A 115,343-nucleotide genomic window follows, 5' to 3' on the forward strand; every position below is an offset into this window, starting at 1 on the left:
GCTATATCCATAACCTTTACTACATGTTCTACAGGTACAGATTGTTCTGCTCTTAAAACAATAGTTGGATTAGTTTCGTTAGCTAATGCATTTTTTATTTCGCTTTCTAAAACGCTTTCTCCTACACGTTTTTGATCGATATAATATGTTAAATCTTTTTTTATACTAACAGCTATGGTTTGTTTATTTTCTGTTTTACCACTTGCTTTTGGAAGCAAAACATCTATCGCACTTGTAGTAACCAAAGTTGAAGCCAACATAAAAAAGATAAGTAGTAAGAATACAATATCTGTCATAGAAGACATATTGAATTCTGGAGTTACTTTATTTCTTCCTCTAATATTCATATTAAATAGGCTCGTTTAAGTGATCTAAAAACTCTAATGAATTAGATTCCATTTGATACACAACTTTATCTGTCTTAACAACCAAATGGTTGTAAGTAATATAGGCTACAATACCAACAATTAATCCAGCAACAGTAGTAGTCATTGCTGTATAAAGTCCGTCTGCTAATAATTTAATATCTATTTGTCCTCCAGAATTGGCAATTTCGAAAATAGAAAGAATCATCCCGATTACAGTTCCCAAGAAACCAATCATAGGTGCTGCTCCAGAAATGGTCGCTAAAACACTAACATTCTTTTCTAAACCATAAACCTCTAGTCTCGCGGCATTCTCAATAGCCGTATTTATATCTTCTAAAGGTTTTCCTATTCTAGAAATTCCTTTTCCAATTAATCTAGAAACAGGTGTATCTTGTTGTGAGCATAATAATTGAGCAGAATCTATCTTACCTTCACTAACGTGATCTTTAATTTGATTCATGAAATTAGCATCGATATGAGAGGCTGCTTTAATTGCAAATAAGCGCTCAAAATAAATATAAAGGGCAGCAACTAAAAGAATAAATAAAATACCAATAATAATCTGACCAGCAAGTCCTCCGCTGCTAATTAACTCAATTATTGAAAGTGTTTTTTTAACAGGTTCTTCGTCTGTTAAGACTTCTACTCCCGCTGTAGGGTCTTGAAAAAGGGCGTATAACATAAGTGTTTAAATAGTTTACTAAATAATTATTAACGTGTATTCTCTATTTTAAGTATATCTAAAGTAGGTTCTTATTTGTATAAAAATAGTTAAACCTAATACCATTTCTATTTAAAATTTATCCAGATATATTTAATCATTCAATCTGATAACAAATATAAAAAACTAAACACCTGAAAAAACTAATTATATCATTATTTTGAATACGAATAAATTACGCCTGTAGAATGGTTTTTACTTGCTCCAGTAACGCTTTTTAAACAATTAACTTCTCCTCTTAATTTTAATATTCCTAGTAATCCAAATATTAATGCTTCTTTATACTCTACAACAGCATCGTTAGGGATTATAATATCGCAAATAGATAATGTTTTTAAACGCTCTATTAAAAATGAATTATAAGCACCGCCTCCTGTTATTAATAAAGATGCTGGTTTAGAAACTGGTAAAATTTTCGCTATCTGTATAGCAATATGCTCTACAAAGGTTCTTAACACATCGTGAACCTCTAATTTTTGGGCATTTATTAAAGGAAAAATATGTTGTACAACCCATTCTAATCCTAAAGATTTAGGATAATCTGCTTTATAAAAAGGTAATGCATTTAATTGATGAAGTAATTCTGGATTAATTCTCCCTGTTGCAGCCAACTGTCCGCCATCATCATAATTAAAACCTAAAGATTGAACATAATGATTTAGTACAATATTAACCGGACAAACATCGAAAGCAATACGCTCTCCTTTAATTTCTGTAGATACATTTGCAAATCCGCCCAAGTTTAAACAATAATCATAATCAGAAAACAACAAAGCATCTCCAATAGGAACCAAAGGTGCTCCCTGCCCTCCTAATGCAACATCTTGCATTCTAAAATCGCAAACCACATCTTTTTGTAAAATTTCGGCAAGTTTAGGCAAATTTCCTATTTGGTATGTAAAGCCTTGTTCTGGATCGTGTAATGCAGTATGACCATGTGAACAAATAGCATCCAAATCTGTAATATTATGCTTTGCAATAAATTCCTGAATTAAGTTTGCTAAATAAACCGTGTAATCATTATCTATTGCTTTTAATTCTTTTTTAGAATATGTTACTAAATGCCTTAAACAATCTAACCATTTAGAGGTGTATGGAATTGTTTCTGCCTCTTCAATAGAAAAACTCCAAACATTTGAATATTTAAAATGTGCATAAATAATATCTATCCCATCTAAAGATGTTCCTGACATAACACCAATAACCTTAAGCTCGTCTTTTATCATATTTTAAAATTTAAATAGCTTTAATTGAGTAATTATTAAAAATAATACATATTTTAGAAATCATATTAACAAATAAACAACTAATTGTAAATTATCATGAATTTCAACCTAACTGAAGAACACATTATGATTCGCGATGCTGCTCGTAATTTTGCCCAAACAGAATTATTACCAGGAGTAATTGAACGCGATAATAAACAAGAATTCCCTAACGCACAAATAAAAAAAATGGGCGAACTCGGTTTTTTAGGAATGATGGTAGATCCTAAATACGGAGGAAGTGGCCTAGATACTATTTCTTATTTGTTAGCAATGGAAGAAATATCTAAAATAGATGCTTCTGCTTCTGTTGTAATGTCTGTAAATAATTCTCTGGTATGCTGGGGACTGGAACATTATGCAAGCGAAGACCTAAAACAAAAATATTTAACAAAATTAGCTAGAGGGACTGCTTTAGGCGCCTTCTGTTTAAGTGAACCTGAAGCAGGAAGCGATGCAACATCTCAAAAAACAACAGCCATAGAGCATGATGAGTATTACCTATTAAATGGTACAAAAAATTGGATTACAAATGGTGGTACTGCCGATTTTTATATTGTTATTGCTCAAACACATTTAGACAAGAAACATAAAGGTATAAATGGTTTTATAATTGAAAAAGGATGGGAAGGTTTTGATGTTGGTCCTAAAGAAGACAAACTTGGTATTCGAGGAAGCGATACACACTCTTTATTATTTAACGACGTAAAAATCCCTAAAGAGAATAGAATTGGCGAAGATGGTTTCGGATTTAAATTCGCAATGAAAACACTTGCAGGTGGCCGTATTGGTATTGCTTGCCAAGCATTAGGGATTGCTTCTGGTGCTTACGAATTAGCTTTAAAATATTCTAAACAACGTAAAACATTTGGCACAGAAATCTGTAACCATCAAGCAATTGCATTTAAACTGGCAGATATGGCTACACAAATTGAAGCTGCACGTTATTTATGCTTAAAAGCGGCTTGGGACAAAGACAATAAAAAAGATTATACCATTTCTGGAGCCATGGCTAAATTATATGCTTCGCAAGTAGCAATGGATACCACTGTAGAAGCTGTACAAATTCATGGCGGAAACGGTTTTGTTAAAGACTACCATGTAGAGCGTTTAATGCGTGATGCGAAAATTACTCAGATTTATGAAGGAACTTCAGAAATTCAGAAAATAGTGATTTCTAGAAGTATTATAGATGCTGAATAATTAATTATAATCTAACCTTTTAAAAACTCTAATCTAAAGGTTAGAGTTTTTTTATGCTTTATTAGTTATGTAACTAAAATAAATTCGACTTACTCAAAAAAACAAATATGCAATCTATAAAATTATCTATACTTACACTTACAGCTATTTTAGCTTTTAGCTGTAAAAACGAAGCCCAAACTAATCCAGAACAGGATGCTATTAAAAATGCACAACCTGTAGAAGTTAAAATGACTAAACATGAAGCACGTGCCTATTTTGCTAGCGGATGTTTTTGGTGTGTAGAGTCTATTTACGAAAGTGTTAAGGGTGTAAAAGAAGTTGTTTCTGGATATTCTGGCGGACATACAAAAAACCCAACTTACAAGGCAAGTAATACTGGTAGAACAGGGCATGCAGAGTCTGTTGAAGTTATTTACGATCCTACAAAAATAACCTTTGACAGCTTAGTCGATGTGTATTTTGGTTAAGATCCAACTCAGGTTAATGGGCAAGGGCCAGATCATGGGTCTCAATACCGTTCTATTATATTTTATCAGAATGAAGCACAAAAGCAAATTATTCTTAAAAAGAAATCGGAACTAGAAAAGGTATTAAATAAAAAAAGTTGATGCCGAAATATATCCATTTCAAAAATTTTGGAAAGCAGAAGCTTATCATCAAGATTACAAAAAGCATCATCCAGACAATGGATATATACAAAATGTATCTATTCCAAGACTTAATGCTTTTAAAGCTAAATTCCCTCAATTATTAAAATAAAATAGCTAAACACTAATATATTAACCTTTTATATACTATAACGACGTCTAAATCGGGAAAACAAACGTATATAAAGTATAACCATTCCGCGTAACGCGTCTATATATATGATAAGCGCTTCAATAGTAATTGACTATTGAAGCGCTTTTTTTTATAGACTTAAACTCATGCCAACTTTTAAGAACTTGAGGTTTTAATGCTTATTTTTGTAGTGTTTAAAAACTATATTTTAATATGAATTTCAATTTAAAAAATAAATATGCTTTGGTTTGCGGAAGCACATCTGGTATAGGAAAAGCAACAGCTAAACTTTTAGCTGAAGAAGGAGCAAATGTTACACTAGTAGCACGAAACGAAAACAAACTAAAACAAGTTTGTTCTGAATTACCAAACCCAGAATTACACAACTATATTGTTGCAGATTTTTCTGACCCAACGGCTTTAAAAGAAAAATTAGAAACTTTTTGTACTAAACAACACGGATTCCATATTTTGGTAAATAATACAGGAGGACCAACTGCAGGACCTGTCTTTACTGCTACATTAGATGCGTTTGAAATTGCTTTTACACAACACTTAAAATGTAATCATGTACTTGCACAAACTGTAGTCCCTTTTATGAAGAAAGCTGGATATGGTAGAATTATAAATATAATTTCTACTTCTGTAAAACAACCTATAGACGAGCTTGGTGTTAGTAATACCATTCGTGGTGCTGTAGCTAGTTGGAGTAAAACACTATCTAACGAATTAGGATGTTTTGGAATTACGGTTAACAATGTACTTCCAGGATCTACAGCAACAAATCGCTTATTCGACCTTCTTAAAAATACATCAAAAATAACAGGAGAACCCGTAGACGAAATTATAAAATCTTCTGCAAAATCTATTCCTGTTCATCGTTTTGCTAAACCAGAAGAAATTGCAAATGCCATTGTCTTTCTTGCCAGCGAGCAAGCTAGTTATATTAATGGTATTAATCTTCCGGTTGATGGTGGACGTATTAAAAGTTTATAATATGAAATATTTTTTAAGTGGTTTTATCTTTTTAATGACACTTCAGATTCACGCTCAATATCAAATTAAGAATGTTACAAATGCAGGAATTGATGAACTCCGTACAATAGAACAAGTTGTAAACTGGATTAATTACGGACAACCTGATGCTGTAATTGCAAATATTTTTAATGATGAAATGATTGATAAAATATACTTAAATATTGAATCTACATCGCTTTCTATGAAGTACCCTAGAAGTGAAGTTTCTAAACAAAGTACATCTAAAATAGAAGACGAATCTACTATAGTTTGGTATGAACGTACTATTTATAAAGAACGTAAAAAGGGTTTAAAACCTGCATATCAAATTTATGTAACTATAGATATGAAAAAATCGCCTTACGAGATTTTAGATTTATTTTTAAGACGCGGAAAAAAGATCGAGATTCGTGATTATACAACAAAGGGGTTATAGTTTTTAAAGATTCCGTTTATTATTAACATCCTAGGTGTTTTGCGTTAGGGATTGCAGCGGCATCCTTTTTTAATATTTTGGAATTAAAAAAGATATAGCGTAAAGCCCGACTGGTGTTTATGTTTTTTAATAAACACCAGTAACGCTCAAATACAAAATAGAAGTAACGCTTATAATTTTAAAACATGCATTTTATACCTCAAGAACTGGACGATTATGTGGTTAAACATACAGAAGACGAGCCTGAATTATTAAAGCAATTAACGCGAGAAACCTACCAGAAAATATTGCAGCCACGTATGCTTAGTGGGCATTACCAAGGACGTATTTTAAGTATGATTTCTAAATTAATACATCCTAAAAATATTCTAGAAATAGGTACATACACAGGCTATTCTGCTTTGTGTTTGGCTGAAGGTTTACAAAAAGGTGGTAGTTTACATACTATAGATGTGAATGAGGAGCTTTACGATTTTCAGAAAAAATATTTTGATGCTTCTGAATTTGGACCTCAAATACACCAGTATTTAGGAAGTGCTATAGATATTATTCCTGAATTTAAAGAAACGTTTGATTTGGTTTTTATTGATGCAGACAAGGAAAATTACCCTAATTACTTTAATTTAATTGTGGACAGATTAAAATCTGGTGGTGTAATTTTGTCTGATAATGTACTTTGGAGTGGAAAAGTAATAGAGCCTTTAAATCATAAAGATAAATCTACAAAAGCTGTTTTAGAGTATAATACACTTTTAAAAGAGGATCCTAGAATTGAAACAGTATTACTGTCTGTTCGCGATGGATTAACAATTAGCAGAAAAAAGTAATTACATATTACGACGAACAGACCCTGTAAAGTCTTCTAAATCGTCTTTTACTTTCTTTAATTGGTCTTGAACATCTTTAGTCACAGAAGTGTCTAAACCGCTTTTATTGGCCGTTTTTGTTATTTCTTGCTTAATGTCGCTAGTGGCATTTTTAATTTCTTTCATGCCTTTTCCTAAACCACGTGCAATTTCAGGCACCTTATCGGCACCGAAGACCATGACAACAATAAATAATACGAACATTATTTCTGCGCCACTGATAAATAAAAATATAGGTTGTTGTATCACGATGTAAATATACTAAGTGTTTGAATACAAAAATAAAAAAAGCCAACTTAAAAAAGTTGGCTTTAACATAATGTTTTTATTTAATTTTTTGTTTTTGCTTTAAAAGCGTCAAATTCACTTGGTTTAGTTTCTTTTGGCCAAGAGTTATTTGAAGTATCTACATCGGCAGTTTCAAGATTTGGATCTGCCTTAATACTTACGATTTCTTTATCTGAACCTATTGATTTACTAACTTCTTTATCGTTAAGTCTCCATATTTGTGCTGGATAGGTTTCTGTTTTAGATGTTCCATCTGCGTATGTATACTCTACAATAATTGGCATTACTAATCCGCCTGGTTTTTCGAAAGTTACGTTATAGAAATATTTGGGCTCTTTTAAACTTTTACGTTCTTCTGGCGTAAAATTATCCATAATAAATTCTTTTAATGTCGTAGAGTTATCTACAGCACTTCCGTCTTTAAGAGTCGCTTTGTACTCTGGACTATCTTCTTCAACCATAAATACTAAAGGTGGTAAATCGCTAACTTCCATACCGTAGCGTTTAGCTTGTGCTTTAGTTTCTTCATTAACTTCTGAAGATACATAGTATTTCTTAACACCTTTTATTCCTATGTCTACATAATCTGTAGTGTAGAACCAGCCTCTCCAGAACCAATCTAAATCGATAGCTGAAGCATCTTCCATTGTTCTAAAGAAATCTTCTGGTGTTGGGTGTTTAAACATCCAACGGTGAGCATATTCACTATACGCATAGTCAAATAACTCATGTCCCATTACTGTTTCTCTTAATATATTTAAGGCTGTTGCTGGTTTAGCATAAGCATTGTTACCAAATTGGTAAGTATTTAAACCTTTTGTCATGATTGGAGCAATAAAATCTTGATCGCCTCCCATGTAAGGTACTATTTTAGCAGCAGGACCTCTTCTTGAAGGGTAAGCTGTTTGTCCTGGAGATAATGCACTTGGATATGCTTTACCAAAATCTTGCTCTGCAATATATTGTGTAAACGTATTTAAACCTTCGTCCATCCATGTCCATTGGCGCTCGTCACTATTTACAATCATAGGAAAGAAGTTGTGTCCTACTTCGTGAATAATCACACTTATCATTCCAAATTTAATTCTATCTGTGTATTTACCTTCTTTATCTGGACGCCCGTAATTCCAACAAATCATTGGGTATTCCATACCTTGATTTTTAGCGTGTACAGATATTGCTTTATTGTAAGGATAATCGAAAGTCATTTTAGAATACGATTTTAACGTACTTGCAACAGCTTTAGTAGACCATTCTTCCCATAATGGGTTTCCTTCTTTAGGATACATAGATACTGCCATGATGTTTTTACCACCAATTTTAACAGCCATCATGTCCCAAATAAATTTTCTTGAAGTAGCAAAACCAAAGTCACGTACATTTTCTGCATATAACTTCCATGTTTTTGTTTTATTACTAAACTGCTTTTCTGCAGCTTCTGCTTCCTCTTGAGTTACAATTACAACAGGCTCTTTATAAGATTTCTGAGCTTTATTGTAACGTTTCATCATGGTTTTAGAAAAGACTTCTTTTCTATTCATTAATTTTCCTGTTCCATCTAAAATATGATCTGCAGGAACAGTAATGTTAACTTCAAAATTTCCGAAAGGTAAAGCGAATTCATCACGCCCCCAGAATTGAGAGTTTTGCCATCCTTCTACATCACTATATACAGCCATTCTTGGATAGAATTGCGCGATAACATAAGCTCTGTTTCCATCTTCAGGGAAATACTCGTATCCTGAACGGCCACGACCATCTACATGGTTATTAATATTATACCACCATTTTATTGTAAAAGAATATTTTTCGCCAGACTTTAATGGTTCAGGTAATTCTACACGCATCATCGTTCTATTAATCATGTGTTGTAAATCTTTACCTGATGTATCTTTAACGCCTTGAATGTTAAAACCTCCATCAAAAGGCTCTTTCATATAATTAGATACAAATCCTGCAGGTTGTTGTGCCGCAGCGACTCCTCCGCCTTCAATAAGTGGTGTTTTAGAATCTTTTGCACGCATATTTTGATCTAACTGCACCCATAAATATTTTAAAACGTCTGGAGAGTTATTTGTGTACGTAATAGTTTCGAAACCTGAAATTTTAGCATTTTTATCGTCTAACTTAATATCCATATTATAATCAGCTTGTTGCTGATAATAAGCTGGACCTGGTGCACCAGATGCAGAACGGAACATATTAGGAGTTGAAAACTCGTCGTATAATTGCTTAAATTTGTTAGTGTTTGTGTGCCCTTGCTCACGTTCGGGCTGACTTTGCTCTTGCGCCATGACGCTTGCCGAAATAAAAACGGCAGAAAGAATTAGGTACTTTAGTCTTTTCATATTTTTTTTGTTTGGAAATAATTGGATTGGAAAAATAGTACTTTTATGTGTGATACAGAAGTTTAATCTAATTTTAACAATCCTTTATCATTCTCTTTTATTAGAATAAAACTTTTTTTCTTACCATTTATATCTAGGCGAACAACATTTTGCTGCTCTTCGAAAATATCGTACAACACTTTGTTTTTTACTTCTATTTCTGAAATATGATCTATTTTAGGAATTTCGATATAGCATATTGCAATATCGTTATCATACTCCTTCCCTATAAATTGTAAAACAGCAGGTTTGCCATTAATTTTTATTTGAATTTTCTCTGTAAGATATTTTTCTAAATAATAATCTACCTTATCCGATTCGTTTTTTCCTGCTAAAGTGATAGATTCATCAAAACGTTCGCGGACCAATTTTTCTAAATCATCTATAAAAATTCTAGTAATAATTTGTACCGATTGTTTCTCTTTAACGTAATGCACTTCAGTAATACTTACATAGTATTTATGTGCGGTTGTAAATGCCAATAAGGGCACTAAAAATAATAAAAGATAATAGTTAAAGGCTTTCATTTGTGTTTTTTTGATTATAAATGTAACTAATTTACCAAGGTTCTTAACGTTCTATTGATTTATTCTGATTTAATATTCTTAATGTATACAGCGTACTTTTCATTTAAGTATTGTAAAATTTCTATATCCTTACGTGTCTTACACCTGGTTATAAAATCTGGAGACTCTGAACAGAAATACCAGAAATCCATCTGTTTAAATTCACTTAAAGGATGCTCACTAAAGAAATCGTCTGATAATCGTTGCCTTATTTGAGTTATAAGTTTATCGTTTTTTTCTAAAGCTACGTGTGCTTTAAGCATTTTTGTTCGCCCGGATATTCCGTTAGCTACAGTATGTAAAATCCCTGATTTTGCCTGGCTTAACTGCCGTTCGGCTTTTGTGGCTCTTTTTCCCATATAACCAGGAATACCTACATCGTAAAAATTAATTTCAGGCTCTCCTGTAGCGTTTCCTATATCAAGCATTAAATTACCAGTTAAGATTTTCCCAACAATAACTTCGTTTAATTGATTAACTTCTTCATTAAGGTTCACATGCATACTTTTACTTGTAAGAATAGGAACATCTATTATAATTTCTTGTGTGGTGTATTGAATAGCAGAAAATACAATTGTATCGTGAAGTTTGGCTGCTATAAAAAAAGCGCCATTAGCATTTGTTGTTGTAAAACGCTTAGAGGTTTTGTTTATAACATGAATATTTTCAATATCATCTTCTCCTGTTACTGTTCCAGAAATTGTTTCTAAACTTTGAGCATTAACTAAAGACATACTTCCTAAAAAACAACATAACAAGAATGGTACTTTCATTATTTAATTGGAAGTTGAATTCAGGTTATTAATGTACTGAATATATTTAGCGTTAATATACGCTAAAATTTCAACATCTCTTTTTCCTTTACATCGTGTGAGGAAATTTGAATCTTTGGAACAGAAATACCAAAAATCCATCCTATTATTTTCATCTAACGGATGCTCACTAAAAAAAACAAGAGAAAGACGTTGTCTTATTTTTGTTATAAGATCGCTACTACGTTCCATGGCAACATGCTCTTTTAACATTTTAGTCCTGCCTGTTAATCCATTTATTATGGGATTTATAGGAATAGCCCCTCCAATTACACCTAATAACATTTTGGGTTTAAACTCCCCCGCTTCTTGTAACAATCTTTCTTGTTGCGTTTTACGTTTTCCCATGTAACCAGGAATACCTACATCGTAAAAATTAATGTCTGGTTTTTCTGTCGCGTTTCCTATATCAAGCATTAAATTACCAGTTAAGATCTTCCCAACAATAACTTCCCTTAATTGATTAACTTCTTCATTAAGGTTCACATGCATACTTTTACTTGTAAGGATAGAAGCATCTATTATAATTTCTTGTGTCGTGTATTGAATGGCAGAAAACACAATTGTATCGTGAAGTTTAGCAGCTATAAAAAAAGCACCTTTAGCATTTGTAGTTGTAAAACGTTTAGATGTTTTATTGATAACATGTATATTTTCAATATCATCATCTCCTGTTACAGTTCCAGAAATAGTTTCTAAACTTTGAGCATTAACAAAAGAAACACTTCCTAAAAAACAACATAACAAGAATGGTACTTTCATTATTTAATTTGAAGTTGAATTTATATTCCTTAGGTATTCAATATATTTATTATTTAAAAAGACGATAGTTTCATCATCCATTTTGCCCTTACAGTGCGTTTGAAAGCTAGGATCGTCTGCACAGAAATACCAAAAATCCATTCTATAATCTTCATCTAAAGGATGTTCACTAAAAAACACAACAGATATTTGGTCTCTTATTTCTGAAACAAGATTATCATTATGCTGCATTCTAACATACTTTTTTAGCATTTTTGTTTTTCCAGTAAGTCCATTTATTACCGAATTAACAGGAAAAGAAGCTCCTGCTCCTCCTAGAGCTATTGAAGGCTTAAATTGTTTGGATTGATAATAACGTTCTTCTTCTTTTGTTCTCATTTTACCTGTAAGCCCAGCAATACCAACAGTATAAAAATTATATCCATCTGCATCTGTCGCGTTTTCCATATCTAACATTAAATTTCCTGTTAAAATATTACCTACAATAACTTCGTCTAAAGCATTAATCAATTCTTCTAGATCTACTCTTATTGCTTTATTAGAAATAGCATATTTATCTATTATTACTTCTAAATGATTATATTGTATTGAAGAAAATTGTAATGTATCATTAAGTTTAACAGGAATTGTAAACCCTCCATTCTTGTCTGTTATGGTGTATGTTTTAGATGTTTTATTAATAACATGTATATTTTCGACATCATCTGCTCCTCTAACTTCTCCAACTATGGAAACCATTTGAGAATAAGAATTTGTACTAAAAAACAACCAATAAAACCGACAATCCGACAATAAAAAATGTATAATTCTTCATTTTATTGAGCTAAGAATGCCTTACTTGCTTTAGAAAGATATTCTATTAGCTTCATTTCTTGTCCGGATTGCAACAGAACTGGATCGATGTTTAAATCGACATAGTTTATAAAATCTTCAACCTTAGAAGCTGGAATTTCAAAATTTTCAACAATAAAATTATGAGAATATATACCACGAAGCCCTAAGTTTTCTTCGGTCTTTTTAATCACTTTATCTGTTTTAGTTTCTTTCTTCTTAAATAATGGTTTTAAAAAGGTATCTGCAATAGCAACTATATTCATACCATTATAATACTCTCCTTGCTTTAAAAGACTCATATCTGCTGCAGAATGATAATCATCAGGAAACACATACGCCGTAATATCTCCAATACCAAAATTAATACCTTCTAAGTCTGCACTAAATGTTTTTATTTTTTTAAGATCTTCATATAAAACTCCCGTTAAACCAAACGGAAATATAACCACCTCGTTTAGTCGGTTAACGTGTTCTACAAGGAAAACAGTTAATTGTTTAGACTTTAGAACCTGATCGTCTATCTTAAGATGTATATCGTCAAACTGTAATGAAGAGATTTCTATAGCATCTAATGCACCAGCTTCAATTATAAAGTCACCATCTTTATTTGTAACGGTTCCTTTATTGGTAGATGAGTTGTATACGGTAACACCCTCAACATCATCTGAATCAGTTACAACTATACGTCCAGAAATTTTTACACGATCAATATTCTGAGCTGTTAAAGCTCCTACTGAAAGCAACGTAAATAAAATAAGCAACTGTTTTTTCATTAGGTATATTTTCAATAAAGTTAATAACATAACACCCTATTAATTTATTCATGCCATTTAAATTTTTGTTAAAACTACGTATTACCTAAATTTACACTAAATTAACGACCATGAAAAATATGATTATTGCCAGTACATCTACAGTTTTTGGTAGTTCGTACTTAGACTATCTTTTAGAAGAATTACAGTCTCATTTTAGTACTGTAAAAACTATATTATTTGTTCCTTATGCTAGACCAGGAGGAATAACTCACGATGATTACACTGAAAAAGCTAAAGAAGCTTTCGCAAAAATTAATATTAATATTGTTGGCTTACATACTTTTAAAACTCCTAGTGAAGCAATTACAAAAGCAGAAGCTATTTTTGTTGGAGGAGGAAATACTTTTGTATTAGTAAGTCAATTATATAAAGTTGGAGCTATGCAAGCTATAACACATGCTGTTAATAATGGGACGCCTTATTTAGGAACAAGTGCCGGTAGTAATATTTGTGGTTTAACAATGAATACAACAAACGATATGCCTATAGTATATCCGCCAAGTTTCAAAACCTTGGGGTTAGTTCCGTTTAATATTAATCCGCATTACTTAGATCCTGATAATGGTAGCAAACATATGGGAGAAACTAGGGAAACAAGAATTAAAGAATTCATGTGTTATAATACACAACCCGTTGTAGGATTAAGAGAAGGTAGCTGGTTAGACGTAAAAGGAGATCATATTATTTTAAAAGGGACATTATCTGCCAGAATATTTAAGCATAGTCTTGCGCCTTATGAATTAGAGCCTGGAAATGATTTAAATAAATTAAATTAGAAATATATACTTATATCAAATATGTATTACAGAGGGGACTTTTATAGTCCCTTTTTTTATGAATGAATTTTAGAGTATAAATTGAAAGATACACAATCAAAACACAAGTTTATTGTTAACCTATTTATATACTTTTATTTGATTGTAAACAATAAAGAGAACTTTATAAAAGTAAATCATTCATTTTAGGGTATAAAAAAAAGGCTTCATCTAAAGATGAAGCCTTTTGAGCGAGAGACCGGGTTCGAACCGGCGACATTCAGCTTGGAAGGCTGACGCTCTACCAACTGAGCTACTCTCGCATTACCGGGTGCAAATATACATAAATCATATATTAGTATCCAAGAAAAATTTACATTTTTTTCAAAAAGTGATACCCCAATATATTGAAGCCTTCATTGTAATAAAATTTGTGCGAAGGATGGTTCTGTACATAAGTATTTAACTCTGCTGCTTCACATCCTTTTCCCTTAGTATACTCGTAAATCCAACTAAAAAACTGTTTACCAACACCTTTACTTCTATAATTATCATCAATATAAACGTGATCAATCTCTACGCTACGCCCACTATAATGACGTGTTGAAAACCATAAACCACAAATTCCTATCAAAACATTGTCACTAAAAACACCTATACATTCATAATTTTGCTCAAACATTTCTGAAAAACGTTCAATTAAAAGTGCATCCGAATGTTTATTATTTGTGAATTTTTGCATTAATGGAATTATTTCTGATAATTCATGCTTCTGAAGTTGTCTATATATTAGCTCCATATATCTGTAATTAATTTGTGTTTTTTAAACTGTAAACTTAATCAAGTTTAAATTATCAATCTAATAAGTAAAACATAAAAATTTAAGTGCCTAATTTTTATTAATTAAATAAAGTTAATTTTAGAATCGGAATTGATTAATAAAGTAATTAGTTATTTTTATAATAGAATATACAGGTAATACATTATAAAAACAAAGTCATAAAATAACAATGATAAATTACAAGCAGCTAAAAACAATTACAAATCCATTTTTTGAAAAAGCTTGGCAATTGTATAATAATGCATTTCCTGAAAACGAAAGACGAAACCTTAACGGGCAAATTCATATTCTTAAACTTAAAGCATACCATTGTGAAAGTATTTATATAGAAAATAAACATATAGGTATTCTATTCTGGTGGAATTTTGAAACATTAAGATATATAGAACATATTGCAATAGTTCCTGAATTACAAAATAAAGGGTTAGGAAATATTATAATAAATCATTTTCTAAACCAAGACCAATCTAAACCAACACTCCTGGAAGTAGAACCTTCAATTACGAATATTCAAAAAAGACGTATCTCATTTTTATAATACAAATAGGTTTTAAAATGAATGCCTATAAATATGTACAACCAGCATTACAAGAATCTACAAAATCAATTTCATTAAATTTACTTTCATACCCAGAATTACTTAGTAAAGCTGATTATAATAGTTTTATAACCACCTATCATAATCTAATATATAGCCATAAAAACACACATTAAATCAATCTCATATAAATGATGTATAATGTTATTAAAAGTAAACAGAAAGGAATCTCATCCATTAATATTGTTCAGCATCATTACATTATTTAAAGGGTGTAGAATAAAAAAATACAGAATAGGATTAGTATATTAAAACAAGTTTATAATAACCAATCATAATTTAATATATAGCAATATAGATAGCGGTTAAAGCTGTCTTAAATAAATGATGTCTATTCTTATTAAAATTAAATGAAACATGATTAAAAGCTCTAAAATTAATTAAGCAGAAAAGGTTTACAATAAGGTGATACTATAACTAATAATGATAGTAAAAAATCTGTGTAACAACTCAACACACTAGAGAATGATGTCATTTGAAGTATTAGTAATTAATTCTAATAAGATAGAGTAATTACTCTATGTATGACCTTCATGTTTGACTAAGCATAAAGAACATTCAGAAAGATTAATTGATCTTTAGATAATAAATGAAGAATCAAAGAGGTTCTAGAGGGAGTGCTATAAAAAAGATAATAAGGAGTAATCAGAAGTATTAAAGGTAATAATCCAGGAGTTAAATTATTTGGGGTATAAACAAAAAAAATCCTGAACAAATTCATGTTCAGGATTTAATTAAAAAAGGCAACGTCCTACTCTCCCACAATGCAGTACCATCGGCGCTAATGGGCTTAACTTCTCTGTTCGGAATGGTAAGAGGTGAGCCCCATCGCAATAATCACCTTAAATTGTTGATCGTTAGTTGTATCATATACAATCTAATCAACCGCGCTCTTGCGCAAATATCTTAACATATTGAAAAAGGACGATAATCGTCTTTATTTTAAAAATACTACTTATAATAATTCTGTTATACTCTGTAAAAAAACAATGCGCCCCTCAGTATCTTTTCAAATACCTGTCCTCTATATTACTATAAAGTCAGAGGGGGCTTTTATACAATAAGCCTATGGGTTATTAGTACTACTCGGCTATGACATTACTGTCTTTACACCTATAGCCTATCAACGTGGTCATCTCCCACGACCCTTTAAAGAAATCTCATCTTGTGGTGGGTTTCGCGCTTATATGCTTTCAGCGCTTATCCCTTCCAAACGTAGCTACTCTGCAATGCTCCTGGCGGAACAACAGATACACCAGAGGTTTGTCCATTCCGGTCCTCTCGTACTAGGAACAGATCCACTCAAATTTCTAACGCCCACAGTAGATAGAGACCGAACTGTCTCACGACGTTCTGAACCCAGCTCGCGTGCCACTTTAATGGGCGAACAGCCCAACCCTTGGGACCTTCTCCAGCCCCAGGATGTGACGAGCCGACATCGAGGTGCCAAACCCCCCCGTCGATATGAGCTCTTGGGGGAGATCAGCCTGTTATCCCCGGCGTACCTTTTATCCTTTGAGCGATGGCCCTTCCATACGGAACCACCGGATCACTATGCTCTACTTTCGTACCTGATCGACTTGTAGGTCTCTCAGTCAAGCTCCCTTATGCCATTGCACTCTACGCACGATTACCAACCGTGCTGAGGGAACCTTTAGAAGCCTCCGTTACTCTTTTGGAGGCGACCACCCCAGTCAAACTACCCACCAAGCACTGTCCCTTCGTTGAAGGTTAGGCTCTAGATAAGCAAAGGGTGGTATTTCAACAATGACTCCACAACACCTAGCGATGCCGCTTCAAAGTCTCCCACCTATCCTACACATTACTTATCCAAAACCAATACTAAGCTATAGTAAAGGTGCACGGGGTCTTTTCGTCCCACTGCGGGTAATCGGCATCTTCACCGATACTACAATTTCACCGAGCTCATGGTTGAGACAGTGTCCAGATCGTTGCACCATTCGTGCAGGTCGGAACTTACCCGACAAGGAATTTCGCTACCTTAGGACCGTTATAGTTACGGCCGCCGTTTACTGGGGCTTCATTTTAGACCGTCGAGGTAAACCTCTAAGCCCACCATTTAACCTTCCAGCACCGGGCAGGTGTCAGGCCATATACGTCATCTTTCAATTTAGCATAGCCCTGTGTTTTTGATAAACAGTCGCCTGGACCTTTTCACTGCGGCCCCACCGAAGTGGGGCGACCCTTCTCCCGAAGTTACGGGTCTATTTTGCCTAGTTCCTTAACCATGAATCTCTCGAGCTCCTTAGAATTCTCATCCCAACTACATGTGTCGGTTTAGGGTACGGGCTGCTTCTTTCGCTTTTCTTGGAAGTCGCTTTTCTGGATTATCACCTTGACCGTAGTCTCAGTGTACTATCGGAGTGTTACCACATCCTTCAACGAACTATTCCGTCAGTTCGCACCAAATTTACGCCTCCGTCACTTTTAGTAAGAGCAGGTACAGGAATATTAACCTGTTGTCCATCCACTACCCCTTTCGGGTTCGCGTTAGGTCCCGACTAACCCTCAGCTGATTAGCATAGCTGAGGAAACCTTAGTCTTTCGGAGTGCGGGTTTCTCGCCCGCATTATCGTTACTTATGCCTACATTTTCTTTTCTATCCGTTCCAGCATACCTCACAGTACACCTTCTACACAAATAGAATGCTCCCCTACCAGTTATAATAAATTATAAATCCATAGCTTCGGTAATATGTTTATGCCCGATTATTATCCATGCCGAATCGCTCGACTAGTGAGCTGTTACGCACTCTTTAAATGAATGGCTGCTTCCAAGCCAACATCCTAGCTGTCAAAGCAATTCAACCGCGTTTTTTCAACTTAACATATATTTGGGGACCTTAGCTGATGGTCTGGGTTCTTTCCCTCTCGGACATGGACCTTAGCACCCATGCCCTCACTGCTGATCAACATTTTATAGCATTCGGAGTTTGTCAGGAATTGGTAGGCGGTGAAGCCCCCGCATCCAATCAGTAGCTCTACCTCTATAAAACTATAAATCAACGCTGCACCTAAATGCATTTCGGGGAGTACGAGCTATTTCCGAGTTTGATTGGCCTTTCACCCCTACCCACAGGTCATCCGAAGACTTTTCAACGTCAACCGGTTCGGTCCTCCACTGTATGTTACTACAGCTTCAACCTGCCCATGGGTAGATCACACGGTTTCGCGTCTACCACTACTAACTAAAGCGCCCTATTCAGACTCGCTTTCGCTACGGATCCGTGACTTAATCACTTAACCTTGCTAGCAACGGTAACTCGTAGGCTCATTATGCAAAAGGCACGCCGTCACAACACGAAGTTGCTCCGACCGCTTGTAAGCGTATGGTTTCAGGATCTATTTCACTCCCTTATTCAGGGTTCTTTTCACCTTTCCCTCACGGTACTAGTTCACTATCGGTCTCTCAGGAGTATTTAGTCTTAACGGATGGTCCCGCCAAATTCACACAGGGTTTCACGTGCCCCGCACTACTCAGGATACCACTATCTTGCCAATCTTTACCTATACGGGACTATCACCCTCTTTGGTCTGTCTTTCCAAACAGTTCTAATTCATCATGGTTCAAATGTCGTGGTCCTACAACCCCAATAATGCCGTAACATCATTGGTTTGGACTAATCCGCGTTCGCTCGCCGCTACTTACGGAATCACTTTTGTTTTCTTCTCCTCCGGGTACTTAGATGTTTCAGTTCTCCGGGTTTGCTTCCCTAAGGATACTATATCTTCAATATAGTGGGTTGCCCCATTCGGATATCTGCGGATCAAATTGTATGTGCCAATCCCCGCAGCTTTTCGCAGCTTATCACGTCCTTCATCGCCTCTGAGAGCCTAGGCATTCCCCATACGCCCTTATTTAGCTTATTGTACTTTTTGCTTTTTTAATGAGTTTGTTATTAGTTAAAAGCTCGTAAACTTTAACTAACAACGAATTATTATTATTTTAAATAATTCCTGTTTAATACGTGCATACTAAACATTCGTTATTTAAATGTATTTTTATGTATCTTTTTCAATATGTCAATGAACTTTTTTCTATATTTAGAATATAGAATCGTGGAGAATATCGGAGTCGAACCGATGACCTCCTGCGTGCAAGGCAGGCGCTCTAGCCAGCTGAGCTAATCCCCCATTACTAGTGTCTAGTAATTAGTTTTTAGTTATTAGCAATTACTAACTCCTAATCTGTAATTATCTAGCTTCTAGAATTTCCTCTTTATTATATTTAGTAGTCTCAGGCAGACTCGAACTGCCGACCTCTACATTATCAGTGTAGCGCTCTAACCAGCTGAGCTATGAGACTCTAACTATAATAAATTATATTTTAAATTAACAGCTAAGAATAAACAATCTCTTTTCCTTTTTTTTCAAATCCAATAGTCGTCTTTCTCTAGAAAGGAGGTGTTCCAGCCGCACCTTCCGGTACGGCTACCTTGTTACGACTTAGCCCTAGTTACCGACTTTACCCTAGGCCGCTCCTTGCGGTGACGGACTTCAGGCACTTCCAGCTTCCATGGCTTGACGGGCGGTGTGTACAAGGCCCGGGAACGTATTCACCGCATCATGGCTGATATGCGATTACTAGCGATTCCAGCTTCACGGAGTCGAGTTGCAGACTCCGATCCGAACTGTGATAGGGTTTATAGATTCGCTCCTGGTCGCCCAGTGGCTGCTCTCTGTCCCTACCATTGTAGCACGTGTGTAGCCCAGGACGTAAGGGCCGTGATGATTTGACGTCATCCCCACCTTCCTCACAGTTTGCACTGGCAGTCTTGTTAGAGTTCCCGACATGACTCGCTGGCAACTAACAACAGGGGTTGCGCTCGTTATAGGACTTAACCTGACACCTCACGGCACGAGCTGACGACAACCATGCAGCACCTTGTAAATTGTCCGAAGAAAAAACTATCTCTAGTCCTGTCAATCTACATTTAAGCCCTGGTAAGGTTCCTCGCGTATCATCGAATTAAACCACATGCTCCACCGCTTGTGCGGGCCCCCGTCAATTCCTTTGAGTTTCATTCTTGCGAACGTACTCCCCAGGTGGGTTACTTATCACTTTCGCTTAGCCACTCAGACCGAAGTCCGAACAGCTAGTAACCATCGTTTACGGCGTGGACTACCAGGGTATCTAATCCTGTTCGCTACCCACGCTTTCGTCCATCAGTGTCAGTTGATTATTAGTAATCTGCCTTCGCAATTGGTATTCTATGTAATATCTATGCATTTCACCGCTACACTACATATTCTAACTACTTCATAATAACTCAAGATAACCAGTATCAAAGGCAATTTTACAGTTGAGCTGCAAGATTTCACCCCTGACTTAATTATCCACCTACGGACCCTTTAAACCCAATGATTCCGGATAACGCTTGGATCCTCCGTATTACCGCGGCTGCTGGCACGGAGTTAGCCGATCCTTATTCTTACAGTACCGTCAAGCTGCTACACGTAGCAGTGTTTCTTCCTGTATAAAAGCAGTTTACAACCCATAGGGCAGTCTTCCTGCACGCGGCATGGCTGGATCAGGCTCTCGCCCATTGTCCAATATTCCTCACTGCTGCCTCCCGTAGGAGTCTGGTCCGTGTCTCAGTACCAGTGTGGGGGATCCCCCTCTCAGGGCCCCTATCTATCGCTGTCTTGGTAAGCCGTTACCTCACCAACTAACTAATAGAACGCATGCTCATCTTTTACCGATAAATCTTTAATATTTAAATGATGCCATTCAAATATACTATAAGGCATTAATCCAAATTTCTCTGGGCTATTCCTCTGTAAAAGGTAGATTGCATACGCGTTACGCACCCGTGCGCCGGTCGTCATCTGTGCAAGCACAATGTTACCCCTCGACTTGCATGTGTTAGGCCTGCCGCTAGCGTTCATCCTGAGCCAGGATCAAACTCTTCATCGTTAAATTTTTAAGTGTTTCCACTATTACTTTTAACAACTAATGGAATTAATTTGGTACTCAAAATGGTCTATTCTTTTTTTTGTTGACATTAACCGTTTCCAGTTAATATCTACGCTGTCAATTCAATATGTTAATGAACTTATTTCTCTGTGTTTCTTAACTCGTTGCCTCGTTAAGCGGGTGCAAATATAAAACCCTTTTTTATTCCTCACAATGTTTTTTTGAAGTTTTTTTTAGTCCAGTTTCGCAACCTTTCCAACTCCAAACAAACACTAATTAAAGAACTTTTTTTTTTCTAAAAACGTTACCGTTTTTTAGCGGCTGCAAACATACAACCTTTTAGTTTAATAACAAGCTTTTATTTTTCTTTTTTAAATTAATTAAATCCGATAAAGTATTGCCTTGTTTATGAACGTTTTGCTTCACTAAACAACCATAGTTGCCTCGCTAAGCGGGTGCAAATATACACTCTTTTATTCTAACTGAGCAAAGTTTTTCTGTAATTATTTTCAAAAAAAAACTTAAACAATAACCTATCAAGTAGTTGAGTGTAATCTTTTTTATAAGTCTTCACAGTTTACAAGTATACTGGTTTATTTACTTCAGCAATAAAGAATATGAATCTTTAAATTAAGACCTAAACACAGTCTTACTACATAAAGAAATTCCATACAATACCAAAGCGTAGTGATAAGTCACGGTATGGATAGTTAGGTGCAGAATAGTAATCGTAGCCTGTAAATGACGAATTAAAGTGTTCTACTTTAAAATAGATACGTGTTTGTTGAATTTTAGCATTCAGAAAGAAGTCTAATCTCGGAAAGCTTCCGTATTCACGATCTGTTTGCACATAGAACTCTGCTAATAGCGGATCGTAGGCATTCATATAATAATCTGTAAAGTAATTAAATGTAATACCTGTTTCTAACAGTAATGCTTTCTTAAAAAATTCGTTTCTATAATATAAGGTATTACGGGTTACAAACTCAGGCACATTAAATACTTGATTCTCATCCTGTACGTTTTGATACATTATACTATTGTCTAGAGCAAAGTGCCCAAACTTAATTTCTTTATCTAAGCGTACTCTTAAATATGTAATGGTCTCGCTATTTTGAAACGGTTTTATTCCGCCAGCATCTTCATCTTTTTTAAAGTATGCATAATCGCTAATAGAGGAATAATCTACAGTTATGTTTGCAAGCTTTTTAGATTCTAACTTAAAACTTAATTGTTGTGTCTTTTCTGTACTAAAGTTAGTTTGCCAGTTATAGTTTAGATAATTACTTTGATAGAGCAAGAAGTTGTAATTAGGTTGCGATGCATTGTGATTGATCTCTGCGCTCATTAAGATATCGTCTGTAAACTTATAAGACGCTTTACCTGTAATGTAATTACCACTAAAGTCTCCAGTAACATTTAAACCTGCGTCTCCATAAATATCGAAGCCTCCAAATTTATTATGATACTTCCCTCCTACAGCAACAATATTACCTTTTAATCTATTCGTAATTTGTTCGCCATCTATAATAACGATTTGATCGTAACCGTAATTGTAATTATCGTGACTTACATTAAATTGTAAATCTCCTAAAAGCGAGTTACTATAGTTAAGCTGAAATTGATTGTAAAAATTTTCGATAGTACTTCTATCTTCAATATCGCTAGACACAAAGGCTTCTCCAAAATAATCATTTTGATCGTCTTGATTGAATTGATAGTACTGATCGTCGAAAGTCATAATATGATTCACATTCAAACTATGCTTTGCCAAAGAATCTTTAGGTTTAACAATGTAGTAACGATGATCTAGATGAAAACGCTTCCCTTTTAATGTATTATCTGCATCTTCAAAATTCACATCGAAAACACCACGATCTGAAAAATCGGGATCTCCAGATTCAAAATATTCAGTATTATCATCAGACAAACCTCCATTTTCTTCATTATTAACATCTTGTCCTACAAAATGCACTTTAGCGATATAACGTTCGTCTTTTGTTTTGTAATTGGCAGAAAACTCAAAGTTTCCAATACTTGAAAGAATATGTTGATAGTTTCCTAAAGATCTTAATCCTTTATAGGAAATAGCGAAATTAAACTGATCTGATGTATTCACAGTAAAAAAACCTCGAGCAACTTGCCCTTGTTCGAATCCTGTTTTATAGAATAACTCGGTTAAAGGTGTTGGCACATGATAGTAACTTACATCTTCTATTTGTTTAAAAGCAAAAAACTTTGATCGCGCTCCTAAATTAGGCATTAAACGTTGCGTTTTAAAATCGTAGCTTAATGTATTATAGGTTTGCCCCATATTAGAAAAGGCAATTAAACCAAACTCATCTTTTCTCATCGCATTAAATTTATATTCCTTTTGAATAGATATTGTAGTATCTACATAAGTGGTATCATTTAAATGAGAGACTATAAGATATTGTTCTATCTTAGCTACTTCTTTATCATCTGGATTAGATTTAGTAGTATCTGATGATTTTTGGGTAAATCCTTTTTCAGTTGTAGCACTATCACTTTCAATTTTCTTATCTAGTTTTGGCACAACTTGCGAAAATGCTAGATGAGTAAAACTCATTAAAAAGAACAACAGAATGATTTGCTTCATAATTATTTTTTAGATCTTGCAAATGTAAATACAAAATATGATATCCATACATAACAAAACTATAATTTAAATGCTTGCCCTTAACTATTCAGAATACGAATTTGAATGCGGTACAGATGAAGCTGGCCGTGGTTGTTTAGCAGGCCCCGTAACTGCTGCTGCTGTAATTTTACCAAAAACATTTAAAAACGCCATATTAAACGACTCGAAACAGTTATCTGAAAAAAAACGAGATCTTTTAAAACCCATAGTAGAACTGGAAGCTGTTTCTTATGGAGTGGCACATGTTTTTCCTAAAAAAATAGACGAGATAAATATTTTAAACGCGTCTATACAAGCTATGCAATTGGCCATTGCCAAATTAGATCCGGAACCAGAATTTATTAGTGTAGACGGAAACCGATTTAAACCATATTTAAAGGTGCCTTATGAAACCATTATAAAAGGTGACGGAAAATATTTAAATATTGCTGCAGCATCTATTCTTGCTAAAACATATAGAGATGCTTATATGAATTTTATACACGAAGAATACCCAATGTACAACTGGAAACAGAACAAAGGGTACCCAACTAAAGAACATCGAGCAGCTATAAAAAAATATGGTCCAACAAAATACCACCGCTTAACCTTTAGATTACTACCCGATCAATTAAAATTAGATATATAACTTCCTATATTTGTAAAAAAAATTCCTTTTATGAGAGCGCTTTTCTTAGCTATAGTTTTTAGTGTATTCTTAATAAGTTGTAATACTTCGACTAGAACAAACCAAAGTTTAATTGAATTTGTTCCTGAGCACACTTCAACTTTAATTAAAACGAATAATATTGAAGACTTAAAAAGCAGTTTAAAAAACAACGATTTGGTTCAGGAGTTTAAAACAGCTAAATTTTATAAAGCTTTAGATGCTGTTTTTAAAAACACATCGGCATTCAAGCCCAAGCACGAAACTTTATTTTGCTTTTCTAAAGATGAAACAGACAGCACACAAGTTACTTTAATTACAAAATACACTCCAGATTTTTTTCAGTTTGATTCGCTTTCAACACCAAAACAAGAAGAAATTAAATTTAAAAATACAATTATTACAAAAACAGAACTTAAAACAGAAACGTTTTATAGTGCAATAATTGATAGTGTATTTATAGGATCGACTTCCCAATCTATTGTAGAGCACAGTTTAAAAGCAAAACCGATAAGTGCAGAACTACAAAAAATATACAATACAACTGCTACAGAAAAAACATTTGCTGTTATATTAGATACTGAAGATATTAATGCATCTACCCTGTTTTTTAGTTCAGATTCAATTCCGCTTCAAAAATTCACAAAATATCTTGCCCTGGATACAGACATTACTCAAAACCAGATTACTTTAAACGGTATTACTAAAGCAGAAGATTCTACAAATCATATAATCAACATCTTTAAAAATACAATTCCGCAGGAAAATAAAACGGCACAAATAACACCAGAAGACAGTGACGGATTTATGAGTTTTACCTATCAAGAGTTTAGCAGCCTACAAGCTAATTTAGTTGTTTTAAATGGCCAAGAACCACCAGAAACCACACTATTTGATAATACAGACGAAATTGGTGTAGTATATAATAAGGAGCATCGCGCTATAGCGTTACACAGTCTAGACGACATTGCCACAAATGAAGCTTTATTAGATTCTCAAGAAATTTTAGACACCTTTAGACAGATAGATATTAAACATTTTGCACACCCAGAATGGTTTGCTATTAATTTTCAGCCATTAATTAAAATTAAAACAGCTTCTTATTACGCCAATATAGATTCTTTCTTTGTTTTTTCTGACGATTTGGAATTACTACAAAATATAATTGCAGCGCACCAAAATAAATCAACTTTAAGTAATCGCGATTTTTACAAGAACATGACCGATAATTTAAGCGATGCATCTTCGCTAATGTTAGTAGGAAACGCTACACTACTTAATGGTGTGTTACAAGCCAACTTTAAAACTACAGCAAAAACAAATACAAGTGCTTTTAAAATTTCGGCCATACAATATATATACGATAATAATTTTGCACACGTTAATGCGGTAATTCAAAAGAACAAAACAAGAGTTACAGAGAATGCGGTTAGCGAAGATTTAAATATAAAATTAGATGCTAAACTTTTAAACACCCCACAGTTTGTAACCAATCATAGTTCTGGTGAAAAGGAAATTGTTGTTCAGGATGTAGATAACAACCTATATTTAATTTCGAACAAAGGGAAAGTGCTTTGGAAAAAAGAATTAGACGGTGCTATTCTAGGCGAAATTTCTCAGATAGATATGTACAGAAATGGTCGTTTGCAATTGGCATTTACTACAGCTCATCATTTATACGTATTAGATCGTAATGGAAAATCGGCTAAATCTTATCCTAAAAAATTTAGAGATAAAGTCACTCAGCCTTTAGCTGTTTTCGATTACGACAATAACAAAAAATACCGTTTAGTTGTTGTTCAAAACAAAGGTGTACTCATGTACAATGCTCAAGGAAATAAAATACAAGGTTTTACTTATAAAGAAGCGAATCAATCTATAATTCATACACCACAACATTTTAGAATAAACCGTAAAGATTATTTGGTCTTTAAAACAAGCGATCAAATTTATATTTTAAATAGAACAGGCCAAATACGTGTAACACCTAAATCTTCTTATTCTTACTCTAAAGAAGGGGTTTACATATATAATAATAATTTTGTAACCACAACAGATGAAGGCGATTTAATACTTATAGATACCAGAGGAAGAGTTTCTAGTGAGAATTTAAATCTAGGAGAGGATCATCATTTATACGCCACAAGCCGTACTTTGGTAACACAATCTAAAAACAAATTAACCATTAAAAAGAAAGTTTTAGAGCTAGACTATGGCACATATACTCCTGTAAAAATGTTTTATATAAACGATAAAATATACATAACGACTACAGATATACAAGCCCAAAAAGTTTATGTGTTTGATAGTCAAGGTAAAACTATTTCTAATTTTCCTGTGTACGGAACAAGCACTATAGATTTAGGTAACTCAGACAAAGACAACCTTATAGAGGCTGTAACTAAAGGAGGTAATAATTCTATAATTATTTATCAGATAAATTAAAAAGAGACCCCATTAAGACCTTCTTTTTATTATTAAAGCTGAAGCTAATTTAGTAATTTTGCAGGCCTTATTTTTAAGATAAAAAGACCATGATAAAACGTAACATCGCCACGATTTCTAAATTTATAATTCATAAAGTTGGAAACAAATTTAACGATACTAAAAATGCCTTTTCAGAAAGCGAAGTACAGTTTGACGAAGCGAGCTACGACCTAATGCTACCTTTTTTATTAAGACCTTTTGGTAGCGTTGTACAAAGTCATCGTTTTAATCACCACGCTAATATTAAACTAAATGAAATAAATACATATACTGAAGAAATTTTTGCAGACGAAACTAAGTTTATAGACGTTTCTAAAAACATTGTAAAACATTTATACGAGCAATCTAATTCTGTACAAATTAAAACAGGAGATGTTATTGTTGCAATTTTTGAAGGTATAGAATTTAATGAAATTGTAACCAATGCCATCGGGATCTTTAAAATTGAAAGTAAATCTAATTTCTTTCAAACCTATTTAGAAGGCAACAGTTACGATGTCGCCGTACAACAAGGTATAAACACAAAAAAAGTAGATAAAGGATGCCTAATTTTAAACCAAACTGATGCAGAAGGGCCTATTGTTTTAACGGTAGACAATAATAATTACGATGCACAATATTGGATTAATCATTTTTTAAATATTAAATATGCAAACGATTTTAATTCTCACACCCAGAATTATATCGAATTATGTAAAGAATTTTCTACTGAAATTTTAAAAACCAGTTTTGGAAACCAAGAGCAAAACATATTTTTAGCCAAAACTGTGGATTACTTTAAAGAACACGAATTTGTAAATATCGAAAATTTTAAAGAAGAAGTCTTTGAAGACGACAAACACAAAACACTTTTCGACGATTATAAAAAATCTTTTGAAGGCGAACAAGATCTTTTAATACTAAATCAATTTGATGTTGCAGAACCTGTTGTAAAAAAACAGAAACAAAAAATTAAAACAGAAATTAAACTCGATACACAAATTCAGATTAAACTAGATATTGATGCTCCAGATGCAGCTAGCGAATATTTAGAACGTGGTTTCGACGAAGAAAAAAAAATGTACTATTATAAAGTATTCTTTAATACCGAAGGATAACACATTTAAAAGATAAAACAAGAGTGTAGGTTAAACTATAATTAAAGTAGTAAACTTGCACATTGTTTTTTTAAATGATTGAATTACAAAAAAAACAAAGTATAGAGTAATTAATAAAATTGATTTTATCTATATTTAATACTAATTATAGTCTTAGAATAAGAAGACTAAAAGCCAAAAGAAATGACACAAGAAGAATTTTTAGAAAAAAGTGTATTTACAGGATTACAAAAAAATGAAGTAAACGATGATTGTTATTTCTCTGAAGAAGATTTTTCTGAAGTTTTAAAACAATGTGAGCATTTTGGAATTGCCATTTACGATATAAGAACCACTTTAGAAGGTGAAGTTCATAAAACAATAAACCACGATTCGTTCAGGAAAAAAGCAACAGATCCAAACTGGTATAAAAGAGAATTTAGTCACTTAAAGCACGAACAAGCAGGTTTGCAATATGCTGCAACGTATAAAGTCTCTAAAAAATTATTGGCTAGATAAAAGCAAAAAACTCATTCTAATTTTAAAATTAGAATGAGTTTTTTTTCAACTCTTAAAAAAGAGATTAATATGTTTTTTATTAATCTATTCTAAAACAAATTCCGCCTCGAAGCATTCACAAAAATGTTTCTGAAGTTTCACTCTTACTTCTGCTTCATCTACTTCTTTTACTCCCAATTCTACATTAAGAGAAGCAACAGCTTTACCACGAATTCCACAAGGAATTATATTATCAAAATATCCTAAATTGGCATTCACGTTTAAAGCAAAACCATGCATAGTGACCCAACGACTAGCGCGTACACCCATAGCACAAATTTTTCTTGCAAACGGTGTTCCAACATCTAACCAAACTCCGGTTTCTCCTGGACTACGTTCTGCTTTTAAACCGTATTCTTTTAAAGTAAGAATAATAACTTCTTCTAAAAAACGAAGATACTTATGTATATCTGTAAAGAAATTATCTAAATCTAAAATAGGATATCCTACGATTTGTCCTGGCCCATGATAAGTAATATCTCCTCCACGATTAATTTTGTAAAACGTTGCACCTTTTTCTTTTAACTGCGCTTCGCTTAACAACATATTAGACATATGCCCACTTTTTCCTAATGTATACACATGAGGATGCTCTACAAACAGAAAGTAATTAGGCGTTGGAATAGTTGTATTCTCTCTTCTGTTTTGAATTTTTAGATCTACTATTTCTTTAAATAATTTCTCTTGGTAATCCCAAGTGTCCTTATAATCGCGTAAACCTAAATCTTGTAATTGGACTGTTTTATTCAATGGGTAAATATTTAATTTTTTAAAACGACGTTAAAATTCATTAATTCCGAATTTTTAATCATTTCTATATAGTTCTGCGTAAGCGTCACGGTTTTCTTATCCTCACTAATTAAAGCATCCTTATTGGAAACCGATTTTATTTTTTTTGGGAAATGATAAACAAAGGTATAAGTCATGGCTTTCATGGTTTCTTCACCTTCTCCCATCATAGTCATCTCTTTATCTAATTTAGCTATAGCTTCTTCCGATGGTTCATAACCAGCTCTAAGCGTTCTATGAAACTGCTTGCCATCAAAAGAAAAATCGATATGTTTAAGCATATCGTTAACCGAATTAGCCACAGCGCTACCATCCATTTTAGAAAACTGAGGACTCCCTTTAGTATGGAACGATTTTGCTTTATCTATATTTTCTAAGATTTCTGGAAACTCATTTATAGATTTAAAAACAGAACCAAAACCAAGATTAAAAACATCTGTTTCGTAATTAGATTGCACACGCATCATCATAGATTCTAAAGACTTTAAGTCGTCTTGTTCCTCCTGCGACAACTTCGAAATACTATCGGACTTCTCCTTTAAAAGGTCTTTAAAATATATAATACTATCTACCTTTTCTTCCTTCTTGTAAGCTTCTTCATTGTCTCCTATTTTTTTGATTGTAATCATAGCTTCACTCATATCGTAATTCATGAGGAACTCTCCAGAACCATCCGGATGAAACGTAATTTCTTCGGTATAATTACAACTAGTAAACATAAAAGCTGAAAGGCAAATAAGTACTAAAAGAAAACGAGGCATTTATAATGTATTATAAAAAATTATTATCCGTGCAAAGATACAACTTTATCTGTTCGGGAGATTTGAGAACGCATAAAGAAGTCTCATAAATAAAATGCAATTATAAAAAGACTACGAGCTTAAATTTATATTAAGACAGACAAATTATAAAAAATGTTTTTAATCTTCTAATATGACTTCAACATTCAAACTTTCAGGATCTGTTAGGTAGTCCTTAAAGCTAAGTTCTGCAGAAAAACTCTTGCGATCGTCACTAAACATTGCATTCTCTAAAGATACTGATTTAATTTTCTTTGGAAAATGATAATTCAAAGTATATGTAGATGCTGCCAATATCATTTCTGCATCTGCTAAACTATCTTTTGTAGCTTCTAAAAGTTCAGGATCTGTAACTTTTACAATACGCTTAAATACATTTCCTTTATAAGTATAATGCACCTCACTAGATTCTGTGGGTCCCATTTGTGCTAAGGGACTGGTTTGTTGTGCTTCCGGTGTTTCCTTTAATTTATTTGCTTTATTAAGCACTTTAAACATATCTTCAAGTTCATTAACATCTTTAAAATCGGTATTAACATCAATTACCATTTTTTTTGTATTTGGATCCATTAACATGTGCATCTTGAAATTTTCTAAAGATTTAAGTTGCTCTTGCTCTTCTTTTGGTAACTTTGAAATACTATCTTTTTTAGCTTCTAAAAAATCTTTAAACACAATTGTAGAATCTAAAACCTTACCTTCAGTTTCGCCTACACTATCTCCTCCCATTTGCATAAATTGAGATCCATCAAAAGAAAAAGACATGCTTCCGCTTCTGTCGTCTTTAATATCAATAGTTTCAGTAAACTTACAACTACTCAATAAAAGTAGCATGACACAGGCGCTTAATACATAGATTTTTTTCATAAGTTGGATTCGTTTATTAATAGCCGCAAATATACTTACTTATATGTAAAAAGCAGATTCATTTTAATCTTAAGGCTTTACTAGAACGTAAAATCACGGAAATCAGTTAGGCACATAAAATTCAACTTAAATTAACGTTTAGGGTTGTTTAAAATCACTAAAGCAGCAATTACACCTGGTACCCAACCACAAAGCCAAAGTAAAAATACAATAAGAACAGAACCGCAGCCTTTACCAATAACGGCTAATGGCGGACAAATAATTGAAAGGATTACTCTCCAGATACTCATTATGATTGATTTAATTATAATTATTAATGTATAACTAAGACGTCATAATATAGCAATTGTTACACCTTTAAAAATCTATTTCGTTTTTCGATAATATATATTGATATAATACCCAATAGTAATTATCTTTGTCAGTTAATATATTAAATAGAACAATATAGTATGTCGCAATTATCAGAGCAAGAAATCGTAAGAAGAGAAAAGCTTAGCAAACTTCGTGAGTTAGGAATTAATCCTTATCCAGCAAATCTTTATCCGTTAACTCACACGAGTAAGCAGGTTAAAGCAGATTTTGAAGAAGGTAAGAAAGTGATAGTTGCCGGACGATTAATGTCTAGAAGAATACAAGGAAATGCAAGTTTTGCTGAAGTACAAGACAGTGAAGGTCGTATACAAGTATATTTTAATCGTGATGAAATTTGTTCTGGAGAAGATAAAACCAAGTACAATACAATCTATAAGAAATTATTAGATATAGGAGATTTTGTAGGTATTGAAGGTGAATTATTCACTACTAAAGTAGGCGAAAAAACTATAATGGTAAGAGACTTTACCATTTTAAGTAAATCGTTACGCCCACTACCTCAACCTCGTGTAGATACTGATGGGAAAGTGCACGATGCTTTTACAGATCCTGAACAACGTTACAGACAACGTTATGCAGATTTAGTTGTAAACCCACATGTAAAAGAAGTCTTTGTAAAACGCACAAAATTATTTAATGCCATGCGTGGTTTCTTTAACGATGCAGGTTATTTTGAAGTAGAAACACCAGTATTACAACCTATTCCTGGAGGTGCTGCTGCACGTCCTTTTATTACACACCACAATAGTTTAGACATTCCGTTATACATGAGAATTGCTAACGAGCTATACCTAAAACGTTTAATTGTTGGTGGTTTTGATGGGGTTTACGAGTTTTCTAAAAACTTCCGTAACGAAGGAATGGACAGAACGCACAATCCAGAATTTACCGCTATGGAAATCTATGTATCTTACAAAGATTACAATTGGATGATGAATTTCTGTGAAAAATTATTAGAACATTGTGCAATCGCTGTAAACGGAACTACAAAAGCTAAATTTGGAGAACACGAGATAGACTTTAAAGCGCCTTACGCTCGTGTAACAATGGCAGATTCTATAAAACACTTTACAGGATTTGATATTACAGGAAAAACAGAAACTGAAATTCGTGAAGCTGCCAAAGGTTTAGGCATTCAGGTAGACGATTCTATGGGTAAAGGAAAATTAATTGATGAGATTTTTGGTGAAAAATGTGAAGGAAACTACATCCAACCAACTTACATTACAGACTACCCTAAAGAAATGAGTCCGCTTTGTAAAGAACACAGAGATAATCCAGAATTAACAGAACGTTTTGAGTTAATGGTTTGCGGAAAAGAAATTGCTAACGCATATTCTGAGTTAAACGACCCAATAGACCAACGCGAACGTTTCGAGGATCAGTTAAAATTAGCACAAAAAGGAGATGACGAAGCAACCGAATTTATAGATCACGACTTTTTACGTGCTCTAGAATATGGTATGCCTCCAACATCTGGAATGGGAATTGGAATGGACCGTTTAATTATGTTCTTAACCAACAATCAATCTATTCAAGAAGTTTTATTTTTCCCACAAATGAGACCTGAGAAAAAACAAATAGACATGTCTGAAGATGAAAAAACTGTTTTCAATATTCTGAAATCAAATTCACCTGTAGATTTAAACACATTAAAAACAGAATCTCAGTTAAGTAATAAAAAATGGGATAAAACAATAAAAGGATTAACAAAATTAGGCCTTGCTAAAGTAGACAAAACAGACGATGGTTTGCTTGTCACGTTAAATGAATAAAAAGCATGATTAAACTCCTTTTTAAATACAAAACAAAAGCATACCTACTTCTTTGGTATGCTTTTTTATTACTCATACATTTTGTAGTAAAAGATAGATATCAGGTTTTTGTATTTATTTTTAATGCCGTTTCATTACTTTTTATAATTGTATATGGTATTATAGTTGCCTTGTGTTTATATAAACATAAAGCACTGCTTATATCTATGTTAGTTATTAATTGTGTATTGGGTGTGTATTGGTACAATAATTACCATTATAATACTGAAGATATTACAATTACTAATGCTTCTAAAGACACACATTCCATTTTATTTTGGAATATTTCCCGACCAACAAATTTGCCTTTAGAAGATATATTAAAAAAAATGAAGGCTTATCATCCTGAAATTTTGGTTTTTGTTGAAGCTAAAAATATTTCAGACAAAGATATTTCAACTTTTAAGACACACTATCCTTTATATAATATACAGCAATTAGAAGGAGAAATGATGATTGCGGTAAAGGGAGAAATCGATGATATAAAATTCAATAAAATTACAAGAGGCTCTAAAAACAATTTAGTAGCAGTAACCATTGAAGGAAAACATTATAAAATTCTTATAAACGATTTATTTGCAAATCCAGCATTATCTAAAAAATCTGAATTTAAAAGTATAGAATCTTCTGTAAAATCTGAAAAAATAGACTTTATAGTAGGTGATTTTAATACGCCTTACGAGAGCTACTTTTTTAACGCTTTAAAAACAGATTTTGAGAGTTTTCATAAATACAATAATGGTTTTACGGCAACGTGGCCTAGCGTTTTTCCTGTATTAGAAATCGATCATATTTGGGTTTCAAAAACATGGAAACCCTTAATTTTACACAAAGAATTTAATAACAGTTCCGACCACGGTGTATTGATTGGAACCTTCCAAATTAAACATTAATTTCACTTACTAGACATTTTCATGAAGCGTTAATACGCTGTTAAAAACAATTTGGAGATTAAACCCTTTTTAAATCTTCTAGTCTTAAAGGTATAATTCAAAATACTATATATCATGAAAAAAATAATGATTTTAGCTTTAGCATTCATATCATTAAACGCTATTGCACAGGAAAAAAGAGGAGATAATAAAAAACAAGACAGAAAAGAAATGCGCATGCAAGGTTCTGATTTTACACCAGAACAACAAGCGACATTACAAACTAAAAAAATGACATTAAGTTTAGATCTTTCTCAGTCTCAACAAAAAGAAGTATATACTTTAAACCTTACTCAAGCTCAAGAAAGAAAAGCTAATCGTGAAGCGTTTAAAAAAGCGAAAAAAGCTGGACAAAAACCTACAAGTCAAGAACGATACGACAATATGGTTGCCAGATTAGACAATCAAATCTACATAAAAACTAAAATGAAAAGTATTTTAAAAAGCGAACAATATACAATCTGGGAAGAAAGTATGGCAAATCGCTCTAAAGGTAGAAAAGGTAAAAAAGGAGAAAACCGTTCTGACAATGAAAGACGCGGATAATACACCTCTTATTCTTAATAACAAAAACGGCAAATCTTAACAGATTTGCCGTTTTTTACTTTTATACCTTTGTATTAATAATCCAATTGAATTATTAAAAGTATACAGTTATAATTATTTTTCTAAGGTTGTTGCTACTTTATGAACTGCATTTATGGTTGCATCTAAATCTGCATAAGACAAAGCATCTGTAATAAACCACGTTTCAAAAGCACTTGGTGCAATATAAATACCTTGTTCTAACATCCCATTAAAAAATGTTTTAAAATTCTTGTTGTTTCCTAAAGCAGATGTTTCAAAATCTACAACGGGAGTTGCAGAGAAATGTACAGAAATCATAGAGCCTACACGGTTAATAGTGTGTGCAATTTTATGATCGCTTAAAACCTTAGTAATTCCTTTGTGTAAATATTCAGTCTTTTCTGCTAAACGGTTATAAATTTCAGTATCCTTTTCTAAAGCTTTTAACATGGCCAAACCTGCAGCCATGGCTAACGGGTTTCCGCTTAAAGTTCCTGCTTGATATACTGGACCTAAAGGTGCTAGATAATTCATAATTTCTTCATTCGCCGCAAAAGCACCAACTGGCAATCCGCCACCTATTACTTTTCCAAAACAAACAATATCTGCTTTTATACCAAATAATTCTTGAGCTCCACCTCTGGCCAATCTAAAGCCAGACATAACCTCATCAAACACCAAAAGAATATTATTAGCATCACATACTGTTCTTAATTCCTCAAGAAAATGAGCTTGTGGTGGCACACATCCCATATTACCTGCAACTGGCTCTAAAATAATACATGCAATATCATCTTGATTAGCTTCAATAATAGATTTTACATGATTAATATCGTTATACCTTGCTAATAATGTGTCTTGAGCTGTACCTGCAGTAACACCAGGACTATTCGGGCTACCAAAAGTCATGGCACCACTACCCGCTTGTATTAAAAACGAATCGCTATGTCCATGATAACAACCTGCAAATTTTATTATTTTTTCTTTTCCTGTATATCCTCTCGCTAAACGCACAGCACTCATACAAGCTTCTGTACCCGAGTTTACAAATCGTATTTTATCAATATTAGGCACCATAGATACTGCCAAAGCAGCAATCTCAGTTTCTATTTCTGTAGGCGCACCAAACGACGTTCCTAATTTTGCTTTTTCAATAATAGCATCTACAACAGGCTGATAAGCATGTCCCAAAATCATAGGACCCCAAGAATTTATATAATCTATAAATGTATTGTTATCCTCATCTGTTAAATACGCACCTTTAGCCTCTTTTATAAAAATAGGTGTTCCTCCTACGGCTTTAAATGCACGAACGGGAGAATTCACTCCACCAGGAATCACCTGTTCTGCATCAGCAAATAATGCACTACTTCTTGTATATTTCATTATATTAATTTTGTATTTAGGACTTCACTAATAATTCTTGTCCAATAGAAAGGTTAGTATCCCTTAATCCGTTTATTTTTTGAAGTTCATGTATAGAAATATTATAACGTTTAGAGATAGAATATAAGGTATCTCCCTTTACAACATAATGTACATGTTTTCTTGATTTTGATTTAGCTCGTTTAGATGTATGTCCTGTAACTTCACTATCGTAATTATACAGCTCGTAACGTTCTATAAGTGCTATTAATTTGTCAGGGTATTTTCTATCTGTTGCATAACCTGCCGCACGCAGTCCTTTTGCCCACCCTTTATAATCGTCTATATCCAATTCGAATAAACCTGAATAACGTTTTCTTTCGCTTAAAAATAAAGAATGATCGCGGTACGAATACTTGGCATCTTTATACTTCCGGAAACATTCCTGATCTTCATCATCGTCGTGATGTATACTTGCACCTGTCCAATCATGACATTTTATACCAAAATGGTTATTCGCTTCTACAGCCAATCTTCCTTTTCCAGAACCAGATTCTAAAATCCCCTGAGCTAAAGTAATACTTGCCGGAATATGATAAAACTTCATTTCTTCTACAGCAACAGGACCAAATACCTGAATATAATCTGAAGTATTGGTTATGACTTTAGTAACAACTTCACCTTGAGTTTCCTCAGGAGTATTTACTGTTTTACTTTCGTTTTTCTGATGACGAAATTTTCTACTCTGTAAATATTCTGCATGTGCTTTAGATGATGTTGATGTTTTTCGTTTTCGGGAACCACAACTAACCAACACACTCATTACTAATAAAAGGACAACTATTTGCTTCATGTATGTTTCTATAAAATTTGTGGCATTTTCTTTTTCTTCAATTGTGTATTCATGCCTGAAATACCTTGTAAACCTCCTGTATGAATTACTAAAATTTTAGAGTTCGCAGGAAAACACCCATTCTTAATTAAATCTAAAACTCCAAACACTACTTTCCCTGTATACACTGGGTCTAAAGGAATATGATATTGCTGTTTAAAATTGTTTATAAATTCTATTAGATTAGCATTAATTTTCGCGTAACCACCAAAATGATAATCTGTTATTAACTTCCAATTGGTTTTGGTTACAAATTTACTAATATTGTTTTGTAAAAAATCACCTTTTAACGCAGGAAATCCTAAAATGGTTTGGTGTGATTTACTACTATTAATAAGTCCAGAAATTGTACCTCCTGTTCCCACTGCACAACATATATAATCGAATTCTGAATCTTGAGGAGTTAAAATATCTTCACATCCCTTTACAGCCAACGTATTGGTTCCGCCTTCTGGAATTAAATAAAAGTCTCCAAAGGCATCGTGTAAATCTCTAATAAAATCGTTGGTATCCTTAAGTCTAAAGTCACTTCTAGTAATATATTTAAAAGTCATACCACAAGAAGCTGCAAATTTTAGTGTCGGGTTTAAATCGGTTTGTAAAGCCAACTCTTCTCCTCTAATAACACCAATGGTTTTAAATCCAGAAACTTGTCCTGCATAAGCCACAGCTGCAATATGATTAGAAAATGCACCTCCAAAAGTTAACAAAGTGGTATGCTCCTCCTCTTTTGCTTTTAAAATATTGTAATGCAATTTCCTATATTTGTTACCACTAACAAACGGATGAATTTGATCTTCCCGCTTAATAGAAAGACTAATATTATAATCGGGGTCTAAAATGACGACCTCATTTTTAATATTTGGGGTTGTAGACGAGAAAAGCATAGGACGTCAATTAAGTTAAAACATTGACTCACAAAAATAAGGGAAATTAAAGGTTGAGCACCTATATTATTAATAAAAAAGAATTAATCAAAAATAAATAACGCCTTATTATTTCTCGAAAAATTAAACAAAACCGACCTATGTATCTAATTTTAAGGGTTTTATTTTAAATAAAACAAGATTAAACCAGTAAAAATGTTAATTTTGCACTTTGAAAATAAAAATACATATTTATGATTAGTAATTCTACTCATCGTACTCCTTATGGAATACATTTTTTTGATACAACCTTTTTTAAATATACGCTTTGTTTATTGTTATTCGGACTTTTAAGTCTGAATGGCTTTGGACACACAGTAGTCAACCCAAGCACTACTGGTTCAAGAATTTACGAAATACCATGTGGCGTTACTAAAATTGATATTGAAGTTTGGGGATCTGGTGGTACTGGTAGAGGTGACAAAGCTAATAACAATACTAATACTGCAGATGGTGGTATAGATGCCCAAAATGACGCCAAAAGAGTATCAATTGGAGAAGAAGTGAGTTGTAAAACTTGGGTTGGAGATAATGGTATTGGTTGGTTTGTTCCAGGTAATTGGGAGCCTAAAGGTATACCTACAGCAGACGATTGTATTATTATAAATACTATAGACGGGAACAAGAATCCAAAAGTAAAAGGAATCGATAGTGATAATAATGAAAACGGTATAGCCTACGCTAAATCTATTACCATTTTAGGTGATGCGTCTCAATTAACATTATCTAATCAGGCAGAATTACAGGTAACCGATTTTATTGTTTCCAATTCTCCAATTTATATTACAGATGGTAGCTCATTAATTATGGAAGATGGATATTTAGAATCTAGTGCCAATGGTACTATTGAAGATAATAGCCTCTTTACAGTTAAAAATTTCTCAGTAACATCTACCGATGCTTCATGGGATATTAACGATACTTCTGTGCTAGTAATTGATGAAACGTTAACCCTAGACGGAGATGTAACACTTAATAATGATGCGAGTTTAGTACAAACCAACGACGATACTAATTCATCTACTGGTACATTTACGGTAAATAGAACCTCTACAACATCACGTAATACTGACTATACCTATTGGTCTTCTCCTGTTCAAAGCTTTAATATAGATAACATATCAACAACTTCATATCGTTATGAATGGTTGCCTACCATAAATGATGAATACGGAAACTGGTCTAAAGTATCAAATACAAATATGACTGTTGGAAAAGGGTACATTATAAGAGGTAACAACTATACCGCCTCTTTCCAAGACGACAAACCTAATAATGGAACAATAAACACAACCATCACTAGAGGTACTTATAACGGAAGTGATTATACCGATATTTCAAGCACTGCTGTGACTAAAATAGACGATAACTGGAACTTAATAGGAAATCCATACCCATCAGCTATTAATGCAGATGAATTCTTGACTAAAAACAGTGACGATTTAGATGCTGGTGGTTCTGTAAGTGGAGGAACTATTGAAGGCGGAGTACGCATTTGGTCTCATGGAACCGAAATTAGTGCTGCAAATGACACGCCCTTTTATGCCAATGAAATAGAGAGTTATAATATAGATGATTATATTACCTATACATTAGCGGGTTCTGCCCCTTCTGGTTTCGATGGGTATATTGCATCTGGACAAGGGTTCTTTGTGTTAATGGAACATGCTGCCTCCACGCCAAACACAGCAACATTTACTAACGCAATGAGAACGTATTCTTCAGAATATACAAACTCAGACTTTTATAGAACTACTAGTGAAAAAAATCGAATTTGGTTAAATTTAATCGATAGTGACGACACAGCTCAAAGTATGCTTTTAGGTTACTTTGATGGTGCCGTAAATGCCAAAGATCCGTTATACGATGCACTAATTATGAATACTAGCTCCACATCTATTTATTCTCTTATAGATAACGAAGCCTTTGTTATTCAAGGTAAAGCCAATCCGTTTTTAGAAACAGACCAAGTATCTTTAGGAATAATTAGCACAAAAAAAGATGTATTTACCATTGGAATTAACAAATTAGATGGCGTGTTTGAAAATGATCAAGATATTTATCTAGAAGATCTTTATGAAGATAAAATACATAATTTAAAAGACTCTGCATACTCTTTTTCATCAGAAGCAGGAACATTTAACGATCGTTTTATATTACGTTATCAAAGCAGCACCTTAGGTGTTGAAGACGCTATTGTAGATGCAAGTTTTAAAATTATTGCGACTAAAAACTTCATTAAAGCAAGCAGCACAACAAGTACTATAAACAAAATTGTTGTTTACGACATTATAGGACGTGTGTTATACCAAGCTAATAAACTGAATGATTCTGAAGTAAAATTAGATCAGTTAGCTCCAACATATAGTCCATTAATTGTAAGAGCAACTTTAACAAACGGAACAACAAAAACTCAAAAATTGATATATTAATGTAAAGATTACAAATACTTCAAAAAAGAAAACCAAGACCTTAACTCTAAATAGTTAAGGTCTTTTTCATTTGTATATGCTTCACGCTCAAAAGAAATAGATCTATAAGCCAGATGCCAATCTCTATGTTTTATAAAACGGATTAAAAATTCTACAACATACCAAATATAAAAAGGCAATACCAAAAGCTCTAATTGTTGCTTTAAATGAATACGCTCGTGATTCACTAAAACACGATCAGATTTAAGATTAGAATCCCTTAAAATTACAAACGGGTATAAGGTAATCCCTTGAAAGCCTTTTGGCGTGATGTATTTTGAAATTAAAATCATAAGGTATCACTTTCAAAAATCAATCCAAATTACATTACATTTGAAGATTATGAAAAAAACAATTCCCGTAGAAGAAGGCGATTACTATCTTACTCCTGAAGGCTACCGCTGTTTTACAGAACAATATCACCTTAAAAGAGGCTATTGTTGTAAAAGTGGTTGCAGACATTGCCCGTATGGATATGACAAAAAAACAGATCGTTTTAAATCTTAAATATTAAGTACAACTTATAAAGTATAACTAACACAGATTATTATCGGATAAAATGGTATGATTCTTGATATTAAGAAAATAGTTGCGAATATTTTACAAAAGGCAACACTACAGGTGTAAATAATTTAATAGTTAATTCTATTTGATATTAAAAAAATAGTAATTATTATTAATGAATATCTTTTTACACTTAAAACAATCATTTAATCAATATAGATCTTAAATCAAAACATATGAAAAGACTACTAAAATTTGTACCCATATTTGTATTGCTTATTGTTGCAAGCTCATGTAATTCTATAAAAGTAGCCTCAGACTACGATAAAACAACAACTTTCGACCAATACAAAACATATGCCTTTTACAAAACAGGCATTGATAAAGCCGAGATTAATGATATAGACAAACGTCGTATTTTACACGCTATCGAGGCCGAACTAACAGCGAAAGGCTTTGTGAAATCTGAAAATCCAGATTTATTAATAAGTATTTTCACAAAAGCAAGAGAGCAAGTAAATGTATACAACAACAATACCATGGGATTTGGTCGTTATGGCTATGGTTGGGGATGGAGTCCGTACTATAATAATTTCAACAGCATGTCTGTATCTCGATCTACAGAAGGTGCGTTATATATAGATCTTATAGATGCTAAGAAAAAAGAACTTGTTTGGCAGGGATTAGGATCTGGAGTATTAAATGACAATATAAACAAGAAAGAAGAACGCATTCAAGAATTTGTTTCTAAAATTTTATCAAACTATCCGCCAGAAGTAAAAAAATAATATTTTCCTTGAAAAAGAAAAACAGTGCTAAGAACCTAGAAATAGGTTCTTTTTTATTTCTATATATCTAGTAAGACACTAAAAAATAAGTTTCATTATTTAAATTAAGTTGTTTTATACTTTTGCAATACGTCCTTAGTAAAACGACTTAGCACTAGAGTTCCGCTAATTTTAGCACGCTCGGCAAGTAAACTATCCCAGTGACTCGTATTATCCCACATAACAGTTTTCATTGCTTTTACAGCTTCCGGATTATACGTTTTAAGTTTCTGTGCTAATGCTTCAGCTGCATCTTGCATGTCTGCTTTAGTCTCAAACACCTCAGCATATAATCCTTTTTGTTTTGCCCATTCTGCATTGTAAAATTGTTCTGCATTTATTGCCATTTCAGACATTGCAGCAACTCCTATTTTTCGACTTACAGCTGGTTCTATAACAAAAGGGCCAATACCAATACTTAATTCACTTAATTTTATTGAAGCATACTGTGTCGCCAAACAATAATCTGCTGCTGCTGAAATACCCAAACCGCCACCAACAGCTTTACCTTGCACCTTACACACTATAAATTTAGGGCATTTACGCATGGCATTAATAACCTTAGCAAAACCAGAGAAAAACATTTCCCCTTGGGTTTCTGTTTCAATAGCAATTAATTCATTAAAACTAGCACCGGCACAAAATGTTCTATCTCCTCCGCTTTGTAAAACCACAACCCGAACAGCTGTATTATTTGCTGCTAAAACAATCTCTGTTTCTAATTTAGAAAGTAATAAACTAGGTAACGCATTATGAGATGGATTAGAAAAAGTAATTGTGCTTACGCCGTCTAAAACGACTTGTTTTACAAAAGGTTTGTCCATATTTTTATCGTATAAATATTGAAAATCGAAGATACTGATTTTTTAGGTTGACTATAAAAATCCATTATGTTTCTTTATAAAACTCGTGCCTCTAGAAAAAAAGAAGGATGAGGTTGTTCAATTCTTTACTCAAGAAACTAACTATTAAATGTTTTTAAACTCAGCTATAAAACATTCTAAAAAGCATTGAATTCACAACGCGTTAACACTATAAATAAACTATAATTTTAAATCGTCTAAATTCTTCTCGGCTGTAATTGGCGTATCATTATATTGCAATGTCCACCCTAAAGAATTGGTTAAAACATAAAATTTAGCCAACTCACTTATCAATCTGTTTTTAGAATTTTTCTTAAATTCTGAAGCCTCTACTTTTTTTAACAAAGATGCTTTTACTTTATTTTTAATCTTATTATAATCTTTAGCTTCAAACTGATTTAAAAAATCGGCTTGAATATCATAATACTCAAATTCTGGACTAATCTTTACTTCTTCTTTAGGTATATATGTAATATTTAAAACCTTGTTTACCTCATCTATATCATAAACAATCTTACTTAAATCGTAAGCAATAGTAACATCTGCATTCACTACAACCAAAGCTTTCTTTTCTGCAGTTACCAAATATGGAAATACGTCTCTAGAATCTTTGTATGAAAACACTTCACTAAAATGACCTTCGGTAACCACTAACTTACCTACATTTTTAATCTGTTCCTGTATTAACATAGAGTTTTCTACAAGCTTAGCTTCATCTGCTTTCTTTGAATTGTAATACCTAAGCGAAAAAAATAACACTATAGCAATACCAACTCCAAAAATTATATTTCGCATTAATCTGATTTTTTAATTAAAGGTATAAAATATGATCTTGAACATTACATTTTTAGACATAAAAAAAGCATCAACTCTTTACGCATATTTGCACTACGCATTATAAAGGCTGATGCTCTTAACAGATTGATTAATAGCACTTCTAAATTATAATTTATTTAAAAATTAAACATTTTTTTTAGACAAACAACTCAAATAACAGCCACAAAACACTGATAATAAGTATTTAACATTATTTTACTTACTAACAAAAGCTAACATCTTCTATCTTATCTTGAATTGCTATAATTCTCTTATCTAAATTAGAAAGAAATTTCTGATGCGCTTCGGAAGCTTCATTAAAAGGTTTATGTTGTAATCCGCTTTGAATAATCTGCACCTCTTTCATTATTGATGTGGTTGAAGAAGCAAACCAAGATGCTGTAAATTTTTCCCAAATATAATCAATAGCCATTTGATTGGGATGTACTAAATCTGAAGTATAAAAACGATAATCACGAAGTTCGTCCATCATAATTTCGTACGATGGAAAGTACTGTAATCTATTAATTTTAGATTCATCTATAAGCTGATGAATGGCTGTAATTAAATGAGATTTACTTCTTGTGTTTTCTACAAATCCATCCTTGGTATGACGAATTGGAGATACCGTAAAAATTAGAGTTGCATTAGGATTAACAGAAGTAATTAGGCTTTGTATACGTAGTAAAGATTGCAAAACCTCAGTTGTGCTTAATAATTCTTTTTTGAATGTTTTTTGAGGTACTTTATGGCAATTTGCTACAATCTTACTAGAATCCTGATGTCTATACACCCAGGCAGTTCCTAGCGTAATAACAATATGTGTTGCTGTTTCTAAAAATTGTTTGGTGTGTTTTAAAGCAGAATTTAATTCATCTAACACCTCACCTTTATCTAATCTGCTTAATTTAGAATGTGCATCGTAACAATGCCAAACATCATATTGCTTAAATACGTCTTTTTCAGTATAAATTTTTCCGTTTAAAGCATAATCTATTAACTGTTCTATGGCCTTAGGCTGAAACAAAACACCAAACGGATTTTGAAGATTTTTAAATTTAAAATAATCGAACTTTTTACCCATGTTTTCTACAAAACAAGATCCCAATAGTAACATTTTAGACTGATAATCTATTTGATTCTCAGTTTGGTGTACTATTGGGATCTCGGTATAAAGTTTCATGTGTTATGGGTTTACAACATATTTTTTAGCAGCCTCTAAAGCTTCTGCAATACCTTCTGGTTTTTTACCTCCAGCTGTAGCAAAAAATGGCTGACCACCACCGCCTCCTTGAATATATTTTCCTAATTCACGAACCACTTGTCCGGCATTTAGTTTATTGCTCTCTACTAATCCTTTAGAAATGTAGCACGATAACAACGCTTTTCCGTTTTGTTCTGTTCCGAATACTAAAAATGCGTTCTCTAAAGTACCTCCCAACTCAAAGGATAAATCTTTTATTCCTGCAGCATCTAAATCGACTTGCTTAGCTAAGAATTGAATGCCGTTTACCGTTTCAACCTCTTGCTTCAATTCGCCTTTTACATTCTGAGCTTTCTCTTTTAAAAGCACTTCTACTTGTTTTTTAAGACTTGAATTTTCTTCTTGTAAATGAACTAAAGCTTTAATAGGCTCTTGAGCGTTATTAAGCAGTTCTTTCATTTCAAAATAAATAGTACTATTATCTGTATAAAAATCTTTAACTGCATCTCCAGTAATCGCTTCAATTCTACGAATTCCTGATGCAACTGCACTTTCAGATGTAATTTTAAAATGCCAAAGATCGGCTGTATTTTGTACGTGAGTTCCTCCACAAAGTTCTATAGATTTACCAAAGCGAATGGCTCTAACTGTATCTCCGTATTTTTCGCCAAACAATGCCATAGCACCTTCCTCTATCGCTTTTTTCATTGGTATATTACGTTGTTCTTGTAATGGTAATTTACCTTCTATACGTGCATTTACAAAATCCTCTACATCTTGTAATTGCTCGTTAGTCACTTTTGAAAAATGTGAAAAATCGAAACGTAAATTTTTAGAATGCACCGCAGATCCTTTTTGCTCTACATGTGTTCCTAAAATTTCGCGTAATGCTTGATGTAATAAGTGCGTTGCTGTGTGATTGCTAGATGTTCTATTACGTTGCTTAGCATCTACTCCAGCTTTAAATATTGTATTTAAATCTTCTGGAAGTTCTTTTACTAGATGATAAACTACATTATTTTCCTTCTTAGTATCTAGAATATATGTAATGTTTCCATTAGGAGATTCTATATAACCTTTATCTCCTACTTGCCCTCCTCCTTCTGGATAAAATGGCGTAAGATTAAATACTAATTGGTACATAGCGCCATCTTTTTTAGAAACCACCTTTCTATATCGCGTTATTCTTACTTGAGCTTCTAAAAGATCGTAGCCTACAAATTCTTGAACAGCGTCTTCAATTAAAATAGTCCAATCGTCTGTAGACATTTCACTAGCAGAACGAGATCTCCTTTTTTGTTTTTCCATAGCAGTATGAAAACCTGCTTCGTCTAATTTTAATCCTTTTTCGCGAAGAATTAAAGAGGTTAAATCGATAGGAAAACCATAAGTATCGTATAATTCGAATGCTTTTTCTCCAGAAATAACAGATTCTGATGCATTCTCTATAATACCATTTAACAACACTAAACCTTGGTCTAAAGTTCTTAAAAAAGATACTTCTTCTTCTTTTATAACATTTTGAATAAGTTGTTTCTGAGCTTTTAATTCTGGAAACGCATCTCCCATTTTACTACTAAGCACATTTACCAAACGGTAAATAAATGGTTCCTTTTGATCTAAGAATGTAAAACTATAACGTACGGCACGACGTAAAATACGACGAATAACATAACCTGCTCCCGTGTTACTTGGCAATTGACCATCTGCTATAGAAAATGCTACGGCACGAACGTGATCAGAAATTACACGAATTGCAACATCTATTTGTTCATCTTTACCATAAGTGGTTTTAGAAATCGTTTCAATTTCACGAATAATTGGAGTAAACACATCGGTATCATAATTAGACTGCACACCTTGCATTACCATACACAAACGTTCAAAGCCCATACCTGTATCGATATGTTTATTAGGAAGAGCTTCTAAACTTCCATTCGCTTTACGGTTGTATTGCATGAATACCAAGTTCCAAATTTCTACAACCTGAGGATGATCTGCGTTCACTAAAGATTTACCATCTATTTTAGCTTTTTCTTCTGCAGAACGAATATCTACATGAATTTCACTACAAGGTCCACATGGTCCTTGGTCTCCCATTTCCCAGAAGTTATCTTTTTTATTTCCTTTAAGTATTCTGTCTTCAGGCACAATGGCTTTCCAGAAATCGTAAGCTTCTTGATCTATTGATGTACCATCGGCTTCATCACCTTCAAAAATAGTTACGTATAAAATATCTTTATCTATACCATACACTTCGGTTAGTAACTCCCAACACCAAGCAATGGCTTCTTTTTTAAAATAATCTCCAAAACTCCAGTTTCCTAGCATTTCAAATAAAGTATGGTGATATGTATCGTACCCTACTTCTTCTAAATCGTTATGCTTACCGGAAACACGTAAACATTTTTGAGAATCTGTTAAACGACTATTTGGTGGTTTGGCTTGACCTAAAAAGTATTCTTTAAAAGGCGCCATTCCAGAATTAACAAACATTAACGTAGGATCGTTCTTTAAAACCATTGGTGCAGAAGGCACTATGGTATGACCTTTACTTTTGAAAAATTCTAAATATTTAGAGCGAATGTCTTGAGATTTCATATAATATGTAACAAACTGTTATTAAATTGACTACTTTTAAAAAGTGGTTTTAGGGTTTTAAAGTGCAAATATATTGTTAAATTAAGTTTTGTCTAAAGCTAGACGCAAAATATTGTCATTTGTTTGTTAAATTTGCAACGAAAATATTTTTTGTAGGTTTACCACACAACATGTAATTTAACAGCATGTGTTACACAATATAATTGCAAAAATAGTATAAATTAGATAATGAGTAAGGTAAAATATTATTATGATTCTGAGACGCTTTCTTATCGTAAAATCGAGCGTAAAAAACGTAATACGTTTAAGTTTGTCTTAGCGTTTTTAATGGCTGCCGCTTTATTTGGTTTTTTAACAGTTTCTATAAGCAGCCAGTTTGTAGAATCTCCTAAAGAGAAAGCTTTAAAACGCGAATTAGTAAATATGCAGTTGCACTACGATATGCTTAACAAGAAGATGGATGAAGCTTCTGAAGTATTAGCAAGTGTAGAAGATAGAGATAACAATATATATAGAATATATTTTGAAGCAAACCCTATTCCCGAAGAACAACGTAAAGCTGGTTTTGGAGGTATAAACCGTTACAAAGGCTTGGAAGGTTACGATAACTCTAAACTTATAATTGAAAGCAGTAAAAAGCTAGATATTCTTCAAAAACAAATAGTAGTACAATCTAAATCTTTAGATGAAGTTGCAAAATTAGCAGAAGACAAAGAAAAATTATTAGCAGCTATTCCTGCCATTCAGCCGGTAAACAATGTAGATTTAACACGTATTGCTTCAGGATATGGTTACAGAACAGATCCCTTTACAAAAGCACGTAAATTTCATTACGGTATGGACTTTACAGCACCAAGAGGGACACCTGTTTACGCAACTGGAGATGGTGTTGTAGTACGTGCAGACAATCATTCCACAGGTTATGGAAACCACATTAGAATAGATCATGGTTACGGATATGTAAGTTTATATGCTCACCTTTATAAGTATAATGTTAAGAAAAACCAGAAAGTAGAACGTGGAGACCTTATAGGCTTTGTAGGAAGCACAGGTCGTTCTGAAGGTCCGCATTTACACTATGAAATTTTTAAAGATGGAGAACGTATAAACCCAACTAACTTCTATTACGGAAGTTTAACTCCAGAAGAATATAATAGTCTTTTAGAAAAAGCTTCTTTAGAAAACCAATCGCTAGATTAATGCATATAGATTTACCCGAAAAACGATACTACGGTATTGGCGAAGTAGCCAAAGCATTCGATGTTAATGCCTCTTTAATCCGATTTTGGGAAAAAGAATTTGATGTACTTAAGCCTAAAAAAAATGCTAAAGGGAATAGAAAATTCACTCCAGAAGATATAAAAAACCTGAAGCTAATTTATCATTTAGTCAAAGAACGAGGATTTACGCTAGACGGCGCAAAAGTTCACTTAAAGGAAGAAAAGAAAAAAACTTTAACTAACTTTGATATTATTGAGAAATTAGAAGACATAAAAAGTCAACTTATTCGAATTAAAAATCAACTTTAAAAAAATCAATCAATCATGAAAAAATGGTTAATTCCAGTAATAATCATTGCGGTTATTGCAATGATAGGCTATAATTGGAGCGTAGGATTCAACAATACCGCTGTAAAATTAAATGAGAACGTAGGCGAAGCTTGGGGTAATGTACAAACCTCTTACCAACGTAGAAACGACCTTATTGGTAATCTTGTAAAAACAGTACAAGGTGCGGCAGATTTTGAAAGATCTACATTAACAGATGTTATAGAAGCGCGTGCAAAAGCAACCTCTACAACAATAAACCCTGAAAACATTACACCAGAGCAATTAAAACAATTTAATGAAGCTCAAGGTGGTTTAAGTAGTGCATTATCTAGATTATTAGTTTCTGTAGAGCGTTACCCTGACTTAAAATCTAATCAAAACTTCTTGAAACTTCAAGACGAATTAACAAGTACAGAAAACACCATACAAACGGCTCGTGTGCGTTACAACGAAAACATTAAGCCTTATAACAATCATGTAAAAACATTCCCTAATTCATTATTAGCTGGACTGTTTAATTTTGATGCTAAACCATATTTCGATGCTGAAGCAGGGGCTGAAAAACCTGTAGATGTCGATTTTGATTTCAAATAAAAAACAATGGATTCTAAAGTAGAAAGATTTCTAAGTCAAGACGAAGAAACTGAGATTGTAGAAGCAATTCGCGTTGCCGAGAAAGAAACTTCTGGCGAAATCCGTATTCATATAGAAAAAACAACTTCCATAGACGTTTACGAACGCGCTATGGAAGTTTTTTATATGCTTAAAATGAATAACACTAAACTTCAAAACGGTGTCCTTATTTATGTTGCTGTAGAAGATAAAACCTTTGTTATTTACGGGGACAAAGGCATAAACGATTTAGTTGATGATGATTTCTGGAACTCTACTAAAGATGTTATTCAATCCTATTTTAAACAAGGTAAATTTAAAGAAGGCCTTGTTGAAGGTGTTTTAAGAGCAGGAAAAGAGCTTCAGGCTAATTTCCCTTGGGACGCTTCAGATATAAATGAATTACCTAACGAAATTTCAAACGGATAGATCGTGCAAAAATTAAAAAACACTTGTTTATTTTCATGTTACTGTATTATTTTTTGTTTCTCACAATTAGTTACAGCACAATTTGATATTCCTACAAAACCCGAATTCCAAACCAGTGTTTACGATTATATTAACTTATTATCCCCGACAGAGAAGAGTGCTCTAGAAAATAAACTTGTAAAATATTCCGACACCACATCTACACAAATTGTTGTGGCTATTATCGCGACAACTAAAGGCGAAAACATTGGTTTATTAGCGCCAAAATGGGCTCAGAAATGGGGCGTTGGTCAAGCAAAAGAAGATAATGGTGTATTTATATTATTAGCTAAAGACGACCGTAAAATTTGGATCTCTCCAGGTTACGGCGTAGAGAATAGACTTACAGCCGGCGTTGTAGGAGAAATTACAAGAAATGTTATTATTCCGGAATTTAAAACGGGAAATTTCTACAGCGGTCTAGACAAAGGAGCAGATGCTGTTTTTCAACTCCTTATGGGAGAATACCAAGGCACAAGACAAGCAAATAAAACAAATGATTTTCCTATTGAGAAAATTATCTTCATGATTGTAATCTTTATTTTTTTCGTAATCACCATATCTAAAAACAAACGCGGAGGCGGCGGTGGAAACGGAAATAACCGTAGACCTACAAGCATACTAGATGCTATTATTTTAAGCAACATGGGACGCGGAAGTTACGGCGGCGGTTTCGGAGGATCTTCTTCTGGAAGCGGAGGCTTTGGCGGAGGAGGCGGTTTCGGTGGTGGCTTCGGAGGCGGAGGCTTTAGCGGTGGTGGTGCTGGCGGAAGCTGGTAAACTTACATTATCAAATCTTCAATTTAATTCTCTTATTTTTTATTAATCTGATTTCTTATCAGTTCATGGTGTTATGCTTTTTAGTTTCATCCTTTTTTAACTAACTTGAAAACAAAAGCTATGCTATTCTTATTACACCCTGCAATTTATTGGTGTAAATATTGTTTTCCATAGCTAAGATATAAACGAGACATGCCTCTGTTTCTAGAAAATATACGTCCTATGAAAGCACCTTCAAAACTTATAATAAGTGTTATTATATTAATTCTAGTATCACTTTTACAACCTATATCCCAATTATTAACACGTATTACAAGCTTAGATTTTTCGTTTTTAGTAATTCAAAAACAAAACCTAATAGTCGCAGCTGCCGCGTGGGTAAGTATAGAGGTATTGCGCAAACTAAAGGTTAGATTTTTAAAACACTACGACATTTCTAAAGAGGATAATTTACACTCTAGAAAAATATACACGCAATTTAATATCCTTGAAAAAGTCATTATTTTCATCATTATTATTGGGGCAATAGGACTGATATTGTTATCGTTTGATAGTATTCGAAAATTTGGAGTTGGTCTTTTTGCTTCTGCAGGAGTGGCCGGAATTATATTAGGTCTGTCTGCACAAAAAGTTGTAGGAGCTTTACTTGCAGGAATACAGATTGCCATTACACAACCTTTTAGAATTGATGATGCTGTTGTTGTAGAAGGCGAATGGGGTTGGATTGAAGAAATTAACTTAACCTATGTTGTTGTTCGTGTTTGGGACAAAAGACGATTAGTATTACCGTCTTCATATTTCTTAGAAAAACCATTTCAAAATTGGACTAGAAATAATGCAGACATTATGGGAACCATATTTCTATACACAGATTACAACATCCCTTTTGATGATTTACGAACAGAATTAACACGTTTACTAGAAGGAAGTGAGTTGTGGGATGGAAAAGTAAATGTATTACAAGTCACAGAATCTAAAGAAACCACTGTAGAGTCTAGAATACTTGTGAGTGCAAAAAACTCTCCTATGGCTTGGGATTTACGTGTTTATATTAGAGAAAAAATGATAGCATACATTCAAAAAAATTACCCAGATAGTTTACCTAGAACACGAATTGTTATGGAACAAAAATAAATTTAGACTTCCTCTTATAAAAAGATAAAGCCCGTTCTGTATAGAACGGGCTTTCTTAATTAAATAAAATTTTTATTATTTCTTACGCATATATACGCTTACAGGTACGCCGTTAAAATCGAAACGCTCACGTAATTTATTTTCTAAAAATCGTCTATATGGATCTTTTATATACTGTGGTAAATTACAGAAAAAAGCAAATTGTGGTTGCGGTGTTGGCAACTGTGTAATAAACTTAATTTTTACAAATTTTGCTTTATACGCTGGTGGCGGATAGCTCTCTATAATTGGCAACATCACTTCGTTTAAAACACTTGTTTTAATTTTCTTAGATCTGTTTTTATAAACTTCTACAGCTGTTTCTATTGCTTTAAAAATACGTTGCTTATTTAATACAGAAATAAACACGATTGGCACATCTGTAAAAGGTTCCATCTCGCGACGAATTTGTCTTTCGAATTCTTTAGCCGAATTGGTTTCCTTTTCAACCAAATCCCATTTATTTACAAGAATAACAATACCTTTTCTGTTGCGTTCTGCTAACCAAAAAATATTCTGAACTTGTCCGTCAAAACCTCTAGTAGCATCTAACACAATAATACATACATCACTATGCTCTATGGCACGCACACTACGCATTACAGAATAAAATTCTAAATCTTCTTTTACTTTAGACTTACGACGAATTCCTGCCGTATCGACTAAATTAAATTCAAATCCGAAACGATTATATTTTGTATCGATAGAATCACGAGTCGTTCCAGCTATGTCTGTAACAATGTAACGCTCTTGACCTATTAATGCATTTATAAAAGAAGATTTCCCAGCATTAGGGCGACCAACTACCGCAAAACGAGGTAAAGCATCTTCTTCCTCCTCTTCTTCTTGTTCTGGTAAAGCTTCAACAAGAGCATCTAATAAATCTCCTGTTCCACTACCGTTAATACTTGCAATTGTAAAATATTCGCCTAAACCTAAAGAATAAAATTCTACAGCATCTTCGGCACGTTTTCCGTTATCTACTTTATTAACGACTAAAAATACAGGCTTAGAAACTTTACGTAACAACTTTGCTACGTCTTCATCCATTCCTGTGACTCCAGTCTCAACATCAACCATAAAAATAATGGCATCTGCTTCTTCAATAGCTAAAACCACTTGTTTATCGATCTCAGCTTCAAATACATCATCGCTCCCTTTTACATATCCACCTGTATCTATTAAAGAAAACTCCTTCCCGTTCCAATCGCTTTTTCCGTAATGTCTATCTCGAGTTACCCCGCTAACTGCATCTACAATGGCTTCACGTCGTTGTATTAAACGATTAAAAAATGTTGACTTTCCAACATTTGGTCTTCCTACTATGGCTACTATATTACTCATACACTTTTAATTGTCTGCAAAGGTAGTGTTTAGATATTTAAGAAAAAACTGTATTTTAACGCATTCTATTTTAAACATCATAAAAAACATGATATTAGATAATGACATTGTGCTTCGGCCTAGATTTAACTTAAACTTACATGAACGCAATGAAGTTGTTTTTGTCTGTTTTTGAAAATTTAAAAAATACTCAAACTGAATTTATTGTATCTCGTGTAGACGACCATGTTTTTATTCGAATTCCGAAACAAAAACAGCACTTTTGGTCACCTCAACTACACCTTGAGATTAACGAACTTGAAGACAAAACATCCAGTATTCATGGTCTTTTCGGGCCAAATCCAACTGTCTGGACGCTTTTTATGTTTCTACACTTTGTTGTTGCTATGCTATTTATTGGTTTTTGTATTTGGGGGTATTCTAATTGGGCGCTTAATATAACATACGGCATGCAATTGGGGGTGTGCATAACTATGATCATACTTTGGTTTGCACTATATTTTATTGGTCGTGCTGGTCGTGCAAAAGGTAAAAACGATATGATTTTATTGCATCATTTTATGAAACAAAATCTAAAATTATAAAGTTTTACTTCTGATTATATCCAAAACGACGTAATTGATTAGAGTTTGAACGCCAATTTTTATTCACTTTTACGTATAATTCTAAGTGAATTTGTTTTCCGAAGAATTTCTCTAAATCTTTTCTTGCTTCTACTCCAACACGTTTTAAGGCAGATCCTTTATGACCAATGATAATTCCTTTTTGTGTTTCGCGTTCTACCATAATTACAGAACGTACACGAATAATTTTTTCTTCTTCAAAAAACTCTTCCGTATCTACTTCTACAGCATAAGGAATTTCCTTTTTGTAGTGTAATAAAATCTTTTCACGAATGGTCTCATTAATAAAGAAACGTTCTGGCTTATCTGTTAATTGATCTTTTGGATAAAATGGTGGCGAATCTGGAAGCAACTCGATAATACGATTAAAAACTTCAGACACATTAAAGCCTTCTAAAGCAGAAATAGGAAATATTTCAGCATTTGGCACTTTACTACTCCACAATCCCACTTGTGCTTCAAGTTGCTCCTGATCTGATTTATCAATTTTATTTAATAACAATAAAACAGGAATTTTAGCACTTGTTATTTTATTAAAAAAGGCTTCGTCTTTCAACTCTGTTTCACCAATTTCAACCATGTACACTAAAACATCTGCATCTTCGAAGGCTGATTTTACAAAATCCATCATAGACGACTGCAACTCGTAAGCCGGTTTAATAATTCCTGGTGTGTCTGATAAAATCACCTGAAAATCGTCTCCGTTTACAATACCTAAAATACGATGACGCGTGGTTTGTGCTTTAGACGTAATTATGGATAATTTCTCACCCACAAACGCATTCATTAATGTTGATTTCCCAACGTTTGGATTTCCAATAATATTTACAAAACCTGCCTTATGATTCATCTTTTACTGCATTTTAGTAGTTGCAAAGTTACAACCTTGGTTTATTAAATCCGCTTTTACACGAATAATACTTCATTTTTAACTAAAAAAAGCGACTAAGAATATATTAATCGCTTTAAATATTTAGTTTTAATACGTTTATTACATTCCAACTAAGCTCAATGCTTGTTTTAAAATGTCTGGGTTACTAGAAATCCAACTCATTACTTTAGTTGTTAATCCAGGGTTACTCATAGCGTACTGTAATAATTTAGCTTTGGTACCAGAACCTGATAAATAATTTGCAACCTGAGTTTTAGTATCAGAACTTGATGTTAAATAATCTGTAACTTGTGTACTTAATGAAGAACTAGGATTTGAAACTATAGCATCTTTTACTTTAGTTTGTGTTTCAGAGCTATTTAAAAAGTAAGACTGCATTTGATCTATTGCCATACCTGAAATTAATGAACTCGTTGAAGAACTTGAACTTTCAGTACTACTTGTTGTTGATTTTGTTGAATCACAGCTATAAAACGCTGTAAAGCTTAAGGCTAATGCCAATACTACTACTGATTTTTTCATAATTATTGTTTTAAATGAATTTTACTTTTATTTATTTTTAAGCATCTTTAAATACATCTGTTCTACCTTGGTTCTTGCCCATGGTGTACGTCTTAAAAACTTTAAACTAGATTTTATAGATGGGTCTTCTGTAAAACAACGAATTTTTATGTTGTAACCCATATATTCCCATCCATAATGCGCTTCTAGATCTACTAAAATCTGTTCTAATTTTACACCGTGTAAAGAATTATTTGGCTGACTTTCCATAAAATTAATTTCGTCTATCTCTAGATCTGCGCCCAGAATTTGAAGTATTACTACTTTTTGTTGATTTTCTACCTGAATTATTATTTCCCCCTCCTCTTGGAGCTCTTCTACCACCACCTTGCTTAACAGGTTCTGTAGATGCATTAGGGTCAGGCTCGAAACCTTCAATAATTTCTACAGGAATTTTCATTCCTATTAATTTCTGAATATCTGTTAAAAACGAAGTTTCATCTGCACTTACTAAAGAAATGGCAATTCCACTTGCTCCTGCTCTACCTGTTCTACCAATACGGTGAACGTAATCTTCAGGAATATTTGGAATCTCGAAGTTAATAACATGTGGTAATAATGGAATATCTAAACCACGTGCTGCAATATCTGTTGCAACCATAACACGAATACTTCCATCTTTAAAACCAGCCAAAGCTTTTGTTCTAGCACCTTGACTTTTATTTCCATGAATAGCTGCGGCAGTTATACCTGCAGAAATCATTTTTTTAGTCAGGTTATTAGCACCGTGTTTTGTTCTTGTAAAAACTAAAACTTGTTGCCAATTGCCTTCGGAAATCATTTTAATAATCAATCCTGTTTTTTTGGCTTTAGCAACACGAAATACTTTTTGCTTAATAACCTCTACCGTTGTATTTTCTGGAGTTGCTTCTACAGAAACAGGATGTGTTAAAATACCTGTTGCTAATCTTTTAATATCCTTAGAGAACGTTGCAGAAAACATTAAATTCTGACGTTTCTTAGGGATTAACTTAATTATACGTTCTATATCTCTTACAAATCCCATGTCTAACATACGGTCTGCTTCGTCTAAAACAAAAATCTCTACATTAGATAAAGACAATACGTTTTGGTTACATAAGTCTAACAATCTCCCCGGAGTTGCAACTAAAACATCTACACCGCGTCTAAGTTGAGCGACTTGCGGACGTTGATTAACACCTCCAAAAATTACAGCAGATCTTATATCTAAAAACTCGCTATATTCTTTTACATTTTCAAAAATTTGCGCCGCTAGTTCTCGTGTTGGCGTAAGTATTAAAGCGCGTACGGGACGCTGTCTTTTTATTGTTCCTTCACTTAAAATTTGAAGTAATGGTAATGTAAAACCTGCTGTTTTACCTGTACCAGTTTGTGCCGATGCCAATACATCCTTCCCTTCTAAAATGGGTGGGATTGCTTTTTCTTGTATTGGAGATGGCTTGTCGTATCCTTTTTTATTGATTGCTTTCAATAAGGCATCAGATAGGCCTAGTGAATTAAATGACATACATTATTATTGTAGAAAATGACATACTATATTATTAATGTCATTCTTTATGAAGTTGCAAAAGTACACTTAATTTTTCATGAAAAATATCATTTTAAGAAGAGTTACCAAAATTAGAGTTACAAATCACGCTTAAAACCAAACCATAACCTGCTTGTTTTTAGCAATTTTTCTGTTTTTAATAGGCTATTTTATCTTCTTCCTATTTAACAAATAATTTATCTAACCCTTTAACACTTCTATATAGACGCCAAAAATAGTTATAAGCCATGTATAGTAATGCCTCCTTATAAACAGGAGGAATATCTATTAAAAATAGAAGCTTTACAATAATTGTAAAAGAATAAAATAACACCTAAAATAAATCGTATTTTTACACACCGTTTATCAGCTTTAGAAAAACAGTTTTTCTGAAGTAAAATTTATAATACAATGCATAATTTAATTCAGAAATATAATATTCCAGGACCTCGTTACACAAGCTACCCAACTGTTCCGTATTGGGACGAAGCTGGTATTTCTAAAGAAAACTGGATAGATACGCTTAAAAAATCTTTTAAAGAATCTAACACCACGGAAGGTATTAGTCTTTACATTCACTTGCCGTTTTGCGAAAGTTTATGCACCTTTTGTGCTTGTAATAAGCGTATAACCAAACAACATGGCGTAGAAGTACCTTATATAGATATGGTTTTAAAAGAATGGAATATGTATTGCGATATTCTAGAAGATAAACCTAACATTAAAGAAATACATTTAGGAGGCGGAACACCCACTTTTTTTTCTTCGGAAAATTTATCTAAACTCATACACGGTATTTTTAAAACAGCAACGAAAGCTGATGGTTTTGAGTATAGTTTTGAAGGGCATCCTAATTTCACCACAAAAGAACAATTACAAACCTTATTTAATTTAGGTTTTACACGTAATAGTTTTGGTATTCAGGATTACGACCCTAAAGTACAAAAAGCCATTCACCGCATACAATCTTTTGAAGCTGTAAAACGTGTAACAGACGATTCTCGTGCTATTGGTTACAACTCTGTAAGTCATGATTTAATTTTCGGGTTACCATTTCAAAACGAAGACAGTATTCGTGAAACCATAAAAAAAACTGTAGCATTAAAACCCGACCGTATCGCCTATTACAGTTACGCGCATGTGCCATGGATAAAAGGTAACGGACAACGTGGTTTTAAAGACACAGATTTACCTCATGACAATGAAAAGCGCGCTTTATACGAATTAGGAAAACAACTCTTTTTCGAGGCTGGCTATGTAGAAATTGGCATGGATCATTTTGCATTACCTACAGATAGTATGTACGTTGCTATGAAAAACAAAAGTCTGCACCGAAATTTTATGGGATACACTTCGGGAAAAACAAAACTGATGATTGGTTTAGGCGTATCGTCTATTAGTGATTCTTGGTACAGTTTTGCACAGAATGAAAAAAGTATAGACGCTTATTATGCACGTTTGGAAGCTGATGAATTACCTATTATTAAAGGTCATCTATTAACTGAGGAAGACTTAGTAGTGAGACAACACATCCTTAATATAATGTGTAACCTTGAAACATCTTGGAAAAACCCAGATATGCAATTACAAGCGTTACCTGAAATTTTATTGCATTTAAAGGAAATGGAAGCAGATGGTATTCTAGATATTTATGAAAATCATTTAGTTGTAAAGGAAGAAGGCCGTATGTTTATTAGAAACATTTGCATGGCTTTCGATTTAAAACTGCACGAAAACAAACCAGAAACTAAACTGTTTTCAATGACTATTTAAGTCCGTGTGTGTTAGAAAATATTTTAGAATTTAAATTTTATTTTGTAACTTAATGTTTTAAATTCTTTTTTATGAAAACGAAAATGACTTTTATTTCAGGAATGTTACTTATTAGTACAGGAATATTTTTAGTTTATTACCTTCAAAATGATGTTTTTGACTTTTTTAAGGGTCTTACATTTGGTGGCGGGATTTGTTTATTAGTAACGAGTCTTATACTTAAAAGAAAACAAGCTTAAATACACATAATATTTAAATCATTCACAAAAAAGGGAAGCAAATGCTTCCCTTTTTCTGTTTAAGTATAAGTCAAAAATTAACAAAAAGAGTATCATCATATTAAACAACAAGACATTATATTTTGTAATTTAACTAACCTATCATTTACGTTAAAAACACATTTATTTAGAGTATTGAAACTCTGATTTATTCAATAAAATTACACGATTTTTTTAATGACAAAATCATTAACTCAAGTTAAATTCTAAAAAATTTAAAATGAAATATTCAACATTCATAATACCAACAACTCTCATTCTTTTAACTGCGTTTGTATTCACATCTTGTGCTACAATACCGGAAAAAGCAGAAGCTGTTAGTCCGTTTAACAAAAAAAAATATTTAGGAAAATGGTACGAGATTGCGCGTTTAGATTTTAAATATGAAAAAGATCTAAACAACACCACTGCAAACTATACCATAAATCCTGACAGCTCTATAAAAGTTGTAAACAAAGGTTATAATTATGTAACAAAGGAATGGACAGAAGCAAACGGAAAAGCTAAGTTTATAGATAGCGATACGATTGCAAAATTAAAAGTATCCTTTTTCGGTCCGTTTTACTCAGGATATAATGTAATCTCACTAGCCAATGATTACAAATACGCTTTAGTGGCTGGTAAAAATTTAGATTATTTATGGATTTTGTCTCGAGAAACAACTATTCCTGAAAACGTAAAACAAGATTTTTTAAATAAAGCTAAAGCCATTGGTTATAAAACCCAAGACCTTATTTGGGTAGAGCATACCAATAATTAAATTTAATATTACCTGTATTTAACAACCTTGATCTAGTGTATTTCACCAGAAAAAGAAGCTTAAATTTTTATTTTTTTTATAAAAGAATCTACTTTTTAACTCACAAAGCGTTGGTTAAAAAGTAGATTCTTTATTTTTATACCATTCTTTTCTTTCCAAAACGGTAAACATGGGTAAAAAAACAGATCATATTGCACCACACATCGCTGAGTTTATTAAAAATCAGCATCTTTTTTTTGTTGGTACAGCTGCTAACGAAGGCCGCGTAAATCTATCTCCAAAAGGCACAGATAGCTTTAGAGTCATTAATAAGAATAAAATTATTTGGCTTAATTTAACTGGAAGTGGTAATGAAACTGCCGCACATCTTTTACAAAATAACCGGATGACAATTATGTTCTGTGCCTTTGAAGGCAAACCTCTTATTTTAAGATTATACGGAAATGCTACCATTTTTCATCCTAGAGATAAAGCTTTTAAAACATACAGTGCACACTTCCCTAAAGCTGTAGGTTCTAGACAAATTATTGAAATGGATGTAGATTTAGTACAAACTTCTTGTGGTTTTGGCGTACCCTTTATGAACTACAAAGAAGAACGTAGCACTCTAGACGAATGGGCAGAACAAAAAGGACAAGATGGTATTAAACAATACTGGAAAGATAAAAACACAAAAAGTATAGACGGCTTTGAAACCGAAATTATAAAATAAAATGAAAAACATACACATTGCAATAAGATACACAAAAACACCTACTCCAGAAGCGTATATAGATCATATCAAAACCTCTACCAATCCACTTTTAGCTGAATTCAAAGACAAACAAGGTACCATATTATCGAATACGACTTTAGACACTTTTGTGCAAGCAGAATTACAACACGACGATTACACCCTAACTAAAGACTCTAAACGTAAACTATTATCGTTGTCTAGTGGTGAACGCAGAAAATTATTATTTGATCATTTATTAAAAAGTAATCCTGAGTTTTTAGTTGTTGTAAATCCGTTTGATTCTTTAGACGTAAAAAATGTAGCAGAATTAAAGGCACGTTTAATAACGCTTTCTGAAACTATTCCTATCATTCAATTTTTTAGTAGAACAGACGAAATCATGCCTTATGTACAATACTTTCTAAAACTTGAAGACGATACAACATGTTTAACCCAACCTATCACAGAATATCTAAATCAGGACACAGACATATCTAACATCAATTTTAAACATCCGCTTCCTAAACCATATCCTGAACAAAAAAACAATATTCCTACAGAATTAATAGGCTTAAAGAAAGTTAGTGTAACCTATAACGACAAAACCATTTTAAATAACATTACTTGGTCTATTAATCAAGGTGAATTTTGGGAATTAAAAGGGCATAATGGCGCTGGTAAATCTACACTTGTAACAATGATGATTGGAGACAATCCAAAAGCTTATGGTCAAGATATTTTTTTATTTGGAAATAAAAGAGGTTCTGGAGAAACGGTTTGGGATATAAAACAACATATTGGATATTTTACACCAAGTATGATGCATTTATTTAAAGGACAGCACTCTGCCGTTAATATGGTAATTTCTGGACTTAAAGACAGTATTGGTTTATATACAAAACCTACAGATTTAGAAGTGAATTTAGCCAAACAATGGTTAGAAGTAATAGGATTAGACACCATTACAAACACAAATTATTTTTATCTATCTGAAACCAATAAACGCTTAATTTTAATTTGTAGAGCCATGATTAAGCATCCGCCATTAATTATTTTAGACGAGCCAACAGTAGGTTTAGACGATAAAGGCGCACATGTATTTATAAATTTAGTTCAAAAAATAGCTAAAGAAAGTAATACATCTATTTTATATGTATCACATAAAACAGAACCTGAATTAAAACCAACATTCATTTTTCAATTAGAACGTACAGAACATGGTTCTATCGGAAAAGTAATAACACCAAGTAGTTAGTATAACATGTAAATGATAACAGCAAACCCAAGTACAACAAGACGTATTCCAAAGCATATTTTACCGCTTATTATAATTTCTCAATTCTGTTGTACTTCGCTTTGGTTTGCAGGAAATGGCGTAATGGACGATCTAATTTTAGTCTATAAATTAGATCCTTCAGTATTAAGTTTCCTTACTTCTGCCGTACAGTTTGGCTTTATAATAGGTACTTTTATTTTTGCATTATTTACTATTGCAGATCGTAATTCACCTTCTAAAGTTTTTATGATAAGTGCTGTTTTAGCAGCTCTTTTTAACTGCGGATTAATTATTGAAGGACAATCTCTAACATGGCTATTAATTTTACGTTTTTTTACAGGTTTTTTCCTTGCAGGGATTTATCCTGTAGGCATGAAAATCGCTGCAGATTATTACGATAAAGGCCTAGGCAAAGCGCTGGGATTTCTAGTAGGTGCTTTAGTGTTAGGAACAGCCTTCCCGCATCTTTTAAGTAACATTACACAACACTTACCATGGCAAACAGTTATTTATGCCACGTCTTTTTTATCGCTCTTTGGAGGTCTTATTATTGTCGCTTTTGTACCTAATGGTCCATTTAGAAAACACAGTACAAAAATGGATCTTTCTGTACTCTCTAAACTCTTTAAGAACACAAATTTTAAATCTGCTGCATTAGGATATTTTGGGCACATGTGGGAACTTTATGCCTTTTGGGCATTTACACCAATTATGATAAAAACGTATAATAATTTACATCCTGAAGCAGAATTAAACATTGCTTTATATTCTTTTTTAATTATAGGAATGGGAAGTTTAGGTTGTATTATCAGTGGTTGGATATCTATATTTAAAGGTTTAAAACCTACCGCTTTTGTTATACTTCTGGCTTCTACTATATGTTGTCTAATATCGCCTTTTAGCTTCTTATTAAACTCCAGTCTATTTTTTATTCTGTTTTTAATGTTTTGGGGTATGGTTGTCGTTGCAGATTCACCTTTGTTTTCAACATTAGTGGCTAATAATACAGCATCTAAGACCAAAGGAAGCGCACTTATTATAGTTAATTGTATTGGATACGCTATAACCATTATTAGCATTCAAACATTAGGCTTTCTACAAACATTTATTAACCCAACATATATTTATATCGCTTTGGCTGTAGGTCCTATTCTAGGGTTATTAGCATTAAAGCAAAAAAAGTCTAAAGTAGATTTTAATTAAAAGAATAGATTACTCCTCTTTTTTATAGACATGAGGATTTTCTACAATTCCTTTTTTGAATATTTTTCTGATATTCATTCTTAAAAACGAATCTATTTTTAAAACCTGATTTCTTAGTTTCTGTTCTGGTCGCCCTCTAAATGTAGTGACGTGAAACGTATCTGTGGTTTGAAGTGGTTTATCTGAAAAATAGTAATTAGACACACATTGCCGTGAAGCATCTGCAGTAACCGGACTTACAGAATGCCACGAAGATTGATGTGTTGCCATAACAGCAAGTCTGTTAAATTTTGAATGCACAACTATTTGCTGTTCATCAAGTCCGTTTGGCCAAAGTTCTAAATGTCCTCCATTTTCATCTTTCCAATCTGGAGCTACATAATACAGTAAATTTAAAACACGCCAGCGGCTTCTATCTTTATCGTGAGAATTATCTAAATGCGGATTTAAAAACTGACCATTTTGCATGGAAGAAATACCACCTGCATATAATTTTTCGTCTGGATATAAATCCTTAATATCACAAATTTCACAAATCAATTTTACAATAGCATCTTCCTGAAACGCATAAATGGCATCCTCTAAAATGGGACTATACTTATTCATCTGGGCCGCCACATGTTTATATTCACGTAGGCTTTTTTTAAGCACCATGTCTTCTGCCGAAGGAAAATGATTATGTATTTCTTCTGCAATTTCAACAGGTAAAACATCGTCTATATAAAAATATCCTATTTCATGTTTTGTTTTAGCAAACTGAAGCTTTAAAGACTCCTTTTCTGCTATTAATCTGTCAAGAATTAGCTTAGACAAACTGCTTCTATCTATAGAATATTTACTCATTTTAATTCAATTTAATCATCTAAAAAAAATACAATTCAACTAATCTAAAGCGGATTTGCATTAAACGTATCGCCTTGAGAGATATCTCCAGACTCAAATCCTTTTTTAAACCAACGCATACGTTGTGCAGACGTACCATGTGTAAAAGAATCTGGAACTACACGTCCAGTTGCTTCTTTTTGTAAACGATCGTCTCCAATAGCATTCGCAGCATTTAAAGCCTCTTCTAAATCTCCGCTTTCCATCATCTGGGTCATGGCTTGAGAATGATATGCCCAAACTCCAGCAAAGAAATCGGCTTGAAGCTCTACACGTACAGAATATTTATTATACTCTGTTTCGCTTAACTGCGCCCTTAATTGATTCATTTTATCTGAAATTCCCATAATTTTCTGAATATGATGCCCAACTTCATGTGCAATTACATAGGCTTGAGCAAAATCTCCAGGTGCATTCATCTGGCGTTCCATATCATCAAAAAAACTAAGGTCTAAATATAATTTTTCATCACCAGGGCAATAAAAAGGTCCCGTAGCACTAGATGCAGTACCACAAGCAGAAGTTACAGATCCTGTAAAAAGTACAAGTGTTGGCTCGCGATAATTGGTTAATAATGAATTCCAAACATCTTCTGTACTGGCAAGAATTGTTTTACTAAATTCTGCAAGCTCCTGATCTTTGGCTGTCGCTTGATATGTTGAAGATTCTGTTTGAATTTGTCCGCCGCCTAAAAACTGACTCACTAAATTAAGTGGATTATATCCCGTAACTACAGATAACAAAATTACAATTCCAGCGACAATTAGTCCTTTTTTGGTGAATAACATTTTCACTAAAGGAATTAATAACATCGGACTAATGCCTCCAAAACCACTTCCCGATCCTGAGCTACTTTGCCCTCTTCTATCCTCTACGTTAGAACTTTGTCTTCTGCCTTGCCATTTCATAATTGCACCTAATATTTAATTAGTCAAATGTAACCTACTCTGTTTAAACCTACAATTTAAATTTAGAATTGGTTATCCACAAAATGTAGACTTACTTAAGTTTAGATTTTTAAAAGACACGAACCGCTCCTTAAACTTAACTTAAGGACTCTATTTAACAGTACCTATAGGCATAAGTGTTCTTCCATAAATTTCGTTTAACAAGGTTGCTACGCCTGCATAAATTGCAGAAGCACCACAAATAACACCTTCTATTCCTGTAATGGTTTTAATGGTTTCATTTCCTGTATAATCGCCTAAAGCCAACAAGAAAAACAACACGGCCAAACTTGCAAAAACAAATTGTAATGCTTTATTAATTTTTAAAGTCCCTATAAAAAGTAAAGCCGTAAAAATGCCCCACATAATTAAATATGCAACCATTCCGCCTACAGATGGCCCTTCGAACAGATTCATTTTAGGCATTAAAATTAATCCCACAAGTGTCATCCAGAAAAATCCATAAGAAATAAAAGCAGTCATTCCAAAGCTATTATTCTTTTTAGATTCTAAAATGCCTGCTACAATTTGTGCTGCTCCGCCATAAAAAAATCCCATTGCTAGAATCATAGAATTCATGTCGTAAAATCCGGCGTTGTGTAGATTTAATAATACGGTTGTCATTCCAAAAGCCAAAAGCCCCAAAGGACCTGGATTTGCTGAACTATCTTTAATTGTTACTGTACTTTCTTCCATGGGTTAGTTTGTTTTAGTATTAATTCTATTCTCAAATTTTATCAATTCACCTTTAAATAGCGCTATAATTTAATAATACCTAGATATAAATTATATATTTTAAAGATAATCTCAAAAAATATGCTTAAAAATTACGAAATTTACACATACATTGTTATGAATTATAGTTTTTTTGTAATTAAAAAAACATATCTTCTAAAAAATATTACGAATACAATACAAAACATAAATATTTTAGATTGTAATGGTCTTGATTTTTCTCTTGTAGAAACGTCTTTAAAAGAAAATTATATGAAAGAAAAACTAATATCATTATTAAATTTCACTTCTAAATATTGTGGTATAATTAATTATTAATTCAGAACTAAAAACATTCATTCTTTAAAGTCAATTAATCCCTATAACATGAAACTATTCAAATCAAAGTCAGCATTAATCATAGCCGTATTACTACTAACACAACTATCGTATTCTCAAGTTTACAAAGATCAATTTGCACACACATTTTCTATTGTAGCACGAGATGTAAAAACAGGAGAAATGGCCGTTGGTGTACAGAGTCATTGGTTTAATGTAGGCAGTATTGTGGCTTGGGGAAAATCTGGAGTTGGTGTGGTTGCCACACAATCGTTTGTTAATCCTTCTTATGGACCAGAAGGATTAGAATTAATACAAAACGGAACAACTGCTAAAGCGGCTTTAAAAACTTTAGTTGAAAAAGATGAAGGTCGAGATTTTAGACAAGTAGCGATGTTAGATGTTAATGGAAATGTAGATGCATTTACGGGAGCTAATTGTGTAGAATCTGCACATCAAATTATAGGTGATAATTTTTCTGTTCAGGCAAATATGATGTTAAACGACAATGTCGTACCTGCCATGGAAAAGGCTTTTAAGACAAATAGTAATTTACCTTTAGCAGAACGTGTTATTAAAGTTTTACAAGCTGCACAGGCTGCTGGAGGAGATATTCGTGGCAGACAATCGGCTGCACTTATTGTTGTTGGCCCTGAATTGATAGAAAACTCTTGGGAAGATAAATTAGTAGACTTAAATGTTGAAGATAGCGACGAACCTATAGAAGAATTAGACCGCTTACTAAAGCTACATAATGCTTATAATTTTATGAATGAAGGCGATTTGGCTGTAGAGCATGGCGATATGGATAAAGCAATGAAAGCTTATGGAACTGCACAAAGTATGTTTCCTAAAAATTTAGAAATGAAATACTGGACAGCAATTGCAATGGCTAATTCAGGACAGTTAGATGAAGCGTTACCTATATTTAAATCTATTTTTGAAAAAGATAACAACTGGAGAACCATGACAAAACGTTTAACAAAACCAGGGCTTTTAACCGTTTCGGAAACAGATTTAAATCGTATTTTAAATCTCTAAACTCTATTTTACTAATAAAATAAAAGCCTCCGTTATTATAATAATAACGGAGGCTTTTTATATTTAAAAGAAATCTTGCATAGAAAATTTTCTATTTTTTAAATTTAAGAACACCTTCTTTTAACCAGTTTTTATATAATGTAGCATCTGGAAGATAAGCCACAGGCTCTACTAATTTTTCTTCGTCATGATCTATAATCACATAAAAAGGTTGCGAATTAGATTTGTACTTAATGGTTTGCATCTCACTCCATTTTTGCCCAATGTATTTCAGTTTTTTTCCCGGTTTTAATTGAGAATCTACAACATCTCCTTCTGCTAACGGTCGTTTATCATCTACATATAAAGAGATTAAAACCACATCGTTTTTCAAGATGCTTAAAACACTTGGTTCTGGCCAAACGTTTTGTTCCATCTTTCTACAATTTACACAAGCCCAACCTGTAAAATCTAGCATAATAGGCTTTCCTACTTTTTTAGCATAAGCAACACCTTTATCATAATCGTTAAATGCCATAATATCGTGTGGCGCTAATAAATGTGCACCTTCAGGTAACTCGCCATGAGTATCTGTACTTGCAAAGCCTCCTACTTTAGAAAAACCAACACCATAAGGAGATTCGCTATATTCTTGTGGTGGCGGGAATGCACTAATAATGTTTAAAGGTGCGCCCCAAAGTCCAGGAATCATATAAATTGTAAAGGATAACACGATAAGACCTAAACTTAATCTTCCTACAGAAATATGAGGCAAAGGAGAATCGTGTGGTAATTGTATTTTTCCGAATAAATAAAATACTAATGTTCCAAACACAGCAATCCAAATCGCAATAAACACTTCTCGTTCTAAAATATGAAGTTGCAGTACTAAATCTGCATTCGATAAAAATTTAAAAGCTAAAGCCAGTTCTAAAAATCCTAAAACAACTTTTACTGTATTTAACCAACCTCCAGATTTTGGTAAAGAATTTAACCAACCCGGAAATGCTGCAAACAATGCAAATGGTAAAGCAATAGCTAACGAAAATCCGAACATTCCAATAATTGGAGCAATTCCTCCTTTAGAAGCAGATTCTACTAAAAGTGTGCCTACAATAGGTCCTGTACAAGAAAAAGAGACTATTGCTAAAGCTAAAGCCATAAAGAAAATCCCTACTAAACCACCACGATCGGCTTGAGAATCTACTTTATTTGCCCAAGAATTTGGCAATACAATTTCGAAAGCACCTAAAAAAGAGACTGCAAATACAACTAATAAGATAAAGAAAATAACGTTAAACCATACATTTGTAGACAATGCATTTAAAGCACTTGCACCAAAAATTCCAGTTACCGCACTTCCTAACAATACATAAATAACTATAATACTAACCCCGTAAATAATCGCATTTTTAATTCCAGCAGCTTTGTTTTTACTTTGCTTGGTAAAGAAGCTCACCGTCATAGGAATCATAGGGAACACGCATGGCGTTAACAAGGCTGCAAACCCTGATAAGAATGCGATAAAAAAGATAGACCAAAGTCCTTTATTAGTTGCCGATGATTCTTCTTTTTCAATATGTTTTTCTGAAATTTTTACTGGTGTTTCTTTTGCATTTCCTGCAACAGCTGTTGTTGTACTGGCTGATGTTACCGCATTATTTTCTTCTAAAATAAATTCTAATTCAACTTCTGTTGGCGGCATACATTGCGTATCATCACAAACCATGTATTCTACAAAGCCTTCAACCTTATTTATTGCAGAAGATACTTTTATAAGTTGCTCAAATTGTGCTTGACCTTCAAAAAACTTAATCTGCATTTCGAAAACAGGATCGAATATGGTACGTCCTTTTCCTTCTAAAGTATTACCTTCTAAAGAAAATGTTTCTTCAGAATTATCGTAAATAAAGGTTGTTGGAATTGGGCCGTTTTCGGGTACAAATTGCGCGTATAAATGCCAACTTGTATCTATGTCTGCAGTTGAAATTAACTTATATTCTGTATCTGATATTTTTTCTACGGAAGTAGACCATTTTACGGGGTCTAAAATTTGAGAAAACCCAGATAGACTTATTGTAAATAAAAGGGCAAAAAGAATATGCTTCATAGCAAATGAAAATTATATGGGATTGATTTATTATTCTTAAAATAATTAGTTTTAGTTTTTCAACATCTTACAAATATACGTTGCCTATTAAAAAATCATTCAATTCTTAGAAAACTATTAACGTAAATCTATAAAACCAGTCCGAATTAATAGAAAATTATTTAGTATAAAATTAAAATAGCTCTTAAAACACTTCTATACTGTCGTAATTAAATCAGGTTTACTTTCAATTAATCTATAAAATTTCCCTAAAATTTTATAGCTTTCAATATGCAACGGTAAACACTTCTTAAGACTACGTTTTCTGTGCTTTTCTAAAAGCCTTAATTGTTGTTCCCTTGTGTCTTTTATAAAATTTATTGATATGACTTTCGTCTATAAAACCAAATTCGTCTACCAATTCTGTAATCCTTTTATCACTATATGTTAATCTATGCTCAATAAGTTTTATTTTATAATTAGCCAGATAGTTTTTATAGTTTTCACCAGATTGATGTTTAAAATAGCTGCTAAAATAATTTGGAGAAATACCAAAAGCTTCACTAACCACCTGAGTTCTTAATAATACAGGGTTATATATATTATGTTCGACATAGGTCAGGATACTCTCAAATTTATTATCTACCTTTTCTGTAAATCCGTGTGGTTTTTTCTCAGAAATATTTCGCGCAGCAATTACGGTTAAAGCATTAATGTAATGCAAGTTTAAATCTTGATGGTATAATTTTTTTTCTTCTAAACTTATAATTAAGGAATCTGCAAGATGTTTAATAAGTACTTTATCTGAACTATTAGTAATTATAGTACCAGAAATCTGACTAGAAGAAAATAGCAACTCCTCGAGATAATCTATGGTTTTCCATCTGTAATCCCTAACATAAGATAAATGCACTTTCATTATTAAAAACTCAGTTTCTCCATTTAACTCAAAATAATTTTCCTTATCCGGAGTTAAAAGCACCAAATAATCTTCTTGAAAAGGAATAGAATTGCCACTGTAATTATGAACGCCGTTTCCTGAAATAACATAAACAAACTGAAAAAAGTTTAAATATTTTTTCACTTCCCATTTCTCTGTTTTAAGATAATAGGCTTCTACCGCTTCATATTTCGGATCTTTAATCATAATTGAAAAGTACAGTTTTATAAAAGAAATATACCTATTTAGCACTGATTTTTGTCTCTAAATTTGCCAGAAGTTAAAGCGTTGTTCTATAAGCTTAAAAAAATCTTCAGAAAAAATAGAAAGATAATAAACTGAACAGCGGAACAAAACGTAAGATTAAACAACATTAAATTAACCTGAATAATACGCACAAATCGTATATTAAACTTCGAAATAATACATTATATGAAATCATCTGAACTAAAAAGCATCATACAAGGCATTCCTAAAACAGAATTACACTTACATATTGAAGGAAGTTTTGAGCCAGAATTAATGTTCGAAATAGCAAAAAGAAACAACATTACTTTAGATTATGACTCTGTTGAATCTCTAAAGAAAGCATACAAATTTAATAACCTTCAAGAATTTTTAGATATTTATTACTTAGGTGCAAAGGTATTGCTTCATGAACAAGATTTTTTCGATTTAACGTGGGCATACTTAACAAAAGTACACAGCCAGAACGTCGTGCATGTTGAAGTATTTTTCGATCCGCAAACACATACAGACAGAGGCGTTCCTTTTGATGTTGTTATAAACGGAATTAAAAGAGCCCTTGAAAAAGGTAAAGATGAATTAAACATCTCTTACAAGCTTATCATGTCTTATTTACGCCATTTAAGCGAAGAAGATGCGTTTAAAACATTAGAGGAAGCTATTCCTTTTAAACATTGGATTGATGGTGTTGGCTTAGATTCTTCTGAAGTTGGAAACCCACCAAGTAAATTTATTAATGTCTTTGAAGCTTCTGCTAAACACGGCTTTAAATTGGTCGCACATGCTGGAGAAGAAGGTCCTGTAGAATATATCTGGGAAGCTCTAGACCATTTAAAAATAGACAGAATAGATCACGGAAACCGTTGTTTGGATGATGATAAATTGGTGCAAAAATTAATTAAAGACAAGATAGCTTTAACCTTATGCCCATTGAGTAATCTAGAACTTAAAGTGATCCAGAAATTAGAAGATCATAATATTGCAGAGATACTAGATAGAGGTATTATGGCAACAATTAATTCTGACGATCCTGCCTATTTTGGAGGATATATGAATGAGAATTATTATGAAACAGCTAAAGTCTTAAATTTAAATACAAATCAATTAAAGCAATTAGCCATTAATGGTTTTGAAGCCAGTTGGTTGAGTCCTGAAGATAAAGAAAAACATATATTAACAGTAAAAAACTATTTTAGTTCTCTAAACTAATTAATAAAATACATTATGAATTTTAGGGAGTTGTTTAAAATCATTGCTGATAATATATCCAACTCCCCTCAATTCGGCTATTAAACAAAACATCTGTTTTAAGTCACTCAATTCGGGTTTACTTTTTTCTTTTAAATTGTAATGTACAATAGCTTAGTTTACTCCTATTTTAATAGTTGAAGACATACTATTTGATCCATTTCCAACATAAATAATATAATCTCCTTTTTCTAGATTCCAATCAGCAATTGTTTCATCGTAAAAGGCCAAATCGTTTGGATGTATTATGATAGAAAAGTCTTTATTAGCTCCGCTTTCAATATTAATTTTCTGAAATCCTTTCAACTCTTTTAAAGCCCGTTTAACTTTAGATTCTGGTTTACCTACATAAACTTGCACAACTTCTTTACCATCTACATTTCCTGTATTAGAAACCTTTCCTGACACTATAATCTCATCAGTTTTAGCATACTTTTTTTTATCGGTTTTTACATTGCTAATTTTAAACGAGGTATAAGACAGTCCTTCACCAAAGGCAAATTGAGGTTCAATTTTTTTAGTATCGTGCCAGCGGTAACCCACTAATATATCTTCTTTATAGTATTGGTTTATACTATCTCCCGGATAAGAAAGTTCGCCAAAAGCATGAGCTGCATTATCTTCTAACTTTTTAGGAAAAGAAAACGGTAATTTACCCGACGGATTTACATCTCCACTAACAACATCTGCAATAGCATGTCCAGCTTCACTACCTAAATACCAAGCCTGCATAAGCCCTTTTACTTTTGGTAACCACGGCATTTCTACAGCATTACCACTAATTAAAATAACACCAAGGTTAGAATTCACTTTTAAAATGCTATTTAACAGCTCATTTTGATTGAAAGGCAATCCATAACTTTGTCTATCTGCTCCTTCACAATCTTGAAAATGATTTTTATTTAAACCACCAACAAACAAAACAACATCTGCTTTTGAAGCAGCTTCAATTGCTTCTTGTTCAAGTTTTTTTGCATCTAAATCTGAAGGAATTACACGCCCGTATGCAGAAGGACCAGATGCATAACCTAACGCATGAATTATAGTCGCGTTTTTAAAACGAGCTTTAATGCCTTGAAGCGGACTTATCTCTGATTTTGCTTTTAATTCTGAAGAGCCCCCACCAAGCGTCATACTTTTGGTAGCATTTTCACCTATAACAGCTATTGTTAATTTTTTACTTGGACTGATAGGGAAAAAATTATTGTCGTTTTTTAATAACACAATACCTTCTGTAGCGACTTCTCTTGCTACATCTAAATGTTCTATATTATTTATACGTCCAAATGATTTATTTGGATTCATACTTGTTCTAAGCATTAAACGCAAAATCCGTTTAACTTTATCATTTAAATAGTCTTCACTAACTTCTTTGTTTTTTAAAAGTTTTAAAAACGGATTAGCTAAATAATAACTATCGTAAGCATTTTTTGTACTTGTTGTTAAACCATTGGTTCCTGTTCCCATTTCAATATCTAAACCATTAAAAATGGCTTCTTTTGTATTGTGAGCACCTCCCCAATCTGTAATTACAGCGCCATCAAATTGCCAATCTTCTTTTAAAATTTTATTGAGAAGTAATTGATTATGACAACAATATTGTCCTCTAAATTGATTGTATGCTCCCATAATAGACCATACATTTCCTTTTTCAACGGCAGCTTTAAAAGCAGGTAAATAAATCTCATATAAAGCGCGATCACTCACTTCAACATTTATATGATCTCTCCATAATTCTTGATTATTTAAAGCAAAATGTTTTACACAAGCAGCGACTCCATTTTCTTGTACACCCTGAATATATGGCACTACCATTATTGAGGCTAAATACGGATCTTCTCCCATGTACTCAAAATTTCTACCGTTTAAAGGCGTCCGGTAAATATTTACTCCAGGACCTAGCAACACATCTTTTTTTCGGTAACGCGCTTCTTCTCCAACGTTAATACCATAATCTTTAGATAGCTTTGGATTAAATGTTGCCGCTAAACATGTTAATGCAGGGAATGCAGTGATAGAATCATTTGTCCAATTTGCATACTCCCAATTATCCCAATTAAGTTCACTTCTTACACCATGCGGACCATCGGACATCCATAATTCAGGAATCCCTATACGTTCTACACCAGGCGTACTAAATTTAGATTGCGCATGGCACATGGCCACTTTTTCTTCTAATGTTAATAAGGTTATAATACTATCTATTTTTATTTCTATGTTTTCATCACTTACTTTCTGAGCATTTAGCATCGTTATACTGCAAAAGATTACAAAGACACTTAAGAGAATATTTTTTTTAATACAACACATATCATTAATGATTTGATTCTTAAAAAGAAGACAAAAGGCAGTATTACCAATAGAATACCGCCCTTTCTCCAAACAAAACTAATTACTAACTTTTTTATTAATATCCAGGGTTTTGATCTTCTTGATTAATTAACGTATTTCTACTTATTTCATTAGATGGAATAGGGAAAACTTCATTTTTAGAGGTGTAACCTAAACTTGACAATTCACTTTCTGCTAATCCCCAACGTACTAAATCCCAAAAACGTTGTCCTTCAAAAGCTAATTCTAATTCTCTTTCCTTTACAATAGCATCAAAAAGAGCTGTTCCAGTAGCTGTAACATCGGGAAGGTTAGCTCTGTTTCTAACTTTATTTAATTCTATTAAAGCTTTAGAGTCTTCATTATTTTTATGATAAGATTCAGCAGCCATTAATAATACGTCTGCATATCTTAAAAGTCTCCAATTAATACCGAAATTCAACTCCGTTGTTGGTCCAGCAGTATCTTCAGGTCTTGTAGTATATTTTAATCTCAAATAACCTTCATAGTCATGAATTCCTGTATCTGGAGGATAAACATTACCACCTGCGGCTATTAAATCTGCTTCCGATATTAATGTAGCATTCTTACGAGTAACGTCGCCTGCTTCTTCAAATGCTGTACCTATTTTAGATGTAGGTAAATTGAATCCCCATCCGTTAGCTACTCCAATAGCCGCAACATCAAAAATGCCGTCTCTAGGTCCCATTAATTCTGCATGAATATTACTTTCTGGACGCCCTCCCCAAGGGAAATCGTCCCAGCTATAAGCCTCTGTACTTACATATGTTAATTCTATTAAAGACTCCATACCGTTTTCAGAACTAGAGCTCCATACGTCCGCAAAATTTGGTTCCAAATCAAAAGCTTGAGATGAAATCACTTTTTCAAATTCATTAGCCGCTAAATCATATTTTTCTTGAAATAAATAAACTTTACCTAATACAGCTTCGGCAGCTTCTTTTGAAATTCTGAAAGGTTGTGCTATGGCATATCTTTCTGGTAAGCCATTAATAGCATCAGCTAAATCGTTTTCGATCTGTGCATAAACTTCACTTTTAGTAGATCTAGCTAATGCAAATTCATCAATAGATGTTGGTGTTGAAATTCTTAAAGGTACTCCACCATATAGAGTGACTAATTCTAAATAGCTATACGCTCGTAAAAATTTAGCTTCAGCAATAAATTTATCTTTTGTAGTTAGTTCAGAAATTTCTAATTTTTCAATTAAGACATTTGCTAAACCTATTGTTTTATAATACCCTTCCCAAACACCTGTAATTACTGGATTATCGGCAACATACTCAAAATCATCAAGTTGTTGTAATGCGGGTTGATCTCCGATAGTACTTCCTGCATTTGCAATATCTCCTGGTAATATTTTTATAAAGAAGGCACTATTCCAGTCTCTATTATAATTCCATGCCATAAGGTCGTAAATACCATATATTACAGATTCTGCCTCTGCATCGGTAGATAAAAAATCGACTTCATTAACCTTCCCTATAGGTTCTACTTCAGTAAAATCACTGCTACAAGAGCTGTAATTAAAAAGGATTAGTATACCTAGTATTATTATTTTTATATACGTTTTCATTTTTTAATAATTTAAATTAAGATTATAGATTTACAGATAAACCGAAAATTATTTTCCCTGGTATTGGGTACACACCTCGATCTATACCTTGACCTGAATTATTCGTGCTTCCAGCTTCAGGATCTAAGCCTTTGTAATTTGTGATCGTAAAATAGTCTTCAACTGATAAGGATAAACGTAAGCGATCTATTTTTAATTTTTCTAATATCATAGAAGGCAGTGAATATCCTAATTGAATTTGTTTAATTCTCATGTAAGATCCATCTCCAACCATTAAATCACTTCTGTATAAAAAGTCACTACTAACATCTGCTTTAGGGTAAGAGGCATTGCTACCTACTCCAGTCCATCTATCATTATATAAAAATGAAGGTTTATTAGAATATGGTCTATCTGTTCTGTTCCATAGCATATATATTTCATTACCGTGTACACCTTGGAAATTTAAATTGAAATCCCAACTTTTATATCCCAAATTAATTTGGCCACCGTACAAAAGATCCGGGTGAGGATCACCAATATTTGTAATATCATTAGCTGTAATGTCTCCACTACCATCTACATCTACAATAATAACTTCTCCTGTTGCATCATCTATACCGTTGGTTTTATAACCTCTGTAATACCAAATAGGTTCGCCTTCTTCAAAACGTGTTGTATCAAAACCTCTAACATTCACACCGTCTATTGGAGAATCTACAGCTAAATCTGTAACTTCATTTTTAAGTGTCGATAAATTTAAGTTTACACCATAAGAAAAATCACCTACGCTATTATTGTAACCCAATTCGAATTCCCAACCTTTATTAGATACGGTACCTCCATTAAAACTACCAAAATTACGACCTACAGACAATGGTATTAAACCATTACCACTTACAATTAAGTCTTTTGTTTTTTTATCGTAATAATCGGTTGTAAACGTAAGTTTTCCATCAAAAGCTCTTAAATCTATACCTAAATCTAATTGTTCAGATGTTTCCCAAGTTAAGTCTGGGTTTGGAAGATCATCGGCCTCGTAACCAGATAAGAACCCACCATTACCATCTGGTATTTTAATACCTTCACTGGTGTAGAATTGTAAATCTTCATTTCCATATAAATTTTGATCGCTACCTACTTGCCCCCAACTTGCACGAAATTTCATATAATTTATTTTAGAATCTTCACTCCAAAAATTTTCATTAGACATGACCCAACCTGCAGATATTGAAGGAAAATAAGCGCCTTTGTTTGCATCTGAAAATGCACTCGACTCATCGTAACGTAAGGTTCCTTCTAAAAGGTATCTATCATCGTAAGAATAAGAGAATCGTCCAAATACTGATCTTTTCTTTCTTTCTACATAACTACCTCCTGTTTTATCCAAATCGTCATCTTGAGAAAAATCGTGATATGCATAATTATCACCTTCTTTAGGCATAGGCCCAGAGAATAGATCGAAATTAGGAGATTGATATTTCTCTGCAGTTGTACCTAATAATATGGTATAGTTGTGTTTTTTATAATCGTTGGTATATGTTGCAAAATTCTCCCATAACCAAGAACTCGTTTTAGTAATATTATCATCAATGGTTGCAAGTGTATTTTGTCTTTCTGCTGAAACGTAATATATAGGGTTCCAGTTATGCTCGATAGAATAGCTTACATCTATACCTAATCTTGAAGTTAATACTAAACCTTCAAAAGGCGTTACATTTGCGAAAAATGTACCTAATATTTTATCTGTTTTAATATTTCTATTCTGAATAGTTAACATCGCTACAGGGTTTGCAATTTCTCCTGTAACATACTCTGGTAAACCATAATAATCACCATTTTTATCTGATAGGATGGTATAACCGTTATCCACCAAATCGGTTACTTTAGTTGGAACGCCATTTGTATAAGTAACGGGTGTTAAAGGATCCATTAATAACGCATTGTTTAAAATACTTCTGTATTCATCATCTTCACTAATCACATCTCTACTTGTATTAGAATATGAAAGATTATTACCAACTTCTAACCAGTCGTTAATTTTATGCTTAGAGTTTAATCTGGCAGTATAACGTTTGAAATTTGCGCGATCACCTCCTACAATACCGTCTTGATTGGTATAAGAACCTGAAAGTAAATAACTAGATTTTTCTGTGCCTCCTGCAAAACTTAAGTGATGCTTTTCTACCCAAGCCGTTTCAAACACCTCATCTAACCAATTTGTATTAACTCCATTTGATTGAATGTTTTGAACACCTGCTTCATTTAAGTACGTTCTGTATTGCGATTCATCCATTAGTTTTATTTGCGTACGCTCTGACTGAAAACCAAATTGTGAATTGTAAGATAATACTGGTTTATCGTAATTATTACCAGATTTTGTGGTTATAAGAACAACTCCGTTAGCCCCTTCTGTACCATAAATTGCTGATGATGCTGCATCTTTTAAAATTTCTATAGATTGAACATCTCCACTATCAATGTTATCAATACTACTTGTTTTCATACCATCTACAATATAAATAGGATCTGAGTTTCCGTTCGAACCTGTACCTCTAATTCTTATTTTTGATGCAGATCCTGGAGACCCCGAATTACTTAAAACGGAGATACCAGATACTTTTCCTTGCATAGCTTGTTCTACACGTGTGGATCCGTTGTTTTGAATATCATCTGCTTTTATACTAGAAATAGCCCCGGTTACCAAGCTTTTCTTTTGAGTACCATATCCTACAACAATAACTTCATCTAATAGACTGGTATCTTCGGCTAAAGTAATGTTAATGATGGTCTGGTTATTTACCATCACTTCTTTTGCTGCGTAACCGACATAACTGACTTTAAGTATAGCGTCGGTAGCTAATCCTTCTAAGGTAAATTTACCATCAAAATCTGTGGTTGTACCATTGTTCGTTCCCTTTACAAGAATTGATGCACCTGGCAATGGCCCATTTACATCAGATACTGTTCCTGTAATTTTTTGCGCTTGCACATAGGTGCAGAAAGAAAAAAAGAAAAGAAAAAAAATATTTCTTAGAATTAGAATTTTCATAAATATTTAGTTTGGTTAGTGTTAATAATTTGTTTGTTTTTTTTAAAATAGGTACGCCCTTTCACAAAGCTACATTACTTGTTAAATAGTTGTTAATATTAAATTATCATTTATTAGTATATTTATGACATCTATTACTATATTCATAGTATTTAAATTAAAAATAATTCAACATGATAAAAAATGCTCATAGAGAAATTACACGATTAATACCTGAGGATAGTTTTTTGGTTGAAGAAAGAATAAAAGATGATTTTGATTTCCCTATACATTTTCATCCAGAATACGAATTAAATTTTATCTATAGAGGGAAAGGCGTTCGAAGAATTATTGGAGATAGCGTAGAAAATATTGACGATTTAGAATTAGTACTTGTAGGTCCTAATATCGTACACGGTTGGGAACTGCATGACTGTAAATGCAAAGAAATTTACGAAATCACCATGCACATTCATGACGATTTATTAAATGAAAAAACACTATCACGTAAAATCTTTAACCCCATAAAAGACATGTTTAATCGGTCTAAACATGGCATTTTATTTTCTAGAGAAACCACGGTTAATATTATGCCTAGATTAATGACGCTTCCTAAAATTATTGGTATAAAATATTACTTAGAGTTTATTTCTATATTAGATGAATTGGCTAAATCTCAAGGACAAAGATTACTTTCTAATTATTGTACAGAACATATTGATTTTCATAACAGCGATAAAATTAAAAAGGTTTACGAATACATTCAACAAAATTTTAGCAGAACCATTACGTTAGCAGAAATCTCTGAATTGGTAAGCATGAGTCCTGTTTCATTCAACAGGTTTATAAAAAAGAGAACAGGAAAAACCTTTATTTCTTATATAAATGACACGCGAATTAGTTTTGCTAGTAGATGGCTTTTAGAAACAGACCAAAGTATTGGAGAAATTAGCTATAAATGTGGCTTTAATAATATTGCTAATTTTAATAGACAGTTCAAAAAAGCAAAAAAATGTACGCCCAAAGAATTTCGAAATGAATTTATAGGAACAAAAAGACTGCTATAAAAAAAGCTTCAATACATAGTATTGAAGCTTTTAAATAACATAAACAAATAATTTTAGCCCATAACTACTGTTACAAAATGGGTTTTACCTTTTTCTAGAATTGGGACAATAGGTGTATGTATAACATTACCATTTACTAAAATTTGTTTGATGCCTTTACTTACATGATTTGGATTTTTTACTTCTATATTATAAGTAGCACCTCTAAATGCTCTTTCCATTTTAAAACCATTCCATTTTTTTGGAATACACGGGTTTATTGAAAGGCCATTATAGTCTGGTTTTACCCCCAAAATATATTGCGTAATGGCATAAAAATTCCATGATGCTGTACCCGATAACCACGAGTTTTTAGCTTCACCTGGTTTAAAAGCTTCCTTACCAGCAATCATTTGGCAATACACATAAGGTTCTACTTTATGTAATTCAGAAATATCTTCTAAATAACTAGGTGCAATTTTAGAATAATAATCATACGCTTCATCACCACGACCAATCATGGTTTCACCAATCATAATCCACGGGTTATTATGGCAAAACACCCCTCCGTTTTCTTTATATCCTTTTGGGTAAGTCGATATTTCTCCATATTCAATATAATATTTTGAAAATGCAGGACTGTTTAAAACAATTCCATAATCTGAATCTAAATGTTCTTTTACTGCATTTAAAGATTTTTCAACCATGCCATCTTCCTTGCCAATTTCGGCCATAGTACACCAACCCTGAGATTCTATAAAAATCTTACCTTCCTCACTCTCATTTGTACCTACTTTATTTCCATAGTAATCATAGGCACGTAAATACCAATCGCCATCCCAACCGTCTTTTTTTACAGCTTCAATCATATTGTCTATATGAATTTGTGCCTCATTAGCTTCTGTAGTTTTACCTATTTGATGACATAATTTTACATATTCTTTTCCATAGACTACAAAAAGTCCTGCAATCATTAAGCTTTCTGCTTTTCCATCTTTTTTGTTTCCTGTGGTTTGAAAAGATTCATTAGGATCTTTAGAAAAACAGTTTAAATTCAAACAATCATTCCAATCGGCTCTTCCTATTAACGGTAAGTTATGTGGTCCTAAATTATGAACAACATGATAAAAAGAGGCTTTTAAATGATCGAAATGTGGTTTTGCTCTTGTAACATCATTATCAAAAGGTACAAGCTCATCTAACAAAGAAAAATCACCTGTTTCTTTAATATACTCTGTTGTTGAAAGTATTAACCATAGCGGATCATCATTAAAATTACCTCCTAAAATAGCATTTCCTTTTTTCGTTAAGGGCTGATATTGGTGATAACAAGAACCATCTTCAAATTGTGTTGAAGCAATATCAACTATACGTTCACGGGCTCGTTCAGGAATTTGATGTACAAAACCAATTAAATCTTGATTGGAGTCTCTAAAGCCCATACCACGACCAATTCCAGATTCAAAAAATGAAGCCGAACGCGACATATTAAACGTCACCATACATTGGTATTGATTCCAAATATTCACCATTCTATCTAGCTTTTCTTCTCCAGATTGAATATTAATTTTCCCTAATAAATTATCCCAATACGCACTTAATTCATTAAATGCATCAGTGACTTTATCAACCGTATCAAATTTTGCAATCATATCCTTTGCAGGCTTCTTATTGATTACAGATTTGCTTTCCCACTTGTTATCTTCTTCTACTTCAACATAACCAAGCATAAATATATAATCCTTCTCTTCGTTGGGCTGAAGTTCTACTTCTATATAATGCGAGGCTACTGGAGACCAACCGTGCGCTTCCGTATTTTTCGATTGTCCTTCTGCAACCACATCTGGAGCATCAAAACCGTTGTATAGTCCTAGAAATGATTCCCTATCGGTATCAAAACCATTAATTTTTGAATTCACCGAATAAAAAGCATAGTGGTTTCGTCTTTCTTTAAATTCGGTTTTATGGTAAATTACGGCATCTTCAATTTCTACTTCTCCTGTATTAAAGTTACGCTGAAAGTTGGTCATATCATCTTCGGCATTCCATAAACACCATTCAATAAAAGAGAATAACTTTAGTGTTTTAACTTTTGAAGAGGTATTCTTGATACTTACTTTTTGAATTTCTCCCCAAAAACCAAGTGGTATAAATTGAAGGACTTCTGCTTGAACCCCATTTTTAGAACTTTTAAATTTGGTGTAGCTCATACCATGACGACACTCATAACGATCTAACTCGGTTTTTACAGGTTTCCATCCTGGGCACCACGTTGTATCTTCGTCTTTAATATAAAAATATTTACCACCATCATCAATAGGGACATTATTATATCTATAACGTGTTAATCGTCTAAATTTGGCATCTTTATAAAAAGTATAGCCACCAGCAGTATTTGATGTTAAAGAGAAGAAATCTTCATTTCCAAGGTAATTAATCCAAGGGTAAGGTGTTTTTGGATTTGTAATTACATATTCTCTGTTTTCATCATCAAAATGTCCGTATTTCATATAGTGAAAATTTTATTTATAATATTTACTCCTTTAGTCTTCTAGACTGTAATTCTAGAGTGATCTCGTCAATTTTATTTTGAGTTAATGGATAGAATAACATCAAGCCAGCAGCAGTTAAAGCGATAATTAATGGAATCCAACTCATTAACATAATGATACCTGGTATTGCGCCTTGAATAGACACAGCATCTTGCCCATTGTAATTAAAAGCACCTAAAACAAAACCTATAATGGCTCCCGCAATACCACCACCAAATTTGGTAGCAAATGATCCCGCCGAATATATAAGTCCCGTTGCGCGTCTCGTATTTTTAAACTCGGAGTAATCTGCAACATCTGCCAGCATTACAAAGAATAGTGTTGCAAAAATGGCTGATGCTAATTCTGAGAGCATCCCTAAAAAGAAAATAATTTCTATATCTCCTGGTCCGCAAAAGAACAGCAAAGCATTAAGTCCTCCAGAACATAGTAAGGCGGTTATAAACACGCTCTTTTTTCCGAATCGTTTTCCCAAAGGCGCGGTAATCATAGCACCTGCAATAGATGCAAACATGAGTCCTATTAAAAATGAAGCTGCTAGTATTTGATTATTCAAATAATGTGAAAAATAGATAATCACAATACCTTGCTTAATGGAATTATAAATATTGAACAGCAATCCAACTCCTAACAAAATTAACCATGGTTTATTTTTAAGTAAGTTTTTGAAGTCTTGTTTTAAGTTATTCTCTTGGGCCTTGGGAGGATGTACCCGTTCTTTAGTCGTGTAGAAGGTGATAAACATAAACAAGGTCAGGAATACAGACATAAAGTATATAGAATTACTATACCCCCGTTTTTGGTCTATAATTGAAAAAGATTCAGCTGTTAAATCGTTTTCTCCAGTAACAAGGAATTCATAATTCTTATTCGCTTGTACCGAGAAACTTTTTTTAACGGATACTGTAGAATCTTGAATTTTAGAAGGACCATCTGCCCAAGAAAACTTCGCAATACCATGTTCTGTTTTAATATTTACGTTCTCTACATTTCGAGGAACAGAAACCGAAACACGGTAGGCCTTATCTTCTAATTTTTCGAGTGTAATATCTGGATTTACATTCCCAAAATACATCACTAAAAACAATAACGCACCTTGTACAAACATACCTCCAGCAAAAGCACCTACCATTCTATAAGATCCTAACGAGGTGCGCTCCTTATCATCGCCAGTCATAACCGCCATAAGCGCGCCATAAGGAATATTATTGGCTGTGTAAATTAAAGTGAAAAGAATATAAGTAATATATGCATATGCTATTTTGCCAGAATCACTTAAATCGGGAGTTGTAAATAATAGCGATAAAATGACACCCAGTGGAATGGCTGTCCATAAAATCCAAGAACGAAATTTACCATATTTAGATGTTGTTCTATCCCCTATAATTCCCATTAAGACATCGCTAATCCCATCGCTAAAACGTGCTACCAGAAACAAGACACCTACTGTTACTGGACTTAAGCCAAACACATCTGTATAAAATATGAATAAAAAAGTAGCAACACCTCTCCAAGCAATATTTGCAGCCCCATCACCTAAGGCATAACCTATTTTCTCTGAAATTGATATTTTGGAATTTTTAAACAACATGTGATTTTTGTTTTTTCAAAATTAGAAAGTACTTTAAGAATTAATTGAACTTTTATTGTCATTTATACATTCAATTATTTCAACTATACACATTTAGTTGAAATAAAAACTAAAAAGATTAAAACATTTTATTAAAGTGTAGAATTATCCCATTCGTAAATTGATAATCTGCTAAATAATTCATCAATAGATTTAATCGAATTAATGAAATAAAAATAGGTGTTAGCGAACTTACAGATAGACAACAGACATTGTTTTACCACAAAAAAAATAGTCGAGCTTTCGCTCGACTATCATTTAACACTCTAAAAAAACCTTCAACCTTAGTCAGGTTTAGATTTATCTTTTCTATTCTTTTTCGAAAGGATAAATAATTTTCCAATCGTCTTTCATACTTGCAATAGTCCATCCTTTTTCTCCTGCTTCATCTAAAGCTTTATCAAATTTACCTACATGAGAAGCTCTATCGTAAGCCCATTCTCTAATAGAATCTGTATGGTGAACGTATAATTTAAATGTTTTGAATTTATTAGCATCTGTCCAGCGTAACATTTGTAAATCTCCGTCTGAGTTACCTGCTGCGAATACTGGTTTTCTACCAATATATCTATTTATTCCTACAGGTTTTCCTTCTTTATCATCATTCAAGTCAAGCTTAGCTAATCTTTTAATAAAAGGTTTACCATCATTATACTCGTATTCTGTTTGAATGCTACTACCTACAACTTGATCTTTAGGAATGTTATATACTTCTTCTGTCCAAGGACGCATAAATTCTATACCACCACCAGAAACGATAAACGTTTTAAAGTTATTAGCTCTTAAATAGTCTAACAATTCTAACATTGGTTGAAACACCAATTCTTTAAATTTCTTCTTTTTTATTGGGTGTTCTGCTGTAGCAATCCAATCAGACACTAAAGCTTCAAACTCGTCTGTAGTTGTTCCTGCATGTGTAGCCATAACAAGAGTGATTAATCCTTTTTCTCCTTGAGCCATTAAAGCTTCCATGTCGTTTTCTAAAACAGCCTTAAATGGTTGTTTATTTTTCCACTCTGGATGATCTGCTGCCATTGCTTTTACACGAGAAACTGCAAAAAAGAATTGAAAGTACACTGGTTGTTCTGACCATAATGTTCCATCATTATCGAAAGTAGCAATACGATCTAGTACAGGAATAAAGCTTGTATTTGTACTATCCGTAACATCTTCAATATAGGACATAATTGATTTTTTCACATCACCATCTGTCCATGAAAGTAAAGGATCTTCTATAACTTCAGCAACCTCCTTAGTATCGTTTATTACAGTATCAGGCCTACTTGCTTCCTGCTTACAAGACGTAACAGTTACAAGAAACACTACACAATAAAATGTAACGTGTTACTAATTTGATTTTGTTCAACATTTAAAATTGGTTTATAGTTTATTGATTAAAATTAAAGGTAAATTATAAGCATAAAAAAAGGCTTCACATTTCTGTGAAGCCTTTGTAAACTTAGTAGCGGGAACTGGACTCGAACCAGTGACCTTCGGGTTATGAGCCCGACGAGCTACCTACTGCTCTATCCCGCGATATAATTCTGAAACAAAAAACTTAGCTTTTAACTCTCAGTTCATAACTACTGACCTTGTTGTTTCGGACTGCAAATATACGACCCTTTTTCGATATAACAAGTGTTTTTAAAATAAATTTTCAAAATATTTTACAAACAACTAAAATCATGCAAGTTACAAGATGAAAAAAAATGTTTTTTTATATACTAACTTATAAAACACTAAAAAGAACCCGGTTTAAATACCACGAAAGCTTAGAACATAACATGCTGTTCTAAGCTTTCGTGATGGTAAATAAATAAATTATTTAATTAATAATCTGTTATTACTGTTCCAGATTCTATAGATAAATAGTTTTTGGGCATATGGTCCGTAAAACTTTTATACTCTTTTGTAAAGTTATTCTTATTTAACATTAATGTTGTAAGATGCTTAAGGTTGCCTAAAGACAATGGTAAGTAACCTGTAAATTTATTATTTGTAATAATTAGTTCTTCTAAGCTTGTTAAATCTCCTATTTCTGTAGGTAATTCTCCTTCAAACAAATTATCATGTAAACTTAAATGCTCTAAGTGTTTTAATTTGCAAAGCTGAACAGGAAAAAAACCTGAAAAATGATTTCTACCTAATTGTAAAATTTCCAATTTTTCTAACTTACTAAAAGATGAAGGAATTGACCCTCTAAATTTATTATAATATACACTTAAGAATTCTAACTGATCTAGGTTACCTATTTCTGAAGGTAAAAAGCCAACAAACTCATTTAAAAACAATTCTAAACTAGTAAGATCTCGTAATTCTCCAATTGATCTAGGAAGCGGACCGCCTAGTTTATTAACCGCTAAATTTAATGTTTTTAGGTATGCCAAATCACTAATACTGGCAGGTAACTCGCCAGTTAAATTATTACTATGTAAATTAAGAGAAACAACATGATCGTCGCTAATGGTTACCCCGTACCAGGTTTCTACAGGGGCATCTAAATCCCAAGGGACATTCCAATGTTCACCTTCGGTTGCATAGTAAAGATTTACGAGTGCTTTTTTCTCGATAAATGGGATTTCCGCGGAAGCAAAAATTGATGAAAATAAACAAATTAGAGTAAGTTGAATTGTTCTCATTAAAAAAAATATTTGGGAAAATATTAGATACAATGTTAAGTAAACTAACGCTTAAACTCAAATATTTTCGATGAAATACACTATTTGTTAACATTCTAAAGTATCCAGATCCATTTGCACAGTTTCCCAATCAGACATTAATTTACTAAGCTTCTTTTTCTTATTATTATAAGTATCAAAAAAGTCGGGCTTGGCTGCCAATTCATCATAATTGAGAGCCAAATCAGAATCTGATTTTTTAATATCTCTTTCTAATTCATTAATTTGAGATTCAATCTTACTTAACCTATTCTTAAGTGATTTTAATTTTTTCTGATCTTCGTAAGATGATGTATTTTTCTCTTTAGGATCTTCTTTAATAACATTTCTTTTTTCGACTTCTCTTAGATTTTCAACATTACGTTCTTCTAAGTAAAAATCGATATCTCCTAAATATTCTTTTATTTTATGATCTTTAAATTCGACCACTTTATCTGTTAAAGTTTGAAGGAAATCACGATCGTGAGAAACTAATAGCAGAGTACCTTCAAAGCGTTTTAAAGCCGCTTTTAATACGTTTTTAGATTTTATATCTAAGTGATTCGTAGGTTCATCCATCACCAATACATTAAATGGCTGAAGCATTAATTTTGCTAATGCTAAACGGTTTCTTTCCCCCCCAGATAATACACGTACATACTTTTCTGCTTCTTCTCCTCTAAACAAAAACGATCCTAAAATATCTCTTACTTTACTTCTATTTTTTTCGTTAGCAGCATCAATCATAGTATCTAGAACAGTTTTATTTCCGTCTAAATATTCTGCTTGATTCTGAGCAAAATATCCAATCTGTACATTATGTCCTAATTTTAAATCGCCTTCGTATTCTAATTCTCCAACAATAATTTTTGCTAACGTAGATTTACCTTGTCCGTTTTGCCCAACAAAGGCTGTTTTACTATTACGCTCTATATGTAAACTAACACCTTTAAGCACCTTCTTATCGCCATATTCTTTAACAATATTATTAGCTTCTACAACCACTTTTCCGGGCGTAACAGATACAGGAAAGTTTAAAGTCATCACACTATTATCGTCTTCATCTACTTCTATACGATCTAGTCTATCTAATTTTTTAATAAGCGATTGCGCCATAGTTGCTTTAGAAGCTTTGGCACGGAATTTTTCAATAAGCTTTTCGGTTTGTTCAATTTGCTTTTGTTGATTCTTCTGAGAAGCCATTTGCTGATCTCTAATTTCCTGACGTAATACCAAGAACTGAGAATACGCTTTAGGATAATCGTAAATTCGTCCTAAAGAAATTTCTATGGTTCTATTGGTTACATTATCTAAAAACATCTTATCGTGAGATACAATAGCAACTGCTCCTGGATAATTTTTTAAAAAGCCTTCTAACCAAATTATAGATTCAATATCTAAGTGGTTGGTAGGCTCATCGAGTAATAAAATATCGTTATTCTGTAATAATAATTTTGCTAATTCAATACGCATACGCCAACCTCCAGAAAAAGTATCTGTAAGTTTCTCAAAATCTTCACGCTGAAATCCTAAACCTTGTAATATACGTTCGGTATTTCCTTGATAGTTGTAACCACCAACTATTTCGTATTGATGCTGTATATCGTTTAAATCTATCATTAATTGATGATACGATTCACTTTCGTAATCTGTACGCGTTACAAATTGCTCATTTATATATTCCATTTTAGCTTCCAGATCTTTAATTTCTGTAAAAGCCTGGTAAGCTTCATCTAAAACAGTACGTCCTAAAACAAAATCTATGTCTTGTCTTAAAAACCCAATTTTTAAATCTTTATCTGCAGATATTTGTCCAGAATCTGGTTCTAAATCTTTTGAAATTATTTTCAGCATGGTCGATTTACCGGCACCATTTTTACCAATTAAACCAACGCGATCGCCTTGACTTAATTTAAAAGTTATTTCTTCAAATAAATATTCACCCTGAAATGAAATAGAAAGGTTATGTATATTAAGCATAGAATTGTTACAAATGTTACCAAACGTTAAGAGATTAAATCTTAAGTTTGTATTTTAAATTAGGTTGTAAAAATACATTAAATAAAATGTTTACAAAAGGATCGAAAGTATATAGTATGTTAACAGGAGTTTGTCCTAAATGTCACCAAGAATCTATGTACGTTACAAAAAATCCATATATTTTAAGTGACACCTTAAAAATGCATGAGAAATGTTCGCATTGTGACACCAAATACAGAATTGAACCTTCATTCTTTTATGGCGCCATGTACGTAAGCTACGCTGTTGGTATTGCCTTTGCCGTAGCCGCTTTTGTTATTAGTTATTTATTTATAGGCACAGGATTAGTCACTGCTTTTATTGCTATTGTTTGTACTTTAATTGTGTTTACTCCAGTAATAATGCGATTAGCTCGTAATATTTGGATAAACATGTTTATGAGTTACGACAAAAACTTAGTAAAAAAATAACTTATTTTCTTTTTAGAAATCGTGTAATATTAATTTCCGGGTTTAAATCTGTACCATGCTCTATATTATTATATAACTCTTTAGATACGTAAGGCCCTATTAAAACGCCTCGTGTTCCTAAACCGTTTAGAACGTACATATTTTTATGTTCCGGATGTTGCCCAACTAACGGACGTCTGTCCTTAATTGTAGGACGAATACCAGCTAAATGATTTACCACAGTAAAATCGCACTTTAAAAAGGTCTGTAACTTTGTTAATAGTTCTATTTTTCCTTCTTCGGTAACCGCATTCGTTTTATCTGTCCATTGGTAAGTTGCACCAACTTTATATAAATCGTCTCCTAACGGAATTAAAAACAAACTTGCTTTTAAAAGAAATTCCATCTTTAAATCGGGAGCATGAATAACAAGTAACTCGCCTTTAGCTCCAACCATAGGCAGATAATTAAAATACGGATTGTTTTTTAATCCAAAGCCTTCTGCAAAAATAATATGTTGGGCTTTTATATTTTTATAGACAAAACCAGACTCCACGGCTTCTAAAGCATCGTAGCTAAAATCGGTTACATCTAGCTCTTCATGAGATTTTAAATCTTTTTTATAAGCCGAAATTAATTGAGCAGTGTCTATTCTACCAGAATCAAGGACTTCCCCGTATCCAAAATCAGCATCAACACCTGAAGTTGTATTTTTAATTAATTGGGTTGAAATAAACTCGCCTAAATTGGGTTTATCTGAAGCTGTAAACCAATCGTTTTGTTCTTCAGAAGATAAAAAACGTCTATACACTGGCGTTTTATAATCCAACTTAACCCCTAATTTTTCTTCTAATTGACGATATAAAGGCAATGCAATTTCTAACTGTTCTTTAACGCGCCATACAGCTGTAAATCGCTTTAAAACTACAGGATTATAAACACCTCCTGCTACGGTAGAGGATTTCTGAGATTGATTATCGAAAACCATAACAGATCCATTATTTTTCTTTACCAATTCTGTAAAAGCTATACCAGCAAGACCGCAGCCAACAATTAAATAATCTACTTCTTTCATGCTTCAAAGATACGATGTTAAAATCTGAGCAAACAAAAAAGGCTCGCAAATTGCGAGCCTTTTTTATAAGATTATATATAATGATACTAGTAAGACCACATATCTAATTCAAAATTTCTGATGTTTTCTTTAATTCTATCAGATTCTAATAACTGCATTAAAGCATTATCTGCAATGTATTCTTCAACTTTTCTGTCTCCGAAAACATTTTCCTCTTTAAAGATATATCCATTAAAACGTCTAGAGTTAAGAATATGATCGAAAGTAAAAGGAACGGCACTATTGTCGTCGTTAAACGCTTTAGCTTCGTGTAATACTTGTCTTGCATCTGGATAGAAAATCCAAAATAAAGGAATTAATTCTTTAGTATCTGCGTTAAGGAAGTTAACATCTGGTGCAACTGGTGCTATACCTAATAAACGGTATTTTAACTCAGACTGACGCTTATCGAAATACCATAAACCTTTAATCCAATATTCAGAAATATCGTAAGCAGAAATTTCTTGTTTGTTAATGTATTGCTGATCTACAACACCTTCGGCGTTATATTGCTCATACCCCATATCTGTTGTATCAACTAAAACCAATGCATCTTGAATATCTCCTAATGTTCTTTTTGTTGTAAAGTAAGAATCGTCATATATATTTTCGATTTTACCTTGCTTAATAGCTTTTAAAAGAACATCGTAAAGAGAACGTCTGTTACTTCCTATATTATTTGTATCTACAGGGTAATATAGTGGAAAGTTTACACGCTCGTCTAACACAACTTTTTCCCAAACCATTTTAGAAAACAAGAGGTCACGATCATCTACATAACCATACTCTAAAGGTTTGTCATTATCTAATGCTTTTTGAGCATCAGTTCTTAAACCGATTTCGTCTGGGCTTTTCGCATTTAAAATGTTGGCTTGTGCAAAAGATGCAGTTGCTACAAAAATGCTACATAGGGTTAATAAAAAACTTTTATAATTCATTGTTTAAAAAATTTTAAAATGTTGTGCAAATCTATTTTGAGATGCTTAGTACTTTAATTAGTTAGATAACTCTATTAAAATTGGAGATACTTTTTTCAATTTATAAGATGAATTACCTTTGATTTGAGCTGAAATATCGAAAATAGTTACAGCATCTCCTCTTTTAGCTTTACGTAAAGCAGCTGCTGCTCTACTGTTAAGCTTAGTTCCTCCAACAGTAATTGTTGGTTGTCCAGGTATCTTAATTTTAAAAGAAACCACTTTTAAAGGTAAATCGAAATCGAAATCTTGCAATTTAGCTCCGATAGTAGCAGATGTTAAACTGTTACGTTGCATTTTCACACTTCCATCTTCTCCACGAATTGTCCCTGTAGGACTTGGAATATCTTTAATTCTAAATGTAGCTTTATCAGATACTGGTTTTCCATCAGGTAAAGTTCCGTTTACTTTAATAGTAACTTCTCTTCCTGATCCAGGATTCATTGTGTATTTACCACTTCCAGAACCTTTTCTTAATCCAGCTCCACTTGCATTAACTTTATTATCTGCAATACCTGCAAAAGTAATAGTCATTGGGTTAGAAACCCCTCTGTATACTACATTCATTTTATCTGCAGAAATAGTAGCAGAAGTTGGTTTAGAAATAGTAGCGAACGTAGATTTCACAGGAACCTCTACAGACTCACCATCTTGTAAGAATGTTAATTTCCCTTCAATAGTATGTTCTCCAGCACTTCCTGTACCAAAGTTTAATTTTACTTTACCATCTTCTACAGTATATTGATCTGTGGTTAAAGGTCTACCATCTAAAGTTAATTCTACTTTATTTGGTTTAGTAGATCCATCTTTACGACCTAATACAATGTTACCATCAAAAGTTTCACCGTTAAAGTAAGCAGATTTAGATGTTTCTAATAATGTAGTATAGTTAGTCATAGAAGCATCTGCTGCTAAAGACCCTGCTAACATATTATTCAAAACTTCAGAACCTGTGTTTTTAAGATCAGATTGTAATTGTGTAATTTTTGTTAAAGAAGCAACTAAAGGGTATCCTTTATAGTTATACTCTAACCAGTCTACTTTAATACCATCTCTGTTTTTTACATCTTCTGTGCTAAATTTCTTTTTAACATTAGCAGCCATTGGTGCTAATTTTTTATCAGATTCTAAAATAGCAACAGTACCATCTCTAAATTTAGCAATTTGTGCTAAAAACTTTTTCCCTTCTTCTTTGTGAAGATCTCCTAGAAAGAAATGATTATCTAAAAAGTCTCCTTTGTCCATGGTTTCATAGTCTTGAGGATCTTCTAACTTCGCAGTCATTTGAGTTTTTAAATCTTCAAGATATGCGTTAAACTCATTTCCTAAAGCTCCAATTTTGTCTGCTTTTTCTTTAAGTGGCTTAAATTTCTCTGGGTTTTCACCTGCTTTTACTTCTAGATTAGATAGTAATGCTTGGTTACGACTCGTTGCTAATTGGTTAGATTCAACCAATTTTTCATTCATAATTCCAAATGCCGATAGCACTTCTTTTGACATATTCAACGCTAACATCGCGATGAAGATTAAATACATCAAGTTAATCATTTTTTGCCTTGCGGATAAATTTCCTCCTGCCATTTCTAATTAGTTTTTAAGTTAATAATGTAGAACTATATATTCTAATTAGTAATTATTTTTTAATCATTGCAGAAAGCATTCCACCGTATACACCGTTTAAAGATGATAAGTTAGACGCTAATGATTGCATTTGATCTTTTAATTTTTGAGCGTTTTCTACAGACTCTTTATTAATAGAAGTTTGACGACTAGCACTTTCTAATTGTACTTTGTAAAGGCTATTTAAAGATTCCATTTGAGACGCTGCGATAGACATTTCTTCACCATATTTTTTAGTAGAAGCAATAGAGTCTATTGTTGGGTTAATACCTTTAGCTGCACCTTCGAAGTTTTTAATGCTTGTACCTAAACTAGTCATTAAGTTAGCATCGATTTTTGCATCTTTTAATAAGTTATCTAATTTTTTAGATAATAAACCTTCAGCATCTTTAGGCTCTTCTTTTTTACCTTTAATAGCACTAGGAGTTCCTCCAGCTAATTCAGGATATACTTTAGACCAGTCTAATTCATCGTCTACTGGTTCGAATGCAGATATTGCGAAAATAATTGCTTCTGCAACAAGACCAATAGTTAACATTAAGTTACCCGTAATTGGACCAAATTCAATGTGAGTAATCTTAAAAAGTGCTCCAATAATTACTACTGATGCTCCAAGACCATAAGCCATGTTTATGAATCTTTTTCCTGCTTTTGATTGTGCCATAATTTTTAATTTTTGTTTCTCTCAAGAGTCGCGCTCTTGATAAGTTGATTAATAATGATTTATTTAGGTTAAGTTTAAAATAATTAAAGTCCTGAGTTACTTGTAATGTCTGTCCCCATATAATCTTGAACAGTTCTAAATCCAATGTAACTTCTTGCTGAATCAGCATATTCGTAATCTCTTGAACTTACTTCTAAGAAATAAGCAACATCTTTCCAAGAACCACCTCTAACTACTTTACGTTGGTTAGTATTGTCGTTAACAATTGGGTTAATTGAAGATGAATAATCGTAAGATGAAGGATCGTAAGATGAGTATACCCATTCTGATACGTTTCCTGCCATATTGTACAAGTTAAAATCGTTAGGTTCGTAAGATTTTGCTTCTACAGTATATAATGCTTGATCTGCAGCATAATCCCCTCTTAAAGGTTTAAAGTTTGCTAAGAAACAACCTCTATCGTCTTTTGCATAAGGCCCACCCCAAGGGTAAGTTGCAGCTTGAAGACCTCCACGAGCAGCATACTCCCACTCTGCTTCAGATGGTAATCTGAAAGAGTTAACATATTGTCTTCTTTTATCTTTTTGATAAGAGTTTTTATATAATGTTCTCCATTGGCAAAATGCGTTTGCTTGTTTCCAGCTTACACCAACTACAGGATATTCTCCATAAGCATCGTGCCAGAAATAATCGTTATGCATTGGTTCGTTATAAGAATAAGCAAAATCTCTAATCCAAGCTGTGGTATCTGGATACACTTGAATTTCTTCTTGCATAATAACGTCACTACGTTTAAGATTTTTGTTCTTAGCCGCTTTTTGTATATCTAAATACGTGTATTGGAATTTAAATTTATTTACATCCCAAGTACGTTGACCGTTGTAAGATTCTTCTAAAGGAATATGCATAGAATCCATTACCTCAGCATAATACTCGTCTGGGTAATCTGCTTCAGAATAAATAAGGTCTACACGCTTATTTAATTTTCTTCCTTCATTTCCTGTTGGTCCTAATCCGCTATAATTGTCTAACATATATTTTTCATATACTGTCATACTAGCTGTATCAGCATCAGTGAATGCAAATTCACCAATTCCTCCATCTTCTGGAGTTTTTCCAACTTCATCTGCTAAAGTGGCTAAACGCGTTCTTACAATAGAATCACGTACCCAATTCACAAACTGTCTGTATTCACCATTTGTGATTTCTGTTTCGTCCATGTAGAAAGCACGAACTGTTACTGTTTTAGACGGTGCATCTTGAATGCTCGCTAAATCATCATCAGCCTTACCCATAATAAAAGATCCTCCAGGAACTAATGCCATCCCGTAAGGTTTTTCTGGGTGCCATCTTTTACCTTGAACTCCAATAAGCTCACCTCTGTCTCCAGAGCCACAACTCATTACTACTGTTAAAACAACTGTTAATAAAAATAATTTTTTCATATCCATAGAAAACTTGAGGTTATAATTGGTACCTAAATTTTAAGAGTGTAAACATATTTATATATTTTCGAAAAAACAATTTTTTTGAAGAAAAAATCATCATTTCATCGTAAAAAAATGCGTTTAGTCGATGAGCACTACGTTTCATCCAACTTTTTTGTCATTTAAACGCAATTTTTTTGATATGCTTTGTACCAACGTTGAGGAATTTGATTATTACATGCATCTAAATAATCTTGATGCATACACGGTAATAACGTGTGTCTTTTTAATTTATTATTAATCTCATTTAAAAAGGGAATCTCAATCCACCAGCGTCCTGTTTTGATGCTTTTATAAAAATTGAGCTCTTGGGAGTCGACTAAGGTAATAAATTTTTGGTAAATATGCTCGTCTTTAAAATCACTATCTTCAACTCTATTATTCAGTCCTTCAATAAAGTACCAAATCATTTGAGAGATTAATATGCATGTAATTTCATCGTCTTGAGACGGTTTGTACTCGAAAATACCTAAAGCATTTACTTTATCACTAATACCAGCGTACCTCGTGATTGCACATATTTCTTTACCATCTAAACCATTTGGGGAGACTTTTTGGTTTAAACTAACTTCTGAAGCTTTAATAGATCCTAAATCTACGGTTACAATATTTGCATCGCGCATAACAGGCTCTACCAAAGTAATATCGTTAGAGACTTGCCCTAAACGATACGCTTCAAAGTATAAGGTTTCCATTAAATCTATTTGTTCCTGAGAATTGAAATAGGTTTGATAGCCAATTGTTGCGTAATTAAATAGATTATAAGGTTCTTCTAAAATAATTTTTCCTACAAAACTATCATTCTTAATAGGCTGTGTTAAATCGCCTAAATCGAAATTACTATCTACATTCACAATGTTAACCATTGGAATAAGCGAATCGAATGCACGATACATTGGATAGGTAAGATCTTGACTTCCGCCAAGTACAATAGGAATAATATTTAATTTTACTAATTCGGAAACCGTTTCTTTTAAAGCATAGTAAGTATCTTCTACGGTTTCTCCTTTATATATATCTCCTAAATCGGCCATTGTAGTACACCAATTTCCAGGATATAATTTATAAAAGGCATTACGGATTTCGTTTAAATTGAAATCCTCACCTATATAATTAACATCATTTCGGTTTTCTAAAACACCAAGTAAGACAACTTCCACACCTTCTAGATCTGGAATGCCGTCTTGTTTAGAATGTATTTTTAATTTCTTTCCGATAGCTTGTTGCGATAACAACTCTGTATACGCTACTACAGCATCGGGTACTGGAGCCAAAAAATTAAGGTCGGCCATGAATTATTTCTTTTTTGCTGTGGTTGTCTTTTTTACTGTAGCTTTTTTAGCAGGAGCCTTTTTCTTAGCAGGTGCTTTCTTTTTTGCTGCAGTCTTTCGCTTCGGAGTTTTTGCTTCAATTAAAGCTTTTGCTTTATCTAAAGTAATCTTCGTTGCATCGACAGTTTTATCTAATTCTACCTTTATTTTTCCTTTGATAACATTATGTCTTCCCCAACGTGCTTTCTCTACACGAATACCTTCATCTTCCCAATTGTGAATGACTTTATCAATCTCTTTCTGAATTTTCTCTTTTATTAACGTTACAATATCATCATCAGATAAATTATCCCAATCGTATTTTTTATTCACGTTAATAAACATATTGTTCCATTTAATAAATGGCCCAAAACGTCCTTTACCTTTTTGTACAGGTAAATCGTCGTACATATATATAGGTGCGTCTGCTTCTTGTTTCTCTTTTATTAAAACAATAGCATCTTCTAATTCTACACTTAACGCATCTACGCCTTTAGGTAAAGACACATAAGCTTCTCCAAATTTAACATAAGGACCGAAACGTCCATTATTTACAACAACAGGTAAATCTTCGTAAGTTCCTAGGTCTTTAGGTAGTTTGAATAAATCTATAGCTTCTTCAAACGTAATGGTATTTAATTGCTGGTCTGGAGATAGACTTGCAAATATTTTATCTTCTTCTTCTGCAGCTCCTATTTGTGCCATTGGCCCAAATTTACCTAAACGTACACTTACTTGGCGCCCTGTTTTAGGGTCTGTTCCAAGAATACGTTCTCCAGATTCGCGTTCTGCATTTTCTTGAACATCTTTTACATGCGGATGGAATTTTTTATAAAATTCCTTCATCATTTCTGTCCAATTCTCTTTTCCTTCAGCAATATCATCAAAGTCTTCTTCAACTTTTGCTGTAAAATTGTAATCTAAAATACTTTCAAAGTGACTTACCAAAAAGTTAGTTACAATCATTCCAATATCTGTTGGAACTAATTTTCCTTTATCCGATCCTACTTTTTCTGTAAGTAATGTATCTTTTACTTCGCCTTTGGCTAATCTAATTTGTGTATACTCACGTTCTACACCTTCAACCATTCCTTTTTCAACATAGTTTCTATTTTGAATTGTAGAAATTGTTGGTGCATATGTAGACGGACGACCAATACCTAACTCTTCTAATTTCTTAACTAAAGAAGCTTCAGTATATCTATAAGGCGGTCTTGTGTAACGTTGTGTTGCTGTAATATATTCGTTAAGAAGTGTTTCGCTTACCTTCATTGCAGGCAACATACCTTCTTGTTCAGTATCTTCATCATCTGTACCTTCTAAGTACACTTTTAAAAATCCGTCGAATGTAATAACTTCTCCATTTGCAGAGAATACTTCTTTATGTGTAGATGCAGAAATTTTAACGTTAGTACGTTCTAATAACGCTTCACTCATTTGAGATGCAATGGCACGTTTCCAGATTAACTCGTATAAACGGGCTTGATCACGATCTATATCTACAGAATGTACTGCAAAATTGGTTGGACGAATAGCTTCGTGAGCTTCTTGTGCTCCTTTAACTTTTCCTTTATGCATGCGTTCTTTAGCATATTTTTTCCCGTAAGCGTTTTCAATTTCTGCTTTCGCGCCTTTTCTTGCTTCGTCGGATAAATTTACACTATCTGTTCTCATATAAGTAATTAGACCGGCTTCGTACAAACGTTGCGCCATAGTCATGGTTTTACTTACTGAAAAATATAATTTACGTGCTGCTTCTTGTTGAAGGGTTGACGTTGTAAATGGTGCTGCTGGAGATTTTTTAGCGGGTTTCTTTTCTAAATCGGCTACTTTAAAATTAGCTGAAGCATTACTTTCTAAAAATTTAAAAGCGTCTGCTTTTGAAGTAAACGATTTTGGCAACTTCGCTTTAAAAGATTGTCCTGCCTCGTTAGAAAACTCTGCATCTATTCTATAAGATGCTTCTGCTTTAAACTGTTGAATTTCGCTTTCACGTTCTACAATTAATCTTACAGAAACAGATTGTACACGTCCGGCAGATAAACCACCTTTTACTTTACGCCACAATACTGGAGAGAGTTCGTAACCAACAATTCTATCTAATACACGACGCGCTTGTTGCGCATCTACCAAATTGTAATCTATACCACGAGGGTTTTCAATTGCTTTTTGAATGGCTGTTTTAGTAATCTCGTGAAAAACAATACGTTTTGTTTTGTCTTTATCTAGTTTTAAAGTTTCGGCTAAATGCCAAGCAATTGCTTCTCCCTCCCGGTCCTCATCACTTGCTAGCCAAACCATTTCGGCTTTCTTTGCTAAGTCTTTCAGTTTTTTTACAACTGCTTTTTTATCGGTGGAAACTTCATATTTCGGACTAAAATCACCTTCAACATCTACTCCTAATTCTTTGGATGGAAGATCGGCAATATGACCAAAACTAGACTCTACTTTATAATCTTTACCTAAAAATTTTTCGATCGTTTTCGCCTTTGCAGGTGACTCCACTATTACTAAATTCTTCGCCATTTTTATTTTTTTGGTGCTGCAAATGTATATGAAAAAAGCAACATCTTCCTAATTTTATAAGCATTCAGTACGACGAAAGGTTAAAATCGTCGATTTTAAACCTATAAATTTTCAAATTAATTATTAATTTTTTATCAATTACACTAACGTTTGCGCAGAAACAGTTTGGTCTTCTGAATTTTCGAAGCCTATTACTTCCTTATAAATTATATATAAAGGTATGTATGTAAATGATAGCGTTGCGAGTAAACCTACACAACACATTAAAAATCCTATCATTTCTGCTAAAAATCCACTTACAATAAGTAAACCAAAAGATAGTAACCATTTTTTATGTCCTATTTTAAAACTTAATTTAAGTATTTCTGAAACACTACGCTCCGGATTAAAAGCAAAAACAAGATTAACAAATGATAAAGGAATAATAACATAAAACAAAGGCAACAAAAACAATAAAGATGCTGCAATAGAAATACCCATTACTATTACAGACAATACAATTAACTTTCCTAAATATTGTTTTTTAAAATAGAAGAAATAATCGTCTTTAGTCGTTTCTCCATAATCCTTTTGTTTGCAAATTCTATAAAAAGCAGATTTAAAACTCAAGCTTACTACAGAAGCTATAATACCAAAACAAATAAAAAATAATAACACCCCAAAGATAAATCCAAAACTAACATTTTCATTTCCACGAATCATTTCTGGAACTATTCCAAACGCTAAAAAGGGTACATATATAATAAGGTAGAAAGGAATAATGATTAGCATGGTTAGAAGCAATATTATTAAGCCTTGCAACCATACTTTTTTAAAAAGCGCCATAGATTGACCAAAAATAGTCCCGAAGTCTAATTCCTTCGCGTTATTTACCTTTTCTTCAAATTCGTTTATAAACATCCTGATTGGTTTAGTTTTGGATAAAGGACGTATTTTTTAACAAAAATACAAGAAAAATCAAACTGACACTTTGTCATAAGTGTAAATTTAATTGTATCTTTGCAAACTTATTGACTGATAATTATTTTCAGCAACATTATGGAGAAGACAATTGACGAAAGCAAACAAGGAGAATCCCTTGTATTAGAACAAAAAAAAGAAAATTCACGTAAACTTTTCATAGAAAGCTATGGCTGTGCTATGAATTTTAGTGACAGTGAAATAGTTGCATCAATATTACATAAACAAGGATATAACACCACCCAGAACCTAGAAGATGCAGATTTAGTATTGGTAAATACCTGCTCTATTAGAGACAAAGCAGAACAAACAATTCGTAAACGTCTTGAAAAATACAATGCGGTAAAACGTATTAATCCAGGAATGAAAGTTGGCGTTTTAGGCTGTATGGCAGAACGTCTTAAAAACAAGTTTTTAGAAGAAGAAAAAATTGTAGACCTTGTTGTAGGACCAGATGCATATAAAGATTTACCTAATCTTTTGGCAGAAGTAGAAGATGGACGAGATGCAATAAATGTTATTCTTTCTAAAGAAGAAACTTACGGAGACATTTCTCCTGTACGTTTAAATAGTAATGGCGTAAGTGCATTTGTATCTATTACCAGAGGATGCGATAATATGTGTACGTTTTGCGTAGTCCCTTTTACTCGCGGACGAGAACGTAGCCGCGAACCACAAAGTGTTTTAGAAGAAATTAAAGATTTATGGACTCGTGGTTTTAAAGAAATTACGTTATTAGGCCAAAATGTAGATAGCTATTTATGGTATGGTGGCGGCATGAAAAAAGATTTTGACAAAGCAACAGATATGCAAATTGCAACCGCTGTTAATTTTGCTAAACTTTTAGAAATGTGTGCTAAAGCATATCCTAAAATGCGTATTCGGTTTTCAACATCAAATCCTCAGGATTTAACTTTAGATGTTATTGAAACTATGGCGAAATACAAAAACATTTGTAATCACATTCATTTACCTGTACAAAGCGGAAGCAATCGCATACTTAAAGAAATGAATCGTTTACATACCCGTGAAGAGTATTTTGAATTAATAGACAACATTCGCCGTATACTTCCAGAATGTTCTATAAGTCAAGATATAATTACTGGTTTCCCTACAGAAACAGAACAAGACCACCAGGACACGCTTAGCTTAATGGAATATGTAAAATACAACTTTGGTTATATGTTTTATTATTCTGAACGCCCAGGAACACTAGCAGAACGTAAAATGGAAGACGATATCCCCTTAGATGTTAAGAAAAAACGTCTGGACGATGTGGTACAACTACAACGTAAACACAGTGAATTTAGAACAAAAGCATTTGTAAATACAGAAGTTGAAGTCTTAATTGAAAGAGAATCTAAAAAATCTGACCAACATTGGTCTGGAAGGACATCTCAAAATGTAGTAGCCGTATTTCCTAAAGGAGATTATAAAATAGGAGATTTTGTTACTATAAAAATAAACGATTGTACAAGTGCAACTCTTATTGGTGAAGCCACTGCGCTTTCAAACCTTTAAGCAAGCAGACAAAACTTAGACCAACAATTAAAAGCTAAAAACAATATTATATGGAATCAGTTCAAGCCATAAAACAACGTTTCGGAATTATAGGTAACGACCAAAAACTTAATCGTGCTATTGAAAAAGCAATACAAGTTTCGCCTACAGATATTTCTGTTTTAGTTACCGGAGAAAGTGGAGTTGGAAAGGAAAGTATTCCTAAAATTATACACCAGCTTTCTCATAGAAAACACGGTAAATATATTGCCGTTAACTGTGGAGCTATTCCTGAAGGAACCATAGACAGTGAACTTTTTGGTCACGAAAAAGGGGCTTTTACAGGAGCTACACAAACACGATCTGGATATTTTGAAGTCTCAGACGGAGGAACCATCTTTTTAGACGAAGTTGGAGAATTACCACTAACAACACAAGTACGTTTACTTCGTGTATTAGAAAACGGGGAGTTTTTAAAAGTAGGATCTAGTCAAGTTCAAAAAACAAATGTTCGTATCGTGGCAGCTACAAACGTTAATATGTTTGAAGCCATTAAGAAAGGAAAGTTTAGAGAAGATTTATACTACCGTTTAAGTACTGTAGAAATAAACCTTCCACCCTTACGCGAAAGAAAAGAAGATATTCATTTATTGTTTAGAAAATTTGCTAGCGATTTTGCTTTAAAATATAAAATGCCAACCATAAAACTAACCGACGATGCGACACTAGAATTATTAAAATTCAGATGGAATGGTAACATTCGTCAGTTAAGAAACGTTGCAGAACAAATCTCTGTGTTAGAAGAAAACAGAACAATAAACGGACATACAATTAGAGGTTACTTACCAAACACAGCTCATAATTTACCGGCAGTAATATCGAACACAAAATCGGATTCAGACTTTAGTAGCGAAAGAGAAATACTTTACAAAGTACTATTCGATATGAAAGCAGATTTAAACGATCTTAAAAAACTAACTGCCGAATTAATGAAAAACGGCACAGATAAAGACGTTCAGAAAAACAACGAAAGTCTAATTCAGAAAATTTACGGAGACGAGTCTGATGCGGAATATGACGACAATGAAGACGATCTGGAAATACTTTCTATTGCAGAATCTAGTCCTACAACTCTTGTAGACGCTTCTACAAATAATCCTTTAGACAAATATCATTTTGCTGAAGAAATTCAGGAAGAAGAAACACTATCTTTACAAGACAAAGAATTAGAATTAATAAAAAAATCGTTGGAACGTCACCAAGGAAAACGTAAATTGGCCGCCGCAGAATTAGGTATTAGCGAACGTACATTGTACAGAAAAATTAAACAGTACGACTTATAGATCATGACTTTAAAACACTACATTATACTTTTATTCGCTGCTATTAGTTTAACAGCATGTGGCGCTTACTCCTTTACGGGAGCAAAAGTTAATCCAGACACAAAATCTTTTCAGGTTAATTATTTTCAGAATAATGCCGCTTTAATAGAACCTGGAATAGATTTAGATTTCACAAATGCGTTAACAGATTTACTTATAAATCAGACTAATTTAGATAATGTAAAATCTAACGGAGATTTGGTTTTCGAGGGTGAAATTGTAGAATACAGAATTTCTCCAACTACAGCCACATCAGACGATACAGCAGCACAAAACCGATTAACTATTTCGGTTAATGTTCGTTTTTATAATAAGCAAGATGAAGAGGCTGAGTTTGAAAAACGTTTTTCATTCTTCTATGATTACGATGGGACAGCACAACTTGTTGGTTCGTTAAAAACAACTGCAATAGATGAAATATACGACCAAATAACTCAAGATATTTTTAATGCGGCTTTAGCGCAATGGTAACGATGACTCCTACAGATTTTACAAATATATTACAATATCCAGAAGCTTTAGTCTCTGAACAAGCTAGGGATTTAAAAAGTATTATAGAAGAATTTCCATACTTTCAGCCTGCTCGTGCGCTATATTTAAAAACGCTTAAAACTAGCGAAAGCTTTAAATACAACCAGGCATTAAAAACGACGGCAGCATACACGACAGATCGTAGTATTTTATTCGATTTTATAACATCAGAGGCATTTGTACAGAATGAAATTTCTCAATTTATAAAACAAAACACAGCACACTTAAGAGACATTAATGTAAATGTAGACGATATATCTGTTGGCAAAAAAACAACAGACAAACTATTCGATACTAATATTAATGAAACAGAAAATACAGCCGAATTCGTTCAGCCAAAAATAACACCTGCCAAATTATTTCATTTCACAGAAGATCCTTCGGAAGCACTAGAAGACACTAAAGAAGCAGCTAATAACACAACTAAAGACAGCCAGGACAGTAACCAAAGCAATACAGATGCTGTTAGCCCAGAAACTATTTTAGAAATAGGAAAACCGTTAGACTTTAACGGTAATGAAACACACTCTTTTAACGAGTGGCTAAAACTAACATCTTTCGAGCAAATAGACAGATCTGTTCCGAAACCTACTCCCTCATTAAAAGAAGAGGAGGAATTAGAAGCAGAGAATATTTTACCTAAAACAGAAGAAAAAATAGTAAATGCTACCTCTCCAGAACAAGCTAAAAAGTTTGCATTAATAGATAAGTTTATTTCAACAAACCCTAAAATTGATCCTAAAAGATCTTCTGGTGTTTCTCAGAATTTAGCAGAATCTCATCTGCTACAACCTGAATCGTTAATGACAGAAACTTTAGCTAGAATTTATGTAGAACAAAAAAACTACAAGAAGGCAATTCAATCTTATAACATATTAAGTTTGAAATATCCAGAAAAAAGTGGTTTCTTTGCTGACCGAATTAAAGCGGTAAAGCAAATACAAGAACAAAATAAGAAAAACTAATGAGTACGTTTACAATATTTTTATTCCTAATCGTTGTAGTAGCATTTTTATTAATCGTAGTAATCATGGTGCAAAACCCTAAAGGGGGAGGATTATCTTCATCTTTTGGAGGCGGCGGTTCTCAACAAATTGGTGGTGTAAAGAAAACCACTGACTTTTTAGATAAAAGTACATGGACATTATCAGGGTTAATGTTAGTCTTAATTTTATTATCTAACGTAGCTATTAATAGAGGTACTGGAACTTTAGAATCTAAAGCTTTAGATTCTGATACAACAGCACAACCATTACAAAACACAACTGTTCCAACTCCAGCAACTACAACACCTGCTGCACCAACAGAAGGAGCTGCTGAGTAAACATAACAACTCATATTTACAATATTAAAATGCCAACTTATACAGTTGGCATTTTTTGTTGCTGAAAGTTTGTCAGTCTAATAGACTTGGCACAATTTTAGAAATACAATATGTCGTAAATTATAAACTATTTAAAACATATAATAACATGAGTAAAGTAAACATCACACCACTTGCAGACCGTGTTCTGGTTGAACCACTTCCTGCAGAAACTCAAACAGCATCAGGATTATTTATCCCGGATTCGGCTCAAGAAAAACAACATAAAGGTATTGTTGTTGCTGTAGGTACAGGTAAAAAAGATGAACCACTTACTGTAAAAATTGGAGATAAAGTTCTTTATGGAAAATACTCTGGTTCAGAATTAAAATTAGAAGGTACAGATTTCTTAATGATGCGTGAAGACGACATTATGGCGATAATCTAAATTTTAGATTATACTAACTAAGATTTTTAAAACAAAACGTATAAAAAATTAAAAGAATAAGTTTAAAGCTAACCGCTTAAAATTTATTGTAAAAATCAATAAAAATGGCAAAAGATATAAAATTTGATATTGAAGCGCGCGACGGTTTAAAACGTGGTGTAGATGCTCTAGCAAATGCAGTAAAAGTAACTTTAGGACCTAAAGGTCGTAATGTAATTATCGGACGTTCTTTCGGAGCACCAGTTGTTACTAAAGATGGTGTTTCTGTAGCTAAAGAAATCGAATTAGAAGATCCTCTTGAAAATATGGGAGCTCAAATGGTAAAAGAAGTTGCATCTAAAACCAACGATTTAGCTGGAGATGGTACAACTACGGCTACTGTTTTAGCTCAAGCAATTGTTAAAGAAGGTCTTAGAAATGTTGCTGCGGGTGCTAATCCAATGGATTTAAAACGTGGTATCGATAAAGCTGTTGAAGCTATCGTTGCAGACCTTGCAAAACAAACAGAAACTGTAGGAGATTCTTCAGATAAAATCAAACAAGTTGCAGCTATTTCTGCTAACAACGACGATGTTATTGGTGATTTAATTGCAATGGCATTTGGAAAAGTTGGAAAAGAAGGTGTAATTACTGTTGAAGAAGCTAAAGGAACAGATACGTATGTAGATGTTGTTGAAGGTATGCAGTTTGACAGAGGATATTTATCACCTTACTTCGTTACAGATAGCGAAAAAATGATCACTGATTTAGACAATCCTTACATTTTATTATACGACAAAAAAGTATCTACAATGAAGGATTTATTACCAGTACTTGAGCCTGTTGCTCAATCAGGTAAACCTTTATTAATTATCGCTGAGGATGTAGACGGAGAAGCACTTGCTACTTTAGTAGTAAACAAATTACGTGGATCTCTTAAAATTGCAGCTGTAAAAGCTCCAGGATTTGGAGACAGACGTAAAGCTATGTTAGAAGATATCGCAATCTTAACTGGTGGTACTGTAATTTCTGAAGAAAGAGGATTTACTTTAGAGAACACTACAATCGATATGTTAGGTACTGCAGAACGTATCACTATAGACAAAGACAACACAACAGTTGTTAATGGTGCTGGAGATAAAGACATGATTAAAAACCGTGTTAATCAAATTAAATCTCAAATAGAAGCGACTACTAGCGACTACGATAAAGAAAAACTTCAAGAACGTCTTGCTAAATTAGCAGGTGGTGTTGCTGTACTTTATGTTGGTGCTGCAAGTGAAGTTGAAATGAAAGAGAAAAAAGACCGTGTAGATGATGCTTTACATGCAACAAGAGCTGCTGTAGAAGAAGGTATTGTTGCCGGTGGTGGTGTTGCTTTAGTAAGAGCAAAAGCTGTACTTGAAGCTATTACAACAGAAAACATAGATGAAACTACAGGTATTCAAATTGTAGCTCGTGCTATTGAATCTCCTTTAAGAACAATTGTTGAAAACGCAGGTGGAGAAGGTAGTGTTGTTGTTTCTAAAGTTTTAGAAGGAAAAGAAAACTTTGGTTACGATGCAAAAACAGAACAATATGTAGACATGCTTGCTTCTGGAATTATAGATCCTAAAAAAGTAACTCGTATTGCATTAGAAAATGCAGCATCTGTTGCAGGAATGATCTTAACAACAGAATGTGCTTTAATAGATATTAAAGAAGACGCTCCTGCTATGCCTCCAATGGGTGGTGGTATGCCAGGTATGATGTAATCTTTAAACACATCTTATAAAATTAAAAACCGAAGTCTTATGGCTTCGGTTTTTTTATGCTTTAAAATGTATATTAATATTATTTTTTAATTTGCCTCTGATAATAAAAAGCAGGTAAAAGCAATAACAATAATAGTGGCTGAATTAAAAAACGACGAATATTAAAAAGCATAAAATAACTGTCTTGTTTTGCGTTTAAAACTAAATACAAAAACACAAGAATCAAAATAAAATAAGCAATAGCAAAAAATATAGCCGAAAACTTTAATGCTTGTCTGTCTTTAAATACAAAATATATAATCCCTAGAGACAATAATGTATTTAAAACATAGCGTAAAGTAGTAAATCCAATCAGTTTAAAAGTATTGAAAACAGGTGCATCAAGAAACAAATAATCATTTTTAAAGAATTCTAAAAACGGATCGTAAAACAAGTTTGATTCAAAAGCACGAATTAAAATCAATCCTAAAACTAATAAGGCAATAAGACTATAACGTTGAATTTTCTGCATCCTTCTTTTTAATTTTTACAAAATAATTCATCCAAATTACCCATAACAAAAACACCATTCCATAAATAATTAACGGAAACAAAACACCATGTATTATATGCTCGGAATCTGGATAATAATATAATGCAATAGATATTATTGCAATACGCAACACATTAACAACGTATATTAAAAGTGTTCCTCCTAAGATATAGAGCACTGTTTTTTTTAAAGTTGACGCAAATGCAACAATAAACGACATAAAAAGCACAATTACATTTATGGCATTACACCCTTCAATAACACGAATAATATATGTATTGTTTAAATACAACCTTACCCATTGCTCTCCCTCATGCAATACAATATTAGAATTATAACCAACAACATTTAAAACACCTTGAGCCTGTTTTGCAACGTGATATGTAATGTAATCAGGCTGATACGTTGTTGTTTTAGAATAATCTAAATACCATTTATAACTTAAAGACATTATAAAATATACAGCTAGAAACGTAACTATAAATCGAATTACAGGTTTATATGTTTGAAATAAAGTAGACAATAGTAGTAAATGTTTAAGTTGATAAATTTATAAAAATGAAGTTCCATTATCGTTCCATTTTAAATACTTTTACAAAAAAAATATAAAATATGTCTTTATCATCTTTAAAACCTCAAGTTGAAACTATACTTTCTAATTCTGACAAAACATTAGACGAGCGTCTTTTATCTGTTTGCCAATTATTAGATCAAGAGGTCTCTTACTATAATTGGGTTGGGTTTTACTTTAAAAACGGTGATAAAAACGAACTTAAACTGGGACCTTACGTAGGTGAACCAACAGACCACACTATTATTCCGTTTGGAAAAGGAATTTGCGGACAAGTTGCTGTAAGTAATGAAAACTTTATAGTTCCGGATGTAGCAGCACAAGACAATTATATTGCATGCAGCATAACAGTTAAAGCAGAGATTGTTGTTCCGCTTTTTGTAAATGGTGAAAATGTTGGGCAAATAGATATAGACTCGAATACTCCAGACCCCTTTACAGAAGAAGACGAACGTTTCTTAGAGTATGTTTGCGAGCAAGTTGCAAAATTACTAGCATAAACATTAAGATACTTAATAAAAAAAATCTCGATTGCTTTCTTTTACGAAAGACGTCGAGATTTTTTATTTAATACAAAGAGATCTAAACCCCTTAAAGTATTATATGTTTCTTATAAACTTAAATATTACATTCCTGTTCGTATTGCTTCAACCGGATCTAATTTAGAGGCAGAAAGCGCGGGTAATACACCAGATATTAATCCGATTAATGTAGATAGAGAAAATCCGATTAGCATATTCCAGAACGATAATACAAATTCAAAATCGTCTACAAACTGCGAAGCTATTACAGAAATAATCCACACAAAGAAAAGACCTATTAATCCTCCAATAACGGCAAGGATAATAGCTTCAAATAAAAACTGAAATAATATAAACTTATTCTTAGCTCCTAAAGATTTCTGAATTCCGATAAGATTTGTACGCTCTTTTACACTTACAAACATAATGTTAGCAATCCCGAAGCCTCCAACAAGTAATGAAAATCCGCTAATAATCCAACCAACAAGATTCATTACACCTATTATATTATCTATAGCATCCGTCATTCCAGACAATTTATTCACAAAAAAGTTATCAGGTTCATCGGCTTTTAAACCTCTATGAATTCTAAATTTTTGTCTTAAAACTTCTTCAAAAGCGGCAATATCCACACCTGCTTCAGGTTTAATTACAATAGCACCAGGAATACCGTCTGAGCCTCCATTAGTAAATTGTCTTACAAAATTTGATGGCACAAATGCTTTTTCGTCTGGAGAATCGAAAAGTGTAGATCCTACTTTTTTAAGCACTCCAATAACGGTTACTTTTCTTCCATACATACGCACTTGCTTACCAAGCGGTTGTTCTGTTTCAAAAAGGTTTTCTGCTAAACCTGCACCTATAACAACAACTGGTGCTCCTGTAGAAGATTCAGATTCTGTATAAAACCGCCCCGCTCCTATTTTTAAATCTTCAATTTCATAAATTCCGAAAGATGCTGGAGACACTTCTACATTACTAATGGCATTATCCTGATATTTTATGGTTTCAGAATTTCCAAAAATAATATAGGCACTCGTTTTAATATCTGGAATATTTCTATTTACAAATTCGTAATCATCATTTTCTGTTTGCGGAAAGTTATCGCGTTGCCATCTTGGAATTTCTGTAGGCCCAAAAGAATACTTTGTTAAGTAAATTGTGTTTTTATCTAACCCAGACAACTGTCCTTTAATACTTTGATCTAAAGAATCTACGGCTGCCAAAACTGCTATAATCGAAAATATACCAATAGTGACTCCTAATAAGGACAAAAATGTTCTTAATTTATTATTTCGCAATGCATTTATGGCAAACGAAAAACTTTCTTTAAAAAGTCTTAAATACAAAATCATTTAGAAGTGCTTTTATTAAAATATTGACAATTTAAAGATAGGACGTTTTAATTATAGTTTTGTTACAAAAAAAATTAAAACAAAACACGAAACAAACTATAAAAATTTTATTCTAAATCCTTACTTTTGCGCATTAATATAACACAACACTAATGAGTAACGAAAAAACAATCAAATCTGCATTAATCTCTGTATTTAGCAAGGATGGTTTAGAACCTATTATTAAAAAGCTAAATGAATTAGGCGTAACCATGTATTCAACAGGTGGTACACAGGCATTTATAAACAATCTAGGAATAGATGTTGTCCCTGTAGAAGACGTAACATCTTACCCTTCAATTTTAGGCGGACGTGTAAAAACATTGCATCCAAAAGTTTTTGGTGGAATTTTAAACCGTCAAGATAATGAGCAAGATCGTGCTGAATTAGCAGAATTTGATATTCCTCAAATAGATTTAGTTATTGTTGATTTATATCCTTTTGAAAAAACGGTAGCTTCTGGAGCTAGTGAACAAGATATAATTGAAAAAATTGACATAGGTGGAATTTCGTTAATTCGTGCTGCAGCAAAAAATTATGCTGATGTTGTTTGTGTGTCTTCTGTAACTGAGTATGGTGAGTTTTTAGATATTATTTCTGAACAAAACGGTACACTTACACTAGAACAAAGAAGAGATTTTGCAAGAAAATCTTTCAATGTATCGTCTCATTACGATTCTGCTATTTTTAATTACTTCAACAAAAACAACGAAGAAACAGTTTTAAAAATTAGCGAACAAAACGGAAAAGTGTTACGTTATGGAGAAAACCCACACCAAAAAGGGTTCTTCTTCGGAAACTTTGATGATATCTTCACAAAACTTCACGGTAAAGAATTAAGCTACAACAACCTTTTAGATGTTGATGCTGCTGTGAATTTAATAAACGAATTTAAAGGTGACAAACCTACGTTTGCCATTTTAAAACATAACAATGCTTGTGGTGTTGCACAACGCGATACTTTAGAGCAAGCTTACACAGATGCACTTGCTGGAGATCCAGTTTCTGCTTTTGGTGGTGTATTAATTTGTAATACTGAAATAGATTTAGCTACAGCAGAAAAAATTCACTCTTTATTTTGTGAAGTAGTTATTGCGCCTTCATTTAGTGCAGACGCTTTAGAACTTTTAGAAGGAAAGAAAAACAGAATTCTTTTAATACTTCACGATATAGAATTGCCTAAAACAAATGTAAGATCATGTCTTAACGGTGTTTTAGTTCAAGATAAAAACAATATTACAGATCGTTTGGAAGATTTAATAAATAAGACAAACAATAAACCTACAGATAACGAGTTAAATGATTTAATCTTTGCTTCTAAAATTTGTAAGCATACAAAATCTAACACTATCGTTTTAGCTAAAAACAATCAATTATGTGCAAGTGGTACAGGACAAACAAGTCGTGTAGATGCACTTAACCAAGCTATACATAAAGCACAGTCTTTTAAATTTGATTTAAAAGGAGCAGTAATGGCAAGTGATGCATTTTTCCCTTTCCCTGATTGTGTAGAGATTGCTAAAAATGCAGGAGTTACAGCTGTTATTCAGCCAGGAGGTTCTATTAAAGATCAGTTAAGCATTGATTATTGTAATGATAACGATGTTGCTATGGTATTTACAGGAACTCGTCATTTCAAGCATTAATTTCATTACTTTTACGACACTTATTTTAATTAAAGCAAAAAAAGACATATAACGCATGGGATTTTTTGACTTCCTTACAGAAGAAATAGCTATTGACTTAGGAACAGCCAATACACTTATTATTCACAATGATAAAGTTGTGGTGGATAGCCCTTCAATAGTTGCTCGCGATCGCGTTAGCGGTAAAATCATTGCCGTTGGTAAAGAAGCCAGCATGATGCAAGGAAAAACGCACGAAAACATAAAAACAATTCGCCCATTAAAAGATGGTGTAATTGCAGATTTTGATGCGTCTGAACAAATGATAAGTTTGTTTATTAAAAACATTCCCGCTTTAAAGAAAAAAATGTTCACTCCAGCACTTCGTATGGTGGTTTGTATTCCTTCTGGTATTACAGAAGTAGAAATGCGAGCTGTTAAAGAATCTTGCGAGCGTGTTAACGGAAAAGAAGTTTATTTAATACACGAACCTATGGCTGCGGCCATAGGTATTGGTGTAGATATTATGCAACCTAAAGGAAACATGATTGTAGATATAGGTGGTGGTACTACCGAAATTGCAGTAATTGCTTTAGGAGGTATTGTTTGCGACAAATCTGTAAAAATTGCAGGAGATGTCTTTACAAACGATATTATATATTACATGCGTACGCAACACAACTTATATGTTGGAGAACGTACTGCTGAAAAAATTAAAATTCAGATTGGTGCTGCTACCGAAGATTTAGAACTTCCGCCGGACGACATGAGTGTTCAAGGGCGTGATTTACTTACTGGTAAGCCTAAACAAGTACAAATTTCTTTTCGTGAAATTGCTAAAGCATTAGACAAATCTATTCTTAGAATTGAAGATGCAGTAATGGAAACATTATCGCAAACACCTCCAGAATTAGCTGCAGATATTTACAATACAGGTATTTATTTAGCAGGTGGTGGATCTATGTTACGTGGTTTAGACAAACGTCTTTCTCAAAAAACAGACTTACCTGTTTACATTGCAGAAGACCCATTACGTGCCGTAGTTCGCGGAACAGGAATTACACTAAAAAACTTACCTAAGTTTAAAAGTGTCTTGATAAAATAGACTTAAAGCATGCAGCAAATTTTAAATTTTATTATTCGCAACAAAAACTTTTTGTTGTATTTGCTGCTTATGGCTTTGTCTATGTTTTTTACTACACAAACACATTCTTACCATAAAAGTAAATTTATAAACTCTGCTAATTTTTTAAGCGGCGGACTTTATACGCGGTTAAATAATATAGAACAGTATTTAGATTTAAAAGTACAGAATGACAATCTATCTGAAGAAAACACTAGACTTCGTAATCTTCTTCAGAATTACAAGGTTTCTAGAGAAGAAAACTTTATAGATAGCACAAACTTTAAAGGTTCTTATTTATTTAGACCCGTTCGTGTAATAAAAAATAGCTACTCCGCTTCTGCTAACATATTAGCAATAAATAAAGGTAGTAACGATAGTATTCAGGAAGATTTTGGATTAATTACACCTAAAGGAATACTTGGAATAGTAGATCATACAAGTAAAAATTATGCTACAGTTATTTCTATATTAAATACAAAAAGTAAAATTAGTGCTCAATTAAAAAAAACAAATCATTTCGGAACATTAACTTGGAACGGAAAATCTCCCAACACAGTACAGTTACTCGATATTCCTAAAATTGCACCGATTGAAGTTGGAGATACAATTATAACCTCTGGCCGTTCTGTAATATTCCCTAAAGGCCTACAAATAGGAACAATTGCAAGCTTTAAACTAGACGCTGCAGAAAATAACTTTGAAATAAATGTAAGTCTATTTAACGATATGACGAATATTGAACATGCCTATATTATAGAACATTTGGATGCTCCAGAGATTAATAATCTACTAAACTTATCTAATGAACAGTAGCGTTATATCTCAAATACTTAAGTTTATAGGACTTATATTAGTCCAAGTACTTATCCTAAATCATATTAATTTTTTAGGATATATTAATCCGTACCTATATATTCTATTCATTATACTTTACCCAATAAAAAATAACCGTTTAGTATTTCTTTTGTTAAGTTTTCTGCTAGGTATTATTATCGATATCTTTTCAGATTCAGGAGGTATTCATGCAGCAGCCTGCGTAACAATAGCTTACATGAGACCTTTAGCCTTAAAATGGTCTTTCGGAACAGTTTACGAACACCAAACTATAAAATTTAACAATGTAGATTTTGGCTCTAAACTTATGTATATAAGCATACTAACGGGAGTACATCATTTAGTATTATTTTTTTTAGAAGTATTTAACTTTTCTGAAACACTTTTAACACTCCAAAAAACGTTATTTTCTAGTACCTTTACCATTCTCCTATGTGTTATAGTTACTATTATTTTCAGCAAACGTTCTAAATGAGACAATTTTTATTATTTTTTACCATAATTACGGTTGGATTCGTATTTATTTCTCGGCTTTTTTACCTTCAAGTTTATAGCTCGCCGGCAAATAATTTATACGATGATAATGCCATTCGTAAAGTATATGACTACCCTAAACGTGGATTTGTTTACGACAGAAACGGTACTCTTTTAGTATCTAACCAATCGTCTTACGATGTTATGGTTATACCTCGTGAAGTAAAACCTTTAGACACAATTGAGTTTTGTAATTTATTAAAAATTGATAAAGCTCAATTCATAAAAACATATAAAAAAGCATACCATTACTCCCCAAGATTGCCTTACGTATTTGTATCTCACTTATCTAAAGAAGACTATGCTGTACTTCAAGAAAAAATGAGAAAATATGAAGGGTTTTATATTCAAAAACGTTCACTTCGCCATTACGAAGCTTCTATTGGAGCAAATGTTTTAGGAGATATTGGAGAAGTAAACAATGCCAATATTAAGAAAGATCCCTATTATAAAATGGGAGATTTAATTGGAAAACAAGGTGTCGAATTATCTTATGAAGATGTACTAAGAGGAAAAAAAGGAATTAAGTTTATTCAAAAAAACAGATTCAACAAAAATATTGGTCCATATAAGGAAGGTAAATTTGATACTTTACCAATACCAGGAAAAGATATAAAAATTTCTATCGATGCCAAGCTACAAGCTTATGGCGAACAATTAATGCAGCATAAACACGGTGGTATTATTGCTATAGAACCAAGTACTGGAGAAATTTTAGCTATGATTTCTGCACCAACTTACGATCCCAATTCGTTAGTAGGAAGAAAACGATCTCAAAATTTCACAAAACTTTACAACGATTCTATATCTAAACCAACATATGATAGAAGTTTACTGGCACAATATCCTCCAGGGTCTCCATTTAAAGTTTTAAATGCACTTATTGGATTACAAGAAGGTGTAGTGACCACAGAAGACAAGTTTACATGTAATCACGGATATAGTTACGGAAACAGAAAAATGGGCTGCCACGGTCACCCAAGTCCGCTATCTATGAATATGGGTATTTACGAATCTTGTAACTCTTATTTTGCAAATGTTTACAGACGTATTATAGAAAAATACGACACACCTTACGAAGGTATGAATGTTTGGAATAAGCATGTCTCTAGTTTTGGATTAGGAAATTACTTAGGTTACGATCTTAAAATCGGGAGTCCCGGACGTATTCCTAGTGGCGATTTTTACGACAAATGGTATGGTAAAAACAGATGGAGAACAACCTTTACATTATCTAATGCTATTGGCCAAGGAGAAATTGAAGCAACACCTATACAATTAGCAAATATGGTAGCTGCTATTGCAAATCGTGGTTATTTTTACACACCTCATATTATAAAATCTATTGAAGGTCAAGAAATAGACGCTAATTTTACAACACCAAAACACACCACTATCGATAAAGAAAATTTTGAACCTGTTGTTCAAGGTATGTTCGATGTTTACAACAAAGGTACAGCTGCAAATTTACAAGTTAAAGGTATAGAAATATGCGGAAAAACAGGAACTGCAGAAAACTTTACAAAAATTGACGGTGTAAAAACACAACTTACAGACCACTCTATATTTGTTGCTTTTGCTCCTAAAGACAACCCTAAAATAGCGATTGCTGTATTTGTAGAAAACGGCTATTGGGGAAGTAGATTTGCGGGTAGAATTGCCACCTTAATGATAGAAAAATATCTAACCGGTACAATTACAAGAACCGATTTAGAAAAAATGGATTTTAAGTCATAGCTTAGAGCATGAATACGAAAAACCGTATTCTGGTCATCCATTCTCAATAAACAGAGGATCTACTCTAGAATTAGTAGAACCAACGATAATTAATCACGACCAAATACTCCCTGCTAAACCCTAAATATGATTAGAGTAACTAACAGACATTTTTCTTTCGATTGGATAACCATCATCATATTTATGTTGTTGGTAGGTTTTGGTTGGCTAAACATTGTATCGTCTTCTCATGTTGGAGAAACTTTAGACTACCTTGATTTTTCGCAACCTTACGGAAAACAACTTATATTTATTGGATTAACAATTGGGTTAATTATTATAATCTTATCTATAGAAGCTAAGTTTTACGAGCGCTTTGCAAGTGTAATTTATATTATATCTATGCTCTCATTGGTTGGACTATTTATATTTGGAAAGAACGTA

General features: G+C 32.9%; 99 protein-coding genes, 4 tRNA genes, 3 rRNA genes and 2 pseudogenes (2 of these 108 cut by a window edge). 48 read left to right on the forward strand and 60 right to left on the reverse strand.

Annotation, left to right across the window (positions count from 1 at the left end; translation table 11 throughout):
• The 3 genes from GQR95_RS02345 to GQR95_RS02355 all read right to left on the reverse strand — a co-directional run.
• On the reverse strand, nucleotides 1–347 hold the 5' portion of the coding sequence (locus tag GQR95_RS02345) for a biopolymer transporter ExbD (protein ID WP_159021622.1). Its footprint begins 46 nt before the window's first position; 347 of the gene's 393 nt are visible here — the first part of the coding sequence; its start codon is at nucleotides 345–347; its stop codon lies off the left edge, out of view.
• Nucleotide 348: 1 nt separating this feature from the next.
• The gene (locus GQR95_RS02350) at nucleotides 349–1,050 is read right to left on the reverse strand and encodes a MotA/TolQ/ExbB proton channel family protein (RefSeq protein WP_159021623.1); all 702 of its coding nucleotides are present in this window, start codon (nucleotides 1,048–1,050) and stop codon (nucleotides 349–351) included.
• Nucleotides 1,051–1,244: 194 nt separating this feature from the next.
• A complete protein-coding gene (locus GQR95_RS02355) occupies nucleotides 1,245–2,315 on the reverse strand; it encodes an anhydro-N-acetylmuramic acid kinase (protein ID WP_159021624.1) in 1,071 nt (356 codons plus the stop codon).
• A 96-nt stretch (nucleotides 2,316–2,411) separates the two neighbouring features.
• Here GQR95_RS02355 and GQR95_RS02360 point away from each other — a divergent pair, with 96 nt between their 5' ends.
• From GQR95_RS02360 to GQR95_RS02380, 5 genes and pseudogenes are all read left to right on the forward strand, one after another.
• The gene (locus tag GQR95_RS02360) at nucleotides 2,412–3,557 is read left to right on the forward strand and encodes an acyl-CoA dehydrogenase family protein (protein ID WP_159021625.1); all 1,146 of its coding nucleotides are present in this window, start codon (nucleotides 2,412–2,414) and stop codon (nucleotides 3,555–3,557) included.
• A gap of 107 nt (nucleotides 3,558–3,664) precedes the next feature.
• A pseudogene (msrA, locus tag GQR95_RS02365) lies at nucleotides 3,665–4,319 on the forward strand (peptide-methionine (S)-S-oxide reductase MsrA).
• 234 nt (nucleotides 4,320–4,553) lie between these two features.
• Complete coding sequence (locus tag GQR95_RS02370; RefSeq protein WP_159021626.1) at nucleotides 4,554–5,336, forward strand: SDR family oxidoreductase; 783 nt, start codon at nucleotides 4,554–4,556, stop codon at nucleotides 5,334–5,336.
• Between the two features lies 1 nt (nucleotide 5,337).
• Entirely contained in the window at nucleotides 5,338–5,793 is a 456-nt protein-coding gene (locus tag GQR95_RS02375) for a hypothetical protein (RefSeq protein WP_159021627.1), read from the forward strand.
• Nucleotides 5,794–5,978: 185 nt separating this feature from the next.
• Nucleotides 5,979–6,620, forward strand: a complete 642-nt coding sequence (locus tag GQR95_RS02380; protein ID WP_159021628.1) for an O-methyltransferase — start codon at nucleotides 5,979–5,981, stop codon at nucleotides 6,618–6,620.
• Here the strand turns inward: GQR95_RS02380 and GQR95_RS02385 are convergent, their stop codons facing one another.
• The 7 genes from GQR95_RS02385 to GQR95_RS02415 form a co-directional block, all read right to left on the reverse strand.
• Nucleotides 6,621–6,908: a twin-arginine translocase TatA/TatE family subunit gene (locus tag GQR95_RS02385; protein WP_159021629.1), complete on the reverse strand. Its 288-nt coding sequence runs from the start codon at nucleotides 6,906–6,908 to the stop codon at nucleotides 6,621–6,623.
• Nucleotides 6,909–6,988: 80 nt separating this feature from the next.
• Nucleotides 6,989–9,295, reverse strand: a complete 2,307-nt coding sequence (locus GQR95_RS02390) for a M1 family metallopeptidase (RefSeq protein ID WP_159021630.1) — start codon at nucleotides 9,293–9,295, stop codon at nucleotides 6,989–6,991.
• A 62-nt stretch (nucleotides 9,296–9,357) separates the two neighbouring features.
• On the reverse strand, nucleotides 9,358–9,861 hold the full coding sequence (locus GQR95_RS02395) for a DUF6702 family protein (RefSeq protein ID WP_159021631.1): 504 nt from the start codon (nucleotides 9,859–9,861) through the stop codon (nucleotides 9,358–9,360).
• Nucleotides 9,862–9,920: 59 nt separating this feature from the next.
• The gene (locus GQR95_RS02400) at nucleotides 9,921–10,673 is read right to left on the reverse strand and encodes a carboxypeptidase-like regulatory domain-containing protein (RefSeq protein ID WP_159021632.1); all 753 of its coding nucleotides are present in this window, start codon (nucleotides 10,671–10,673) and stop codon (nucleotides 9,921–9,923) included.
• 3 nt (nucleotides 10,674–10,676) lie between these two features.
• Complete coding sequence (locus GQR95_RS02405; RefSeq protein WP_159021633.1) at nucleotides 10,677–11,474, reverse strand: carboxypeptidase-like regulatory domain-containing protein; 798 nt, start codon at nucleotides 11,472–11,474, stop codon at nucleotides 10,677–10,679.
• A gap of 3 nt (nucleotides 11,475–11,477) precedes the next feature.
• Nucleotides 11,478–12,212 (reverse strand): hypothetical protein, encoded by a 735-nt coding sequence (locus tag GQR95_RS02410; RefSeq protein ID WP_159021634.1) that lies wholly within the window; start codon nucleotides 12,210–12,212, stop codon nucleotides 11,478–11,480.
• Between the two features lie 77 nt (nucleotides 12,213–12,289).
• Nucleotides 12,290–13,081 carry a carboxypeptidase-like regulatory domain-containing protein gene (locus tag GQR95_RS02415; RefSeq protein ID WP_159021635.1) on the reverse strand — a complete coding sequence of 264 codons (792 nt, stop codon included), beginning with the start codon at nucleotides 13,079–13,081 and terminating at the stop codon, nucleotides 12,290–12,292.
• A 110-nt stretch (nucleotides 13,082–13,191) separates the two neighbouring features.
• Between GQR95_RS02415 and pepE the strand changes: the two genes are divergently transcribed.
• Nucleotides 13,192–13,899, forward strand: coding sequence for a dipeptidase PepE (gene pepE, locus GQR95_RS02420; RefSeq protein ID WP_159021636.1), 708 nt, complete (start codon nucleotides 13,192–13,194; stop codon nucleotides 13,897–13,899).
• A 229-nt stretch (nucleotides 13,900–14,128) separates the two neighbouring features.
• Here the strand turns inward: pepE and GQR95_RS02425 are convergent.
• Nucleotides 14,129–14,201: transfer RNA gene (locus GQR95_RS02425), tRNA-Gly, on the reverse strand.
• A 50-nt stretch (nucleotides 14,202–14,251) separates the two neighbouring features.
• The gene (locus tag GQR95_RS02430; protein WP_159021637.1) at nucleotides 14,252–14,677 is read right to left on the reverse strand and encodes a GNAT family N-acetyltransferase; all 426 of its coding nucleotides are present in this window, start codon (nucleotides 14,675–14,677) and stop codon (nucleotides 14,252–14,254) included.
• Between the two features lie 211 nt (nucleotides 14,678–14,888).
• On the opposite strand from GQR95_RS02430, the gene GQR95_RS02435 reads away from it, so the two are divergent.
• Entirely contained in the window at nucleotides 14,889–15,257 is a 369-nt protein-coding gene (locus GQR95_RS02435; protein WP_159021638.1) for a GNAT family N-acetyltransferase, read from the forward strand.
• A gap of 17 nt (nucleotides 15,258–15,274) precedes the next feature.
• Entirely contained in the window at nucleotides 15,275–15,433 is a 159-nt protein-coding gene (locus GQR95_RS02440) for a hypothetical protein (protein WP_159021639.1), read from the forward strand.
• A 622-nt stretch (nucleotides 15,434–16,055) separates the two neighbouring features.
• Here the strand turns inward: GQR95_RS02440 and rrf are convergent.
• From rrf to GQR95_RS02470, 6 genes are all read right to left on the reverse strand, one after another.
• Nucleotides 16,056–16,162: ribosomal RNA gene (gene rrf / locus GQR95_RS02445) — 5S ribosomal RNA — on the reverse strand.
• Between the two features lie 211 nt (nucleotides 16,163–16,373).
• A 23S ribosomal RNA gene (locus GQR95_RS02450) occupies nucleotides 16,374–19,207 on the reverse strand.
• A gap of 190 nt (nucleotides 19,208–19,397) precedes the next feature.
• Nucleotides 19,398–19,471, reverse strand: a tRNA-Ala gene (locus tag GQR95_RS02455).
• Between the two features lie 98 nt (nucleotides 19,472–19,569).
• Nucleotides 19,570–19,643 (reverse strand) — tRNA-Ile (locus GQR95_RS02460).
• A 91-nt stretch (nucleotides 19,644–19,734) separates the two neighbouring features.
• Nucleotides 19,735–21,254: ribosomal RNA gene (locus tag GQR95_RS02465) — 16S ribosomal RNA — on the reverse strand.
• The 16S, 23S and 5S rRNA genes sit together here with 2 tRNA genes alongside, the layout of an rRNA operon.
• Before the next feature lie 652 nt (nucleotides 21,255–21,906).
• Nucleotides 21,907–23,874 carry a putative porin gene (locus GQR95_RS02470; RefSeq protein WP_159021640.1) on the reverse strand — a complete coding sequence of 656 codons (1,968 nt, stop codon included), beginning with the start codon at nucleotides 23,872–23,874 and terminating at the stop codon, nucleotides 21,907–21,909.
• Between the two features lie 70 nt (nucleotides 23,875–23,944).
• Between GQR95_RS02470 and GQR95_RS02475 the strand changes: the two genes are divergently transcribed.
• From GQR95_RS02475 to GQR95_RS02490, 4 genes are all read left to right on the forward strand, one after another.
• On the forward strand, nucleotides 23,945–24,544 hold the full coding sequence (locus tag GQR95_RS02475) for a ribonuclease HII (protein WP_159021641.1): 600 nt from the start codon (nucleotides 23,945–23,947) through the stop codon (nucleotides 24,542–24,544).
• 30 nt (nucleotides 24,545–24,574) lie between these two features.
• Nucleotides 24,575–27,007 (forward strand): ribonuclease HII, encoded by a 2,433-nt coding sequence (locus GQR95_RS02480; protein WP_159021642.1) that lies wholly within the window; start codon nucleotides 24,575–24,577, stop codon nucleotides 27,005–27,007.
• A gap of 89 nt (nucleotides 27,008–27,096) precedes the next feature.
• A complete protein-coding gene (locus GQR95_RS02485) occupies nucleotides 27,097–28,146 on the forward strand; it encodes a nucleoid-associated protein (RefSeq protein WP_159021643.1) in 1,050 nt (349 codons plus the stop codon).
• Between the two features lie 183 nt (nucleotides 28,147–28,329).
• The gene (locus tag GQR95_RS02490) at nucleotides 28,330–28,644 is read left to right on the forward strand and encodes a hypothetical protein (RefSeq protein WP_159021644.1); all 315 of its coding nucleotides are present in this window, start codon (nucleotides 28,330–28,332) and stop codon (nucleotides 28,642–28,644) included.
• 84 nt (nucleotides 28,645–28,728) lie between these two features.
• On the opposite strand, the gene lipB is transcribed toward GQR95_RS02490, so the two are convergent.
• From lipB to GQR95_RS02510, 4 genes are all read right to left on the reverse strand, one after another.
• A complete protein-coding gene (gene lipB, locus GQR95_RS02495; protein WP_159021645.1) occupies nucleotides 28,729–29,433 on the reverse strand; it encodes a lipoyl(octanoyl) transferase LipB in 705 nt (234 codons plus the stop codon).
• 11 nt (nucleotides 29,434–29,444) lie between these two features.
• Complete coding sequence (locus GQR95_RS02500) at nucleotides 29,445–30,233, reverse strand: hypothetical protein (protein ID WP_159021646.1); 789 nt, start codon at nucleotides 30,231–30,233, stop codon at nucleotides 29,445–29,447.
• A 159-nt stretch (nucleotides 30,234–30,392) separates the two neighbouring features.
• Nucleotides 30,393–31,139, reverse strand: coding sequence for a hypothetical protein (locus GQR95_RS02505; protein ID WP_159021647.1), 747 nt, complete (start codon nucleotides 31,137–31,139; stop codon nucleotides 30,393–30,395).
• 131 nt (nucleotides 31,140–31,270) lie between these two features.
• Nucleotides 31,271–31,429, reverse strand: coding sequence for a YqaE/Pmp3 family membrane protein (locus GQR95_RS02510; protein ID WP_083495670.1), 159 nt, complete (start codon nucleotides 31,427–31,429; stop codon nucleotides 31,271–31,273).
• 162 nt (nucleotides 31,430–31,591) lie between these two features.
• Between GQR95_RS02510 and lysS the strand changes: the two genes are divergently transcribed.
• From lysS to GQR95_RS02525, 3 genes are all read left to right on the forward strand, one after another.
• Nucleotides 31,592–33,289, forward strand: a complete 1,698-nt coding sequence (gene lysS / locus GQR95_RS02515) for a lysine--tRNA ligase (RefSeq protein ID WP_159021648.1) — start codon at nucleotides 31,592–31,594, stop codon at nucleotides 33,287–33,289.
• A 5-nt stretch (nucleotides 33,290–33,294) separates the two neighbouring features.
• Nucleotides 33,295–34,221: an endonuclease/exonuclease/phosphatase family protein gene (locus GQR95_RS02520; RefSeq protein ID WP_159021649.1), complete on the forward strand. Its 927-nt coding sequence runs from the start codon at nucleotides 33,295–33,297 to the stop codon at nucleotides 34,219–34,221.
• Nucleotides 34,222–34,335: 114 nt separating this feature from the next.
• Nucleotides 34,336–34,806: a hypothetical protein gene (locus GQR95_RS02525; RefSeq protein ID WP_159021650.1), complete on the forward strand. Its 471-nt coding sequence runs from the start codon at nucleotides 34,336–34,338 to the stop codon at nucleotides 34,804–34,806.
• Between the two features lie 114 nt (nucleotides 34,807–34,920).
• Here GQR95_RS02525 and hemL read toward each other — a convergent pair whose 3' ends face one another.
• From hemL to GQR95_RS02540, 3 genes are read right to left on the reverse strand one after another with little or no spacing between them, the layout of a single operon-like run.
• A complete protein-coding gene (gene hemL / locus GQR95_RS02530; protein ID WP_159021651.1) occupies nucleotides 34,921–36,213 on the reverse strand; it encodes a glutamate-1-semialdehyde 2,1-aminomutase in 1,293 nt (430 codons plus the stop codon).
• 16 nt (nucleotides 36,214–36,229) lie between these two features.
• A complete protein-coding gene (locus tag GQR95_RS02535) occupies nucleotides 36,230–37,045 on the reverse strand; it encodes a glucosaminidase domain-containing protein (protein ID WP_159021652.1) in 816 nt (271 codons plus the stop codon).
• 8 nt (nucleotides 37,046–37,053) lie between these two features.
• Nucleotides 37,054–37,971, reverse strand: a complete 918-nt coding sequence (locus GQR95_RS02540) for a 1-aminocyclopropane-1-carboxylate deaminase/D-cysteine desulfhydrase (RefSeq protein WP_159021653.1) — start codon at nucleotides 37,969–37,971, stop codon at nucleotides 37,054–37,056.
• A gap of 233 nt (nucleotides 37,972–38,204) precedes the next feature.
• Here GQR95_RS02540 and GQR95_RS02545 point away from each other — a divergent pair, with 233 nt between their 5' ends.
• Complete coding sequence (locus GQR95_RS02545; RefSeq protein WP_159021654.1) at nucleotides 38,205–40,442, forward strand: hypothetical protein; 2,238 nt, start codon at nucleotides 38,205–38,207, stop codon at nucleotides 40,440–40,442.
• An 8-nt stretch (nucleotides 40,443–40,450) separates the two neighbouring features.
• Here GQR95_RS02545 and GQR95_RS02550 read toward each other — a convergent pair whose 3' ends face one another.
• Nucleotides 40,451–40,774, reverse strand: coding sequence for a hypothetical protein (locus GQR95_RS02550; RefSeq protein WP_159021655.1), 324 nt, complete (start codon nucleotides 40,772–40,774; stop codon nucleotides 40,451–40,453).
• Nucleotides 40,775–40,823: 49 nt separating this feature from the next.
• Between GQR95_RS02550 and GQR95_RS02555 the strand changes: the two genes are divergently transcribed.
• Nucleotides 40,824–40,988 carry a DUF5522 domain-containing protein gene (locus GQR95_RS02555; protein ID WP_159021656.1) on the forward strand — a complete coding sequence of 55 codons (165 nt, stop codon included), beginning with the start codon at nucleotides 40,824–40,826 and terminating at the stop codon, nucleotides 40,986–40,988.
• 233 nt (nucleotides 40,989–41,221) lie between these two features.
• Entirely contained in the window at nucleotides 41,222–41,773 is a 552-nt protein-coding gene (locus tag GQR95_RS02560; RefSeq protein ID WP_159021657.1) for a DUF4136 domain-containing protein, read from the forward strand.
• A 104-nt stretch (nucleotides 41,774–41,877) separates the two neighbouring features.
• On the opposite strand, the gene GQR95_RS02565 is transcribed toward GQR95_RS02560, so the two are convergent.
• The 4 genes from GQR95_RS02565 to alaS form a co-directional block, all read right to left on the reverse strand.
• A complete protein-coding gene (locus tag GQR95_RS02565; protein WP_159021658.1) occupies nucleotides 41,878–42,636 on the reverse strand; it encodes an enoyl-CoA hydratase/isomerase family protein in 759 nt (252 codons plus the stop codon).
• A 219-nt stretch (nucleotides 42,637–42,855) separates the two neighbouring features.
• Complete coding sequence (locus tag GQR95_RS02570) at nucleotides 42,856–43,470, reverse strand: DUF4230 domain-containing protein (RefSeq protein ID WP_159021659.1); 615 nt, start codon at nucleotides 43,468–43,470, stop codon at nucleotides 42,856–42,858.
• A 244-nt stretch (nucleotides 43,471–43,714) separates the two neighbouring features.
• Nucleotides 43,715–44,674: a GSCFA domain-containing protein gene (locus GQR95_RS02575; RefSeq protein WP_159021660.1), complete on the reverse strand. Its 960-nt coding sequence runs from the start codon at nucleotides 44,672–44,674 to the stop codon at nucleotides 43,715–43,717.
• 3 nt (nucleotides 44,675–44,677) lie between these two features.
• Nucleotides 44,678–47,296, reverse strand: coding sequence for an alanine--tRNA ligase (gene alaS / locus GQR95_RS02580; protein ID WP_159021661.1), 2,619 nt, complete (start codon nucleotides 47,294–47,296; stop codon nucleotides 44,678–44,680).
• A 228-nt stretch (nucleotides 47,297–47,524) separates the two neighbouring features.
• On the opposite strand from alaS, the gene GQR95_RS02585 reads away from it, so the two are divergent.
• From GQR95_RS02585 to GQR95_RS02610, 6 genes are all read left to right on the forward strand, one after another.
• Nucleotides 47,525–48,496, forward strand: coding sequence for a M23 family metallopeptidase (locus GQR95_RS02585; protein WP_159021662.1), 972 nt, complete (start codon nucleotides 47,525–47,527; stop codon nucleotides 48,494–48,496).
• A complete protein-coding gene (locus GQR95_RS02590; protein ID WP_159021663.1) occupies nucleotides 48,496–48,825 on the forward strand; it encodes a MerR family transcriptional regulator in 330 nt (109 codons plus the stop codon). The genes GQR95_RS02585 and GQR95_RS02590 overlap by 1 nt, the downstream gene beginning before the upstream one ends.
• A gap of 15 nt (nucleotides 48,826–48,840) precedes the next feature.
• Nucleotides 48,841–49,440, forward strand: a complete 600-nt coding sequence (locus GQR95_RS02595; RefSeq protein WP_159021664.1) for a LemA family protein — start codon at nucleotides 48,841–48,843, stop codon at nucleotides 49,438–49,440.
• 6 nt (nucleotides 49,441–49,446) lie between these two features.
• Nucleotides 49,447–49,887 carry a TPM domain-containing protein gene (locus tag GQR95_RS02600; protein WP_159021665.1) on the forward strand — a complete coding sequence of 147 codons (441 nt, stop codon included), beginning with the start codon at nucleotides 49,447–49,449 and terminating at the stop codon, nucleotides 49,885–49,887.
• Entirely contained in the window at nucleotides 49,888–50,706 is an 819-nt protein-coding gene (locus GQR95_RS02605) for a YgcG family protein (protein ID WP_370514547.1), read from the forward strand.
• Between the two features lie 222 nt (nucleotides 50,707–50,928).
• Nucleotides 50,929–51,840, forward strand: coding sequence for a mechanosensitive ion channel family protein (locus GQR95_RS02610; protein WP_159021666.1), 912 nt, complete (start codon nucleotides 50,929–50,931; stop codon nucleotides 51,838–51,840).
• A 75-nt stretch (nucleotides 51,841–51,915) separates the two neighbouring features.
• Here the strand turns inward: GQR95_RS02610 and der are convergent, their stop codons facing one another.
• Complete coding sequence (der, locus tag GQR95_RS02615) at nucleotides 51,916–53,223, reverse strand: ribosome biogenesis GTPase Der (protein ID WP_159021667.1); 1,308 nt, start codon at nucleotides 53,221–53,223, stop codon at nucleotides 51,916–51,918.
• Nucleotides 53,224–53,363: 140 nt separating this feature from the next.
• Between der and GQR95_RS02620 the strand changes: the two genes are divergently transcribed.
• A complete protein-coding gene (locus GQR95_RS02620) occupies nucleotides 53,364–53,807 on the forward strand; it encodes a GTP-binding protein (protein ID WP_370514523.1) in 444 nt (147 codons plus the stop codon).
• Nucleotides 53,808–53,811: 4 nt separating this feature from the next.
• Here the strand turns inward: GQR95_RS02620 and era are convergent, their stop codons facing one another.
• The 4 genes from era to GQR95_RS02640 all read right to left on the reverse strand — a co-directional run bounded on the left by era (nucleotide 53,812) and on the right by GQR95_RS02640 (nucleotide 56,788).
• Complete coding sequence (gene era, locus GQR95_RS02625) at nucleotides 53,812–54,696, reverse strand: GTPase Era (protein ID WP_159021668.1); 885 nt, start codon at nucleotides 54,694–54,696, stop codon at nucleotides 53,812–53,814.
• 141 nt (nucleotides 54,697–54,837) lie between these two features.
• A complete protein-coding gene (locus GQR95_RS02630; RefSeq protein ID WP_159021669.1) occupies nucleotides 54,838–55,260 on the reverse strand; it encodes a hypothetical protein in 423 nt (140 codons plus the stop codon).
• Between the two features lie 27 nt (nucleotides 55,261–55,287).
• A complete protein-coding gene (locus GQR95_RS02635; RefSeq protein WP_159021670.1) occupies nucleotides 55,288–55,509 on the reverse strand; it encodes a VF530 family DNA-binding protein in 222 nt (73 codons plus the stop codon).
• A 4-nt stretch (nucleotides 55,510–55,513) separates the two neighbouring features.
• Nucleotides 55,514–56,788 (reverse strand): DEAD/DEAH box helicase, encoded by a 1,275-nt coding sequence (locus GQR95_RS02640; protein WP_159021671.1) that lies wholly within the window; start codon nucleotides 56,786–56,788, stop codon nucleotides 55,514–55,516.
• A gap of 432 nt (nucleotides 56,789–57,220) precedes the next feature.
• Between GQR95_RS02640 and hemN the strand changes: the two genes are divergently transcribed.
• The 5 genes from hemN to GQR95_RS02665 all read left to right on the forward strand — a co-directional run bounded on the left by hemN (nucleotide 57,221) and on the right by GQR95_RS02665 (nucleotide 62,814).
• Nucleotides 57,221–58,582, forward strand: a complete 1,362-nt coding sequence (gene hemN / locus GQR95_RS02645) for an oxygen-independent coproporphyrinogen III oxidase (RefSeq protein WP_159021672.1) — start codon at nucleotides 57,221–57,223, stop codon at nucleotides 58,580–58,582.
• Nucleotides 58,583–59,080: 498 nt separating this feature from the next.
• The gene (locus GQR95_RS02650; RefSeq protein WP_159021673.1) at nucleotides 59,081–59,620 is read left to right on the forward strand and encodes a lipocalin family protein; all 540 of its coding nucleotides are present in this window, start codon (nucleotides 59,081–59,083) and stop codon (nucleotides 59,618–59,620) included.
• A gap of 169 nt (nucleotides 59,621–59,789) precedes the next feature.
• Complete coding sequence (locus GQR95_RS02655) at nucleotides 59,790–60,332, forward strand: pyridoxamine 5'-phosphate oxidase family protein (RefSeq protein ID WP_159021674.1); 543 nt, start codon at nucleotides 59,790–59,792, stop codon at nucleotides 60,330–60,332.
• A 1-nt stretch (nucleotide 60,333) separates the two neighbouring features.
• Nucleotides 60,334–61,590: an ATP-binding cassette domain-containing protein gene (locus GQR95_RS02660; protein ID WP_159021675.1), complete on the forward strand. Its 1,257-nt coding sequence runs from the start codon at nucleotides 60,334–60,336 to the stop codon at nucleotides 61,588–61,590.
• A gap of 12 nt (nucleotides 61,591–61,602) precedes the next feature.
• Nucleotides 61,603–62,814 (forward strand): nitrate/nitrite transporter, encoded by a 1,212-nt coding sequence (locus GQR95_RS02665; protein WP_159021676.1) that lies wholly within the window; start codon nucleotides 61,603–61,605, stop codon nucleotides 62,812–62,814.
• Nucleotides 62,815–62,823: 9 nt separating this feature from the next.
• On the opposite strand, the gene GQR95_RS02670 is transcribed toward GQR95_RS02665, so the two are convergent.
• The 3 genes from GQR95_RS02670 to GQR95_RS02680 all read right to left on the reverse strand — a co-directional run bounded on the left by GQR95_RS02670 (nucleotide 62,824) and on the right by GQR95_RS02680 (nucleotide 65,339).
• The gene (locus GQR95_RS02670) at nucleotides 62,824–63,657 is read right to left on the reverse strand and encodes a 2OG-Fe(II) oxygenase (protein ID WP_199269635.1); all 834 of its coding nucleotides are present in this window, start codon (nucleotides 63,655–63,657) and stop codon (nucleotides 62,824–62,826) included.
• 44 nt (nucleotides 63,658–63,701) lie between these two features.
• The gene (locus GQR95_RS02675; protein ID WP_159021677.1) at nucleotides 63,702–64,604 is read right to left on the reverse strand and encodes a neutral zinc metallopeptidase; all 903 of its coding nucleotides are present in this window, start codon (nucleotides 64,602–64,604) and stop codon (nucleotides 63,702–63,704) included.
• A gap of 150 nt (nucleotides 64,605–64,754) precedes the next feature.
• Entirely contained in the window at nucleotides 64,755–65,339 is a 585-nt protein-coding gene (locus tag GQR95_RS02680; RefSeq protein ID WP_159021678.1) for a GPR1/FUN34/YaaH family transporter, read from the reverse strand.
• A gap of 405 nt (nucleotides 65,340–65,744) precedes the next feature.
• Between GQR95_RS02680 and GQR95_RS02685 the strand changes: the two genes are divergently transcribed.
• On the forward strand, nucleotides 65,745–66,737 hold the full coding sequence (locus GQR95_RS02685; protein WP_159021679.1) for a DUF1028 domain-containing protein: 993 nt from the start codon (nucleotides 65,745–65,747) through the stop codon (nucleotides 66,735–66,737).
• A 91-nt stretch (nucleotides 66,738–66,828) separates the two neighbouring features.
• Here the strand turns inward: GQR95_RS02685 and GQR95_RS02690 are convergent, their stop codons facing one another.
• Nucleotides 66,829–68,826, reverse strand: coding sequence for a protein-disulfide reductase DsbD (locus GQR95_RS02690; protein ID WP_159021680.1), 1,998 nt, complete (start codon nucleotides 68,824–68,826; stop codon nucleotides 66,829–66,831).
• Between the two features lie 295 nt (nucleotides 68,827–69,121).
• Nucleotides 69,122–69,952: an AraC family transcriptional regulator gene (locus tag GQR95_RS02695; RefSeq protein WP_159021681.1), complete on the reverse strand. Its 831-nt coding sequence runs from the start codon at nucleotides 69,950–69,952 to the stop codon at nucleotides 69,122–69,124.
• Between the two features lie 225 nt (nucleotides 69,953–70,177).
• On the opposite strand from GQR95_RS02695, the gene GQR95_RS02700 reads away from it, so the two are divergent.
• Nucleotides 70,178–71,200 carry an adenosine deaminase gene (locus GQR95_RS02700; RefSeq protein WP_159021682.1) on the forward strand — a complete coding sequence of 341 codons (1,023 nt, stop codon included), beginning with the start codon at nucleotides 70,178–70,180 and terminating at the stop codon, nucleotides 71,198–71,200.
• A gap of 153 nt (nucleotides 71,201–71,353) precedes the next feature.
• Here GQR95_RS02700 and GQR95_RS02705 read toward each other — a convergent pair whose 3' ends face one another.
• The 3 genes from GQR95_RS02705 to GQR95_RS02715 form a co-directional block, all read right to left on the reverse strand.
• Nucleotides 71,354–73,489, reverse strand: coding sequence for a glycoside hydrolase family 3 protein (locus tag GQR95_RS02705; RefSeq protein WP_233265987.1), 2,136 nt, complete (start codon nucleotides 73,487–73,489; stop codon nucleotides 71,354–71,356).
• A gap of 157 nt (nucleotides 73,490–73,646) precedes the next feature.
• Entirely contained in the window at nucleotides 73,647–75,167 is a 1,521-nt protein-coding gene (locus GQR95_RS02710; protein WP_159021684.1) for a RagB/SusD family nutrient uptake outer membrane protein, read from the reverse strand.
• Between the two features lie 22 nt (nucleotides 75,168–75,189).
• Complete coding sequence (locus GQR95_RS02715) at nucleotides 75,190–78,198, reverse strand: TonB-dependent receptor (RefSeq protein WP_159021685.1); 3,009 nt, start codon at nucleotides 78,196–78,198, stop codon at nucleotides 75,190–75,192.
• A 173-nt stretch (nucleotides 78,199–78,371) separates the two neighbouring features.
• Here GQR95_RS02715 and GQR95_RS02720 point away from each other — a divergent pair, with 173 nt between their 5' ends.
• The gene (locus GQR95_RS02720; protein WP_159021686.1) at nucleotides 78,372–79,244 is read left to right on the forward strand and encodes an AraC family transcriptional regulator; all 873 of its coding nucleotides are present in this window, start codon (nucleotides 78,372–78,374) and stop codon (nucleotides 79,242–79,244) included.
• A gap of 53 nt (nucleotides 79,245–79,297) precedes the next feature.
• Here the strand turns inward: GQR95_RS02720 and GQR95_RS02725 are convergent, their stop codons facing one another.
• The 6 genes from GQR95_RS02725 to GQR95_RS02750 all read right to left on the reverse strand — a co-directional run bounded on the left by GQR95_RS02725 (nucleotide 79,298) and on the right by GQR95_RS02750 (nucleotide 88,042).
• The gene (locus GQR95_RS02725) at nucleotides 79,298–81,733 is read right to left on the reverse strand and encodes a GH36-type glycosyl hydrolase domain-containing protein (RefSeq protein WP_159021687.1); all 2,436 of its coding nucleotides are present in this window, start codon (nucleotides 81,731–81,733) and stop codon (nucleotides 79,298–79,300) included.
• A 25-nt stretch (nucleotides 81,734–81,758) separates the two neighbouring features.
• Nucleotides 81,759–83,366, reverse strand: coding sequence for an MFS transporter (locus GQR95_RS02730; RefSeq protein WP_159021688.1), 1,608 nt, complete (start codon nucleotides 83,364–83,366; stop codon nucleotides 81,759–81,761).
• A gap of 348 nt (nucleotides 83,367–83,714) precedes the next feature.
• A complete protein-coding gene (locus tag GQR95_RS02735; protein WP_199269636.1) occupies nucleotides 83,715–84,728 on the reverse strand; it encodes an HAD family phosphatase in 1,014 nt (337 codons plus the stop codon).
• Nucleotides 84,729–84,868: 140 nt separating this feature from the next.
• Nucleotides 84,869–84,941, reverse strand: a tRNA-Met gene (locus GQR95_RS02740).
• A gap of 293 nt (nucleotides 84,942–85,234) precedes the next feature.
• Complete coding sequence (locus GQR95_RS02745; protein WP_159021689.1) at nucleotides 85,235–86,044, reverse strand: Two component regulator three Y domain protein; 810 nt, start codon at nucleotides 86,042–86,044, stop codon at nucleotides 85,235–85,237.
• A gap of 87 nt (nucleotides 86,045–86,131) precedes the next feature.
• Nucleotides 86,132–88,042 (reverse strand): ABC-F family ATP-binding cassette domain-containing protein, encoded by a 1,911-nt coding sequence (locus GQR95_RS02750; RefSeq protein WP_159021690.1) that lies wholly within the window; start codon nucleotides 88,040–88,042, stop codon nucleotides 86,132–86,134.
• Between the two features lie 86 nt (nucleotides 88,043–88,128).
• Here GQR95_RS02750 and GQR95_RS02755 point away from each other — a divergent pair, with 86 nt between their 5' ends.
• Entirely contained in the window at nucleotides 88,129–88,512 is a 384-nt protein-coding gene (locus tag GQR95_RS02755) for a DUF983 domain-containing protein (RefSeq protein ID WP_159021691.1), read from the forward strand.
• A 1-nt stretch (nucleotide 88,513) separates the two neighbouring features.
• Here the strand turns inward: GQR95_RS02755 and GQR95_RS02760 are convergent, their stop codons facing one another.
• The 8 genes from GQR95_RS02760 to GQR95_RS02795 all read right to left on the reverse strand — a co-directional run bounded on the left by GQR95_RS02760 (nucleotide 88,514) and on the right by GQR95_RS02795 (nucleotide 99,089).
• Nucleotides 88,514–89,566 (reverse strand): FAD-binding oxidoreductase, encoded by a 1,053-nt coding sequence (locus GQR95_RS02760; protein ID WP_159021692.1) that lies wholly within the window; start codon nucleotides 89,564–89,566, stop codon nucleotides 88,514–88,516.
• 86 nt (nucleotides 89,567–89,652) lie between these two features.
• A complete protein-coding gene (gldN, locus tag GQR95_RS02765; RefSeq protein ID WP_159021693.1) occupies nucleotides 89,653–90,543 on the reverse strand; it encodes a gliding motility protein GldN in 891 nt (296 codons plus the stop codon).
• Between the two features lie 57 nt (nucleotides 90,544–90,600).
• The gene (gene gldM / locus GQR95_RS02770; protein ID WP_159021694.1) at nucleotides 90,601–92,163 is read right to left on the reverse strand and encodes a gliding motility protein GldM; all 1,563 of its coding nucleotides are present in this window, start codon (nucleotides 92,161–92,163) and stop codon (nucleotides 90,601–90,603) included.
• Between the two features lie 52 nt (nucleotides 92,164–92,215).
• Nucleotides 92,216–92,866: a gliding motility protein GldL gene (gldL, locus tag GQR95_RS02775; protein ID WP_159021695.1), complete on the reverse strand. Its 651-nt coding sequence runs from the start codon at nucleotides 92,864–92,866 to the stop codon at nucleotides 92,216–92,218.
• An 83-nt stretch (nucleotides 92,867–92,949) separates the two neighbouring features.
• Entirely contained in the window at nucleotides 92,950–94,317 is a 1,368-nt protein-coding gene (gene gldK / locus GQR95_RS02780; protein ID WP_159021696.1) for a gliding motility lipoprotein GldK, read from the reverse strand.
• Nucleotides 94,318–94,475: 158 nt separating this feature from the next.
• Complete coding sequence (locus tag GQR95_RS02785) at nucleotides 94,476–95,645, reverse strand: formimidoylglutamase (protein WP_159021697.1); 1,170 nt, start codon at nucleotides 95,643–95,645, stop codon at nucleotides 94,476–94,478.
• 3 nt (nucleotides 95,646–95,648) lie between these two features.
• The gene (gene topA, locus GQR95_RS02790; RefSeq protein WP_159021698.1) at nucleotides 95,649–98,189 is read right to left on the reverse strand and encodes a type I DNA topoisomerase; all 2,541 of its coding nucleotides are present in this window, start codon (nucleotides 98,187–98,189) and stop codon (nucleotides 95,649–95,651) included.
• Nucleotides 98,190–98,327: 138 nt separating this feature from the next.
• Nucleotides 98,328–99,089: a hypothetical protein gene (locus GQR95_RS02795; RefSeq protein WP_159021699.1), complete on the reverse strand. Its 762-nt coding sequence runs from the start codon at nucleotides 99,087–99,089 to the stop codon at nucleotides 98,328–98,330.
• Between the two features lie 138 nt (nucleotides 99,090–99,227).
• On the opposite strand from GQR95_RS02795, the gene miaB reads away from it, so the two are divergent.
• From miaB to groL, 7 genes are all read left to right on the forward strand, one after another.
• Nucleotides 99,228–100,670 carry a tRNA (N6-isopentenyl adenosine(37)-C2)-methylthiotransferase MiaB gene (gene miaB, locus GQR95_RS02800; protein ID WP_159021700.1) on the forward strand — a complete coding sequence of 481 codons (1,443 nt, stop codon included), beginning with the start codon at nucleotides 99,228–99,230 and terminating at the stop codon, nucleotides 100,668–100,670.
• 50 nt (nucleotides 100,671–100,720) lie between these two features.
• Nucleotides 100,721–101,992: a sigma 54-interacting transcriptional regulator gene (locus GQR95_RS02805; RefSeq protein WP_159021701.1), complete on the forward strand. Its 1,272-nt coding sequence runs from the start codon at nucleotides 100,721–100,723 to the stop codon at nucleotides 101,990–101,992.
• A 3-nt stretch (nucleotides 101,993–101,995) separates the two neighbouring features.
• Nucleotides 101,996–102,502: an LptE family protein gene (locus GQR95_RS02810; protein WP_159021702.1), complete on the forward strand. Its 507-nt coding sequence runs from the start codon at nucleotides 101,996–101,998 to the stop codon at nucleotides 102,500–102,502.
• Nucleotides 102,496–103,527 carry a hypothetical protein gene (locus GQR95_RS02815; RefSeq protein ID WP_370514526.1) on the forward strand — a complete coding sequence of 344 codons (1,032 nt, stop codon included), beginning with the start codon at nucleotides 102,496–102,498 and terminating at the stop codon, nucleotides 103,525–103,527. The genes GQR95_RS02810 and GQR95_RS02815 overlap by 7 nt, the downstream gene beginning before the upstream one ends.
• Nucleotides 103,527–103,886 (forward strand): preprotein translocase subunit SecG, encoded by a 360-nt coding sequence (gene secG / locus GQR95_RS02820; protein WP_159021703.1) that lies wholly within the window; start codon nucleotides 103,527–103,529, stop codon nucleotides 103,884–103,886. The genes GQR95_RS02815 and secG overlap by 1 nt, the downstream gene beginning before the upstream one ends.
• Before the next feature lie 148 nt (nucleotides 103,887–104,034).
• Complete coding sequence (locus GQR95_RS02825; RefSeq protein ID WP_057781169.1) at nucleotides 104,035–104,313, forward strand: co-chaperone GroES; 279 nt, start codon at nucleotides 104,035–104,037, stop codon at nucleotides 104,311–104,313.
• Nucleotides 104,314–104,417: 104 nt separating this feature from the next.
• A complete protein-coding gene (gene groL / locus GQR95_RS02830) occupies nucleotides 104,418–106,046 on the forward strand; it encodes a chaperonin GroEL (RefSeq protein ID WP_159021704.1) in 1,629 nt (542 codons plus the stop codon).
• Nucleotides 106,047–106,125: 79 nt separating this feature from the next.
• Here the strand turns inward: groL and GQR95_RS02835 are convergent, their stop codons facing one another.
• A complete protein-coding gene (locus GQR95_RS02835; RefSeq protein WP_159021705.1) occupies nucleotides 106,126–106,557 on the reverse strand; it encodes an exosortase F system-associated protein in 432 nt (143 codons plus the stop codon).
• The gene (gene xrtF / locus GQR95_RS02840; RefSeq protein WP_159021706.1) at nucleotides 106,535–107,101 is read right to left on the reverse strand and encodes an exosortase family protein XrtF; all 567 of its coding nucleotides are present in this window, start codon (nucleotides 107,099–107,101) and stop codon (nucleotides 106,535–106,537) included. Before xrtF ends, GQR95_RS02835 begins: the two co-directional genes overlap by 23 nt.
• Nucleotides 107,102–107,190: 89 nt before the next feature.
• On the opposite strand from xrtF, the gene GQR95_RS02845 reads away from it, so the two are divergent.
• Nucleotides 107,191–107,649 carry a GAF domain-containing protein gene (locus GQR95_RS02845; RefSeq protein WP_159021707.1) on the forward strand — a complete coding sequence of 153 codons (459 nt, stop codon included), beginning with the start codon at nucleotides 107,191–107,193 and terminating at the stop codon, nucleotides 107,647–107,649.
• A 125-nt stretch (nucleotides 107,650–107,774) separates the two neighbouring features.
• Here the strand turns inward: GQR95_RS02845 and GQR95_RS02850 are convergent, their stop codons facing one another.
• Nucleotides 107,775–109,025, reverse strand: a complete 1,251-nt coding sequence (locus tag GQR95_RS02850; protein ID WP_159021708.1) for an ABC transporter permease — start codon at nucleotides 109,023–109,025, stop codon at nucleotides 107,775–107,777.
• A 152-nt stretch (nucleotides 109,026–109,177) separates the two neighbouring features.
• Between GQR95_RS02850 and purH the strand changes: the two genes are divergently transcribed.
• From purH to rodA, 6 genes and pseudogenes are all read left to right on the forward strand, one after another.
• Nucleotides 109,178–110,710 carry a bifunctional phosphoribosylaminoimidazolecarboxamide formyltransferase/IMP cyclohydrolase gene (purH, locus tag GQR95_RS02855; RefSeq protein WP_159021709.1) on the forward strand — a complete coding sequence of 511 codons (1,533 nt, stop codon included), beginning with the start codon at nucleotides 109,178–109,180 and terminating at the stop codon, nucleotides 110,708–110,710.
• 55 nt (nucleotides 110,711–110,765) lie between these two features.
• Nucleotides 110,766–111,794: a rod shape-determining protein gene (locus GQR95_RS02860; protein WP_159021710.1), complete on the forward strand. Its 1,029-nt coding sequence runs from the start codon at nucleotides 110,766–110,768 to the stop codon at nucleotides 111,792–111,794.
• Nucleotides 111,795–111,803: 9 nt separating this feature from the next.
• Nucleotides 111,804–112,628 (forward strand): rod shape-determining protein MreC, encoded by an 825-nt coding sequence (gene mreC, locus GQR95_RS02865; protein ID WP_159021711.1) that lies wholly within the window; start codon nucleotides 111,804–111,806, stop codon nucleotides 112,626–112,628.
• A complete protein-coding gene (locus GQR95_RS02870; RefSeq protein ID WP_159021712.1) occupies nucleotides 112,618–113,124 on the forward strand; it encodes a rod shape-determining protein MreD in 507 nt (168 codons plus the stop codon). Before mreC ends, GQR95_RS02870 begins: the two co-directional genes overlap by 11 nt.
• Nucleotides 113,121–115,044: pseudogene (gene mrdA / locus GQR95_RS02875) on the forward strand (penicillin-binding protein 2). Before GQR95_RS02870 ends, mrdA begins: the two are co-directional and overlap by 4 nt.
• 2 nt (nucleotides 115,045–115,046) lie before the next feature.
• A protein-coding gene (rodA, locus tag GQR95_RS02880) for a rod shape-determining protein RodA (RefSeq protein ID WP_159021713.1) crosses the window boundary here: on the forward strand, nucleotides 115,047–115,343 show its 5' end (the start). It continues 981 nt past the right edge of the window; the window shows 297 of its 1,278 coding nt (coding positions 1–297); its start codon is at nucleotides 115,047–115,049; its stop codon lies off the right edge, out of view.

The sequence above is a fragment of the Formosa sp. L2A11 genome, assembly GCF_009796865.1.
Lineage (GTDB): Bacteria > Bacteroidota > Bacteroidia > Flavobacteriales > Flavobacteriaceae > Formosa.

Coding starts and splice junctions, on each gene's coding strand:
- GQR95_RS02360 (WP_159021625.1), top strand. CDS start 2,412: ATGAATTTCAACCTAACTGAAGAACACATTATGATTCGCGATGCTGCT.
- GQR95_RS02435 (WP_159021638.1), top strand. CDS start 14,889: ATGATAAATTACAAGCAGCTAAAAACAATTACAAATCCATTTTTTGAA.
- GQR95_RS02655 (WP_159021674.1), top strand. CDS start 59,790: ATGGGTAAAAAAACAGATCATATTGCACCACACATCGCTGAGTTTATT.
- GQR95_RS02635 (WP_159021670.1), bottom strand. CDS start 55,509: ATGGAAAGTCAGCCAAATAATTCTTTACACGGTGTAAAATTAGAACAG.
- GQR95_RS02355 (WP_159021624.1), bottom strand. CDS start 2,315: ATGATAAAAGACGAGCTTAAGGTTATTGGTGTTATGTCAGGAACATCT.
- GQR95_RS02370 (WP_159021626.1), top strand. CDS start 4,554: ATGAATTTCAATTTAAAAAATAAATATGCTTTGGTTTGCGGAAGCACA.
- GQR95_RS02535 (WP_159021652.1), bottom strand. CDS start 37,045: ATGAAGCAAATAGTTGTCCTTTTATTAGTAATGAGTGTGTTGGTTAGT.
- GQR95_RS02620 (WP_370514523.1), top strand. CDS start 53,364: ATGAACGCAATGAAGTTGTTTTTGTCTGTTTTTGAAAATTTAAAAAAT.
- GQR95_RS02600 (WP_159021665.1), top strand. CDS start 49,447: ATGGATTCTAAAGTAGAAAGATTTCTAAGTCAAGACGAAGAAACTGAG.
- GQR95_RS02510 (WP_083495670.1), bottom strand. CDS start 31,429: ATGAGTATCTGGAGAGTAATCCTTTCAATTATTTGTCCGCCATTAGCC.
- topA (WP_159021698.1), bottom strand. CDS start 98,189: ATGGCGAAGAATTTAGTAATAGTGGAGTCACCTGCAAAGGCGAAAACG.
- GQR95_RS02555 (WP_159021656.1), top strand. CDS start 40,824: ATGAAAAAAACAATTCCCGTAGAAGAAGGCGATTACTATCTTACTCCT.
- GQR95_RS02825 (WP_057781169.1), top strand. CDS start 104,035: ATGAGTAAAGTAAACATCACACCACTTGCAGACCGTGTTCTGGTTGAA.
- alaS (WP_159021661.1), bottom strand. CDS start 47,296: ATGAAATCTCAAGACATTCGCTCTAAATATTTAGAATTTTTCAAAAGT.
- GQR95_RS02470 (WP_159021640.1), bottom strand. CDS start 23,874: ATGAAGCAAATCATTCTGTTGTTCTTTTTAATGAGTTTTACTCATCTA.
- GQR95_RS02540 (WP_159021653.1), bottom strand. CDS start 37,971: ATGCTTTTCTCGTCTACAACCCCAAATATTAAAAATGAGGTCGTCATT.
- GQR95_RS02400 (WP_159021632.1), bottom strand. CDS start 10,673: ATGAAAGTACCATTCTTGTTATGTTGTTTTTTAGGAAGTATGTCTTTA.
- GQR95_RS02590 (WP_159021663.1), top strand. CDS start 48,496: ATGCATATAGATTTACCCGAAAAACGATACTACGGTATTGGCGAAGTA.
- GQR95_RS02395 (WP_159021631.1), bottom strand. CDS start 9,861: ATGAAAGCCTTTAACTATTATCTTTTATTATTTTTAGTGCCCTTATTG.
- GQR95_RS02695 (WP_159021681.1), bottom strand. CDS start 69,952: ATGATTAAAGATCCGAAATATGAAGCGGTAGAAGCCTATTATCTTAAA.
- GQR95_RS02680 (WP_159021678.1), bottom strand. CDS start 65,339: ATGGAAGAAAGTACAGTAACAATTAAAGATAGTTCAGCAAATCCAGGT.
- GQR95_RS02665 (WP_159021676.1), top strand. CDS start 61,603: ATGATAACAGCAAACCCAAGTACAACAAGACGTATTCCAAAGCATATT.
- GQR95_RS02595 (WP_159021664.1), top strand. CDS start 48,841: ATGAAAAAATGGTTAATTCCAGTAATAATCATTGCGGTTATTGCAATG.
- era (WP_159021668.1), bottom strand. CDS start 54,696: ATGAATCATAAGGCAGGTTTTGTAAATATTATTGGAAATCCAAACGTT.
- GQR95_RS02795 (WP_159021699.1), bottom strand. CDS start 99,089: ATGTTTATAAACGAATTTGAAGAAAAGGTAAATAACGCGAAGGAATTA.
- GQR95_RS02525 (WP_159021650.1), top strand. CDS start 34,336: ATGAAAAAAATAATGATTTTAGCTTTAGCATTCATATCATTAAACGCT.
- GQR95_RS02785 (WP_159021697.1), bottom strand. CDS start 95,645: ATGGCCGACCTTAATTTTTTGGCTCCAGTACCCGATGCTGTAGTAGCG.
- GQR95_RS02500 (WP_159021646.1), bottom strand. CDS start 30,233: ATGCCTCGTTTTCTTTTAGTACTTATTTGCCTTTCAGCTTTTATGTTT.
- mreC (WP_159021711.1), top strand. CDS start 111,804: ATGCAGCAAATTTTAAATTTTATTATTCGCAACAAAAACTTTTTGTTG.
- gldN (WP_159021693.1), bottom strand. CDS start 90,543: ATGAATTATAAAAGTTTTTTATTAACCCTATGTAGCATTTTTGTAGCA.
- GQR95_RS02870 (WP_159021712.1), top strand. CDS start 112,618: ATGAACAGTAGCGTTATATCTCAAATACTTAAGTTTATAGGACTTATA.
- GQR95_RS02675 (WP_159021677.1), bottom strand. CDS start 64,604: ATGAAATGGCAAGGCAGAAGACAAAGTTCTAACGTAGAGGATAGAAGA.
- GQR95_RS02565 (WP_159021658.1), bottom strand. CDS start 42,636: ATGGACAAACCTTTTGTAAAACAAGTCGTTTTAGACGGCGTAAGCACA.
- GQR95_RS02410 (WP_159021634.1), bottom strand. CDS start 12,212: ATGGTTTCCATAGTTGGAGAAGTTAGAGGAGCAGATGATGTCGAAAAT.
- lysS (WP_159021648.1), top strand. CDS start 31,592: ATGTCGCAATTATCAGAGCAAGAAATCGTAAGAAGAGAAAAGCTTAGC.
- GQR95_RS02570 (WP_159021659.1), bottom strand. CDS start 43,470: ATGCGAAATATAATTTTTGGAGTTGGTATTGCTATAGTGTTATTTTTT.
- GQR95_RS02550 (WP_159021655.1), bottom strand. CDS start 40,774: ATGATTTTAATTTCAAAATACATCACGCCAAAAGGCTTTCAAGGGATT.
- GQR95_RS02690 (WP_159021680.1), bottom strand. CDS start 68,826: ATGAAGCATATTCTTTTTGCCCTTTTATTTACAATAAGTCTATCTGGG.
- GQR95_RS02835 (WP_159021705.1), bottom strand. CDS start 106,557: ATGCAGAAAATTCAACGTTATAGTCTTATTGCCTTATTAGTTTTAGGA.
- GQR95_RS02650 (WP_159021673.1), top strand. CDS start 59,081: ATGAAATATTCAACATTCATAATACCAACAACTCTCATTCTTTTAACT.
- GQR95_RS02380 (WP_159021628.1), top strand. CDS start 5,979: ATGCATTTTATACCTCAAGAACTGGACGATTATGTGGTTAAACATACA.
- GQR95_RS02610 (WP_159021666.1), top strand. CDS start 50,929: ATGAAAGCACCTTCAAAACTTATAATAAGTGTTATTATATTAATTCTA.
- GQR95_RS02745 (WP_159021689.1), bottom strand. CDS start 86,044: ATGAGAACAATTCAACTTACTCTAATTTGTTTATTTTCATCAATTTTT.
- GQR95_RS02485 (WP_159021643.1), top strand. CDS start 27,097: ATGATAAAACGTAACATCGCCACGATTTCTAAATTTATAATTCATAAA.
- GQR95_RS02375 (WP_159021627.1), top strand. CDS start 5,338: ATGAAATATTTTTTAAGTGGTTTTATCTTTTTAATGACACTTCAGATT.
- groL (WP_159021704.1), top strand. CDS start 104,418: ATGGCAAAAGATATAAAATTTGATATTGAAGCGCGCGACGGTTTAAAA.
- GQR95_RS02560 (WP_159021657.1), top strand. CDS start 41,222: ATGAAAAGACTACTAAAATTTGTACCCATATTTGTATTGCTTATTGTT.
- GQR95_RS02545 (WP_159021654.1), top strand. CDS start 38,205: ATGATTAGTAATTCTACTCATCGTACTCCTTATGGAATACATTTTTTT.
- GQR95_RS02640 (WP_159021671.1), bottom strand. CDS start 56,788: ATGTCATTTAATTCACTAGGCCTATCTGATGCCTTATTGAAAGCAATC.
- GQR95_RS02815 (WP_370514526.1), top strand. CDS start 102,496: ATGGTAACGATGACTCCTACAGATTTTACAAATATATTACAATATCCA.
- GQR95_RS02860 (WP_159021710.1), top strand. CDS start 110,766: ATGGGATTTTTTGACTTCCTTACAGAAGAAATAGCTATTGACTTAGGA.
- GQR95_RS02750 (WP_159021690.1), bottom strand. CDS start 88,042: ATGCTTAATATACATAACCTTTCTATTTCATTTCAGGGTGAATATTTA.
- pepE (WP_159021636.1), top strand. CDS start 13,192: ATGAAAAATATGATTATTGCCAGTACATCTACAGTTTTTGGTAGTTCG.
- gldL (WP_159021695.1), bottom strand. CDS start 92,866: ATGGCACAATCAAAAGCAGGAAAAAGATTCATAAACATGGCTTATGGT.
- GQR95_RS02415 (WP_159021635.1), bottom strand. CDS start 13,081: ATGAAAAAACAGTTGCTTATTTTATTTACGTTGCTTTCAGTAGGAGCT.
- GQR95_RS02585 (WP_159021662.1), top strand. CDS start 47,525: ATGAGTAAGGTAAAATATTATTATGATTCTGAGACGCTTTCTTATCGT.
- GQR95_RS02755 (WP_159021691.1), top strand. CDS start 88,129: ATGTTTACAAAAGGATCGAAAGTATATAGTATGTTAACAGGAGTTTGT.
- GQR95_RS02710 (WP_159021684.1), bottom strand. CDS start 75,167: ATGAAAACGTATATAAAAATAATAATACTAGGTATACTAATCCTTTTT.
- der (WP_159021667.1), bottom strand. CDS start 53,223: ATGAGTAATATAGTAGCCATAGTAGGAAGACCAAATGTTGGAAAGTCA.
- GQR95_RS02490 (WP_159021644.1), top strand. CDS start 28,330: ATGACACAAGAAGAATTTTTAGAAAAAAGTGTATTTACAGGATTACAA.
- GQR95_RS02670 (WP_199269635.1), bottom strand. CDS start 63,657: ATGAGTAAATATTCTATAGATAGAAGCAGTTTGTCTAAGCTAATTCTT.
- hemL (WP_159021651.1), bottom strand. CDS start 36,213: ATGAAATATACAAGAAGTAGTGCATTATTTGCTGATGCAGAACAGGTG.
- GQR95_RS02480 (WP_159021642.1), top strand. CDS start 24,575: ATGAGAGCGCTTTTCTTAGCTATAGTTTTTAGTGTATTCTTAATAAGT.
- GQR95_RS02730 (WP_159021688.1), bottom strand. CDS start 83,366: ATGTTGTTTAAAAATTCCAAAATATCAATTTCAGAGAAAATAGGTTAT.
- GQR95_RS02760 (WP_159021692.1), bottom strand. CDS start 89,566: ATGAAAGAAGTAGATTATTTAATTGTTGGCTGCGGTCTTGCTGGTATA.
- gldK (WP_159021696.1), bottom strand. CDS start 94,317: ATGGATATGAAAAAATTATTTTTATTAACAGTTGTTTTAACAGTAGTA.
- GQR95_RS02805 (WP_159021701.1), top strand. CDS start 100,721: ATGGAATCAGTTCAAGCCATAAAACAACGTTTCGGAATTATAGGTAAC.
- GQR95_RS02715 (WP_159021685.1), bottom strand. CDS start 78,198: ATGAAAATTCTAATTCTAAGAAATATTTTTTTTCTTTTCTTTTTTTCT.
- GQR95_RS02405 (WP_159021633.1), bottom strand. CDS start 11,474: ATGAAAGTACCATTCTTGTTATGTTGTTTTTTAGGAAGTGTTTCTTTT.
- GQR95_RS02845 (WP_159021707.1), top strand. CDS start 107,191: ATGTCTTTATCATCTTTAAAACCTCAAGTTGAAACTATACTTTCTAAT.
- GQR95_RS02720 (WP_159021686.1), top strand. CDS start 78,372: ATGATAAAAAATGCTCATAGAGAAATTACACGATTAATACCTGAGGAT.
- GQR95_RS02630 (WP_159021669.1), bottom strand. CDS start 55,260: ATGAAAAAATCAGTAGTAGTATTGGCATTAGCCTTAAGCTTTACAGCG.
- GQR95_RS02440 (WP_159021639.1), top strand. CDS start 15,275: ATGAATGCCTATAAATATGTACAACCAGCATTACAAGAATCTACAAAA.
- GQR95_RS02660 (WP_159021675.1), top strand. CDS start 60,334: ATGAAAAACATACACATTGCAATAAGATACACAAAAACACCTACTCCA.
- GQR95_RS02520 (WP_159021649.1), top strand. CDS start 33,295: ATGATTAAACTCCTTTTTAAATACAAAACAAAAGCATACCTACTTCTT.
- secG (WP_159021703.1), top strand. CDS start 103,527: ATGAGTACGTTTACAATATTTTTATTCCTAATCGTTGTAGTAGCATTT.
- GQR95_RS02475 (WP_159021641.1), top strand. CDS start 23,945: ATGCTTGCCCTTAACTATTCAGAATACGAATTTGAATGCGGTACAGAT.
- GQR95_RS02575 (WP_159021660.1), bottom strand. CDS start 44,674: ATGAAACTTTATACCGAGATCCCAATAGTACACCAAACTGAGAATCAA.
- GQR95_RS02705 (WP_233265987.1), bottom strand. CDS start 73,489: ATGCTAAATGCTCAGAAAGTAAGTGATGAAAACATAGAAATAAAAATA.
- GQR95_RS02350 (WP_159021623.1), bottom strand. CDS start 1,050: ATGTTATACGCCCTTTTTCAAGACCCTACAGCGGGAGTAGAAGTCTTA.
- gldM (WP_159021694.1), bottom strand. CDS start 92,163: ATGGCAGGAGGAAATTTATCCGCAAGGCAAAAAATGATTAACTTGATG.
- hemN (WP_159021672.1), top strand. CDS start 57,221: ATGCATAATTTAATTCAGAAATATAATATTCCAGGACCTCGTTACACA.
- GQR95_RS02505 (WP_159021647.1), bottom strand. CDS start 31,139: ATGAAAAAAATCTATGTATTAAGCGCCTGTGTCATGCTACTTTTATTG.
- GQR95_RS02850 (WP_159021708.1), bottom strand. CDS start 109,025: ATGATTTTGTATTTAAGACTTTTTAAAGAAAGTTTTTCGTTTGCCATA.
- purH (WP_159021709.1), top strand. CDS start 109,178: ATGAGTAACGAAAAAACAATCAAATCTGCATTAATCTCTGTATTTAGC.
- GQR95_RS02430 (WP_159021637.1), bottom strand. CDS start 14,677: ATGGAGCTAATATATAGACAACTTCAGAAGCATGAATTATCAGAAATA.
- GQR95_RS02700 (WP_159021682.1), top strand. CDS start 70,178: ATGAAATCATCTGAACTAAAAAGCATCATACAAGGCATTCCTAAAACA.
- GQR95_RS02725 (WP_159021687.1), bottom strand. CDS start 81,733: ATGAAATACGGACATTTTGATGATGAAAACAGAGAATATGTAATTACA.
- GQR95_RS02685 (WP_159021679.1), top strand. CDS start 65,745: ATGAAACTATTCAAATCAAAGTCAGCATTAATCATAGCCGTATTACTA.
- miaB (WP_159021700.1), top strand. CDS start 99,228: ATGGAGAAGACAATTGACGAAAGCAAACAAGGAGAATCCCTTGTATTA.
- GQR95_RS02810 (WP_159021702.1), top strand. CDS start 101,996: ATGACTTTAAAACACTACATTATACTTTTATTCGCTGCTATTAGTTTA.
- GQR95_RS02390 (WP_159021630.1), bottom strand. CDS start 9,295: ATGAAAAGACTAAAGTACCTAATTCTTTCTGCCGTTTTTATTTCGGCA.